We start from the raw sequence: 115,343 nt of genomic DNA, 5'->3' as shown, positions 1-115,343 counted from the left end.
CCCTGGATCACGCGGGCGGCGAGCAGGACCGGCACGTTGTGCGCGATACCGGCCAGGACCGAGCCGATCACGAAGACCAGGATCCCGAGCTGGACGAGCAGCTTCTTGTTGAACAGGTCGGCGAACTTGCCCCAGATGGGCGTCGACGCGGCGTTCGCCAGCAGCGCCGTCGTGATGACCCAGGCGTACTGGGTCTGCGTGCCGTTCAGATCCGCGATGATCGTCGGCAGGGCGGTCGAGACGATGGTGCTGCTCAGCAGCGCCGTGAAGAGGGCGGCGAGGAGGCCCGACAGCACGACGAGGATCTCGCGGTGCGTCATCTGCTCCTCGGCTGCCGGAGCATCCGGCTGCGCTCCCTGTCCGGAGACTGTGGTCATGAATTGGTCCTTCGAGTATCGATGACGAGCGGAGCCAGGGAGGAGGTGAGACGTTCGAGCGTCGTGATGGCGCCTGCGATCTCGTCCTCGTGCCAGTCCGAGAGTTCTGCGGAGAGCCGTTCGGTCCGGCGCTTCTTCACGATGTCGAGGATCTCGATACCCGCGACCGAACAACTCACCCGATGAGCACGACGATCGTCGGGATCGGGATGTCGATCCACGAGGCCTCGCTCGACGAGTTCGGCGATCTGTCTGCTCAACGACGACTGGCTGACGCACATTTCGACGGCGAGCTCGCTGGGCCGGCACTCCCCCATCCGTGCGAGCACGAACAGCACCGCGACGAGCGCGGAAGGAAGCACATCGGTGTCGTGGTGCACGAGTGCACCGCGCAGCGTGCGACCGAACATGAAGATGGCGTCGGCGAGTTCGTGGGCCTGAGCCTTTTCCGGCACAGCGAACCTCCGTCGGAGTGAACTAATTGATTACGTCATGCAACTATACAGATTAGTTGCGTACTACAAGCAATCTCTTTTCACGTCACACCAACTGTTGGATGCGGCCCTCGTCACACCTCGCCCCGAGCGGGTGCGACGGGAACCCGGTTCAACGGGTGAACAGTCCGATGCACTCCACGTGATGGGTGGAGGGGAACGCCGCGAAGGCCCGGACGTCCGCCAACTCGAATCCGTGGTCCCGGTACAGCCCCACGTCACGACCGAAGGACGCGGGATCGCAGCCCACGTGGACGATCCGGCGCGGTCCCGCTGCTGCCACGGCGGCCACCACGTCCTTGCCCGCCCCCGCCCGCGGCGGGTCGAGGACGACCACCTCGGGAGCCGGCAGATCGGGAATCACCCGCTCCACGCGCCCGTGACGGAAGGACACCCGGCCGAGGTCGGCGAGCGCCTCGATCCCGTTGTCCACGGCGGTCTTCGACGACTCGACCGACACCACCCGACCGGACGGACCGACCTGCTCTGCGAGCACGGCCGCGAAGACCCCCACTCCGCCGTACAGATCCCATGCCGTCGCACCCTCCGAGGTCTGCGCCCAGTCGGCCACCGCAGCCGAATAGGTCGACGCGGCACCGCGGTGGGCCTGCCAGAAACCGGTCGGCGCCAACCGCCACTCGCGTTCGCCGACCCGCTCGACCACACGTCCCGAGCCTTCGATCACCTTCTCCGGACGGCGCGCGTTCACCGCCGCCCGCCGCGACGCCGCGCCGCGCCGGCCCTGCCGTCGCGCACCACCCGAGAGGACCGGAGGTGCGATCTCCACCACGTGCCGCCGGCCGTCCGCGTCGAGTACGACCTGCAGCTCCGCTCCCGGCTGCCACACACGATCGGTGAGGCCGACGTAGGCGTGCGGATCGATCTGCGGGCACGCCAGTTCCGGGACGACCTCGTTGCTGCGGTACCGGCGGTATCCCGGGTTCCCCACCACGTCCACCGCGAGCCGGACCCGGGTGCGCCACAGGGTGCCGTTGGACGCACCGCCCGGCACCTCCTCGACGGTCACCTCGCGGTCCACCCCACCGAGCCGGCGCAGCTGCTCGGCCACCACCGCGCCCGTGAAACGGCGTTGCGCCTCGACGGTCATGTGCGCGAGGTCGCAGCACCCCGCCCCTCCCGGACCGGAGATCGGGCAGACCCGATCGACGCGGTCCTCGGACGCCTCGAGCACGTCCTCCACGTCGGCGAAGCAGAACGACCCGCCCCGATCCTCGGTGACCCGAGCGAAGACACGCTCCCCCGGCAGTCCGTGCCGCACGAACACGACGCGCCCCTCGAACCGCGCGACACACGCACCACCGTGGGCGGGATTGCCGAGGATCACCTCGATCCTCCGGCCGGACCAATCCGTACGCGGGTGTGCCTGACGATTCACCGCGGTTCCTCCTCGTTGTCCAACTGTCGATCCTGCCCGTTGGGGGCGGCCCGCCCCACCGCACCGGCGTCCGCGGACGAGCGCAGCTGCCAGGGCACACTCGTCACCATCACCCCCGGCTGGAAGAGGAGCCGGCTCTTGAGCCGCAGGGCGCTCTGGTTGTGGAGCAGTTGCTCCCACCAGTGCCCCACCACGTACTCGGGGATGAAGACGGTCACGACGTCGCGGGGAGAATCGCGCCGCACCCGGCGGACGTAGTCGAGGACGGGCCGCGTGATCTCCCGGTAGGGCGACTCGACGACCTTCAACGGCACGGTGAGATCGCTCTTCTCCCATTCGAGTACGAGACGCCGGGTGCTCTCGTCGTCGACGTTCACGGTGATCGCCTCGAGGGTGTCGGGGCGGGTCGCCCGCGCGTAGGCGAGGGCGCGCATCGTGGGCAGGTGCAAGGTCGAGACGAGCACGATCGAATGGGTGCGGCTGGGCAGCACCCCGTCCCAGTCCGCCCTCTCGAGTTCGGCGGCGACCGTGTCGTAGTGGTGCCGGATCGCCTTCATGAGCCCGAACGCGACGACCATGGTCACCACTGCGATCCACGCCCCGGCGGCGAACTTGCCCGTCAGCACGACCAGCAGCACCACCGACGTGGAGACGCACCCGACGCCGTTGATCAGCCGCGACCGCGCCATGCGGCCCAGCGCCGACGGATCCGTCTCGGTGCTCAGTTCCCGCGTCCAGTGCCGCACCATGCCGGCCTGCCCCAAGCTGAACGCGACGAACACACCCACGATGTACAGCTGGATGAGCCGGGTGACCTCGGCCTCGAAGACCCACACGAAGACGACGGCGATCCCGGCGAGGAAGAGGATGCCGTTGCTGAAGGCGAGCCGGTCGCCGCGGGTGTGGAACTGGCGCGGCAGGTAACGGTTCTGCGCGAGAACCGAACCGAGCACCGGGAATCCGTTGAAGGCCGTGTTGGCGGCGAGCACGAGGATCACGGCGGTGACGATCGTGATCAGGACGAACGCGGCCGGCACCCCCTCGAAGACGGTGTGCGCCAGCTGGGAGAGCAGCGTCTTCTGCTCGTAACCCTCGGGTGCACCGCGCAGCTGGGTGTCGGGATGCTCGGCCACCACCACACCGAGCCGCTCGGCGAGGAAGACCACCCCGAGGAACAGCGTGACGGCGATGCCACCGAGCACCAGCAGGGTCGTCGCGGCGTTGCGTGCCTTCGGCTTCTTGAAGGCCGGCACCCCCGTGCTGATCGCCTCGACACCCGTCAGCGCCGCGCAACCGGACGAGAAGGCGCGCGCGAGTAGGAGGACGAAGGCGAGCGCGGTCAGATCCGTCTGCTCGGCGACGAGTTCGAAGTCCGCCGACTCCGCACGCAGGTCGTCGCCGAGGACGAAGATCCGGAACATCCCGGCCCCGAGCATCACCAGCATGCAGCCCACGAAGGTGTAGGTGAGCACGGCGAACGCCCGGCCGGCGCGCCGGAGTCCGCGCAGGTTCACCGCGGTGAGCAGCACGATCGCGACGACGACGAAGAGCACCTTGTGCCGGGCGACGAACGGGACGGCCGATCCGACCGTCGCCGCCGCGGACGACAGCGACACCGCGACCGTCAGGACGTAGTCGACGAGCAGCGCACTGCCGACGGTCAGCCCTGCCGTGGGCCCGAGATTCTTCGTGGCGACCTCGTAGTCGCCGCCACCGGACGGGTAGGCGCGCACGGTCTGGCGGTAGCCGGCGACCACGATCACGAGCACGAAGGCGACAGCGAGTCCGATCCACGGCGAGAAGGCGTAGGCGGACAACCCCGCGACGGAGAGGACGAGGAAGATCTCCTCGGGTGCGTAGGCGACCGACGACAGCGCGTCGGAGGCGAAGACCGGCAGTGCGGTGCGCTTGGGCAGCAACTCGTGCCCGAGAGTGTCGCTGCGGAAGGGGCGACCCAGCACGAGCCGCTTCGCCGCGGTGGAAAGCTTGGACACGCGCAAAGCCTATGCGGTTCCGGCCCCGAAGTACCCCTCGGCCGGGTCACGACCTCTCGAAGATCGTCACGCGGTACCGTTCGAATCGGCGGTCCACAACGGTCCGTCTCGGAAAGATCGACCGGAACGGAGTCCACTGGGGTGTACGTGGTGGTGATGGGGTGCGGTCGGGTCGGTTCGGCGGTGGCCACCGCACTCGTCCGGCTCGGCCACGAGGTCGCGGTCATCGACCGCGATGAGAGCGCGTTCGGACGACTCGGCCCGGACTTCCCCGGGCGCACCGTGCTCGGCATGGGCTTCGACCGCGACGTCCTGATCTCTGCCGGCATCGAACACGCCGACGCCTTCGCGGCGGTCTCGTCCGGCGACAACTCGAACATCATCTCGACGCGCGTGGCCCGCGAGACCTTCGGCGTCGAACGCGTCGTCGCGAGAATCTACGACGCCAAGCGGGCCGCCGCGTACGAGCGGCTCGGCATCCCCACCGTGGCGACTGTGCCGTGGACCACCGACCGTTTCCTGCATGCGCTCACACACGACAGCGAGACCGCCCGCTGGCGCGATCCCACCGGATCCGTCGCCATCGCCGAGGTGAACGTGCACGAGGGGTGGGTCGGACGACGCGTCACCGACCTCGAGGATGCCACGGGTTCGCGCGTCGCGTTCCTGATCCGGTTCGGCACCGGGTTGCTGCCCGACCGCAGGACGGTGCTGCAGGCCGACGACTCCGTCTATATCGCGGCCGTGTCCGGTTCGGTCTCGGAGGCGATCACACACGCCGAGAACCCGCCGGTCGACGAGAACTGACCCGTCCACCCGAGAGGAAGCCCACATGAAGGTGGCGATCGCCGGCGCCGGAGCGGTGGGGCGCTCGATAGCGCGGGAACTGCTGCGCAACGCCCACGAGGTGATGCTCATCGAGCGCAAACTCGACCACGTAGAACCCGAGTCCGTGCCGGACGCGACGTGGGTACACGCCGATGCCTGCGAACTCAGCTCGCTCGAATCCACCGGACTCGAGCAGTACGACGTCGTGATCGCGGCGACGGGCGACGACAAGGCCAACCTGGTCCTCAGCCTGCTCGCGACCACCGAGTTCGGTATTCCACGGGTCGTAGCCCGCGTCAACGATCCGCGCAACGAGTGGCTGTTCGACGAATCGTGGGGTGTGGACGTCGCGGTGTCCACACCGCGCATGCTCGCGGCGCTGGTCGAGGAAGCCGTCACCGTGGGCGATCTGGTGCGGCTGATGACGCTGCGCAAGGGCGCGAACCTGGTGGAGGTCACCCTGCGCGACACCACCGCCCTCGCCGGGAAACCGGTCCGGAAACTGGAACTGCCGCGCGATACGGCACTCGTGGCGATCCTGCGCGGCGGGCGGGTGATCGTCCCTCAGCCGGACGATCCGCTCGAGGGCGGGGACGAACTGCTGTTCGTCACGGCGGAGGACGTCGAGGACGATCTCCGGCAGGCGGTGAACCGCTAGTCGCGGAGCCGGTGCCGACCGGGGAGCCGAGGCTGCCCGTCGTGCGTGCCGTGCTCGTCGCGGGGCTTGTTCGACAGCCCGTCGTCCGTCGCCGGATCGTCGGCCGGCGCGTCACCGACCGTCTCCGAGGGCGCGGGTTCGACGATGCGGTCGGCACGCCGGACCGCCCAGAGGGTCACGAGCAGGGCAAGAGCAGTAAGCGGCCAGCCCATGCCGATCCGGGCCACCGCGAGCCAGCCGGTGCGGTCCTCGTCGTAGAGGTGGTTCTGCACGAGATAGCGACCGAGGAAGACCAGGGTCCACGCGAGGGTCGCGACGTCGTAGGCGCGCACCGCGGTGGTATGCGAACGCCACCGCGATCCCTGGCCGTTGAGCATCCCCCAGATCACGCCCACGAGCGGTCTGCGGACGAGCACGGACAACAGGAATGCGCCCCCGTAGACCAGGCTCGCGTAGATCCCGAAGAGGAAGTATCCCTTCGCGTCGCCGGTGCGATGAGCGATGAAGGCACACAGGGCGACTCCGAAGAAGCCCGAGATCGCGGGCTGGATCGGGGTGCGCTGGATCAGGCGCCACACGAGCACCGCGAGGGCGACGCCCAGCGCGGACCAGATGGCGACGGTGAGGCCCCACAGGCTGTTGACGGGGACGAACACCAGCACCGGCAGCGTCGAATAGACCAACCCGCTGATCCCACCGAGTTGTTCGAGCATCGTCTGCTGGTTGGTGTCGCTCACTCCTACGAGCCTGCCACATCCGGCACAGGGGTACGACCCTGCGTGCACCAGGGGCACCACTCCGCGCGCACAGAGGTCAGGCGGGCTCGCGCAGCTCGTAGTAGGGGTTGTAGATCACCTTGCGTCCGTCGCGTTCGCCGACACGACCGCGGACCATCAACGTACGCCCGGGCTCGATCCCCGGAATGCGCCGACGACCGATCCACACGAGCTGGATCGAGTCGGTCCCGTCGAAGAACTCCGCCTCGACGACGGCGGCAGCGGCACGCGAACACGACTCGACACTGCGAAGACGTCCGTACATGGTCACTTCCTGACCGCGGGCGCATTCGACGACGGGTAGGGCGCCCGTGGAGTGCGAGGATTCGGCCATCTGCTCGGCATCGAGTTCTTCGATGTCCTCGGTGAGCCGCCGTGTGAGCCGACGCAGGTAGCCGGCCGGGGAAGCCATAACACGCTCCTGTACGGAAGGGGCACGGATCTCGCGCCACCGGACTCTTCTTCGCCCGCCACTGTAGACCCATTCTCGCCGGATACAAGTTGCACGGTGCACACGCGCGTGCAGCCGTCGGTCGTCCTGCTGTGCGGGCAGGTGAGCGCGGTCTCCGGGGTTCGATGGTGCAGGATCGTCCGCATGTCCCACAGCGAATCCCCGGTCCCCCCGACCGCCGGCACCGCGGTCGTGCTTCCCGGTACGGGTTCGGACGCATGCTTCGCCGAGAAGGCGTTCGGCGCCGAACTCCGACGGCGGAGCATCATCCCGATCGCCGTCGATCCGGATCCGCGCGGTGTGGTGGCGAGCTATCTCACCGCGCTCGACGAGGCGGCCGAGAACGGGCCGATCCTCGTCGGAGGGGTGTCGATCGGTGCAGCCGTCGCGTTGAGGTGGGCATACGACAATCCGGACCGGGTCGTCGGCGTCCTCGCTGCCCTACCTGCATGGACCGGCGATCCGCGGGAGGCGCCGGCCGCCGCGAGCGCGCGGTGGACGGCCTCCGAACTGCGCGCCCACGGGCTCGATACGGTCACCGCTGCGATGACGGCGTCGAGTCCGCCCTGGCTCGCCCGGGAATTGACGCGTTCGTGGAGCGCCCAGTGGCCCGATCTCCCGTCCGCGCTGGACGAGGCCGCACACTACCGGGCACTCGACGTCGACGAACTGCGTGCCGTGACCGTGCCGGTCGGTATCGCCGCCGCGGTGGACGACGCGGTTCATCCGCTCGCAGTGGGGCGGCAATGGTCGCGGGAGATCCCTCACGCGGAACTCGCGACGGTGACACTCGAACAGGTCGGGGACGACCCCTCCGTGCTCGGGAGGTTGTGCCTCGCCGCGCTCGACAGGATCGTCCCCGTCCCGAACCGATGATCGGTACCGGCCTCAGAAGCCGAGTTGCTGCATCGCCGAACCGGATTCGCCGCGGCGCGGCGGCGTCTGCCGGGCGGGCGGGACCTGCTGCGTCTGCTGGGCGGGCTGTTCCGGCGGGGCCGTCCGCGGAGCGGGCTGCGCCGGAGCTGCGCCCTGTTGCTGCTGCGCGGCGGCCTGCTGTTGCTGCTGCGCGGCGGCCTGCTGTTGCTGCTGCGCGGCGGCCTGCTGTTGCTGCTGCGCGGCGGCCTGCTGTTGCTGCTGCGCGGCGGCCTGCTGTTGCTGCTCCTGCGCCGCGACGAGCTGGCGGGTGAGTGCCTCGGGCAACACGATCGGCAGCGGTGTACGAACCGGATGGGGTTCGGATCCGCGGCGGACGACGGTGCCGGAGATCACCGACCGTGCGATCCCGACGAGTTCGGAGTCGGCTCCGGCGTTCCCCGAGGGCGCCGCGACGACGCAGCGGATCATCCAGCGGAAGCCGTCGACACCGATGAACCGGAGATCCGCGTTCGCGGTCCTGCCGTGCAGTTCGCGACCCCACGGCCCCGATTCGATGCTGACCTCGGCCTTGTCGTTGCGCAGCGTCTCCGCGAGCTCGGCGGCGACCTCACGCCACTGTCCCGGCGACTTCGGTGCGGCGTACGCGGAGACCGTGATGCGCCCGAACTGGGTCACGAGATGGACGTTCTGCGGCGTCCCGTTCGGAGCCATCTCGACCTGGATCTGACCACCGGCCGGCAGCGGTACGAGCACGGATCCGAGGTCGAGACGGGAGGCGGTCACCGTCTCCTCGTCGACCTCGTCGACCTCGTCGATGTCGTACGGGCCGGAATCGGCCGCACTTCCGGTGGCGTACTCGTCGTACTCCTCGTCGGCGGGCTCGTCGTACGCGCCGAGGTCGCCGGCGGAAGCGGCGTCGGTCGCCTCGATGTTCGACCCGCGGTCCTTGCGGCGTCGTCCGAACATGTCAGGACCCCTCCTTCACGAGGCCGGCGTGCCCGCCGCTCGATCCGTATCCGCCGCTGCCCCGCGCCGTGTCGTCGAGCTCGTCCACTTCGACGAATTCGACGAGTTCGACACGCTGGACGAGCAGCTGCGCGATGCGGTCGCCTCGGCGGAGTTCGACGGCGCGCTCGGTGTCGTGGTTGATCAGACACACCTTGATCTCTCCACGGTAGCCCGCGTCGACCGTCCCGGGAGTGTTCACGACGGACAGACCGAACTTGGCGGCGAGGCCCGAACGCGGGTGGATCAGGCCGACCGTGCCCACGGGCAGCGCGACGGCGATGCCGGTGCCGACGAGCGCCCGCTCCCCCGGGCCGAGGGTCACGTCGACCGACGTGCACAGGTCCACACCGGCGTCACCGGGGTGGGCACGAGTGGGCACGGGGAGCTCCGGATCGAGCCGGCGCAGCGGTATCGGGGGAAGATCGGTCACGTCGTCCGAGACTACTCGCGTGCCGGGTCGCTCCGCCGAGGCGACTATCCTTACGGTGTGTCCCGTTCCTCGCGCACCTCACCGACTACACCTCCGACGGCCGACGCTCCGACCTTCTCGGAGCGGATGTGGGTGCCGTGGTGGTGGTGGCCGATCGGGCTCGGTGTGGCCGCCCTGCTCGCGGCCGAGCTGCACATGGGTGCCCCGGGGATGTACGCGTGGCTTCCCTACGTCCTTCTGCTCCCGGTCCCGATCTGGGTCCTGACCTGGCTCTCACGCAGCCGGGTCGAGGTGGTCGACGGCGAACTCGTCGTCGGTCGCGCACATCTGCCCGTCGACGTGATCTCGCGGGGTGTGGTGGTTCCGGCGTCGGCCAAGAGCGCCGCGATGGGCCGCCAGCTCGATCCGGCGGCGTTCGTCCAGCACCGTCCCTGGGTGCGGACCATGGCGCTCGTCGTGCTCGACGACCCGGAGGATCCGACACCCTACTGGCTGGTGAGCACGCGGCGGCCTGCCGAACTGCTCGCGGCGCTGGGTTGCGACGAGTCGGGCCGCAAGGACGATCCGACCCGCAAGTAGGGCTGTTCGAACGGGCACCGGGTCCCCGGATACGACACGGCCCCGGATGCCGGGAACAGCAGAGGCTGCCGCGGCGCCGGGGCACGCAGGAGGGAGACGCGGGTGACCACGGCGCATCGTCGTCACCCGGCCTCGTTTCGCACCTATGTCCTCACGCTGCCCTATGTCCTCACGCTGCGCAGTCCCGGCAGATCATGACACCGTTCTCCTCACTCGCGAGTCTGCTCCGGTGATGCACCAGGAAACAGCTCGAGCAGGTGAATTCGTCGGCCTGCTTCGGGACGACACGCACCGACAGCTCTTCGCCGGACAGATCCGCCCCGGGCAGCTCGAAGGACTCGGCGGTGTCCGATTCGTCGACGTCCACCACAGCGGACTGGGCCTCGTTGCGCCGGGCCTTCAGTTCCTCGAGTGAATCCTCCGACACATCGTCGCTGTCGGTCCGCCGGGGTGCGTCGTAGTCAGTCGCCATTTCCTCTTACCTTCTAGTACTCGTACCGGTAGCCGGCCGGGACACGGACGGTGCTCCCGGCCAGGGCAACGCACGGCCGTCCGTTGGAGTTCCCGACGGGTGTGCCATTGCTGTGGCATACCCGAATTGACTCTGTTTTCGCGCCGCACCGCCCATTCTTGGACGGTTCGGCCGCCGAACAATAGCCGACCTCACGCACGAATATGCAATCGATGCGTGGAAACGCCGGGAATTGTCTGGCAATCGTCATCAACAACACAACGACTCGTGACATTTCCTCGGGTCGGCGGTTCCACCGACCACGTCCGCGACCTCTACAGTGAGTGCGACGAACACGGCATGACACGAGAGGCAGGGCCGCGTGGTTTCCCTGATCACCGAAGGAAGCGCAACCGATGACCGCGGCCGCCCGTTCCGTCGGCGCCGGGTGGTCCCGGCCGCCGTGGCGGGTGCCGTCCTCGCCGCAGGCACGATCGTCGTGTGGTCCTCCGTGTTCACCTCGTCCGAGCCCGTCACGACCACCGTGGCGTGCAACGCTCCCCCGACCGAGGCCACCGACCCCGAAGGCCCGCAACCGGCTCCGCTCGGCGAGGTCGTGGACCGGTCGACGCTGCTCGAGGTCGAACCCGCTCCCCTGACGGCCACCCGGGTGCGCGTCTACAACGCCAACGGCGAACGCGGCCAGGCCACGCACGTGGCCGCTCAGCTGAGCGATTACGGTTTCTCGAGCCCGCCCGACGTGCAGGCCGGCAACGATCCGGTCTACGTCGACCAGAACATGCAGTGCCAGGGGCAGATCCGCTTCGGCGAGGCCGGGCGCGCTGCTGCGTCCTCGGTGTGGTTGCTCGCCCCGTGCGCCGAGTTGGTGCAGGACACACGCGAGGACGACACCGTCGACCTCGCGCTGGGAACCTACTTCCGGGACATCTCCCCCGGGGCGGATGCCGAAGAGGTCCTGCGGGCACTACGCGAGGTCCCGGCAGGCGAGGAGACGGCTCCGCTCGACCTCGATCTACTCACGGCCGCACGCAATGCCCGGTGCTGAATCTCTTTTCACAGACCGTGCATCCTGTTTTTCGTCACTGTTGCGGTAAAAGGTGACGAACCACAATTCATGATGTGACGAAACGGTCAATTCGGAATTGCGTCGAGCGCTCCGATTTCGGCGAGCAGAGTTTCGAAATCGGCCGCGATCCCCGGCGCGGCCGCGACCGTGAGTTCCCCGTCGTCCCCGGTGCCGCTCGGGACACGCACCACCGCACCGGCTTCCGCAGCGACGAGCGCCCCCGCCGCCCAGTCCCAGGGACCGAGTCCGTGTTCGTAGTGGGCGTCGACCCTGCCGGCCGCGACCATGCACAGGTCCAGGGCGGCCGCTCCGACACGCCGGATGTCGCGCACCCTCGGTAGCAGCGCTGCCACCAGCTCACCCTGACGTGCGCGTCGTGCCGGCGAGTACGAGAAGCCGGTCGCCACGAGCGCCAGTCGCGGATCCGTCACGGGATTGCATCGCAACGGCACCCGCGTGCCGTCGACGTCCAGATGGGCACCGAGACCCTCTGCCGCCGAGAACGTCTCCTCCGAGGCGATGTCGACGACGGCACCGGCCACCGAGCGTCCGTCGACCCGCGCGGCCACCGAGACCGCCGAGGCGGGGAGTCCGTAGACGAAGTTGACGGTGCCGTCGATGGGATCGACCACCCAGACGACTCCGCTCGCGGCAGCCGCCGTCCCGCCGTCGGCCCCGGTCTCCTCGCCGAGGAAGGCGTCGCCCGGCCGCAGTTCCGTGAGCCGACGCCGGATGAGTTCCTCACTCTCGGTGTCGGCGGCGGTGACGGGATCGGTCACCGTCGATTTCGTCCCCACACTGGCGGCCTCCCCCGAGCCCGGAGGACCGAACAGCTCGACCCGGCGTACACGGACGTAGGACGCGGCCTCACGGGCGACGGTCACCGCCACATCCCTCAGCGCGGACAACTCGGATTCGGGGATTGTTCTCTGTGCGTGCACGAACCGATCCGAACACAGTGCCGACGGTTTCGCCACCGACCCCGCACCCGGTGACACCGGGCACTATCGTTTCCACGAGCGGAGCAGCCGGCCCCACCCAGCGAGAGGAAGTACGCAATGGCACAGGACGTCCCCACGGACCGAGCGACTCCCGTCAACCACGGATTCGGAGTCGACATCGGGGGAAGTGGCGTCAAGGGTGCCGTGGTGGATCTCGACACGGGCCGCTTGGTCGGCGACCGCATCAAGATCCTCACTCCGCAACCGTCCACTCCCGAGGCCGTGGCGAAGACGGTGGCGCAGATCGTCGAACAAGCCGGCTGGACGGGTCCCGTCGGCGTGACCCTGCCGAGCGTGGTCACCGGAGGTGTCGCCCGCACCGCCGCCAACATCGACAAGTCGTGGATCGGGACCGACGCCGGATCCCTCTTCTCGCGGGTGCTCGGCGGCCGGGACGTCTCGGTGCTCAACGACGCGGACGCCGCGGGAATCGCCGAAGACCGCTTCGGTGCCGCCAAGGACACCGCCGGCGTGGTGATCCTCCTGACCTTCGGCACCGGGATCGGTTCGGCCGTGCTGCACAACGGTGTACTGCTGCCCAACACCGAGTTCGGGCACATGGAGGTCGACGGCAAAGAGGCCGAGCACCGCGCCGCCTCGTCGGTCAAGGAGCGCAACGACCTGTCGTACAAGCAGTGGGCCAAGGAGGTCTCGCGCGTCCTCGCCCGCTTCGAGGATCTGCTCTGGCCCGACCTGTTCATCGCGGGCGGCGGCATCAGCCGCAAGCACGAGAAGTGGATCCCGCTCCTGACCAACCGCACCCCGGTGGTCCCCGCCGAACTGCGCAACGCGGCGGGAATCGTAGGGGCTGCTTATGCTGCGAAAACAGGTGTCACTCCCTGAGTCCGGCGCATCGGCCGCCCGAGGGATCGTTACAATGGTCCCCAGCAGGCCGGAACCGGCCCTCATCCCGACAGACCTCTCCGCCGGAATCACTCTGGCGCGACGCCGCACTACCTCGTCACGAAAGGGCGTACGTGGCAGCCACCGACATCCACACCGCTGATTCCGCCAACGAATCGGCACCCGTTGCGGACGCTTCGAGCGTCGCAGGCGCTGCGGACTCCGCGGAGGGCACCGCTCCCGGCGCCAAGCCGCCGGCGAAGAAGACCGCTGCGAAGAAGGCCCCCGCGAAGAAGGCGGCCGCCAGGAAGGCTCCTGCGAAGAAGGCAGCCGCCAAGAAGACCACCGCGAAGAAGGCAGCAAAGAAGGCCACGAAGGCTGCGGGTTCGGGCGACGAGGACTTCGACGCCACCGAGGAAGCGGACCTCGCAGACCTCGAGGTCTCGGAGGGTGATCTCGCCGGCGCCGAGGATGTGGTGGTCGAGGACGACGAGCCCAGCGAGAAGGACAAGGCCTCGGGCGACTTCGTCTGGGACGAGGAGGAGTCCGAGGCGCTGCGTCAGGCACGCAAGGACGCCGAGCTCACCGCCTCGGCCGACTCCGTGCGCGCCTACCTCAAGCAGATCGGCAAGGTCGCCCTCCTCAACGCCGAGGAGGAAGTCGAGCTCGCCAAGCGCATCGAGGCCGGTCTGTACGCGACCCACATGCTGCAGCAGCTGGCGGCGAAGGGCGAGAAGCTCCCCGTCGCGCAGCGCCGCGATCTGAACTGGATCTGCCGCGACGGCAACCGGGCCAAGAACCACCTGCTCGAGGCGAACCTCCGTCTCGTCGTCTCGCTCGCCAAGCGCTACACCGGCCGCGGCATGGCGTTCCTGGACCTGATCCAGGAAGGCAACCTCGGTCTGATCCGCGCGGTCGAGAAGTTCGACTACACCAAGGGTTACAAGTTCTCCACCTACGCGACCTGGTGGATCCGTCAGGCCATCACCCGTGCCATGGCCGACCAGGCCCGCACCATCCGTATCCCGGTGCACATGGTCGAGGTCATCAACAAGCTCGGTCGTATCCAGCGCGAGTTGCTCCAGGATCTGGGCCGCGAGCCCACGCCCGAGGAGCTCGCCAAGGAAATGGACATCACGCCGGAGAAGGTGCTGGAGATCCAGCAGTACGCGCGTGAGCCCATCTCCCTCGACCAGACGATCGGCGACGAGGGCGACAGCCAGCTCGGCGACTTCATCGAGGACTCCGAGGCCGTCGTGGCCGTCGACGCCGTCTCCTTCACCCTGCTGCAGGATCAGCTGCAGTCGGTGCTCGAGACCCTGTCCGAGCGTGAAGCGGGCGTCGTGCGTCTGCGCTTCGGCCTCACCGACGGCCAGCCGCGTACCCTCGACGAGATCGGTCAGGTCTACGGCGTGACACGCGAGCGCATCCGTCAGATCGAGTCGAAGACCATGTCGAAGCTGCGCCACCCGTCGCGGTCGCAGGTGCTGCGCGACTACCTCGACTGACATCCGTCACGAAGAACGAGGGCCATCCGATCGGGTGGCCCTCGTTCTTCGTTCCGGACCCCGGGGTCAGCAGAAGAAGGCCGCTGGAGAAGGGGCGGCTAGAGAAGCTCCGGTTCGTCTCCGGGAAGGCGCTGTCGCTCGTCACCTCCGGGGAGTCGTGTGGATGCGAACCGCATCACCGGTTCGACGACCCGCGCGGCCACCGGACCGAGCACGGCGGTGATCATCACGTATGCCGAAGCGATCGCCGCGAGGCGACTGTCGACGTGTCCGGAGGCGACGGCCAGCCCGGCGATCACGATGGAAAACTCTCCCCGGGCGATGAGTGCCGCGCCGGCGCGCGCCCGGCCCATCACGGCGATACCGTGACGGGCCGCCGCGATCCATCCGGTGACGAGCTTCGTCAGCGCGGTCAGCACGGCCAGCAGGATCGCCCAGCCGAGCACCGGCGGTATCGCCGTCGGATCGGTGTTCAGCCCGAAGAAGACGAAGAAGATGGCGGCGAACAGGTCGCGGAGCGGTTCGAGGACCCGGACCGCGTTGTGTGCCGTCGAACCGGAGATGGCGATGCCCAGCAGGAAGGCGCCCACGGCCGCGGACACCTGCAGGGCCGACGCGATCCCCGCCACCAGCAGCGCTGCGCCGAGCAGCTTGAGCAACAGCGTTTCCCGATCGGGGCTGTCGAGCACGACCGAGACGTAGCGCCCGTATCGCACCACCAGCACCAACACCACGGTGACGAGACCGAGTGAGATCGCGACGGCTTCGAGGCCGCCGAGCAGACTCACGCCCGCCAGGATCGCAGTGAGGATCGGGAGGTAGACGGCCATCGCGAGATCCTCGAAGACGAGGATCGACAGGACGACCGGTGTCTCGCGGTTGCCGAGGCGCCCCAGATCGGCGAGGACCTTCGCCACGATCCCGGACGACGAGATGTAGGTGACACCCGCAAGCACGAAGGCGCCGATGGGTCCGAGACCCAGGATCAGCGCGATGGCGGCTCCCGGCACCGCGTTCAGGGCGAGGTCGAGCAGGCCTGCCATCCGGGAGCGTCGCAGGCCGCTGATCAACTCGTTCGCGGTGTACTCGAGACCGAGCAGCAACAGCAGCAGGACCACGCCGATCTCGCTGGCGATGTGACTGAACGCCCCGATATCGCCGAGCTGGATGAAGCCACCATTGCCGAAGCACAGGCCGCCGATCAGATAGAACGGGATCGGCGACATGCCGATCCGCGCCGCGAGCCGTCCGAGGACGCCGAGTCCGAAGAACACCGCACCCAGTTCGATGAGTGCGAGTGTCGTCGTGTCCATTCTGCGGGATCAGCCGTTGCGCAGGATCCTGGCGGCCGCGTCGAGACCGTCGGCCGTTCCGACCGTCACCAGGATGTCCCCACCCGTGAGAACGAAGTCGGGTGTCGGGGACGGCATGACCTGACCGGCACGCATCACGGCCACGACGGACACACCGGTGCGGGTGCGCAACGCGGTGTCGCCCAGTACCGCTCCGTCGAACCGCGAATCCTCGTGGATGTGGAGCTGGCGGGGGAGGATTCCGGGCAGGTCGCGGTGGTCCTCACGCAACTGGGCGACGAGCTGTGGGGCACCGAGCAGATTGCTGAGCGTCGCCGCCTCCTCGACGGTGAGAGGCAGGGAGGCCGCACACGCGTCGGGGTCGCCCGCCTTCGAGATGATGAGGTCGCTGTGACCGTCCCGATGGGTGATCACCCCGATGCGGCGCCCGGAGGCCAGTTCGAAGTCCTTGCGTACACCGATCCCGGGAAGCGGCGTCACGTCGACGATCATGGTCGAAAGACTAGTCCTCCGGACCGACGGCATCCGCTCGCTCCCGGTCGAGGGGCGGGAACCGACCGTCCGGTCCCGGCAGGTAGGGCGTCACCTCCACAACGACGTCGACGGGCAGGGGCCCGTAGAGGTGCGGAAAGCGCATCGACTCCGGGTCCTCCGGTACGCCGGGTTCGAAACGGAGCGGGTCGACGAGGCGCGTCGGGTCGACGCGCAGCAGGAGGAGGTCCGTGCGGCCTGCGTACAACCGGTCGGCGGGCAGGTGCACCTGGTGCGGGGTCGACAGGTGGACGAAACCCTGGGTCCCGAGGGAGTCCGGCACGACCGCCCCGAGGGGTCGGAAGTGGTCCCAGTCGTCGCGGGAGATGATGTGCAGCAGGGTCTCGGTCATGGCGTCATTGTGCGTCGGACAGCCCGTCCGGGGCGTTTCCGGCCCCCTCGGGCTCTGCGCTGTGAGCGAACACACCGTGCGGAAAACGGCCATGTCGAAGCATTTTCGCTGTTCGATGCGTGAAACACGCCACCATTGGGCATCCAGGGGAACAACACGTGAATACGAATCGTCTGTCAGAGTAGATCCACCGCGCCGGCCGGTGCGGCGGACCAGACCCCGGCACCCGATATGAGCGGTGGCCAGTTTGGAGGAGTCATGCCCGGTACGTTGACCAGCCCGAAATTGACCGCTGCAGATCGCTGCGATCGGTGCAATGCCGCCGCTCGTGTCCGCGCCGTCCTTCCTACCGGCGGAGAACTGTTGTTCTGCGGGCACCACGCGAACGAGCACACCGACCGCCTCCGTGAACTCGGAGCGACGATCGTGAGCGAGTCCGACGCCACCGTGTGATCCGCCGTCCGGAACCACGGTTCCGAGACCCGACCGAACGGGCGACCCCCTCGAGGTGGTCGCCCGTTCTCGTCGTCACCAACTGCGCAGGATCGCGATCCGGTCGCGCAGTTGCTCGGCGGTCGCCATCGCCGTCGGCGGACCACCGCACTGGCGACGCAGTTCGCCGTGGATCACCCCGTGCGGCTTCCTGGTCCGGTGGTGCACGACCGCGACGAGCGAATTGAGTTCGCGACGGAGCTGGGCGAGGGTGTCGGCGGTCTCGACACGCTCGGTCACCTGGGGCGGCGGCGTGGGTGCCGGTTCGGCCTTCGGCTTGTTCAGCTGCTGTTCCTGACGCTGACGCAGCAGCGCCCGCATCTGTTCCGCGTCGAGCAGACCCGGGAGCCCCAGATAATCGGCCTCCTCGTCGGAACCCGCGAATGTCGCGGTGCCGAAAGAGGATCCGTCGTAGATGACCTGATCGAGTTCGGCGTCCGCCCCGAGCGAGTGGTAGGCCTTCTCGTCCTCGCCGGGCTCGTCCTTGCGCCGGTTCGCGTCGGCGAGCAGCTCGTCGTCGAAGCCCTCCTTGACCCGGTGCGGCTTGCCGAGGACGTGGTCGCGCTGGGCCTCGAGCTGGCTGGCGAGCTCGAGCAGCACCGGCACGGACGGCAGGAAGACACTGGCCGTCTCCCCCTTGCGGCGCGACCGCACGAAGCGGCCGATGGCCTGCGCGAAGAACAACGGGGTCGAGGCGCTGGTCGCGTACACACCCACCGCCAGTCGCGGGACGTCGACGCCCTCGGACACCATGCGCACGGCGACCATCCACCTCTGGTTGCCCTCGCTGAACTGCGAGATGCGGTCGGAGGCGGTGGGATCGTCCGAGAGCACCACGGTCGGCATCTCGCCGGTGATCGACTCGAGGATCTTCGCGTACGCACGCGCGGTGGTCTGGTCGGTGGCGATGACGAGCCCACCGGCGTCCGGCATGCCGCCGGCACGCAGCTGCTGCAGACGGGTGTTCGCCGCCCCCAGCACCGCAGGAATCCAGTCGCCTTGGGGATCGAGGGCCGTCCGCCACGCCCGGGCCGTCTGCTCGGCGCTGAGAGGCTCTCCCAGTCGCGCGGTGAACTCCTCCCCCGCACTCGTGCGCCAGCGCGCCTCGCCCGAGTACGCGAGGAATACGACGGGGCGCACGACGCCGTCGGCGAGTGCGTCGGCGTAGCCGTAGGCGTGGTCGGCCTTGGACTGCAGCAGACCGTCCTCGTTCGGTTCGTAGCTCACGAACGGGATCGCACTGTCGTCGCTGCGGAAGGGCGTACCGGTCAGTGCCAGACGGCGGGTCGCGTCCCCGAACGCCTCGAGAATGCCCTCACCCCAGCTCTTCGCGTCGCCACCGTGGTGGATCTCGTCGAGGATCACCAGGGTGCGACGCGCCTCCGTGCGCACACGGTGCTTGAACGGGTGCGAGGCGATCTGCGCGTAGGTGACCACGACGCCCTGGTAGTCGCTCGATGTCTGCCCGGTGGAATTCGTGAAGTTCGAGTCGAGCGCGATGCCGATGCGGGCCGCGGCACCCGCCCACTGGTGCTTGAGGTGCTCCGTGGGGGCGACCACCGTGATCTGGTCGACCGTCCGGTCGCGCAGCAGCTCCGACGCCACCCGGAGGGCGAAGGTCGTCTTACCGGCGCCGGGGGTCGCGACGGCGAGGAAGTCGCGCGGCTTCGTCGCGAGGTACTTGGTGAGGGCGCGGCGCTGCCAGGCACGTAGCTGGGCCACAGGGGCGGAGGTCGTAGCTTGTCCGACGGTTTCGGTGCTCACCGGTTTCTCGTGCTCCTTGTCCGCTTCGCTCGGGTCGGTGCCACCGCACTCGTCCGGGCGCCGACCGTCATGCAGCCTATCGTCTCGGAGCCCGCGACCCCGCCGAAGCCGCGGCGTCGGCGGGGTCTCCGAGGACTGCGTGGCAGAATTCGAGAGGCCCTCACCTGCCTGTGCGCGCACGCGAGCGTGTCTTCAGGAATTCTGGAAGTAGATGAACGACACACCACGATCCCCCGCACAGGCACCCTCCGGCCGCGTTCGCCGCGCGGTCGGAAAGGGCTGGAAGGTCGTGACGCACACCCTGTCGTCGGCCTGGGACCACTCGATCTTCAGCAAGGCGGCGACCGCGGCCTTCTGGCAGACCCTCTCACTGCCGCCCCTGTTGCTCGGTCTGCTCGGCAGTCTCGGTTACGTCGGTGGCTGGTTCGGTCCCGACACGGTGGAGATCATCACGTCGAAGACCGTCACCTTCCTCCGCTCGGTCTTCAGCGACAGCGTGGTCGACCAGATCATCGAACCCACGGTCGAGGACGTCCTCCGTCGGGGTCGCGCCGACGTGATGTCGTTGGGCTTCGTGTTGTCGCTGTGGGCAGGATCGTCGGCGATCTCGACGTTCGTGGATTCGATCGTCGAAGCGCACCACCAGCAGGACCATCGCCACCCGGTGTGGCAGCGGATCTTCGGGCTGCTCCTCTACGTGATCTTCCTGATCCTGGCGGTGTTCACGATGCCGCTCGTCGCGCTCGGACCCACTCTGATCGGCCGGTTGCTGCCCGACGCCTGGTTCGATGTCGGCTCACGGATCATCGACACCTTCTACTTCCCCGCGGTGGGTCTGCTCCTGCTGATCGGTCTGACGACCCTGTACAAGGTGGCGCTGCCGAAGTCACTGCCGTGGCACCGACTGCTCGGTGGCGCGGTTCTGGCCGGGGTGTTCTTCCTCGCGTCGAGCGTGATCCTGCGGTGGTACCTGACGTGGGTCGCGGCCACGGGCTACACCTACGGTGCGCTCGCCGCCCCGATCGCGTTCCTGTTGTTCACGTTCTTCCTGGGGTTCGCCGTGGTCCTCGGAGCGGAGTTCAACGCCACGGTGCAACAGTTCTGGCCGGCGCGCGCCACGCGTCTGGAGCAGTGGCGGATCTGGCTCGCGGAGCAGTCGGCCCGTGATCCGTCGCCCGACAGCGGACCGGTGACGAACCTCACCCGCCGGTTGACGAGCTCCACGACCATCCGGCTGTCGGACCTGATCCGGCCCGGGGATCGCCAACCCGAGTCGTGGCCGATCGACGGGAAACCCGTCGAGTCGGATGCGGCGCCGGACGATCGGCCTGCCCCCCACGACGACACTGCTCCCCACGACGACACTGCCTCGCACGACGACAAGGCCGGGGGATCCGGAGTTCCCCCGGCCCAGACCGAACTGTTGACGGTGGAGGCAGTATCACCGTCTTCGCCGGCAGCAAGACCGTCGCCGGAATCACCCGACGCCGCGGCGGACGACGAGGTATTCCACCAGGTGTCTCAGTCGCCCTTGCGCAAACCGTCGTAGACTTTCTTGCATTCGGGGCACACCGGCGAGCCGGGCTTCGGCGACCGGGTCACCGGAAAGACCTCACCGCACAGCGCGACCACATGGGTACCCATGACCGCACTCTCGGCGATCTTGTTCTTCTTCACGTAGTGGAAGAACTTCGGGGTGTCGTCGTCGGTCGTTTCGTCGGTGGTGGTATCCGGCCGTTCCTTGATATCCGTGCTCACGTGTCCATGATGCCGCACGGAAGGGCCGGATGTGTATGTGCGTGCGACGGCCCGGCGTGGGAAGGTGGAAGACATGGCGAGAACTCACGGTTTCGGCGGATCCCCCGAGAACGGATCGCCCGACAACCCGGTTCTGATCACCGCGGCGGAGGCGTCGCTCGAGGATCAGCACCGAGCACGGGTTCGCAAGTACCTCACCATCATGTCGGTCCGCATCCCCGCCCTGCTGCTGGCGGCGATCGCGTACGGCGTATGGGCCAATCCCTGGATCTCGATGGCGATCATCGGGGTGTCGATCCCGCTGCCGTGGATCGCCGTCCTCATCGCCAACGACCGGCCGCCGCGCCGCAAGGACGAACCGAGCCGCTGGGACGGCCGCTTCGACGATGCCCCGGCGATCGAGTCGTCCCGCCACCATGTGATCGACGGCTGACAGGGACCCCGCACGGGACGCTTGCGAGAATGTCGTGGTGGACCGCGACCTTCTCCTGTCTCTCTGCCCGGCTCTGCGCACCGCATTGATCCGGTGCCGCTACGACCTCGACACCGTCCGGGAACTGCTCGGCCCCGAGGCGCACGCCGCCCTCGGGCGTAGCGAACCCGTCCCTGCTCGGCGCATCGCGCGCGGTGCGGGCGATCTCGGCGTGCTCGTGCGGCTGTTCCTCCTCCAGGACACCTGCCCCGAGGACGAGGTCGCGCAGGCTCTCGCTCCGGTGACGACGGAGCAGGCCGTGCAGGCGGGACTCGTCGAACGCGACGGCGACGGCGTGCGGGCCGCTCTCGACCTGCGGCCCCTCGACGCCGGGACCGGCAGCCGCTGGGTGCTGTCCGATCTCGACGGCTCGATCCGGCCCGTCCCGACCCGCCCCGATCACGTCCTCGGCGTCGGTCAGGCCTCCCTGTCGCTGCTGCAGGCCACCCCGACCGATCGGGTCGGTTCGGTGCTCGATCTCGGCACCGGTTGCGGGGTGCAGGCGATCTGCGCCGCGGACCACGCGGACGAGGTCACCGCGACCGACATCAACCCCCGCTGCTTGACACTGGCCGCCGCGAGCGCCGCGTTGAACGAGATCGACATCGATCTTCTCGAGGGGTCGTGGTTCGAGCCGGTCGCCGGCCGGACCTTCGACCGCATCGTCGCGAATCCACCGTTCGTGGTGAGCGCCGGACGTGTCGAGCACAGCTACCGCGATTCCGGTCTCGATCTCGACGGCGCCAGCCGGCTCATGATCTCGCAGGTCGCCGAACACCTGAATCCCGGCGGCACCGCCGCGATGCTCGCGTCCTGGGTGCACGTCGAGGGCGAGGACTGGCGGACCCGCGTCGCATCGTGGCTGCCGTCACACGGCGTCGACGCCTGGATCGTGCAGCGCGATGTCGCCGATCCGGCCCTCTACGTCGGGACGTGGCTGCGAGACGGTGACGCCGATCAATGCGAGCCGGAGGTCGCGGTGCGCGCCGAGCAGTGGCTCGACCACTTCGAGGAGCAGGGCGTCGAGGGCGTCGGGTTCGGGTTCGTCTACCTGCGCCGCACCGACCTGCCGTCCGATGTGATGGCCGAGGACCTGCGGCACGCGTTCACCGACGCGCTGGGTGACGAGGCGATCGACTACTTCCGGCGCCTCGACTGGCTGCGTACGCACGAGGTGCTCGACGCCCGTTTCGCGGTGCGGCCCGACACGGCCCTCGAGCGGGTGCACCTGCCCGGCGAGGACGGGTGGGACCAGGTGGTCGTGCGGGTGCATCGCGGTGGCGGTCCGGCCTGGCAGCACGAGGTGGACGACCTCGCGGCCGCCTTGCTCGGCGGCATGCGCGCCGACGGTCTTCCGCTCGGGGATCTCGTGTCGCTGCTCGCGGCCGCGCACGGCGAGGACGAGGACGACCTCCTCACGCGATCGGTGGGCCTCGTGCACGGCTTGGTGCGGCACGGGCTGATCGAGCCCGTCTGACCCCCTCCGGGGCGTTCCTGAGGTTCCACGATTCGGTTCTCTCAGCAACTTCTCAGGAGCTCATCGGGTTAGTGCAGGTCAGCGCGGTGGTACTCCGAGACCGACGGGAACTCCACCGCTTCGCCGGTCGTTGAACCCTGTGAGACACCACCGATGAGGAGGCACGTCATGGCACGCCCCGAAACCACCGCTCGCTTCGATTCCGACCTGGACGGTCAGAGCCCCGCAGCCGATCTCGTTCGCGTCTACCTGAACGGCATCGGACGGACCGCTCTGCTCACCGCAGCCGACGAGGTGGAATTGGCCAAGAGGATCGAGGCCGGCCTGTATGCCAAGCACCTGCTCGAGACGAAGAAGCGTCTGTCGGCGGCGAAGAAGCGCGACCTCGCGATCATCGTCCGCGAAGGACAGGCCGCTCGCAGCCACCTGCTCGAGGCGAACCTGCGCCTCGTCGTCTCGCTGGCGAAGCGTTACACCGGACGCGGTATGCCCCTGCTGGACCTCATCCAGGAGGGCAACCTCGGCCTGATCCGCGCAATGGAGAAGTTCGACTACGCGAAGGGCTTCAAGTTCTCGACCTACGCGACGTGGTGGATCCGTCAGGCCATCACCCGCGGAATGGCCGACCAGAGCCGCACGATCCGGCTCCCCGTCCACCTCGTCGAACAGGTCAACAAGCTCGCCCGCATCAAGCGTGAGCTGCACCAGCAGCTCGGCCGCGAGGCGACCGACGAGGAACTCGCCAACGAGTCGGGTATCCCCGTCGAGAAGATCGCCGACCTGCTCGACCACAGCCGCGACCCGGTGAGCCTCGACATGCCCGTCGGCAACGACGAGGAGGCCCCGCTGGGCGACTTCATCGAGGACGCCGAGGCGACGTCCGCCGAGACCGCCGTCATCGCCGGACTCCTGCACAGCGACGTCCGCAGCGTCCTCGCGACGCTCGACGAGCGCGAACAGCAGGTCATCCGGCTGCGCTACGGCCTCGACGACGGCCAGCCCCGCACCCTCGATCAGATCGGCAAGCTCTTCGGGCTGTCCCGTGAACGTGTCCGGCAGATCGAACGCGAAGTGATGGTCAAGCTCCGCGAAGGAGACCGCGCCGAGCGCCTTCGCGCCTACGCCAGCTGACCGGGCGCGTCAGCGGTATCCGATCCCCGAGAACCGGGCTGGGTTCTCGGGGATCGTTGCCGTTCGGGTGCCTTCTCCGTCAGGTGTTCGGCCGCCGGACTGCCGTCAGCGCAGACGGCGCGGTCCGAGGTCGAGCGGGTGCGGTTCGGGCCCGATCCGCACGTGCGCGTCGGTGAGTTCGGCTCCCACCACCGAGGCCAGGACCGGTTCGCACACCAGTTCGCGCACCTCGGGCAGGTCGTCGGCGAGCGCCGAGATCCTCTGGACGAAGTCGACGAGTGCCGGCTTGTTCACCGGTGCGGCATTGCGATAGCCCGAGAGCAACGGCGCCGCCTTCGGCGCGTCGATCAACTCGACCGCCTCGTCCTCCGTGAGCGGAAGAACCCGGTAGGCGCGGTCGCCGAGCAGGTCGGAGATCACACCGGCGAGACCGAACGAGATGAGCGAACCGAACGACGGGTCGTCCTGCACACGGATCGCGCAACCGATGCCCTTGTGGGCCATCCGCTGCACGTGCATCAACGGCTCCCCCGACACCGCGGCCAGGTCGCAATAGGCGATCCGTACCGAATCGGCGTCGACGAGATCGAGCCGGACCCCGGTCAGATCGGGCCGGTGCCGCCACTGCGCACCGGTGGCCTTGACCGCCACGGGGAAGCCGATCTCGTCCGCCGCCGCGACCGCCTCCTCCTCGGTGGTGACGGCGCGGAAGTCCGCGACCTCGACTCCGTAGCAGGACAGCAGCAGGGCCGCCTCGGTATCCGACAGGTAGCGACCCTCGGGAGTCGTCTCGAGCCAGCCGTCCACGAGCGCACGGGCGCGCTCGGGATCGATGCCCGCCGGTCGCACGACCTGCGAGGGCGGACGACTGCGCCATTTCGCGTACCGCCACGCCCGCCCCAGTGCGAGCGCCGCTCGTTCCGGACCGGGATAGGACGGCACGGATCCGCGGGTCGGGTTTCCGTCCGGTCCGCGCACGGCCAGGACGTCGGGGATACCCTCGGTCGCCAGGAAGGTCGTGACCACCGGCTTCTCCGACCCGGCGACGGCGTCGCGCAGGGCCTGCGCGTAGGGCTGGACGTCGACGGCGACCGGCGGGACGAAGACCGCGATCACCGAGTCGACATCGGGTGAGTCGAGCGCCCGGGCGACGGCTTCGGCGAATTCCTCGGGCGACGCCTGCGCGCCGAGATCCACCGCGTCCGGTGCCTGCAGACCCTGGCCGCGGGCGGCGTCGACGGCGAGCAGACCCAGGGCGGTGGAGTTGCCGACCACGGCGACGCGGGGACCCGCGGGCAGCGGCTGGTAACCGAACAGCAGGGCCGAGTCGAAGAGCTGGCCGATGGACTCGACCTGGACGACACCGGCCTGCTCGAACAGGTATCGCACGATGGTGTCGTCCATCTCCCCCGTCCGGGCGGCGAGCGCCGGCGGCACCGCGTGGCGGCCGCTCTTGACGGCGACGATCGGTTTGCTGCGCGCCACCCGCCGCGCGATGCGCGAGAACTTGCGCGGGTTGCCGAAACTCTCCAGATACAGCAGCACCACTTCGGTGGCAGGATCGGTGTCCCAGTACTGCAGCAGGTCGTTGCCGGACAGGTCGGCGCGGTTGCCGGCCGAGACGAAGGACGACAGTCCGACACCCGTCTTGGCGGCCTCGTCGAGGATCGCGATACCGAGGGCGCCGGACTGGCAGAAGAAACCGACGTTGCCGGACGCCGGGAGCACGGGCGCGAGGGTCGCGTTGAGTCGGATGGCGGGATCGTTGTTGGCGACACCGAGAGCATTCGGCCCGATGAGTCGCATACCGTGCGACCGCGCGGCCAGCGTGAGCCGCCGCTCGGCGTCGCGACCCTCCGGTCCGGTCTCGCCGAAACCGGACGAGACGACGAGCAGGGCCTTGACACCCTTCGCGAGACAGTCGTCGAGCACCGAGTCGATCGATTCGGCGGGGACGGCGGCGACCGCGAGATCGATCTCATCGGGGATGTCGCGGACGGTCGGGTAGGCGCGGACACCTCGGACGGACCGGTGTTCGGCGTTGACCGGGTAGACCGGCCCGGTGAACCCGCTGCGCAGCATGTTCACCAGCACGGCGTTGCCCACCTTGCGGCTGTCGGTGGAGGCACCGATGACGGCGACACTGCCGGGACCGAGGATGTTGCGCACGCTGCGCGCCTCGGCGGCGCGTTCGCGGGCGTTGCGGACCGAGACGAGGGCTTCGGTGGGGTCGATCGCGAACTCGAGCCGGACGACTCCCCCTTCGAAGCTGCGGCTGACCTGGTAGCCGGCTTCCCGGAAGACCGTGATCATGTGCCGGTTCTCGGCGAGGACCTCGGCGACGAAGGTGTGCAGTCCGTTCTCGGCGGCCGCGCCGGCGAGATGTTCGAGCAGGATCGGACCGAGACCGCGTCCCTGGTGAGCGTCGGCGACGGTGAAGGCCACCTCGGCGGAGAGACCGTCGCCCTCGTGCGAGAGTCCCTCGTACCGCCCGACGGCGATGATCTCGTCGCCGAGCACCGCGACGAACGCCACCCGGGACTTGTGGTCGACGACCGTGAAGTTGAACAGGTCCTTCTTCGAGATCGTCGGGTACGGACCGAAGTACCGCAGATAGCGGGTGCGTTCGGACAGTTTGCTGTGAAAGGCGACGATCGCGTCAGCGTCCTCGGGGACGATCGGCCGCAGGTGTACGACACCGCCGTCCGAGGCCAGCACGTCGGCGACCCAGTGCCGCGGATAGTCGCGGGCGCGCGCCAGCGCCGCCTCGCGCGCGGGGTCGGTCTCCCCTGTCGTCCCGGCACCCTGCGCGGGGGCCGCGCCCGTCGCAGACGCGGAGTCCGGTGCCGCCGAGGGATTCTGCCGGTCAGTCACGGGGGTCCTCCGGGTCCAGGCCGAGCAGCGGGAAGGCCGCCCGCCTCGTGGCGATGATCGCCGAATCGATGCGGGTCAGTGCGCGGTCCAGGGACGCGATCCCCGTTTCCGGTGTGCCACCGGGACCGTCCCACGGCAGGTACGAGACGTCGGAGCCCTCCCCCATGACCGTGGGCAGTTCGACGCTCGGGGCGAGAGCGCCGACGCGCTCGCTCCAGTCCGCCGGAACCGGGGTGCTCAGGTCGATCTCGCGGTCCAGCGCCGCGGCGATCAGGTGGGTCCACGCGCGCGGCACCACCCGCACGAGGCCGTAACCGCCGCCGCCCACGGCGAGCCAGCGACCCTCGCAGTAGCGGTCGGCGAGATCGCGCATCGCGAGATACGACGCGCGCTGGCCGTCGACGGTCAGGGAGAGATCGGCCAGAGGGTCCTCGCGGTGGCTGTCGGCACCGCACTGACTGATGAGTATCTGGGGGCGGAACGCCGCGACCGCGCCCGGCACGACGGCATGGAAGGCGCGCAACCACAACGCGTCCACGGTGCCCGGCAGTACCGGCAGATTGATCGCGGTGCCCTCGGCCGGACCCGAACCGACCTCGCTGGACCACCCGGTGTTGGGCCACAGCGTCGCGGGATGCTGGTGCAGGGAGATGGTCAGGACGCGGGGATCGCCGAGGAATGCGTGCTGCACACCGTCGCCGTGGTGGGCGTCGACGTCGATGTAGGCGATGCGGTCGTAGCCGTGGTCGAGCAGCCACGAGATCGCGATGGCGGCGTCGTTGTAGACGCAGAACCCGGCGGCCCAGTCGGCCATCGCGTGGTGCATGCCGCCCCCGATGCTCACCGCACGGCGGGCCCGGCCGCTCGCGATCTCGCGTGCGGCCGCGAGGGTTCCCCCGGCGAGCGTCGCGCTGGCCTCGTGCATACGGGGGAAGATCGGGTTGTCCTCGGTGCCGAGACCGTGGGGTGCGTCGGCCGGGGGTGCCGCTCCCTCCGGAGCGGAACCCGCGCGCTTGACCGCGTCGACGTAGGACGAGGTGTGGATGCGCAGCAGATCGGTGTCGTCCGCAGGGGACGGGCGGACCGTCTCGACGCCTTCGAGGAGACCGAGACTGCGGGACAGCGCCATCGTGAGATCGAGACGCGTGGGGTTCATCGGATGTGTCGGACCCCACCGGTAGTCGAGGTAGTCGGGGCTCCACACCACTATCCGATCGCCGCTCAGCTGTGTCGTACCGCCCGCCGCGGTGGAGCTCGTGGTCATGGACACAGACGCTACTGGTCCACCCACGGACATGCGAGCCTCGGAGGGCGCCCCCACCGTCCTGTTCGCACGGTTAGAATCGGCCCAGACGAAGGGGTGTGAGAGTGAAGGACCTGGTCGATACAACGGAGATGTATCTCCGGACCATCTACGACTTGGAAGAGGAAGGCGTGGTGCCGCTGCGCGCGCGTATCGCCGAGCGCCTCGAACAGAGCGGACCGACGGTCAGCCAGACCGTGGCCCGCATGGAACGCGACGGCCTGCTCCGGGTCGCCGGCGACCGCCACCTGCAGCTCACCGAGAAGGGCCGCGATCTCGCGGTCTCGGTCATGCGCAAGCACCGGCTCGCGGAACGGCTTCTCGTGGACGTGATCGGTCTCGACTGGGAGAACGTGCACGCCGAGGCCTGCCGCTGGGAACACGTGATGAGCGAGGAGATCGAGCGCCGTCTCGTGGAGGTGCTCAACAACCCGACCACCTCCCCCTACGGCAACCCCATTCCAGGACTGGCCCAGCTCGGCCTCGACCGCACGGCGGTCCTCGACGAGAAGCTGGTGCGGTTGACGGACATCCCGCACGGCAAGCCGACCGCGGTCGTGGTACGCCGGCTCGCGGAGTACGTCCAGTCCGACCCCGAGGTCATCGCGCGACTGCGTGAGGCCGGTGTGGTCCCGGACGCGCGGGTTACAGTCGAGACGCGACCGGGCTCGGTGTCCATCACCGTGGCCGGTCACGACAGCTTCGAGCTTTCCGACGAGATGGCCCACGCCGTGCAGGTGAAGCAGGTCTGACCCAGGCCCCTTTTCGCATGTCCGGTACGGGCGTGCGAAAAGGGGATGTCCAGCGTGAGACTTCTGGTGACCGGCGGCGCCGGCTATGTGGGCAGCGTGTGCACGACCGTGTTGCTCGAGCAGGGCCACGACGTCGTGGTCGTCGACGACCTGTCCACCGGGAACGCCGAAGCGGTGCCCACCGGTGCCGAGTTCGTCGAGGGCGACATCGCGGCCGTCGCCGACGAACTGCTCTCCGGATCCCGTTTCGACGGCGTCCTCCACTTCGGTGCACAGTCCCTCGTCGGCGAGTCGGTGGAGTTCCCCGAGAAGTACTGGCAAGGCAACGTGGTGACCACCCTGGCCCTGCTCGAGGCCGTCCGCCGCTCGGGTACCCCACGGTTGGTGTTCTCCTCCACCGCCGCGACCTACGGCGAACCCGACAGCGTGCCGATCACCGAGGACGCGCCCACCCGGCCGACCAACCCGTACGGTGCGTCGAAGCTCGCCATCGATCATGCGATCTCCTCGTACGCGCACGCTCACGGTCTCGCGGCGACGAGTCTGCGGTACTTCAACGTCGCGGGCGCCTACGGCGGCGCCGGGGAGAACCGGGTCGTCGAGACGCATCTGATCCCACTCGTGCTGCAGGTCGCTCTCGGTGTGCGCGATCACATCTCGGTCTTCGGCACCGACTGGCCGACCAAGGACGGCACCGCGGTGCGCGACTACATCCACGTCAAGGATCTCGCCGACGCCCACGTACTGGCACTGACGAAGTCCGAACCCGGCCGCCACGGCATCTACAACCTCGGCAGCGGAGAGGGCTTCACCGTCCGCGAGGTCATCTCGGCGTGCGAGCGAGTCACGGGCCTGCCGATCGCAGCGGTCGACGCGCCGCGCCGTGCCGGTGATCCGGCCGTGCTCATCGCCTCGAGCAGCCGCGCGATCTCCGAGCTCGGGTGGAACCCCCAGCACACCGATCTCGACGAGATCGTCTCCGATGCGTGGGAGTTCACCCGGTCTCTCGGCGACCGGCTGCACGCTGCTCGACGCTGATCGAGGACACGGCTCCGGTTCAGGACGGTTCGTCGCCGCGCGGCAGTTCGAGTCCCAGCCGCGCCGCGATCTCGTGTCCGGTCTCCGCGAGGCCACGGATCGACTCGGGACGCAGTCCCGCCTGCAGGGCCTGGTCGAGCAGATCCGAAAGCCGGTGGCGGGGATCGGATTCGAGGGCCGCTGCGAGCGCGACCCCGGCGAGCGGACCGTCGCCGCGCACGTAAGCGCCGAAGCCGACAAGCGCGGCGGCATCGGCGCGCTCGGGATCGGGCAGGGCCCGGGCGAGCTCGGTCCACAGACGCTCCGCCGGCCGTGCGAGCGGTCCGGTCGCAAGTCCCATGGCGGCGTCGCGCACCGTGCGGTTGGCGAGCAGGACGGCCAGCTCGGCGATGTCGGACGCGCTGGGATCCGTTCCGCCGGCGTACGTCTCGATGTGTGCGAGCACGGTTTCGAGTTCGAGACGGTCGGCGCGTTCGCCGCCGCCCTCGCGGGCACAGCGTTCGTACTCGCGGTCGCGGGTCTCGACGACCTCGTCGATACACCGCGCGACTTCCTGTCTCACCGCCGGCGGATACGGCGCGAGCAGTGCGGCGAGCTCGGTGCGGGAGCCTCGGATCGGGCTGCCCTCGAACACCCGGGCCACCGCGACCACCGAGGACCCGGGATCGGCCACGCTGCCGGTGATGTTCTGGCCGGGCACGAACCAGGTCGCTCCACCGGTGATCTCCGGTAGCGCGTACACCCCCGCCAGGTCGATGCCGACGGCGTCGAGATGGTCGGCGAAGTCGTCGACGAGCCTGCACACGTCGGCGATCACCGGATCGTGCCGGTCGATGAGGTCGTCGTCCACGAGAACGGCCACCACAGATTCCGCGCCCTCGCGGGCACAGACGGCGCAGAAGCGCCGGAACGCCGCGCGCATGGGTTCCGGGACCGACTCTCCGGGCCGGGGCAGGACGAGGTCGTGTCGCATCACGGCGCCGATACTCGCCACCTTCCCGTTCGGGCGGGTCGGAGCGTCACCCGTCGGGGTCAGGCACATCACGACGATCGAACGCATCGGCGGGAAGCCCATGAGGGCGGGCAGGGCGGCGATCACGTCACCGACATCGGTGAGACGGAGGGGATGCGACGACGAAGGCGTGGAAGTTGTCATGCTCGAACCGTGGCCCATCGGCCCGAGCGGAAAGCGACTCCCGGGGTCGTTCCGCGGCCTTCTGGGGATGAACCGGCCGGCTGTGGACAACTCCGCGACCGGCATCGTCGACCCGTGCCGAACGGACGATCCCGTCGGTGAACGCTGTTAGGGTGCGCGCCCGGCCCCGTCAGGGGCGGGCGGCGAAGTCGACGGCCTCCCGGAACACGAGGTCGAGATTGTCGGCGTCGGGCGGCGCCGCGTCGAAGGACAGGTACGTGACCGTCACACGCACGTCCCCGATCTGCGCGATCCGCGCGGCCATCGACTGCGTCATGCCACCCGATCCCCTGCCGGAGTCGACCGTGCGGGTCAGGGCCAGCGTCTCGGCCCCGTCGACGGCTATGGCGGGATCGTCGCCGAGGACGGTCGAGACGGTCGAGGTGATCCCCCGCACGGTGGCGTCCACCTGCGAGCACTCGGTGAGATAGGTGCGGTACTCGCCGACGTCCGGAGCGGAACGGGTGACCTCGACACTGATCGTCGCGCGACTGGCGTTGTCGGTACCGACCACCATGGCGGTGCTCTCGGGGCCGTAATTCTGCGGGGGCGGCAGACATCCGCCCGGATCGACCTTCGAGCCGGGCTGGATCCCGGTCAGGTCGGGCGCTGCCTGCGCCACGGCCTCCGGTGGGAGGACCACCGCGACGTACGGTTCGGGAAAACGTTCGGGAGGAAGCACCAGCTCGCCCGGTGCCCGGACAATCGCGGGTGCAGGTGCAGGCGCGGTTCCCGTCAGGGCTGCCGGTTCGGGCCGGGGGTCGCCGGAGACGGTCTGGGAGCAGGCGGATGCGAGCATCAGGCACGCTGTCGCCACCGCGCTTCGGGCGGCCGATGCGCGGCGCCTCGGACGAGTGTCGCGTCGGGTCACCCGAACCTCCCTCGGTCGTCGACGTCGGGCAGGATGTGCGCCCCGGAATCGGTCGTCGTAGCGTCGATTAGACTCGAACACCACCATGCCACGTCGGGTGACCCCGGCGGAGATGCCGAGACGAAGTGTGATCGGAGTGGTTCGCAGATGGACGAACAGTCCCGCATGTACGAGCTGGAATTCCCGGCTCCGCAGCTCACCTCCCCGGAAGGTGAGGGGCCGGTCCTCGTGCACGGTCTCGAAGGTTTCGCCGACGCGGGACACGCGGTGCGCCTGGCGACCACGCACCTGCGCGAGAGTCTGGAGACCGAGCTCGTCGCGTCGTTCGCCGTCGACGAACTGATCGACTACCGGTCGCGTCGGCCGCTCATGACGTTCAAGGCCGACCACTTCTCGGACTACGCCGAGCCCGAACTGAACCTGTACGCGCTCATCGATGAGGCCGGCACCCCGTTCCTGCTGCTCGCGGGTGCCGAGCCGGATCTGAAGTGGGAGCGTTTCATCACCGCGGTGCGGTTGCTCGCCGAGCAGTTCGGGGTGCGGCGGACCATCGGACTCAACGCGATCCCCATGGCGATCCCGCACACCCGGCCGTTGGCGGTCACCGCGCACTCGACGAACAAGGACCTCATCGCGGGGCACCACCGTTGGTCGGGCGAGCTCCAGGTGCCCGCGGGAGTGTCGTCGCTGCTCGAATACCGCATGGGCCAGCACGGGCACGAGTCCGTAGGCTTCTCCGTCCACGTGCCGCACTATCTCGCCCAGACCGACTATCCGGCGGCCGCCGAAACGCTGCTGACGAACGTCGCAGAGGTCGGCGGTCTCGAGCTGTCTCTGCAGGCGCTCGGTGAGGCCGCGGCGCGGGTGCGGGAGCAGATCGACGAGCACATCGAGGACAATGCCGAGGTCCTCGGCGTGGTACACGCGCTCGAGCGGCAATACGACAGCTACGTCGCCGCCCAGGAACAGCAGACCTCTCCCCTGCCGACCGACGAGAGTCTGCCGACGGGTGAGGAGATCGGGGCGGAGTTCGAGCGGTTCCTCGCCGAATACGACCGGCGCGGCGCCGGTCCCGGCGGCGATCTCCCCGGTCCGGACGACGGAAGAACCGGCGACGGCGAATTCGGCGAGTTCGACCCGGACGACGGGGACGATTCCGCTCCGCGTTGACACCACGGCGGGTTCGCCGGATGTTTCATGATCATCACAATCGTCGTTGTCGACGTCACATACAGACATGTACGCTTCGGCGACATGCCACAGTGGTAGTTGTGTCCGGCTCTCGGCCACGGGTCGGGCAGCCTGACTACCACCACGCGATCACCGACGTCGCAGGAGACGCTCATGGTTCCACCGCGCGCCCGGACGCTCCGCCCGGTTCCGGACAACGAACCCCGCATCGTGTTCCGCACGATCCACGGTTACCGACGCGCGTTCCGCCTGGCCGGAAGCGGTCCCGCACTGCTGCTCGTACACGGAATCGGTGACGACTCGTCGACCTGGCAGGACGTGATCCCGCACCTGGCGGAGAAGTACACCGTGATCGCCCCCGACCTGCTCGGGCACGGTCGATCCGACAAGCCGCGGGCCGACTACTCGGTGGCCGCCTACGCGAACGGTATGCGCGACCTGCTGTCGGTCCTCGGGATCGAATCGGTCACGGTGATCGGCCATTCGCTCGGCGGCGGGGTGGCGATGCAGTTCGCCTACCAGTTCCCGCACATGGTCGAGCGTCTGGTGCTCGTCGCGTCCGGCGGTGTCACCAAGGACGTCCATCTTGCCCTGCGGCTGATCTCGGTGCCGATCGTCAGCGAAGCGCTGCGGGTCCTGCGACTGCCCGGGGCGATGCCCGTCCTGCGCGCTGCCGGCGCGATGCTGAACCGGGTCAACGGATCGCCACTGAGGCCCGGTGCCCTGCTGCACGACACCTCGGATCTGGTGCGCGTACTGGGGAACCTCCCCGACCCCACGGCCTACGAAGCGTATTTGCGCACGCTGCGCGCGGTGGTCGACTGGCGCGGTCAGGTGGTGACCATGCTCGACCGCTGTTATCTGACGGAGAACCTTCCCGTCCAGCTCATCTGGGGCGATCACGACAGCGTCATCCCCATCGCCCACGCCTATCTCGCGCATTCGGCCATGCCCGGTTCACGTCTCGAGATCTTCCGGGGCTCCGGCCACTTCCCGTTCCGCGACGACCCGCTGCGCTTCCTGCGGGTGGTCGAGAACTTCCTGGAGACCACCGCTCCCCTGGAGTTCGACCTCGACCGCTGGCGCCGGCTCCTCGTGTCGGGTGTGAGCGAGTCGCAGATCAGCGGTGGCCCGGAGACCCGCATGGCGGTGCTCGGCGCGATGGGTTCGGACGAGCGCAGCGCCACCTGACCTGCACTACACGCCGGGCCACGCGACCCGCGGCGGTGGGTCGGGTCCTTCCGACTAGCCTGGAGAAGTGCTGCTTCCCGATCTGATACCCGACCCCGTCGACGACGACGCGCTGTTCGACGCGTTCACCACCTGGACGACGGATCGTGGCATCTCGCTGTATCCGGCGCAGGAGGAAGCGCTCATGGAGCTCGTCGCCGGCTCCAACGTCATCCTCGCCACGCCCACCGGCTCGGGAAAGTCGATGGTAGCGCTCGGCGCGCACTTCTTCGCGCTCGCTGCCGGGAAGCGCACCTTCTACACCGCCCCGATCAAGGCGCTCGTGAGCGAGAAGTTCTTCGCCCTGTGTGACATCTTCGGTGCCGACAAGGTCGGCATGATGACCGGCGACGCATCGGTCAACGCCGGAGCGCCGATCATCTGCGCGACCGCCGAGATCGTCGCGAATCTCGCGTTGCGCGAGGGACCGGACTCCGACATCGGCCAGGTCGTGATGGACGAGTTCCACTTCTACTCCGAACCCGACCGCGGGTGGGCGTGGCAGGTTCCGCTCATCGAGTTGCCGCACGCGCAGTTCCTGCTCATGTCCGCGACGCTCGGCGACGTGACCTTCCTACAGAAGGATCTGACCCGCCGCACCGGACGGCCGACGGTGGAGGTCTCGGGCTCCGAACGACCCGTCCCGTTGACCTTCTCGTACTCGCAGGCACCCATCGGTGAAGCGATCGAAGAACTTGTCACCACCCATCAGGCACCCGTCTACGTCGTGCACTTCACCCAGGCCGCGGCCCTCGAGCGCGCCCAGGCCCTGACCAGCGTGAACATGTGCACGAAGGCCGAGAAGGAGGCGATCGCCACCGCGCTGGGCGACTTCCGGTTCTCCACCGGCTTCGGCAAGACCCTCTCGCGTCTCGTCCGGCACGGTATCGGTGTGCACCATGCGGGCATGCTGCCGAAGTACCGGCGCCTGATCGAGAAGCTCGCGCAGGACGGGCTCCTGAAGGTCATCTGCGGAACCGACACGCTCGGCGTCGGCATCAACGTGCCGATCCGCACCGTGTTGCTCACGGGCCTGACGAAGTTCGACGGCACCCGCACCCGGCAGCTCAAGGCGCGCGAGTTCCACCAGATCGCCGGTCGCGCAGGCCGCGCGGGATACGACACGATGGGCACCGTCGTCGTACAGGCCCCCGAGCACGAGATCGAGAACGTCCGGGCCCTCGCCAAGGCCGGGGACGACCCGAAGAAGCGCCGGAAGGTGCAGCGCAAGAAGGCACCCGAAGGGTTCGTCTCGTGGGGCGAGGGCACCTTCGACAAGCTGATCGCGGCGTCGCCCGAACCGCTGCAGTCGCGGTTCTCGGTGAGCAACTCGATGCTGCTCAACGTCATTGCGCGACCGGGCAACTGCTTCGACGCGATGCGGCATCTGCTCGAGGACAACCACGAACCCCGTCCGTCGCAGCGCAAGCACATCCTCAAGGCGATCTCGCTGTACCGGGGCCTGCTCCAAGCGGGTGTGGTGCAGCAACTCGACGAGCCCGACGAGTTCGGGCGCCGGGCCCGCCTCACCGTCGACCTGCAGCGCGACTTCGCGCTCAACCAGCCGCTGTCGCCGTTCGCCCTCGCAGCGATCGAACTGCTCGACGTCGACTCCCCCACCTACGCGCTCGATGTGGTGTCGGTCATCGAATCGACCCTCGACGATCCCCGTCAGGTGCTCATGGCGCAGCAGCATGCCGCACGCGGTGAGGCCGTCGCACAGATGAAGGCCGACGGCATCGAGTACGACGAGCGGATGGAACTGCTCGAGGAGATCACCTGGCCCAAGCCGCTCGTGGAGCTGCTCGAGCCGGCCTTCGAGACGTACCGGGGTGGGCATCCCTGGGTGTCGGAGTTCCCCCTCTCGCCGAAGTCGGTGGTGCGCGACATGATCGAGCGCAGCATGACCTTCTCCGAGATGGTCTCGCACTACGGCCTGGCCCGCTCCGAGGGGCTGGTCCTGCGCTATCTCGCCGACGCCTACCGCGCGCTGCGGCAGACGGTGCCGGACGCCGCGCGCACGGAGGAACTCGAGGACATCATCGAGTGGCTCGGCGAGCTGATCCGGCAGGTCGACTCATCGTTGCTCGACGAGTGGGAGTCCCTCACCCATCCCGGGGTGGAATCCGACGACCAGCAGATCGCGTTCGGCGTCGACTCCCCTCGCCCGTTGTCCGCGAACGTCCGCGCGTTCAAGGTCATGGTCCGCAACGCGATGTTCAAGCGGGTCGAGCTGGCCTCGCGTCGACGCTGGGACGAACTCGCGGCCCTCGGCGACGGTCTCGACGCCGAGGACTGGGAAGACCTGCTCGAGCTGTACTTCGACGAGTACGACGAGATCGGTACCGGCCCCGACGCGCGTGGACCGCTGCTGTTCACCGTCGAGATGGGTCCCGAGTTGTGGCGGGTGCGTCAGACCCTGCACGATCCGCAGGGCGATCACGGCTGGGCGTTGATCGGCGAGGTGAACCTCCGCGAGTCCGATGCGGCCGGTGAAGTGGTGTTCGACGAGTTCGAGATCGTCGAGGGCTGATCGTCGCAGGCGGCGGACCTCGGGAGCGGTAGCCTGACTCGGTGAGCGAACCGACCGTGCAACCCTTCCGCTTGGCCTACGTCCCGGGTGTCACCCCCGCGAAGTGGGTGCGGGTGTGGAACGAGCGGATGCCGGACGTCCCGATCGAACTGGTCCCCGTCGAACCCACGGCCGGTGCGGATCCGCTACGCGAGGACGTCGCCGACATCGCGCTGCTGCGCCTGCCGCTGCAGCGGGACGGCCTGTCGGTCATCCCGCTCTACACCGAGGTCTCCGTCGTAGTGGTGCCCAAGGAGCACGTGTTCGCGGCGGTCGACGAGGTGTCGGTGTCCGACCTCGCCGACGAGACGGTGCTGCATCCGCTCGACGACGTGCTCGACTGGGTCGCCCTACCCGGTGAGGAGGCGTTCGAGCGGCCCGCGACCACCGAGGACGCGATCTCGCACGTCGCCTCGGAGGTGGGTGTGCTCGTCACGCCGCAGTCGCTCGCCCGCCTGTACCACCGCCGCGACCTGACCTACCGTCCCGTCGTCGACGCGCCCGCGTCCCAGGTGGGTCTCGTGTGGGTCACCGACCGGACGACCGATCACGTCGACGAGTTCGTGGGCATCGTCCGGGGACGGACGGCCAACAGTTCCCGTGGCCGCAGCGATTCCGAGCCGGACGCCGAGTCGGGCGGCACCTCGCGTCGTGGCGAACGCAAGGGCTCGACCCCGAAGCGCCGCGCGCCCGAGCCCAAGACGTCCCGCCGGGCGGGGACGTCCGCGCGGAAGCGCCCCGGGAAGCCTCGGCGTGGTCGGCGCTGAGGGGGTCTTCGTCAGGAGACGGGGCGGCAGGTCGGCGGGACGCAGCCACGGATGGTGTCGGCGAGGATGCGGTAGTCGACTCCGCGTGGGGACGACGAGCGGAACACCAGCCCGATCCGGCGGCCGGGTGCCGGGTCCGCGAAGTGCGCGACCTCGAGGTCTCCCCGGGCAGTTTCGACGGCGACCGCGGAGGCCGGGACGAGGGTGATGCCCAATCGTCCTGCGACGCAGCGCACCACGGTGGACAGGGAGGTCGCGCGGGTGTCGCCGAGTGCCGGTCGCGCGTCGATGGACCGGCACAGGTCGAGTGTCTGGTCGCGCAGGCAGTGGCCTTCGTCGAGCAGCAGCAGTTGTGCGTCGTCGAGCGCGGAGACCGAGAGGTCGGTGCGCCCGGCGAGTTCGTGTCCGGTCGGCAGGACGAGGACGAAATCCTCGTCGTACAGCGGCACTTCGATGACACCCGAGACGTCTGCGGGCAGGGCGAGGACGGCGACGTCGAGGGTTCCGGCGCGCAGGGCGTCGAGGAGACGCGCGGTCTGGTCCTCGACGACCTGCAGCGACAGCGCCGGCATCGCCCGGTCGAGTGCGGGCAGGATCTCGGGCAGGACGTAGGGCGCGACGGTGGGGATCAGGCCCACCCGCAGCGGGCCCGAGAGTCCGTCGGACACTCCTGCAGCCGCGGCGACGAAGCCGTCGGCGGCGTCGAGTACCACCTCCGCGTAGGGAAGCAGGCGCGCTCCCACCGGTGTCACGAGCACGCGGCGGGTGCTCCGCTCGATGAGCTGGACGCCGAGGCCGTTCTCGAGAGCCGCCAGCCCCTGGGACAGGGTGGGCTGGCTGACCTCGAGTCGCGCTGCTGCCGTGCCGAAGTGGCGGTAGGTGGCCACCGCGACGAAGGCACGCAGCTGCGAGAGGGTGGGCTGGTAGCTCTGATCGGTCACGCCTATCAGTGTAGTGCGACCTATCGTCTCTACCTTTCGCAGCTATCGGACGGTCGTGCGTCGACCACGAGACGGGCGCTCGCTGCGCCGACTGCCAGGTCCTACGACGCCGAGCCCGCCGCTCTTCCGGCAGCGAGGTCGTCCTCGTCCAGCACGACCTCGATCTCGCCACCGAACTCCACACCGGGAGCGAGCGGCAGCCGGTCGCCGCTCCAGAACCGGCCGGGGTCGTACCAGTTGCTCCCCCGGTGCCGTTGCCGCAGCAACCCCATCTCCTCCAGCGTCAGCCCCACCACTTCGGCGCAGTACGCGCTCTCGAGCCCACCGGACGGTACGGCCGCCCGGCGACGGCGCGGTAGCCGGCCCGCGAACCATCGCCCCGTGAGTTTCGTCGTCGACGGGAACGGTGTGCCGTCGAGCCGCGCGATCGTGCGCAGCAGCTGGTCCTCCTGGTCCGGGGTGACCGCCACCGAGACCTGACGCAGCCAGCCGCGCTGGCCGTAACGCGCGGCCCACACCTGCACCGCACTGCGCAGGTCGTGCAACTGCACGCCGCGCTGGTGCCGCCCGGTCCACATGTCCGGGAGACTGCGTCCGAGCTCGGCGTGCCACATCAGCGGCGGCAGGTCCTCGAGCGCGACCGTCATCCCCACGTGGTTCACCGGTGCGTTGGTCAGCGTCTGGATTGCTCGGTCGGCCGGGGTGGCGCCGCGGAAGATCCACAGGTCCCCCGTGCGGGTCGTCGCCACGGCCTCGTCGAGGGTGAGACGCGAACGCGCACCGGCGGACCGATCTGCCGACGAAGTGTCCATGCCGTCAGCCTGCCATGCCCGACGGCCGCTGGGGTCGTCCCCATGACCCCGACGGACCGCTAGGGTCGCCCCATGGCACTGCGCGGTGGCAAGTGGTGGAAGCTCGTCGGACTCGCTGGGATCGTGGGAGTCGCGGCGACCGGTGCTGTCGCCGCCCGCAACGAGCGACAGCGACGGAACTACAGCCCCGACGAGGTGCGTTCGGTGTTGCACGAGCGCTATGCCCGTTCGCTCGCCGCACGCGACGGCAGCGCCGAACTCCCCCTCGCCGAGGTACCGATCGGGCCGAAGGAAAAGATCAGCCGAGTGCTGCGGCGATTCCGTCGGCGAGATCGGTGATCTGCTCGTCGGTCATCACGAACGACGGGGAGATCTGCATCGCGCCCTGACCGGCCGCGCGTCCCGAGATCCCGTGCTGCCGCAGGGTCTTGACGAAACCGAGCGCCTCGGACGGATCGGTGAGCTGCACGGCCGCCACCGCACCGAGGCCGCTGCGCACCTCCGCCACCCGCGGGTGGTCCGCCAGCGGAGCGAGCTTCTCGTGCAGCGTCCGCTCGATCCGCGCCGCCTCGGCGAGCAGATTCTCACGCTCGATGATGTCGAGGTTGGCGAGGGCGGCCGCTGCGGCTGCAGCATGCCCGCCGTAGGTGTATCCGTGGCGCCACCACACGTCTCCGGCGAAGAACGGTTCGGCGACGCGCGGAGCGACGAACAGGGCGCCCATCGGCAGGTAGCCGGAGGGGAGTCCCTTGGCGGTGGTGGCCATGTCGGGCTCCAGGTCGAATCGCGACGACGCGAACCACGAACCACCGATACGACCGAAGCCGGTGACCACCTCGTCGACGACGAACAGGATGTCGTGGTCGCGGCAGATGTCGCGGATCTCGGCGAGATAGCCGTCCGGCGGCAGGTACACCCCGCCCGCACCGATGACGGGTTCGCAGAAGAAGGCCGCGATGGAGTCGGCACCGACCGAATCGATGAGTTCGAGCAGCGCCTTGGCGTCGTCCCAGGCAACCCGCGCGGTGTCCTCCCACAGGCGGCCGTAGCCCTCACCGTTGACGGGGATACCGGCGAGCGAGGTGCCGCCGACGTGCATGCCGTGGTACGCCTTCTCGCGCGAGACCAGCAGCCGCTTGCCGGGCTTCCCGACCTCCTGCCAGTACCGCCGCGCGAGCTTGGCCGCCGAGTCGACGGAGTCGGATCCACCGGAGGTGAAGAAGATCTTGCTGCCCGGAACCGGGGCGATCCCCGCGAGACGCTCGGCGAGTTCGACGGCGGGTTCGGAGGTCAGATCGCCGAAGTTCGAGTAGTGGGCGAGCTTGGCGACCTGCGCTGCGATCGCGTCGCCGATCTCGGTGCGGCCGTGACCGACATTGGTGAACCACAGTCCGGCGGTGGCATCGAGGTAACGGTTGCCGGCGTCGTCCCAGATGTACGCGCCTTCCCCGCGCGACACGACGAATGCGCCGTCCCGTTCGATCGCGCCCATATCGGCGAATCCGTGCCACAACGCACCCACGACCAACTCCCGTCCACGACGATCACGACACCCGCCATCGTATGCGGAGGAAACGACTCTGGCGCCGGAGGCCCGTACCCGCCACCCTGGTGCCATGACCGAGTTCCGCTTCTCCGTCAACATCTTCGAGGTCGGGTCTCCCGATGCGTTCGTTCGCTGGTGCCGCGCCGTCGAGGACGCGGGTTTCGACGCGGTGTACGCGGCCGACCATCTCGGTGTCCCCGCGCCGTTCCCCGTCCTGGTCGCCGCCGCCGGTGCCACCGAGCGTCTGCGGGTCGGCACGATGGTGCTCAATGCCGGTTTCTGGAATCCGGCACTGCTCGCCCGCGAGATCGCGACCACCGATCTGCTCACCGGCGGCCGGCTCGAGGTCGGCCTCGGCGCAGGCCACATGAGATGGGAGTTCGAGGCGGCCGGGATCGAGTGGGAGCGCTTCGACGAGCGCGCCGAGAGACTCGAATCCACCGTGCAGGAACTGCAGCGATCGTTCACCGGGTCCGGCTTCGACGAGCAGGCAGCGCTGCGCGAAGCGTTCGACCTGCCCGTACTCCGGCCGATGCAACGGCGCGGATTCGGCGGCTACGGTCCGCCCCTGATCGTCGGAGGCACCGCGACCGGATCTTTTCCGTCGTCGCCGCCCACGCCGACATCGTGAGTGTCGCGGGTGCCGTCCTGCTGCCGGGGAGGCCACCGGGGACGTTCCGCATCGCCACCGCGGCCGAGGCCGACGACCTGCTCGACTCGCCGTTCGTGCTGATCGGGACGGTCGACGAGATGGCCGGGCAGATCCTGCACAGCCGGGAGCGCTACGGGTTCACCCACTTCACGGTCCACGCCCCGTACCGGGAGACCTTCGGTGAAGTGATCGGCCGGGTGCGTGCTCTGGCGGGCCGACCACCTGGCCTGCCTGCCCTCCCCGACCGGCCCCGACCGGGTCGTTTCGCTAGGCTGTGTGATCAGCATGTCCATCTCCCCCGCCCCGAATCGTCGCGAACTGCGCGCTGCCCTGTCCGAGGTCTCCCTCCGCGACGAGAACCGCCTCCGTCGCAGGCTCGACCGGGCGCGGGGCGGCGAGGCGCTGACCGAGGTCGCCGCCGAGATCGAGACCGCCCGCGCCCGGCTCACGTCCCGTGCGTCGTCGGTCCCGGAGATCCGTTATCCCGAGGACCTACCGGTCTCGCAGCGCAAGGACGACATCGCCGCCGCGATCCGCGACCACCAGGTCGTAGTGGTCGCCGGAGAGACCGGTTCGGGCAAGACGACGCAGATCCCGAAGATCTGCCTCGAACTCGGGCGCGGGGTTCGCGGCCTGATCGGCCACACCCAGCCGCGCCGTATCGCCGCGCGCGCCGTCGCCGAGCGACTCGCGGAGGAACTGGACACCGAGCTCGGCGACGCCGTCGGATACACGGTGCGCTTCAACGATCAGGTCACCGAGTCGACACTCGTCAAGCTGATGACCGACGGCATCCTCCTCGCCGAGATCCAGCGCGACCGCCTGCTGCGCCAGTACGACACGCTCATCATCGACGAGGCGCACGAGCGCAGCCTCAACATCGACTTCCTGCTCGGCTACCTCGCGCAGCTGCTTCCGCGTCGCCCCGACCTGAAGGTGATCATCACCTCGGCGACGATCGACCCCGAACGTTTCGCGCGCCACTTCGCCGGCGCGAACGGCACGCCTGCCCCCATCGTGGAGGTCTCCGGCCGCACCTATCCCGTCGAGGTGCGTTACCGGCCGCTGACCGTCGAGGTGGGCGACACGCTGGTCGACCGCGACCCCGTCGACGCGGTGTGCGAGGCCGTCGAGGAACTCCAGCGCGAGGGCGACGGCGACATCCTGGTCTTCCTCTCCGGCGAGCGCGAGATCCGCGACACCGCCGACGCACTGCGCGACCGCAAGCTCCGCAACACCGAGATCCTCCCGCTCTACGGACGCCTGTCGGCGGCCGAACAGCACCGGGTCTTCGCACCGCACACGGGCCGGCGGGTCGTGTTGTCCACCAACGTCGCCGAGACGTCCCTGACGGTTCCCGGTATCCGCTACGTCGTCGACCCCGGCACCGCACGTATCTCGCGGTACTCGGTGCGGACGAAGGTGCAGCGACTGCCGATCGAGCCGATCTCGCAGGCCTCGGCGCGGCAGCGCGCCGGACGGTGCGGTCGTGTCGCCGACGGCATCTGCATCCGTCTGTACTCGGAGGACGACTTCGACGGCCGGCCGGAGTTCACCGAGCCCGAGATCCTGCGCACCAACCTCGCGTCGGTAGTGTTGCAGATGACGGCGCTCGGTCTCGGCGACATCGAGGCGTTCCCGTTCGTGGAGGCCCCGGATCCCCGCGCGATCCGCGACGGCATCGCTCTGCTCGAGGAGCTCGGCGCGCTCGAACCCGCCAAGAAGGGCGAGACGCCGCGCCTGACCGCGACGGGCCGCGAGATCGCCCGCCTGCCCGTCGATCCGCGCATGGCCCGCATGATCGTCGAGGGCCACCGGAACGGATGTCTGCGCGAGGTGCTCATCATCGTCGCGGCCCTGTCGATCCAGGACGTGCGCGAACGCCCGACCGAGTTCCAGCAGGCCGCCGACGAGAAGCACGCCCGGTTCGCGGTCGAGGGCTCGGACTTCCTGGCCTTCCTGCGATTGTGGGACTACCTGAAGGAGCAACGGCGGGAACTGTCGTCGAGCAGGTTCCGCAGGTTGTGCCGCGACGAGTTCCTGCACTGGTTGCGGATCCGTGAGTGGCAGGACCTGCAGGGGCAGCTCCGTCAGATCACTGTCGACATGGGCTGGCAGACGCACCACCGCGACGTGAATCCCGACGACGTCCACAAGTCCCTGCTTGCAGGTCTGCTGTCGCACATCGGTCTTCGCGAGGGCGACAAGCGCGACTTCCTCGGTGCCCGCGGCGCACGGTTCGCCGTCTTCCCGGGATCGTCGTTGTTCAAGAAGCCTCCGCGCTGGGTCATGGCCGCCGAACTCGTGGAGACCTCACGGCTGTGGGCGCGGACGGCCGCGCGCATCGAACCCGAATGGGTCGAGAAGCTCGCTCCGCACCTGGTCAAGCGCACCTACTCGGAGCCGCACTGGTCGACGCGCCGCGAGTCGGCGATGGCCTACGAACGCGTCACGCTCTACGGCATCCCCCTGGTCGCCCAGCGTCCCGTGCCGTACGGACGGATCGATCCGGAGGTCTCGCGCGAACTGTTCATCCGCCACGCCCTCGTGCAAGGCGAATGGCGCACGCAGCACAAGTTCTTCCACGACAACCGGGCGCTGCTCGAGGACGTCGAGGAACTCGAACACCGTGCGCGCCGGCGCGACATCGTCGTCGACGACGAGACCCTGTTCGACTTCTACGACCAGCGGGTCGGCCCGGAGGCGATCTCGGCCCGGCACTTCGACACGTGGTGGAAGAAGACCCGCAGGCAGCAACCCGACCTGCTGACGTTCACGCCGGACACCGTGGTGAACCAGGACGCCGCCTCGGTGCTCGAGGGCGACTATCCGGACGCGTGGCGCCAGGGCGAGATCCAGTTCCCCCTCACCTACCAGTTCGAGCCGGGCACGGAGGAGGACGGTGTCACCGCCCGCGTCCCCGTCGCGCTGCTCGCGAACCTCAAGTCCGTCGGTTTCGACTGGCTGGTACCCGGGATGCGGACCGAGCTGGTCACGGCCCTCATCAAGACCCTGCCGAAACACCTCCGGAGGCAGGTCGTACCGGCTCCCGATTTCGCAGCGGCCGCCCTCGCCTCGGTGACGCCGCGCTCCGAACCGCTCGTCAATGCGATGGCCCGCGAGCTGTCCCGGCTCGGCCGGTGCACGATCGAGTCCTCGGACTTCGATACCGGTGCGTTGCCCGACCATCTGCGGATGACCTTCGCCGCGGTCGACGAGCGCGGCACCGTGCTCGGCCGCAGCAAGAGCCTGGCGGCCCTGCGGAAGAAGTTGGCTCCGCGGGTCGAAGCGGAGGTCTCGCGCGCCGCTGCGGGCACCGAACGTCCCGCGGCGGTGGTGTGGACGGCCGAGACCCTCGGAAACCTGCCGGAGACCGTCACCCGCGAGGTCGGTGGCCGGAAGGTCACCGGTTACCCTGCCCTGGTCGCGGAGAAGGACGGCGTCGCGGTGCGCGTGCTCAGCACACCGCAGGCCCAGCAGAACGCGACGCGTCAGGGGTTGCGTGCCCTGCTTCTGTCGTCGGCACCGACGAAGGCGAAGGCCGTGACCTCGGGGCTGACCAACATGGAGCGGCTCGCGCTCGGGCGGAACCCCGACGGATCGTTCGAAGCGCTGATCGAGGACTGCCGTGCCTGCGCGGTGGACGAACTTATCGCCGCACACGGCGCACCCGTGCGCACGCCCGACGAGTTCGAGGCGCTCGCGTCCACGGTGCGGTCACACCTGCCGGGGCGCGTGGCCCGTCTGTTGAAAGCGGTTGTGCCCGTGCTGTCCCGCGCCCACGAGGTGGGTGTGCTCCTCGATCGGTCGGACGGCGAAGCTGCCGACGACGTACGCGAACAGCTGCAGTCGTTGCTGTTTCCCGGCTTCGTCACCGATCTGGGGTCGCGGCGGATCGCCGACCTGCCGCGCTATCTCACCGCGGCCGCGCAACGCCTGGAGGCGTTGCCGGCGAGTGCGCATCGCGATGCCGCGGGAATGGATGTGCTCGATCGCGTCTACGGCGCCTACGACAAGCTACTCGCACGACTGCCGGAGGAACGGCGCGCCGCCCCCGAGGTGGTCGAGATCTACTGGATGATCGAGGAACTGCGCGTGAGCCTGTTCGCGCAGGGTCTCGGAACGCGGATCCCGGTGTCGGAGAAGCGCGTCCTGAAGGCGATCGACGGGATCCGGTAGCGACCGGACCGGCCGGCGTGCGGTCGGCTTCGACCGGGCCGCTCAGTCGGTCTCGACCGAGCAGGACTTCTTGTGCTCGCGCAGTTCCTGAATCTCGCGTTCGAAATCCTCTGCAGAACTGAAGGAACGGTAGACCGAGGCGAATCGAAGATAGGCAACCTCGTCGAGATCGCGTAGGGGTCCGAGGATCGCCAGTCCGACCTCGTGGCTCGGGACCTCGGGTGAGCCCTTCGCCCGCACCGCGTCCTCGACCTGCTGCGCGAGCTTGTTGAGTGCGTCGTTGTCGACATCGCGCCCCTGGCAGGCGCGGGCCACGCCGCGCACGACCTTCTCGCGGCTGAACGGCTCGGTCACGCCGCTGCGCTTGACGACGGACAGCACGGCCGTCTCGACTGTGGTGAAGCGGCGCCCGCATTCGGGACACGCCCGCCGACGACGGATCGCGGCACCCTCGTCTGCCTCGCGCGAATCGACCACCCGGGAATCGGGATGGCGGCAATACGGGCAGTACATGTCGGTTCCTTCGTCGTGCCCGTGCGGGTCGCGACGTCGGCGCCGAAGCGATGTCTCCCGACCGGAACCGTCTCCACCCGCGAGTGGGCCGACACCGCCGCAACCACACGGAGTGGTGTGACTGACAGTGTTAGACAATCCCCGCCTGTCCGGCTCGGGAGCGGATCGCGGGTCCGGCGGGGCCACGACGCCCTCATTCCCGGCTGGAATCCGGCAAGAGGAGGCGGCTTCCGGCCTGCACGGCCGTACCGTCGAGCGAGTTGAGGTCGGCGATCCTCGCGACCGTGACGTCGACCGGGACGTCGGGCCACACGCGAGCGGCCAAGGCCTCCAGGCTCTCCCCCTCTCGCACGACCGTGGTGCCGGCGCTCTGCGAGATCACCTCATCGGTGCGCACGTGGGCGAGCACGAGGAGCATCGTGGTCGCGAGCGCGGTGAGGAGCACCGTCGTGGCCATCTGCCGCCAACTCGTCCCCTCCGCAGGCCGGCGACTGCGCGGTGCGATCTCCGAACGGCGGTGCAGGGGTTCCCGCGAGGGCGCGGCGACGCGCGGTCTCGTCCGCGCCGGGACACGGGTGCGATTGTGCAGCGTCGACGTCGCGATCGGCCGGATGCGATATGCCGCCGCCCCGGGCGCACCTGCTCCCGGCGGGCCCACGACGGTCCGCCCTGCCGTGCTCGTCCGGACTGAGGCACCGGTTCGGACCACCGCGCCCTGTCGCGCCGTACCCACCGGAACCGCCGTGTCGATCCGAACCGCTCTGCTCATCGGAAATCCTCCGTGTCGCTGTGCGTGGTCTTCCGACCCCGTCCGTGTCGCTGTGCGTGGTCTTCCGACCCCGTCCGTGTCGCTGTGCGTGGCCTTCCGACCCCGTCCGACCACTCGATCATGTGTTCGAACGAAAGTCTGTTCGAATGTTCTATCACGAGTCACAGCCTGACGGCAGCTCCTCGGAGGGTGAATCTCGAACATCTGTTTGATATACGCGCGGGATCTCGATAGATTCGAAAGGCAACTTGCAACCCATCCGACACTCGCCGCACGGAGGTCACGATGAAGGCGGACGGAACATCCACAGCCCGCCGGGGCGGACCCGCGACCGACGATCCCACCGCGAGCCTCACCGAGCGTCAGCGTCGTGTGCTCGAGGTCATCCGCGATTCCGTCAGCGAACGGGGGTACCCGCCGAGCATCCGTGAGATCGGCGACGCCGTCGGCCTCAACTCCACATCCTCCGTCGCACACCAGCTGCGCACGCTCGAACGGAAGGGCTTCCTGCGCCGGGATCCGAACCGTCCGCGTGCCGTGGACGTCCGCGGTCTCGAACCCACCCCCGCACCCGAGTCCTCGCCCGAGGTGGTCGCCGGCTCGTCGACCGACGACATCCCTTCGGCGGCAATGGTTCCCGTCGTCGGCCGGATCGCTGCCGGTGGTCCGATCCTGGCCGAGGAATCGGTCGAGGATGTCTTCCCGCTGCCGCGCGAACTCGTCGGTCAGGGCTCGCTGTTCCTGCTCAAGGTCGTCGGCCAGTCGATGATCGACGCAGCCATCTGCGACGGCGACTGGGTGGTCGTCCGGCAGCAGAACGTCGCCGACAACGGCGATATCGTCGCCGCCATGCTCGACGGCGAGGCCACCGTCAAGACGTTCAAGCGGGTCGACGGCGACGTCTGGCTCATGCCGCACAACCCGATGTTCGAACCCATCCCGGGCAACGACGCAGTCGTCCTCGGCAAGGTCGTCACGGTCGTCCGCAAGATCTGATCCCCGGGCCACCGGAGACGAACGAGACCGGGGTGGCTCCGCACAGCGAAGCCACCCCGACCTTCTCGTACGTGCCTCAGACGTTGAGGCCGCGCCCGATGACTTCCTTCATGATCTCGTTCGTGCCGCCGTAGATCTTCTGCACGCGGGCATCGAGGTACGCCTTGGCGACCGGGTACTCGCGCATGTAGCCGTAGCCACCGTGCAGCTGCAGGCAGCGGTCGATCAGCTCGACCTGCTTGTCGGTGGTCCAGTACTTGGCCATCGCGGCCTCCTCGACGGTGAGCTTCTTCTCGTTCAGCAGCTCGATGCACCGGTCCACGAACACCCGGGCCAGCTGGGTCTCGGTGGCGAGCTCGGCGAGCTCGAAGCGGGTGTTCTGGAACTTGCCGATCGGCTTGCCGAACGCCTTGCGGTCGCGGCAGTACTGGATCGTGTCGTCGAGCACGCGCTCCATCGCAGCAGCGGCGACGACGGCGATCGCGAGACGTTCCTGCGGCAGGTTCTGCATCAGGTAGATGAAGCCCATGCCCTCCTGGCCGAGGAGGTTGGCCGCCGGGACGCGAACGTCGTTGAAGCTGAGCTCCGCCGTGTCCTGCGCGTCGAGGCCGATCTTGTCGAGGTTGCGTCCCCGCTCGAAGCCCGGCATGCCGCGCTCGACGACGAGCAGCGAGAAGCCCTGGGCGCCCTTCTCCGGGTCGGTGCATGCGACGACGATCACCAGATCGGAGTGGATGCCGTTGGTGATGAACGTCTTGGCGCCGTTGAGGACCCAGTCGTCACCGTCGCGCACCGCGCGGGTCTTGATGCCCTGCAGGTCGCTGCCGGTGCCCGGCTCGGTCATCGCGATGGCCGTGATCAGCTCACCCGAACAGAAGCCCGGGAGCCAACGCTTCTTCTGCTCCTCGTTGGCGAGCTCGAGCAGGTAGGGAGCGACGACATCGTTGTGCAGCATGAAGCCCAGACCACTGAAGCCCAGCTTGGTGGTCTCCTCGGCCATGATGGCGTTGTAGCGGAAGTCGTCCATGCCACCGCCGCCGTACTCCTCCGGCACCGCCATGCCGAGGAAGCCCTGCGCGCCGGCCTTCTTCCACACCTCACGGTCGACGATCTTGTCCTTCTCCCACTGCTCGTGGAAGGGGGCCACCTCCTGTTCGAGGAACTTCCGGTACGACTCCCGGAAGAGGTCGTGCTCGGGCTCGAAAAGGGTGCGTTGCATCTGCGCTCCTGTGTGAGACGTCGTTCGACATACTCACGGTATGCAGACGAGGGCGCAGTGACGCTGACACAACCGAGCGCATTTTGTGACCCGGACGACCCCGGCGGGTACGCGTCGGTATCGAACGACCCGCGGGCACGGGTCGGTGTCGGCCGATGCGCCGGGTTCCGGTCAGCGGCGCAGATCCGCGAGTCTGCGCAGCAGCGGGTACGCGACGAGGATGCCGATCGAACCCCAGGCGATACCGCCGAGTTCGACCGAGCCGATCGACAAGGTCAGGTCGCCGATGCCGGCGACGAGCGCCGCGGCCGCGACCGTGAGGTTGACCGGATCCGTGAAGTCGACCTTCGCCTCCGTCCAGATGCGGACACCGAGGATGCCGATCAGGCCGTAGAGCACGAGGGTCGCGCCGCCGAGGACGCCCTCGGGCACGGTGAACACCAGCGCACCGAACTTCGGCGAGAAGGCCAGCACGACGGCGGTGACCGCCGCAACGGCGTATGCAGCGGTCGAGTACACGCGCGTGGCCGCCATGACGCCGATGTTCTCGGCATAGGTGGTCGTGCCCGAGCCGCCGCCCGCACCCGCGAGGGTGGTCGCAAGGCCGTCGGCGATGAGCGCATTGCCGGCCATGTCGTCGAGGTTTCGACCGGTCATCGCGGCGACCGCCTTGACGTGGCCTACGTTCTCCGCGACCAGCACGACGACGACGGGCAGCGCCAACAGCACGACCGACAGTTCGAAGGTGGGGCCGTGCAGATCGGGCAGGCCGAACCACGCCGCGTCGCGCATGGCGTCGATGCGCTCGGACGCGATCGCCCCGGTGAACGCCGCGAAGATCCATCCGACGATCACACCGACGAGGATGCCGAGGCGGCCGAGCATGCCCGGGCCGACCACCGTCACGAGCAGTGTGACCACGAGCGTGATCGTGGCGACGAGCGGTTGGGCTTCGAACGATCCGGTGGCCGTCGGCGCGAGGTTGAGGCCGATGAGGGCGACGATCGCCCCGGTGACCACCGGCGGCATGACCGCGTCGATGATGCGCGAACCCGCCGCCTTGACCACGAGGCCGACAAGCACCAGCACGATGCCGACGGCGACGATCCCGCCGAGCTGCGCTGCCGGACCGGAACCGGCCGAGGCGCTGAGCGGCGCGATGAACGCGAAAGACGAACCGAGATAGCTGGGCACCCGGCCGCGCGTGATGATCAGGAACAGCGCGGTGCCGATACCGGAGAACAGCAGCGTGGTCGTGACGGGGAAGCCCGTGATCGTCGGCACGAGCAGGGTGGCGCCGAACATCGCGATGACGTGCTGCATCCCGATGCCGATGGTGCGCGGCCACGACAGTCGCTCGTGCGGTGCGACCACCGCACCGGGGTTGATGCGACGTCCGTCGCCGTGCAGGGTCCAGCCGCGGCGTGTGGTCGTGCGTCCGGTCGTGTTCGCTCGTTCGGTCACGACAGGTCATCGTAGAACCGGCAGCCTCATCGGCGTAGAACAGACCGCCCCGGCCGCGTAGAACAGGCCGTCCCGGCCGCGTAGAACAGGCCGTCCCGGCCGCGTAGAACAGGCCGTCCCGGCCGCTCCGCTCAGTCCAGCAGTTTCGCTGCCGCGGCACGTGCCGCGACGGGGTCGTCACTCGCGAGGACCGCCTCGGCCGCCTCACGGCAACGGTCCATCGGGACCGAGGAGAGCCGGGCGCCGACACCCGTCACCGCCGACGCGGCGCACGACAGGGACGTCACGCCCATTCCGGTCAGGACGCAGGCGAGGAGCGGGTCGGCCGCCGCCTCGCCGCACACCCCCACCGGCTTGCTCGCGGCCGCCCCGGCCTGCGCCGCGCGGGCCACGAGTGCGAGCACCGCGGGCTGCCACGGGTCGGTGAGTGCGGCCAGCTGCGGCGACATCCGATCGGCCGCCATCGTGTACTGGGCGAGGTCGTTGGTGCCGATCGACAGGAAGTCCAGGTGTTCGAGCAACCGATCGGCGAGCAGCGCCGCGGACGGAACCTCGATCATGACGCCGGGTGACAGCCCGCGCACGCGCACCCGCGCGGCGAAATCGGCCGCCTCCGAGACGGTCGCCACCATCGGTGCCATGACCCACGGCGTGGCGCCGGTGCGCGAGGCCGCGGCGGCCACCGCGTCGAGCTGACGATCGAGGACTCCCGGCGCCGTGGTCGTGATGCGGATACCGCGGACGCCGAGGGCGGGATTGTGTTCGTCGGGGTGGTTGGCGAACCGGAGGGGCTTGTCGGAGCCGGCGTCGAGGGTCCGCAGGACGACCTTCCGTCCCTCGAACGCCTCGAAGACCTCCGCATAGATGTCGGCCTGCTCGTCCACCGTCGGTTCGGTGTCGCGGTCGAGGAAACACAACTCGGTGCGGAACAGTCCGACGCCCTGCGCCGGCGTCCGGCGCGCCGCGCGGGCACCCGATCCGTCCTGCACGTTGGCGAGGATCTCGACCGGGTGACCGTCGGCGGTGGCGCCGGGACCGGACCAGCCCGCCACCCGCTCGCGCTCGACGCGGTCGCGTTCGACCTCGGCTGCGGCCTCGGCGCTGTCCGGGGAGATCACGATCCGGCCCGTCGCGCCGTCGACCAGCACCTCGGTGCCGGCAGGGACGTCGTCGAGACCTGCCACCGCGACGACACACGGGATGCCGAGCTGGCGCGCGATGATCGCGGTGTGGCTCGTGGGTCCTCCGAGGGAGGTGGCCAGCGCGACGACGACGGACGGGTCGAGTCCGGCGGTGTCGGCGGGGGCGAGATCGGCCGCGAGGAGCACGGACGGCGAATCGGGCATCTCGAGACCGGGTTCGGGGGCGCCCTGCAGTTCGGCGATCACGCGGTCGCGGATGTCGAGCAGGTCGGTGACCCGCTCGGACTGCAGCCCGCCCATCTTCTCGAACAGGGCCGCGAACTGGTCGGTGGCGGCGACGGTGGCACCGACCGCGTCGGATCCGGACCGGATCTTCGTCGCGGTCGCCCCGCGCCAGGCGCGGTCCTCGACCAGCACAGCGGTGGCTTGGAGCACTTCTGCCGCGGCACCCGATGCACGCGAGGCGCGGGCGCGCAGCCGCTCGGCCACGACCTTCGCGGCGTCCTCGAACCGGCCCACCTCGGCCTCGCGCGCCGTGTCGGGGATCGAGGCGCCCTGCGCCGGGACCACAGGACGCGCGACGGGACGGATGACCGGCCCGTATCCGATACCGGGGACGACGGGGGTGCCGTACAGGACGGACGCCGACTGCTCCATGGAGATCTCCTCACCGCAGTAGTTCGTTGTGACTCAGATTACTCGGAAGCCTTGACATGTCAACACAGACGGGCGTAAAACAACATAAACCAACATTGTTTTCCCCACAGATCGGGTACCCCCAGGAGTGTCGGTGTACGCAGAGGAACGGCAGCAGGCGATCGCAGCACTGGTGGCGGCACGTGGCCGCGTGTCGGTCGCAGTGCTCGCCGACCGGTACGGCGTCACCACCGAGACCGTGCGCCGCGACCTCGCACACCTCGAACGCCTGGGCCTCGTGCGGCGGGGTCACGGCGGCGCGATCCCGGCCGCCTCGCTCTCGGTGGCCGAGCCTGCCCTCTCCGAGCGCGAACACACCCGCGCCGAACACAAGGACCGCATCGCCGCCGCCGCGACGTCCTTCCTCCCGCCGTCCGGCGGAAGCGTGCTCTTCGACGCCGGCACCACGACCGGCAGGATCGTCGGAGCGCTGCCGCCCGAGGTCGACCTCACCGTCGTCACCAACTCGGTGCCGATCGCCGCGCGCCTCGCCGCAATGAGCACCGTGCAGCTGCACCTGCTCGGCGGTCGCGTCCGCGGTGTCACGCAGGCCGCGGTGGGTGCCGAGGCCCTCGCCACCTTGTCGACGGTGCACGTCGACGTGGCCTTCATCGGCACCAACGCGCTGAGCATCGACCACGGCCTGTCCACCCCCGACGCCGACGAGGCCGCGGTCAAGCGCGCGATGGTGCGCACCGCCGACCGGGTCGTCGTGGTCGCCGATTCGTCGAAGGTCGGTCGGCGCAATCTGCTGAGCTTCGCGTCGCTCGAACCGATCGACGTTCTGGTCACCGACACCGATCTCGACGACACCGACCGTCGGCAACTCATCGAACACGGAATCGAGGTGGTGACGACATGATCGTCACGCTCACGGCCAACCCCAGTCTCGATCGCACGGTCGGGCTGACGGGCCCGCTCGAGCGCGGGAGGGTGCATCGCACCGAGCGATCCACCGTCGATCCGGGCGGCAAGGGGATCAACGTCGCGCGTGTGCTGCACGCCGCGACGACCGAGGTCGTCGCCGTTCTCCCGGCCAACGCCGGCGATCCTCTGCTCGCCGCGCTGGACGAGCAGGGCATCGCCCATCGGGCCGTGCCCACCTCCGGGCCGACGCGCAACAACATCACCGTCGCCGAACCCGACGGCACCACGACCAAACTCAACGAACCCGGAACCCCCTGCACCGGAAGCACACTCGGCGAGTTGCACGCAGTCCTGCTGGAATGCGCGCAGGGAGCCGCGTGGACCGTCCTGTCCGGTTCTCTTCCTCCCGGTGTACCCGAGTCGTGGTATGCCGATCTCGTGGGTGCCCTGCGCGGTCTCGGATGCCGCATCGCGGTCGACACCTCCGAGCGGCCACTGCTAGCCCTCGCCGAGCGGTTCCCCGCGGCGGCCCCGGACGTGATCAAGCCGAACGCCGACGAACTGGCCCAGCTCACCGGCGCGGACGCCCACGAACTCGAATCCGGCGCCGCCGCAGGAGACGTCGGCGCCGTGGTCGACGCGGGACGGGTGCTGGTGGAACGCGGGGTCGGCGCGGTACTCGCGACCCTCGGCGGTGCGGGCGCGGTGCTGGTCACCGCCACCGGCGCGTGGCGGGCCACCGCCGACGACGTCACGGTCCGCAGCACGGTCGGCGCGGGCGACTCGTCGCTCGCCGGATATCTGCTCGCCGAGCAGGCCGGTCACACCCCCGACGAGTGCCTGCGCCTCGCCGTGGCGTACGGAACCGCAGCCGTCACGCTCCCCGGAACAGCCCTGCCCACACCCGATTCCGTCGATCCATCCCGAGTGCACGTCACCGACGTCCACCGCCGACCCCGACCGCTCCCCTCCCACTCCTAAGGAACGTCATGTCCGACACCAACTCCGGCTCCGCAGGCGGTTCCTCGATCATCGGCACGGAACTCGTCTCGCTCGATGTAGACCTGGGATCCGACAAGAACTCCGTCATCGCCGCGCTCGCCGAGCGTCTCGCAGCGAACGGTCGCGCATCCGACGCCGACGCACTCACCGCGGCCGTTCTCGAACGGGAGGCCAAGTCCGCCACCGGCCTTCCCGGCGGGATCGCGATCCCGCACGCACGCAGCGAAGCGGTGACCACGCCGTCGCTCGGTTTCGCCCGGCTGTCCCCGAAGGCCGACTTCGGTGCGCCCGACGGACCCGCCGACCTCGTCTTCCTCATTGCCGCGCCCGAAGGTGCGGGCGGCGACCACATGAAGCTGCTCACCGCTCTCGCTCGTGCACTCGTGCGCCCGGACTTCGTCGCGTCGCTGCGCGCGGCCGCGTCCGCGGACGAGGTCATCGCGCTGGTCGAGGACGTCCTCCCGCCCCGACCGGAGTCGTCGGGCAGCGCTCCTGCCGGCTCGACCGCAGCGCCGGAACAGCCGTCACCGACAGCCGCTGCGACGCCGGCGGTCGCGCCTCCGCAGAGCGCGGAACAGCCCGGAGGCCGCACGATCGTCGCGGTCACCGCGTGCCCGACCGGTATCGCGCACACCTACATGGCCGCCGATGCGCTGGCCGCCGCCGGTGAACGCGCAGGCGTGACGGTCCGGGTGGAGACGCAGGGATCGAGCGGCAGCACTCCCCTGCCCCCCGACGTGATCGCCGGCGCCGACGCCGTCATCTTCGCCACCGACGTGGGGGTCAAGGGCCGCGAACGGTTCGCCGGGAAGCCCGTGATCGCATCGGGCGTCAAGCGCGCGATCAACGAACCGGACACCATGGTCGACGAGGCCCTGCGGGCCGCCACCGATCCGTCCGCACGCACCGTCGAGGGCACCGCGGGCGCCCCGGCGGGTGAGTCGGAGAGCGGCAGCGACCTCGGTTGGGGTACCCGGCTGCGGCAGATCCTGCTCACCGGTGTGAGTTACATGATCCCGTTCGTCGCGGCCGGTGGTCTGCTCATCGCTCTGGGCTTCCTGCTCGCCGGTCCCGACATCACCGACTCGGCCGCCGACATCGTCCTCGACAACACGCTCACCAACCTTCCCGAGGGTGGGCTCGGCACTTATCTCGGTGCGGTGCTGTACCAGATCGGCTCGTTGGCGTTCTCGTTCCTCGTCCCGGCACTGGCCGGGGACATCGCCTTCGCGATCGCGGACCGTCCGGGTCTGGCTCCGGGCTTCACCGCCGGTGCGGTGGCCGTCTTCGTCGGCGCCGGTTTCATCGGCGGTCTGGTCGGTGGCATCATCGCCGGCTTCGCGGCCCTGTGGGTCGGCCGTATCCCGCTGCCCACTTGGGCTCGTGGCCTGATGCCTGTGGTGATCATCCCGCTGCTCGCGAGCCTGATCGTCGGTGGGCTCATGTTCCTGCTGCTCGGTCGTCCGCTCGCCGCGATCACGACCGGTCTCACCGACTGGCTCAACGGTCTGTCCGGTGGTTCCGCGGTGCTGCTCGGTGCGATCCTCGGCCTGATGATGTGCTTCGACCTCGGCGGACCGGTCAACAAGGCCGCCTACGCCTTCGCGGTCGCGGGTCTCGACGTCGCCAACACCGGTTCGCTCGAGATCATGGCGGCGGTCATGGCCGCCGGTATGGTTCCGCCGCTCGCCATGGCACTGTCGTCGCTGGTGCGTCCGCGTCTCTACAGCACGGCCGAACGCGAGAACGGCAAGGCCGCCTGGCTGCTCGGTGCATCGTTCATCTCGGAGGGCGCCATCCCGTTCGCGGCGGCCGACCCGTTCCGGGTCATCCCGTCGATGATGCTCGGCGGCGCCGTGACCGGCGGCATCGTCATGGCGACGGGTGTCACGCTCACCGCTCCCCACGGCGGATTGTTCGTGCTGTTCGCGATGGACCGCGTCGTGTGGTTCCTGATCGCACTGGCAGCCGGTACGGTGGTCGCCGCACTCGCGGTCAGTATCGCCAAGTCGATCACGCGTCCCGCCCGGGTTGCCGCCGACGAGGCGAACCCCCAGCCCGTAGCGGCACGCTCCTGATCACAGCGGCACGCTCCTGATCACAGCGGCACGCTCCTGATCACAGCGGCACGCGCCTGATCTACCCGACTTCCTGCACTTCCCCACCACGAAGGAGATTCCCATGCCCAGCACCACCGTTGCCGTCGGTTCGTCCATCGGCTTGCACGCCCGTCCTGCAGGGATCATCGCCGAGGCCGTGGTCGCGGCCGGTGTCCCCGTGACCCTCGCGGTCGACGGCGGCGAGCCCGTCGACGCCGGTTCGGCCCTGATGATCATGACGCTCGGCGCAGAAAAGGGCACGCAGGTCACGATCTCGTGCGATGACGACGCGGTCCTCGCGCAGGTCGCGGAGCTGGTCGCCGCGGACCTCGACGCCTGATCTCGGCCGCGGTCGCGGCGTCTGATCTCGGCCGCGGTCGCGGCGTCTGATCTCAGCGGCGGGCGCGGCGCCGGACGACGAGTCCGAGCACCCCGAGGGCGATGACTCCGGCGGCCACGCTCGCACCGACGACCGGCAGTGCCGCGGGCGACATCTCGTCCGCGGCATCGTCGTCCGCGGGTGCGAAGAGATCGGTCGCACCGCGACGGATATGGATCGGTGGATTCTCCGTGCCTGCCGCGCCGCGCTCGGACGCGGTGACCAGGTCACCGTCGGCGGTGAATGCGACGGCTTCGCCCTGCGGTTCGTCCGGGACCGGGACGCGGAAGCGCGGACCGGCGACCAGAGCGGACGCGAGATCGCCGTCGGGGACGTGGAACAGGTAGACGTCGGTGTAGGTGCGGACCGCCGCGACCGTCCCGTCGGCGTTGACCGCACCGCCGGTGATCATCGAGGAGGACGCACCGGGAATGGGACCGCCGGGGGTGTCCGACGGTCCGAGTGCCAGCGACCCGACCCTCTCGAGGGGGGCAGGTCCCGGGACGGGGAGGCCGTCGATCGTGAGTCCGCGTGCGGGCCGGTAGACATTGCTCGAGCCGAACAGCGCCTTCGTCACGATCACAGGTTCGCCTGTCGCGGAGACGAGCACGGTCTCGGCGTCGCGGGGACCGTCTGGATAGGTCAGCCGGTGCAGATCTCCCTGCCCGGTGTCGGGGTCGAGGGAGATGAGCGCGATCGTCTCGCGGACGCGGGTGTTGTCGCCGAGATCCCCGAGCCACAACCGGCCGTCGGGCCCCGCGGCGAGATCCTCGACGTCGTAGGGATCGACGGGCGACGGAACGCGTTGCAGCACCGAGCAATCGTCGTCGAGTTCAACGATGCGTTCGTCCTCCCCGGCATCGGGCGTCGCGAACAGCCGGTCGCCGATCGTCGCGAGGCCGGACAGTTCGGTGAGCACGGGATCGTCGGGGGTACACAGCATCTCGGTCGGCAGATCCGCGACCGGAGTCTCAGCGTCCTGCGCGCCTGCGTGCGAGACCGGCACGAACGCCGCGACGGCAGCGAGCAGCGCCGCCCGGCGTACGACCCGCATCAGGCCGCGAAGTCGACCAATGCCGACGCCAGCGCTGCCGGCACCTTCGCGTGCACCCGCGTGCCGTCCACCTCGTGCTCGGACGACAGGATCTGACCGTCCGAATGGATGCGCGCGAGCAGATCACCGCGGGTGTACGGCAGGAGCAGCTTCACCTCGACGTCGGGATCCTCGAGCAGACCCGCGAGCTGGGTCTGCAACTCCTCGACGCCCACGCCGGTGTGCGCGGAGACGAACACCGCGCCGGGGATCGCGCTGCGCAACTGCGTCAGGGTGACCGGGTCGGCGGCATCGATCTTGTTGACGACGATCAGTTCCGGCGGCGGCGGTGCGTCCGATTCGCGGAGCACCTCGGTGACGACTTCGCGCACCGCCTTGATCTGCTCGGTGGGCATGGGGTCGGAGCCGTCGACGACGTGGAGCAGCACATCCGCGTCGGCGACCTCCTCGAGAGTCGACCGGAACGCCTCGACCAGCTGGGTCGGGAGGTGCCGGACGAAACCGACGGTGTCGGTGAGCACGTACTCGCGGCCGTCGGGCAGCGCCGACCGGCGGGTCGTCGGGTCGAGGGTCGCGAACAGTGCGTTCTGCACCAGGACACCGGAGCCGGTGAGCTTGTTGAGCAGGCTCGACTTACCGGCGTTGGTGTATCCCACGATCGCGACGGACGGGATCTTGTTGCGCAGACGCCGGGTGCGCTTGGTGTCGCGCGCGGCCTTCATCGCCTTGATCTCGCGACGGAGCTTGGCCATCCGCTCACGGATCCGGCGACGGTCGGTCTCGATCTTCGTCTCACCGGGACCGCGCAGGCCCACACCGCCGTTGCTGCCGGCACGGCCACCGGCCTGCCGCGACATCGATTCGCCCCAGCCACGCAGACGCGGGAGCATGTACTCCATCTGTGCGAGGGAGACCTGTGCCTTGCCCTCTCGCGAGGTGGCGTGCTGGGCGAAGATGTCGAGGATCAGCGCGGTCCGGTCGATGACCTTGACCTTGACGACCTTCTCCAGCGCGGTGAGCTGGGCGGGGGTGAGTTCGCCGTCGCAGATCACGGTGTCTGCGCCGGTGGACAGGACGATCTCCCGGAGTTCGTCGGCTTTGCCGGAGCCGATGTAGGTGGAGGCATCGGGCCGGTCACGACGTTGGACCAGGCCTTCGAGGACCTCGGAGCCCGCAGTCTCGGCGAGCGCGGCCAGCTCGGCCAGGCTCGCTTCCGCCTGGGCGGCCGTTCCGCCCGTCCAGACACCGACGAGCACGACACGCTCGAGTCGGAGCTGGCGGTATTCGACCTCGGTGATGTCCTCGAGTTCGGTGGACAGACCGGCCACACGCCGCAACGCGCTACGGTCTTCGAGTTGCATCTCGCCGACGGACGGATCCTCGGCGGTCCAGCCTCCGGATGCGTCGTACGCGGTCGGAGTGCTGTCATCTGTGGTTGCGCGATGCATGCGCTGTGTGTTCGTCATACACCTCCATGGTGTCACGAAGCCCGAATCGGTGCATTCGAGTTTTTCTGCCGCATCCGCGCGGGGGGTACCCAAGTGCGCGCCGGCCGGGCCGAGCGGCGCCGATCAGATCGGCGCCGACCACCAGGTGTCGTCGAGTTCACCCGTCGCGACCAGCACAGACGGCCCGCGCAACCAGGCGCGACCGTTCTCGATGCGCACCTCGACCGAGCCACCGGGGATCCGCACCTGCACCGCGCCGTCGGATGCGCCGTCGAAGCGCAGGGCTGCAGCAGCCGCGGCCACCGTGCCGGTTCCACACGAGCGGGTCTCCCCCACGCCGCGTTCGTGGACGCGCATGTGGACCGTCCCGGCCGCGATCGGGGTCAGGAACTCGATGTTGACCCCGTGCGGGAAGAAGCCCGGGTCGAAGCCGGGCGAGGTGAGGTCGAGACCGGCAAGGCTCGTGTCGTTCAGGTGCGGGTCCACGCACGCGAGGTGCGGGTTGCCGACGTCGATGCCGATGCCCGGATAGACCCGCCCGTCGATGGTCGCCGCCGACTCGCCGAGGGTGCGCACCGTCCCCATGTCCACGGTCACCTCGCCGAGGACCGGTCCTGTCTCATGCACGGTGACGGGCTTGCCTCCCGCCCGGCTGCCGACGACGAACTCGCGGCGGTCCTCGAACCCGTGCGCGGTCAGATAGTGCGCGAACACCCGCACACCGTTGCCGCACATCTCGGCGATGGATCCGTCGCCGTTGCGGTAGTCCATGAACCAGTCGTCGGCGTCGGTGCCCTCGGGCAGTTCTCCGAGCGCGCCGGCCGACACCAGTGCCCCGGCCCGGGCCACGCGGAGCACACCGTCGGCGCCGAGCCCGCGACGCCGGTCGCACAGGGCCGCGATCCGGCCTGCGTCGAGGTCCAGGCGGGCGTCGGGATCCGGAAGGATCACGAAGTCGTTCTCGGTTCCGTGCCCTTTGCTGAACTCCATGCGCGCTACCTTATCGGGCTGGTGAGGCCGGTGATGTGCGTGCGTCCCGGGCGGCCCGCAACGCGACGTCGAGCAGGTGGGGGTCGGCGCCGTCGAGCCAGTGGATGCGCGGGTCGCGGCGGAACCACGAGCGTTGCCGTCGCACGTAGCGCCGGGTCCCGATGAACGTCCGCTCGCGTGCGTGGTCGAGGTCGTACTCCCCGTCGATGTACGCGAGCACCTGTGCGTAGCCGATCGCGCGACGTGCGGTGACGCCCTCGTGCAGCCCGACTTCGAGGAGTCCGTGCACCTCGTCGACGAGGCCGCGTTCGAACATCAGGTCGGTGCGCCGCGCGATGCGGTCGTCGAGTTCGGCGGTGTCGCGGTCGACGCCCAGGATCACGGTGCCCCAGCGGGGCTCACCGATCGTCGGCTGCGACGCCGCGAACGGTTGCCCGGTCAGCTCGACGACCTCGAGCGCGCGGACCATGCGGCGGCCGTCGGTGGGCAGGATCGTCGCCGCGGCGGCGGGATCGGCGCTCTGCAGCGCCCGGTGGACCGCGGCGGGCCCCTCGGTCTCGAGCACCGCCTCCCACTTGGCACGGACCTGCGGATCCGTCGCCGGGAACTGCCATTCGTCGAGCAGTGCCTGCACGTACATCATCGATCCGCCGACGATGATCGGGAGGCGGCCGCGGCCGAGGATCGCCTCGACGTCGGCGATCGCGGCCTGCTGGTAGCGGGCGACCGTCGCGGTCTCGGTGACGTCGAGGACGTCGAGTTGATGGTGCGGGATCCCGCGACGCTCGTCCGGTGCCAGCTTGGCCGTCCCGATGTCCATCCCGCGGTACTGCTGCATCGCGTCGATGTTGACGATCTCGCCGCCGAGCGCTTCGGCGAGGTCCAGTCCGAGATCGGACTTGCCCGTGGCGGTGGGGCCCACCACCGCGATCGGTACGAGCGTGTCGGCGGGACCGGTGCTTTCTGCGCTCACGGTGTCCAGATCCCCACGTGGTAGCCCACGCCGTAGGGCGCGGCGGAGTAGGTGACGGACGCCGAGCGCGGGCGCGCTCCGAGGGTGGCCGCCAGGACGTGCCAGGCAGCGCGGCCGGTCAGCTTGATGTCCGAACACAGGTCGGGGTCGAGCGCCGCGAGCACCTCCGTGTCGCCGGCGCCGAGCGCTACGGCCAGGGCCGCCTCGACCTCCTCCGAGCGCGGATCGTAGGCGCCGGGCGCCTTGGCGGTGAGGGTCGTCGCTCCGTCCGCGACGACGAGCAGTGCTCGCGGCAGATCGTCGCGGTCGAGCTCCGCACGCAGGTCGCGGCCGAGATCGGCGCAGTGGGCGGCGTCGGCGTCGGCGGCCACCACGTGGGTCGTCACGTGGGTGCCGGGTGCCGTGCGGTCGCGGATCCAGCCGGCCACCAGCGCGGTCAACGCGAGCGCGGGATCGGGTTCACCGGCGGCCTCAGGACCGAGCTGCACCGTGACGTCGACACCGAACCCGAGGAAGGTTCCGCGCGCGGTGGAAGGAACGGTCTGTTCGGCCGTCTCGGCTCCCACGACCACCCATTCCGCGGCACCGGACAGGCTGCGACCGACCTCGAGAACCGCCTCGCGCAGATCGTCGGTCTCGGAGACGGCGAGACCGGTGAGCTCGGGGACGAGCAGCGGTGGGGACGGCACGAACGCCGCGGCGGTCAACACATCGGCAACCGTAGTCCACCGGACCCGGCGCCCTGCATGGACACGACCTGTTTCAATAGTGAGCGGACACGATCGCGGAGCCCCGGGATCGACCGGCGGTAGACCCATGCGACCAGGCAGCCGTGCCGCGCGGCAGAGATGAGGTATCGATGAGCGACCCGAACGCACAGGACCGAACCGGCGAGTCGACGCAGGAGCGGACCCCGCGTCCCGGTCCCGCCACACCCCGAGCCCATGCTGCGACGCCCGGCCCCGCGGGCCGAGAGAACGGCAGTTCCACCGCAGCACCCCCGAAGCCGCATCCCGTCGCGGCCCAGACGCACCCCCACGTCCCGGCGGTGCCCGCGAGCGATCCGAGTCGGTTCGGACGCGTCGACGAGGACGGCACCGCATGGGTCCGCACGAGCGAGGGCGAGCGGTGCATCGGATCGTGGCAGGCAGGCGACGCCGCCGAGGGCCTCGCGCACTTCGGACGCCGTTACGACGATCTCGTCACCGAGGTGGCGATCCTCGAGACCCGGTTGACCTCCGGCACCGCCGACGTGAAGAAGACCCGCGCGGCCGCCGAGGCACTGGCCGAGTCGCTGCCGACCGCCGCCGTCATCGGTGATCTCGATGCGCTCGCCGCCCGGCTCACCGCGATCATCGAGCACTCCGAGGAGGCTGCGGCTCTCGCCAAGCAGGAAAAGGAGCGTCGGCGCGCCGAGAGCACGGCCCGCAAGGAGGCCCTCGCGGCCGAGTCCGAGACGATCGCCGCCGAATCCGCCCAATGGAAGGCCGCGGGCGACCGGCTGCGCGAGATCCTCGAGGAGTGGAAGACCATCCGCGGGGGCGACCGGAAGGTCGACGACGTGTTGTGGCGTCGCTATTCGAAGGCACGCGAGGCGTTCAACCGGCGTCGCGGAGCCCACTTCGCCGAACTCGACCGCGAGCGCGCCGCGGCGAAGAGCCGCAAGGAAGAACTCGTCGCCCGGGCGGAGGAGCTGCAGAACTCCACCGACTGGGGTGCCACCGCCGCGGCCTTCCGCGACCTGCTCGCCGAGTGGAAGGCGGCCGGACGGGCACCGAAGGACGCCGACGACCAGCTGTGGAAGCGGTTCAAGGGCGCCCAGGACGTCTTCTTCGCCGCACGCAACGCCGCGAACGCCGAGCGCGACGCCGAGTTCGAGGAGAATGCCCGCGCGAAGGAGGCCCTGCTCGAGGTGGCCTCCTCGATCGACCCGTCGGCCGATCTCGAAGGTGCCCGGGCGCGCCTGCGCGAGCTGCAGGACCAGTGGGAGGCGATCGGCAAGGTGCCGCGCGAGCGCATGCACGATCTCGAAGGCCGTCTGCGGGCCATCGAGAAGAAGGTGCGCGAGGCCGCGGATTCCGAGTGGCGCCGCACCGATCCCGAGGCCCTCGCGCGTGCGGCCCAGTTCCGTGAGCGGGTGCGTCAGTTCGAGGAGCAGGCCGCCAAGGCGACCGCCGCCGGCCGGGCGAAGGAGGCCGAGAAGGCTCTCGCCCAGGCCGCCCAGTGGCGCGAGTGGGCCGACGCGGCCGAAGGTGCCGTCGGCGAGCGCTGACCCCGCGACATCCGAGACGGACGATCCCCCTCTCCCGGTCCGGGAGAGGGGGATCGTCGTGTTCGTGCCGGAGGCGTCAGGCCTCGGGGTCGTCGCGCATCAGGCGGGGCCGCTCGTGCTGTGCTGCGACCTTCCGCAACTCGGCCTCGGCCTCGAGCTGGGCCGAGGTCCGCGCCCACACCACGCGGGCCCAGTGGAAGACGATCACCATGACGGCGAACCAACCGATCACGAGACCGAATCCCGGTCCCGCGGCGGACGACTCGACGGGCAGGGTCTGGCGCGACCAGATCGCGAGCATGCCGAAGACGATGGTCACCGCCGAGCCGGCCAGAGACACCCACGCCAACGCCCACTTGCGGGTGACGAGCGCGAGAATCGAGCCCAGCCCGGCGAAGACCACTGCGAAGCCGACGAACAGCCGCGACGGCAGACCGATCTCCTCGGTGGTCGCGTCCGGGGCGAAGGACAGCACCTCCCACCCGTTGGCGGATCCGGCGTGGGGCAGGCTGAAGGTCGCCAGCAGGATCAGGACGGCGATCGCGACGAACATCGCCCGGGCGCCCGGGTCGATGTCGCTCGCCACCTTCCGTTCGGCGGCTTCGAGTTCGGCGCGTACGTCACCCGTCGCGTGGTGATCGTGCGGCTTGTCGGTGGTCATGCGTTGCATCCCATCTGAGGCGGCAGCGGGTCGGGGACGCCGATGCTCGGCAGTCCGAGTCCGACACCGATCGGCGGTGTCTTGGGCAACCGGCCCTGTTCGAAGTGGTCGCCCGCACGTGTACGGCGGTGCGTGAGGATCGGGGTGTCCGCGACGAGGTGGTGCGGCGCGGCGTCGCTGACGACGATCGTGATGACGTCGCCGGGACGCACCGCGGTGTCGATCGCGCCCTCGGGACGGAAGTGGACGAGGCGGCCGTCGCGGGCACGCCCGCTCATCCGGGCGGTCTCGGCGTTCTTGCGCCCCTCCCCCGCCGCGACGAGCAATTCGACCTCCGTGCCGACGAGCTTGCGGTTCTCCTCGAGGGTGATGCGTTCCTGCAGCGCGATCAGACGGTTGTAGCGCTCCTGCACTACGGCCTTGGGGACCTGACCCTCCATGTCTGCTGCGGGCGTGCCGGGACGCTTCGAGTACTGGAAGGTGAACGCGCTGGTGAAACGCGCCTTCTCGACGACCTCGAGGGTCTGCTGGAAGTCCTCCTCGGTCTCACCGGGGAAACCGACGATGATGTCGGTGGTGATCGCGGCGTGCGGCATCGCGGCCCGAACCCGCTCGATGATGCCAAGGAAGCGTTCCTTACGGTACGAGCGGCGCATGGCGCGCAGGATCCGGTCGCTGCCGGACTGCAGCGGCATGTGCAGTTGCGGGCACACGTTGGGGGTCTGCGCCATCGCGTCGATGACGTCGTCGGTGAATTCCGCCGGATGCGGGGACGTGAAGCGCACCCGCTCGAGGCCCTCGATGTCGCCGCACGCGCGCAGCAGCGACGCGAAGGCGCCCCGGTCGCGGGGCTGCTCCGGATCGGCGAAGGACCGGCCGTAGGAGTTGACGTTCTGGCCGAGCAGTGTCACCTCGAGCACGCCCTCGTCGACGAGCGCCTGCACCTCGGCGAGGATGTCACCCGGGCGCCGGTCGACCTCCTTGCCGCGCAGCGACGGCACGATGCAGAAGGTGCACGTGTTGTTGCAGCCGACGGAGATCGACACCCATCCGGCGTACGACGACTCGCGCTTGGCGGGCAGCGTCGAGGGGAACGCCTCGAGGGCGTCGAGGATCTCGACCTCGGCACGGCGATTGTGCCGCGCGCGTTCGAGCAGTGCGGGGAGATTGCCGATGTTGTGCGTGCCGAAGACCACGTCGACCCAGGGCGCCTTCTTCACGACCGTGTCGCGGTCCTTCTGGGCGAGGCAGCCTCCGACGGCGATCTGCATGTCGGGGTTGTCGTCCTTGACCGGACGCAGATGACTCAGATTGCCGTACAGCTTGTTGTCGGCGTTCTCCCGCACCGCGCAGGTGTTGAAGACCACCAGATCCGGTGACGCGCCGGGCACGGCCTTGGTGAAGCCGGCGTCCTCCAACAACCCCGACAGACGCTCGGAGTCGTGTACGTTCATCTGACAGCCGTAGGTGCGGACCTCGTAGGTCCGGGCACCGGTACGGGGGGCTTCTTCGTCGATCAGTGACACGTCTCAGGGTATCTCACCTCGGCGGGTCCCCTTTCCTCGCGCCGACCGCGCGTGCCCCGTCGAGGTATCCGTTACTGCTCGTGCAGTAAAAATCCCGTGACGCGCGTGTCGAAGGTGTCCCGAAATGCGAAGTCTCGGGCGTCGGACGGCATAGGGTCTGCAGATATGACATCAGCGGCCGCCGGAACGGATCGTCCGTCCGAGAAGTCGGACACCAGCTCGTCCATGATCTCCATGAACGGGGTGAACAAGCATTTCGGATCCCTGCACGTACTGCAGGACATCAACCTCGAGATTCCGCGAGGACAGGTCGTCATCGTCGTCGGCCCGTCGGGTTCGGGCAAATCGACCCTCTGCCGCACCATCAACCGGCTCGAACCGATCGATTCGGGAGAGATCCACGTCGACGGCACCCTGCTGCCGGAGGAGGGCAAGGCACTCGCCCGCCTTCGTTCGGACGTCGGCATGGTGTTCCAATCGTTCAACCTCTTCGCCCACAAGACGATCCTCGAGAACGTCATGCTCGGCCCCCTCAAGGTGCGCAGGATCAAGAAGGACAAGGTCCGCGAGTCGGCGATGCAGCTGCTCGACCGGGTCGGGATCGCCAATCAGGCCGACAAATACCCGGCGCAGCTGTCGGGCGGCCAGCAGCAGCGCGTGGCGATCGCACGCGCGCTCGCGATGAATCCCAAGGTCATGCTGTTCGACGAGCCCACCTCCGCCCTCGACCCCGAGATGGTCCAGGAGGTCCTCGACGTGATGACCTCCCTCGCGAAAGAGGGCATGACGATGGTCGTGGTCACCCACGAGATGGGATTCGCCCGCAAGGCCGGCGACCGCGTTCTGTTCATGGCCGACGGTCGCATCGTCGAGGACACCGATCCCGAGACCTTCTTCACCACACCGAAATCCGATCGCGCCAAGGACTTCCTCGGCAAGATCCTCAGTCACTGACCTGATTCCCGCACCGACGGGCCACCCGGTCCGTCGGACGTAGTTCCGAACCGCACCGGAGGTATTCGATGAAATTGTCCCGCTCCATCCGCCTGGGCATCGGCGCCGTCGCCGTGGCAGTGGTCGCCACGGCGTGCGGTGGCGACGAGACGCGCAGTGTCTCGCAGTCCGCGGAGAACGGCACCCTGACGGTCGGTATCAAGTTCGACCAGCCGGGCCTGGGCCTGCGCAACCCGGACGGTTCGTTCAGCGGGTTCGACGTCGAGGTCGCCAAGTATGTCGCCGGTCAGCTCGGTGTGTCCGAGGAGAACATCGAATTCAAGGAAGCTCCGTCCGCCCAGCGCGAGACCCTCATCCAGAACGGTGAGGTCGACTACATCGTCGCGACCTACTCGATCACCGATTCCCGCAAGGAGAAGGTGGACTTCGCCGGCCCGTACTTCATTGCGGGCCAGTCGCTCCTCGTGCGCGCGGACGACACCGAGATCACCGGACCCGACTCGCTCAACGGCGGCAAGCGCCTGTGCTCGGTGGCGGGTTCGACCCCGGCCCAGAACGTGAAGGACAACTACGCGCAGGACGTCCAGCTCCAGGAGTTCGACACCTACTCGCTGTGTGTCGAGGCGCTGCGCAACGGCGCGGTCGACGCGGTGACCACCGACGACATCATCCTCGCCGGCTACGCCGCGCAGAGCCCGGGCGACTTCAAGGTCGTCGGTGAGCCGTTCACCACCGAGCGCTACGGCATCGGTCTCGCCAAGGGCGACGACGAGTCGCGCAATGCTATCAACGACGCGATCGAGGAGATGATCGCCAGCGGTGCGTGGGAGGCCGCATTCCAGGAGACGGTCGGCGCCTCGGGCTACGAGCTCCCGGAGCAGCCGAGCGTCGATCGCTACTGAGTGTCGATCGTCACCGAGTACGGGTACCACCCGTCACGTCCGGCGGTGCGGCCGGTCCGTAATCCCACGGACCGGCCGGACCGTTCCGGACTCCCACCCGTCCCCTCGATCCCGGAGTGACCTGTGGATCTGTTGAGCAAGTACAGCAGCCAGCTACTCGACGCGTTCTGGACCACGATCCAGTTGACCGTCATCTCGGCGATCGGTGCACTGATCCTCGGAACGATCCTCGCCGCGATGCGCGTGTCCCCCATCCCGGTGGCGCGTGCCGTCGGCGCCGCCTACGTGACGATCTTCCGGAACACCCCGCTGACCCTCATCATCATCTTTTGCCTGTTCGGTCTGTCCCAGACGCTCGGCATCAAGCTGGCCTCCGAGTCGTCGCCGACCTTCCTGGTGGACAACAACTTCCGGCTCGCTGTGCTCGGCCTGAGCGTCTACACGGCGGCCTTCGTGTGCGAGTCGCTCCGCTCGGGCATCAACACGGTCTCGCTCGGACAGTCGGAGGCCGGCCGCTCGCTGGGTCTGACCTTCAGCCAGAATCTGCGCCTGATCGTCCTCCCCCAGGCTTTCCGCGCGGTCATCGCCCCGCTCGGTTCGGTGCTCATCGCGTTGACCAAGAACTCGACGATCGCCTCCGTCATCGGCGTGTCCGAGGCCTCGCTGCTGATGAAGACGATGATCGAGAACGAAGCGGCCATCTTCGTCGTCGGTGGCATCTTCGCGCTCGGATTCGTCATCCTCACCCTTCCCACCGGCCTGCTCTTCGGCCGGCTCAGCAAGCGATACGAGGTCGCCCGATGAGTGCACACGGAACCGTTCTCTACGACGCACCCGGGCCCCGCGCCAAGGCGCTCTACCGGATCCTGTCGGTGGTCGTGGTCGCGCTCCTCGTCCTGGTCGGCTGGATCGTCTACCGCGCGCTCGACGCCAACGGACAGCTGACGGCCGCCAAGTGGGAGCCGTTCGTCGAATCGTCCAGCTGGACCACCTATCTGCTGCCCGGCATCCGCGGCACGATCATCGCGGCCGTCGCGTCGATCGTGCTGGCACTCGTGCTCGGCACGGTCCTGGGTATCGCGCGTCTGTCCGACCACCGGTGGGTCCGCTGGCTCGCCGGCACGATCGTCGAGTTGTTCCGCGCCGTCCCGGTGCTGATCCTGATGATCTTCGCCTACCAGGTGTTCGCCGAGTACCGCGTCTTCAAGTCCGGATATCTCGCGCTCGCGGCGGTCATCACCGGCCTGACCCTGTACAACGGCTCGGTCATCGCCGAGATCGTGCGCGCGGGCATCCGATCGCTTCCGCGTGGTCAGAGCGAGGCCGCCTACGCGATCGGCATGCGGAAGAACCAGCTCATGCGACTGATCCTGCTGCCGCAGGCCGTGACGGTCATGCTCCCGGCGATCGTGTCGCAGATGGTGATCGCGCTCAAGGACTCCGCGCTCGGCTACCTCATCGGCTATGTCGAAGTGGTGCGTTCCGGCCAGCAGCTCGGCGCGTTCTTCCAGAACTACCTGCCGTCGCTGCTGGTGGTCGCGGCGATCATGATCATCCTCAACAGTGCGCTGACACAGTTCGCGATCTGGCTCGAGAAGCGTCTGCGATCCGGGAAGCGGAAGAAGGGTGCCGTGGCGGCCGAAGAGCCGCAGACGATGCCCACGATGTCGGTGCCAGGCCTGGACCTGAGCGGCGAGGGCCGCAAGTAACAGCAGCACTGCGGTTGCGAAGTTCGCAGTCGAGCCCAGGCGTTTCGCAGTCGGGCTCAGTCGTGCGGGAGGTCGCTCGCGTCGGCACCGAACGTCGCGAGTTCTTCCCGCACGACATCGAACGCCATCCCCTGCGCGTAGCCGCGCCGGGCCAGCATCCCGACCAGCCGCCGCACCAACTTGTCGCGTTCGGCCGCGATCTCGCGCCGATCCCCTTCGGTGGGCAGCGGCGGCTGGGTGCGGAGCTTCTTGCGGACCAGTTCGACCGCCCGTTCCCGTTCGTCGGCGGTGTCGATCTGTTCGAGGGCAGCCGCCGCGTCGTCGGCGTCGATTCCCTTGCGGCGCAGTTCGAGTGCGATCGCGCGCTTACCCTTCCCCGCGTGCAGATGCCGTGAACGTGCCCACTGGTTGGCGAAATCCGCGTCGTCGATCAACCCGACCTCGGTGAGACGGTCGAGGGCACGTTCGGCGACGTCGGACGCGAACCCCTTCTGCTCGAGCTTCGTTGCGAGCTCGGATCGGCTGCGTGCCCGATCGGTCAGCAGACGGAGACAGACGTCCTTGGCCTGCGCTTCGGTGCCGCCGCCGGGCAGTTCCTGCTCGGTGCGAGCCGAGCGCCGCCGTCCGCGTCGTTCGCGCCGAGCGTCGGGGCGTCGTTCCTCGGAGTCGTCCATGACGCGCACAGTAGCCGGACGCACCGACAGCGCGGCCGGGTGCGGATACGCCACGGGGGCACGGACGACGTGCGTCCGTGCCCCCGTGGGGCCGTGGGCGGTGACTAGAAGTCGACCGGCTCCTCGACATCACTCGGATCGGTGAGAACGGCACCGATGCCGAGCTTCTCCTTGATCTTCTTCTCGATCTCGTCGCGCACATCGGTGTTCTCGAGCAGGAACTTGCGGGCGTTCTCCTTGCCCTGCCCCAGCTGGTCGCCCTCGTAGGTGTACCAGGAGCCGGACTTGCGGATGAAGCCCTGCTCGACACCCATGTCGATGAGCGAGCCCTCCTTCGAGATGCCCTGGCCGTACAGGATGTCGAACTCGGCCTGCTTGAACGGAGGCGAGACCTTGTTCTTGACGACCTTCACGCGGGTGCGGTTGCCCACCGCGTCGCCCCCGTCCTTGAGCGTCTCGATCCGGCGCACGTCCAGACGCACGGAGGCGTAGAACTTCAGCGCCTTACCGCCCGTGGTGGTCTCGGGCGAGCCGAACATCACGCCGATCTTCTCGCGCAGCTGGTTGATGAAGATCGCGGTGGTGCCGGAGTTGTTGAGCGCACCGGTCATCTTGCGCAGTGCCTGGCTCATCAGGCGGGCCTGGAGACCGACGTGGCTGTCGCCCATCTCGCCCTCGATCTCGGCGCGGGGCACGAGCGCCGCGACCGAGTCGATGACGATGATGTCGAGCGCACCCGAGCGGATGAGCATGTCGGCGATCTCGAGGGCCTGCTCACCGGTGTCGGGTTGGGACACGAGCAGGGCGTCGGTGTCGACACCGAGCTTGCGCGCGTAGTCCGGATCGAGGGCGTGCTCGGCGTCGATGAACGCCGCGATGCCGCCGGCGGCCTGCGCGTTGGCGACCGCGTGGAGGGCCACCGTCGTCTTACCCGAGGATTCCGGGCCGTAGATCTCGATGACGCGCCCGCGTGGCAGGCCGCCGATACCGAGAGCCACGTCGAGTGCGATCGACCCGGTGGGAATGACTGCGATGGGCGGACGGACGTCCTCGCCCAGGCGCATCACCGAGCCCTTACCGAAGCTCTTGTCGATCTGCGCGAGGGCGAGCTCGAGCGCCTTCTCGCGGTCGTGAGCCTGTGCTGCCATCTTGGTCCCCTTAATAGAATCTCGTCCTTGTTGTCGACGACGTTAGAACCCGGCACCGACAAGTTCGCTGTCGCGACCGCGGAAACGCCGTATCTGTGGATGGAATCACCACCTGTGGACAACCCACCCGGCGTTCCCAGCATAGCCGAACACGTGTTCGAAATCCGGTCGCTTCGTGTACGCCAGGAATGGTCTCATCCCGGTCGGACAGAAAATCGATTCCGGCATCTACTCCTGCACCGATTCCGGTCGGGAACAGCCCCGACCGGCTCCGCGGCTACCGCCGCACGGGTGGGACGTCGAACTCGTCGCAGAGAGCGCGCCATACCTCCCGGGGCTCCTGTCCCGCCTCGATCGCCTCGGCCGCCGTCCGTCCACCGAGCGAAAGCAGCACGTGATCGCGCAGCAGGGCATCGCCGTGCATCTGTCCGAACTCGTCCCGGACCACCTCGTAGAACTCCGTCAACCGCACCCCGACCACGGTAGTCGCGCGCGGTGTGGCGCGACAGTCAGTCCGCTGCGGCCTCGCACACCGCGACCGGATCCTCCACGTCGCCGGCACCGTCCGCGGCCGCACGAGCCGCGGCGGCGAAGTCCGGCGACGACAGCACGGTGTCGATCGCGGAGCGGACCGCATCCGCGTCGAGCGGACGCACCACCACCGCACTCCCCTGCCGTGCGGCGCGGTTCGCCAGCTCCCACTGGTCGCCGTCCCCGGGAACGATCACCGCCGGAACCCCCGCACTCAGCGTCTTGGCGAGCATCCCGTGCCCACCCCCGCACACGACGACATCGGCCTGCCGGAGCAGGACGTCCTGCCTGCCGCGACCCGAGACGGCCCAGCTGGGGAGCGACTGCGGCGGAGGGTCGAGCATCGTCGCGGCGACCCGCATCCCGGCCCCGTCGAGTGCGTCGCAGACCGTCTCGACCATCCCGGTCACGCCGGTGACCGCGGTCGACGGCGCGACCATCACGAGAGGTCCGTCCCCTGGCGGCGGATCGAGGATCTCCACGGTGGGTTCCCACAGCAGCGGACCGACGACGTGCGCGTGCCCGGGCCAGTCGGGACGTGGCACCTCGAGTGCCGGCAGGGTGGCGATCAGCCGGGCCCGGGGCCCGGGATCGCGCGCCGGCAGACCGATCCCGACGCGTGCGGCAGAACGCTCGCGCTCCCCCTGCCGCAGCGATCTCGCGGTCATCGCTCGCAACGCGGCATCCCTCAACCGGCCCCGCACGCCCCTGCCCACATCGAGACCGCTGCCGATCGGCGGGAGCCCGCGCGACGGCAGGTACAACGGGTGCGGCGAGAGCTCGACCCACGGGATCCCCAGGCGCTCGGCGGCCATCCCTCCGCCGGCGGTGAGCACGTCCGCCACGACGAGGTCGGGTAGCAGGGCTCCGAGATCCGGGAGCATCTCGCTCGCGATATGGGCGGCGCGGGCGTGGATCTTCGCCCCCGCGTCGCCGTCGTCGTCCCCGAGCCGGGGCGCCAGCCCCTTCAACTCAGCGAACGTCACACCGGGCAGCTCGAGGCCGAGCCATCGTTCGCCCGTGAGGACGACCGCGTCGTGCCCGGCATCCGCGAGCCGCAGCGACAACGCGATCGCCGGAATCGCATGACCCGCATCGGGCCCGGCCACCACCGCCACTCGCACGCGCACAGCCTGCCACAGGCCACCGACGGCGGGACGCTTCCTATCCCGCGAAGGTGTACAACTCGAACCCGGAGGCGCGCTCGGCAGCGAATCCCGGCAGCGGCGCCGATGCGCGCTCCACCTGTTCGCGCGCTTGTGCCTCCACCGGCCTGTCGTCGAGAGCCTGCAGGTACAGACGGTGCGCCGCGAGGGACTCGACTGCCAGTTCGACCGTATCGGTCACGTCCACCGCGTGGGTCGGAGGCGAACCCGGACACACGGCAGCCCATCGCACGCCGTGCCACGGTTCCAGACCGCGTTCGGTGAGTTCCGGGAAGATCCATTCGTTCGCGGCATCGGAGACGGCGTCGAGGACGCTGATCCCGAGCGCCCGATGGTCGGCACTGTTGACCCAGCCGGGCCGGGGCGACAGCCCGAACGCGAGCGTGACCACCATCTCAGGACGATGACGTCGGATGGCGGAAGCGATGTCGCGACGGAGATCGAGACTCGGGACGAGTCGACCATCCGGGTGCCCGAGGAACTCGACGGTATCCACTCCGACGATCCGCGCGGACTCGCGCTGCTCCGATTCCCGCACCGGCCCGCTCTTCTCGGGCGACAGACCGGCGATGCCCGCCTCGCCACTGGTGGCCAGAACGTAGGAAATCTCCTTGCCCTGTCGGGTCCACCGCGCGATCGCCGCCGCCGCGCCGTATTCGATGTCGTCCGGGTGGGCGACGACGACGAGTCCGCGTTGCCAGTTCTCCGGTACCGCCTCCACAGCTACCCCCTTCGTCTACAGACGTGTCAGGTCGTGCTTGTCACCTCCCGATACTGCCTTGTACAGCAGGTATCCGCCGAAGATCACGGCGCCGAGTACGAGAAAGCCGAACAGGTTGTCGAACAGGGCGCCGAGGACGGCGAGACCGACCCACACCACCGCGACGATTCCTACGATCTTCCAGAACATTGGGTACTCCCACCCTCGATGCCGACCTCTTCCGAGTCGGACTCCGTTTGCTCGGTACGCCTCGATCCTGGCAGCTGGAGCAATGAAAAACAGCAGGCCAGCGCAGATATCAGGGAAAGATCAGGGGACACCCGGAGGCGCACCCCGGTGTGGCCCACGGGCACCCGGAGACGGGTCGGTGACCCGCGGCACGCCGGTACGGCTTAGGCTCTACGGGTTCGCCGTCCATACCAGAAGGCTGAGTAACCGTGTCCTCGTCCCCCCGTATCCCCGCGCGCGACCTCGCGCAGATCGCCGTCTTCGCCGCCCTGATCATCGCCCTGGGACTGCCCGGTCAGATCAGTATCGGATCGTCCGGCGTGCCCATCACGCTGCAGACCTTGGGCGTGATGCTCGCGGGTGCACTGCTCGGCGCACGCAAAGGTGTCCTGTCGGTGCTCACCGTGATCGTGCTGGGGCTGGCGCTGCCCGTACTCGCCGGCGGGCGCACGACCCTCACCTCGCTGGCAGGTCCCACGGTGGGCTTCCTCATCGGCTGGATCCCTGCCGTCGCCGTGATCGGCTGGCTGAGCATGAAGATGCTGCCGCGATACCGCACGTTGCCCGGTGTGGCCGTCAACGTCCTCGGTGGCATCGTCGTCCTCTACGCCTTCGGTATCGCAGGCATGGTCCTGCGCACGGATCTCACGGTGTGGGCCGCCGCCGCGGCCAACGTCACCTTCCTGCCGGGCGATCTGGCCAAGGCGGTCGTCGCCGCAGCGGTCGCCGCCCAGGTGCATCGCGCCTATCCCGCACTGGCGGCATCGCGCATCGCGCACCGCCCCGCTGCGGATCCCGCGCACTGACGCAGTCCGACCGTCGATGAGCGAGATCCGATTCCGGGAGGTGCGGCACGCCTACGGCGACCGCACCGTTCTCGACGGGGTCGACGTGGTCCTCACCGAACGACGCGTCGGCATCGTCGGAGCGAACGGCAGCGGCAAGTCGACGATGGCGCGCATGATCAACGGCCTGCTCGTCCCGTCGTCCGGCTCGGTGACCGTCGACGGCCTCGACACGGCGCGCAAGGGCCGGGAGGTCCGCAAGAAGGTCGGATTCGTCTTCACCGACCCGGACCATCAGATCGTCATGCCGACGGTCGCCGAGGACGTCGCCTTCTCGCTGAGACGCAGCGGACTCGGCAAAGAGGAGCGCGAAGCCCGGGTAGGGCAGGTCCTCGCCGACTTCGGGCTCGCGGGGCATCACGACCACCCCAGCCACCTGCTCTCGGGCGGCCAGAAGCAGTTGCTCGCGCTCGCCGCGATCATGGTGACCGACCCGGCGGTGCTCGTCGCGGACGAACCGACGACCCTGCTCGACCTGCGCAATACGAAGCTCATCGCGCGCACCTTCGCGAGCCTTCCGCAGCAGGTGATCGCGGTGACCCACAATCTCGAACTCCTCGTGGGCTTCGATCGTGTGCTGGTGGTCGACTCGGGGCGGGTCGTCGCCGACGACGAACCGGCGTCCGCGCTCGCGTTCTACCGGAATCTGATCGGGTGAACACGTTCGGCCTCTACCATCCCGGACGCTCCGTCCTGCACCGGCTTCCGGCGGGAGCGAAGCTGCTCGCGGTCGCAGCACTGATCCTTGCGCTGACCCTGTGGATCCGGCAACCCTGGCAGGTGCTTCCCGCCCTGGCCTTGGCCGTGCTCGCGTATGCGGCCGCGCGCATACCTCCGCGTCTGGCGGTTGTGCAGCTGCGGCCGCTGGTGTGGATGCTGGCGATCATTGCAGCGTTCCAGGTGCTCGTGGCGGGGTGGGAACGGGCGGTGGTGATCTGCGGGTCGCTGCTCGTGGCGGTCGCCCTGGCCGCCCTGGTGACCCTCACGACGCGGACCACCGACATGCTCGACGCGATCGTGCGGGCGGCCCGTCCCCTCGCGCGCGTCGGGGTCGATCCCGACCGGGTGGGACTCGTGCTGGTGATGACCGTCCGCGCGATCCCGCTGATCGGCACCGTGGTCACCCGCGTGACCGAGGCACGCAAGGCGCGCGGTCTCGGATTCTCGTTGCGGGCGCTGGTGGTTCCGGTGGTGGTGGGAGCCCTCCGCACCGCGGAGGCGATGGGCGAGGCCCTCGCCGCTCGCGGTGTCGACGACTGAGAGGTGTCGACGACCGACGTGTTCGGCTCGCGGTGTCGATGATGGGGGTGTTCCACCCCTCAGGGGTGGTAACGCTGCTCGATCTGCCCCAACTCGCGCCAGGACTGCGCCCAGCTCTCGAGTTTGTCGGACGTGGCGATCAGTTCGGCGCGTCGCTGGTCGAGCATCGCCAGCGACCGGTTACCCTCGGCGGTCGCGGCGAGGCGTGCTGCGGCGGCGACGAGTTCCTCGAACTGGTCGACACCCGTCCCGAGACGCTCGCCCGCGTCGACGATGGCCGCGGACAGATGGGTCTTGGCGGCCGCACTGCCCTGCGCGGCGGATTCGAGGGCAACGACGTCCTCGACGACGGCATCGAGTGCGGATGCGGCTGCGCGGGCCGCGTCGTCGATCTCGGTGAGGTCGTCGGGGGCCACGGAGTTCGACCGCACGAGCACACCGAGCAGGCGCCGCAGGCTCTCCTCGTTCGCCGCGAGGCGTTCCATCGGGGCGCGGGCGACCGAACCGGCCGGTGGCAGCGACCGGCGGCGCGGCGGCGGTGGGGGCAGCGGCACCGCATCGAGGCGACGGAAGGTACGGACGGCGAGGACGGCAGGCACTGCGAGAGCCGCCGTCGCTCCCCCGGCCGCGACGAGCGTCCATTCGGGAGCCGACGCGACGGCCAGGGTCGCGGTGCCGATCGCCGTGGTGCCCGAGCCGGCACCGAAGAAACTGGCACGCCGACGCGCGCGACGCTTCTTACGCCGCAAGCGGGCGGCGGGATCGCGCCAGCGGCGCGCGGCCTCCATCGCGTTGCCGGTGGCATCGCGGAACGCAGAGACGACCGAACCGGGGATGTTCCCGGTCCGGTCGTCTCCGGAGACGTTCACGGCGGATCAGTTCCGAGGCGTGCGGATCAGCGGCCGGTGGTACCGGCAGCGTTCGGGGGCTCTTTGCGCGTGTCGACGGCAGGGTTGGCGGGGGTGCCCGGAAGCGCCTCGCCCTTCATCGACGCCCGGATCTGCTCGAGTCGGCTGTGACCGGCCATCTGGACGGTGGCCTGCTGAACCTCGAGCATGCGGCCCTGCACCGAGTTCTGGGCGAGCTCGGCCGAACCGAGAGCGTTGGCGTAGCGACGCTCGATCTTCTCGCGGACGGCATCGAGGCTCGGAGTGGTGCCCGGAGCTGCGAGGGTCGAATCCATCGAACGCAGCGACTCGCTCACGCGCTCCTGCATCTTGGCCTGCTCGAGCTGGCTGAGCAGCTTCGTGCGCTCTGCGACCTTCTGCTGCAGCGCCATGGCGTTCTGCTCGACGGCCTTCTTGGCCTGCGCGGCGGCCTGGAGCGACTGGTCGTGCAGCACCTTGAGGTCCTCGACGGACTGCTCGGCGGTGACGAGCTGTGCCGCGAAGGCCTCGGCCGCGTTCGTGTACTGGATCGCCTTCTCGGTGTCGCCCGCCGCCGTGGCCTGGTCGGCCATCATGACGGCCTGGCGGGCACTCGCGTTGAGCTTCTCCACCTCGTCCAGCTGACGGTTGAGCTTCATCTCGAGCTGACGCTGGTTACCGATAACGGAGGCCGCCTGCTGCGAGAGTGCCTGATGCTGACGCTGCGCGTCCTCGATCGCCTGCTGAATCTGGACCTTCGGATCGGCCTTCTCATCGATCTTCGAGTTGAAAAGCGCCATCAGGTACTTCCAGCCCTTGACGAAAGGATTAGCCATGGGTGTGATCCTGCCTCCATCTGGTACGCCGCGCCGAACGCGACCCGGTACGCGGCCCTCGCGCCCCGGTTCGAAGATCGCCGGTCCGCTGCTACCCCCGACGACCCACCTGCCCCGGCCGGGTCCGTGCACGCACCACGCCCCGGCTCGATGTCGCTTACGACCGTATCCGGCGAGACCGGCACGGTTCGTGATCCATGTTAGGCGGCTGCCAGCGCCTGTGCGGCGGGTGCAGGGATCACCATGCGCGGCTCCTGCGCGAGCAACCCGGGCTCGGCGGTGGCGCCGTCGTCGGACCGCTCGGCCGGTGCCGTGTCGGCTGCGGTGGTCTCCATGTCCGTGCGACGGTCGAGGCCGTCCGCCAGCAGACCGCTCACATCGAACAGCACGTCGGACAGCGGGACCTCCAGTGCATCGCAGATGGCCGCGAGCAGTTCGCTCGAGGCCTCCTTCCTGCCGCGCTCGATCTCCGAGAGATAGCCGAGGCTGACCCGGGCGCTGCTGGAGACTTCGCGCAGGGTGCGGCTCTGCGAAACACGGGTGCGCCGAAGGCTGTCACCGAGTGCCTCACGCAACAACAGCGCCATCCCATCCTCCTTCGTCCGTCGTGCCGACACCTCGTCAACGCACGACGACGCTGCGAGGTTCCCGCAGATCGATCGGACCTCGATACCGCGGTGTCCAGACATTACAACGCCGACGGCGGTTGCAGACGCCCGAGTAGTCCCGACACCGCGTAGTCCCGACACAGCGTAGTCCCGACACAGCGGTGTCGACCGCACCGAGCCGGATCCCGCACGTCCCGCCCCGTGGTTACCGGGCGTCCTCGCCCACCGTGCGGCCGTCGCCCGGCATGTCCTGGGCAGCGGCGCCCTCCCCCGCGGCGCCCTCCCCCGCGGCGCCCTCCCCCGCGACGTCCACCCCCAGGACGTCCTCCGCACGGGCGGTCTCGCTCTCGCTCCGGCGCACCCCGGTACGCAGCCGGATCGCCTGGACCACGTAGTCGAGTCCCGTCACCACCGTCAGGGCGACCGCCAGGATCATCAGGCCGATCGCCACCGGCGCCACCGATTCGGGCAGCGGCAGCAGGTAGACACCAATGGCGAGCGTCTGCACCAGCGTCTTGAGCTTGCCACCGCGACTCGCCGGGATCACGGCGTGCCGGAGCACGGCGAACCGCAGGGCGGTGATCCCCAGCTCCCGAGCAGCGATGATCCCGGTGACCCACCACGACAGGTCACCGAGCATCGACAGCCCGACCAGCGCGGCACCGATGAGGGCCTTGTCGGCGATAGGATCGGCGAGTTTGCCGAAATCGGTGACGAGACCGTGCTTTCGCGCGAGTTGACCGTCGATCCGGTCGGTGATGGCGGCGATCGCGAAGACTCCGGTCGCCGCGAGCCTCCACCCGATGTCGTGCCCGTCGCCGACGAAGAGCAGCACCAGGAAGACCGGTACCAACGCGATCCGACCCACCGTCAAGATGTTGGCGATGTTCCACAACGGCACCGGATCGTGCGGGCTCCCGGCGTGCGGTCCCGGTGCGGCGCCGCTCCCGCCCGACGCGGTGACATGCTGGCGGGGCGTGCTCATGTGCCCCACAATATCGGTAGCCGCACGCGCTACTGTTCACCGCATGACGACACCGCCGACGAACCACGACTCGAACGATCGAATGGTCGTACGGCGCGCCCGAACCTCCGACGTGCCCGAGATCAAGCGGCTCATCGACATCTATGCGGGCAGGATTTTGCTCGAGAAGAATCTGGTGACCCTGTACGAGGCCGTCCAGGAGTTCTGGGTGGCCGAACTCGGGGGTCGGGTCGTCGGGTGCGGGGCCCTGCACGTGCTGTGGTCGGATCTCGGCGAGGTGCGCACCGTGGCCGTCGACCCGTCCGTCAAGGGCCACGGCGCAGGTCACCTGATCGTCGAGCGCCTCATCGAGGTCGCCCGCGAGCTCGAGCTGGAACGACTGTTCGTGCTCACCTTCGAGGTGGAGTTCTTTGCGCGGCACGGTTTCACGGAGATCCAGGGGACTCCGGTGACGGCCGAGGTCTATGCGGAGATGTGCCGGTCGTACGATACGGGCGTCGCGGAGTTCCTGGACCTGAGCTACGTGAAACCGAACACGCTCGGGAACACCCGGATGCTCCTCACCCTCTGATCGAGACCCACGAAAGCGAGGCCCGCATGGCCCTGTTCGCCGTCGAGTACACCTATTCGGATGCGACCGCCTCGGCGCGCGACGAGCACCGCCCGAAGCACCGAGCATGGCTCGGCGATCTCGTCGAACAGGGCATCGTGCGGGCGACCGGCCCGTGGACCGACGGTTCGGGTGCGCTCATCCTCGTCGACGTGGCCGACGAGGCCGCGGCGCGCGAACTGATGGCCCAGGACCCGTTCGCGCAGCGCGACCTCGTCGATGCCGTGCGCATCACCGGGTGGAACCCGGTGATGGGCGTGTTCAACTCCTGACGGATTCCTTCTCACCGCGCGTCTTGAGCAGGCTGGCCACCGTCGTCACGGCCAGCACTCCGACGATCACGATCAGGGACACGCCGGTGGAGATCTCCGGGACGGCGACGTGCTCGCCGCCGTTGATCCAGCCGAGCGTGTTCTCATGCAGGGCGTGGAGCACCAGCTTCACGCCGATGAACGCGAGGATGATCGACAGTCCGTAGGACAGGTAGACCAACCGCTCGAGCAGACCGCCGATGAGGAAGAACAGCTGGCGCAGGCCCATCAGCGCGAAGGCGTTCGCAGTGAACACCAGGTACGGCTCGTTGGTCAGACCGTAGATCGCGGGGATCGAGTCGAGCGCGAAGAGGATGTCGGTGAAGCCGATCGCGACGAGCGCGAGCAGCATCGGCGTGACGAACTTCTTGCCGTCGATGCGGGTGACGAGGCGGTCGCCGTCGTACTCGTCGTGCACCGGCAGGAACTTCCGGGCCAGCTTGACCATCCGGTTCTCCGAGATGGCCTGCGGGTCCTCACCGTGGTCGCGGATGAGCTTGACCGCCGTGTAGATGAGGAAGAAGCCGAACAGGTAGAACACCCAACTGTAGGCGTTGATCGCCGCGGCACCGACCGCGATGAAGGCTCCGCGCATGACCAGCGCCAGCACGATGCCGATGGTGAGGACCTTCTGCTGGTACTCACGGGGCACCGCGAAGGTGGCCATGATGATGACGAACACGAAGAGGTTGTCGACCGACAGCGCCTTCTCGGTGATGTAGCCGGCGAAGTACTCACCGCCGTAGGTCGGTCCCCAGACCGCGAAGACGATCACGCCGAAGAGGATCGCGATGGCGACGAAGACGGCCGACCAGAAACCGGATTCGCGCAGTGTGGGCGCGTGCGGCTTGCGGACGTGGGCGAAGAAGTCGAAGATGAACAACCCGATGATGACGGCGATCGTGATCAACCAGGTAGTCAGGTTTACGTGCATGGGCACATAGGCCTTCCGGTAGGTATGCGTACCTGCCGGAGGTCTCTCCCGCCCGGACTATCGCCGGACCGACGGCCCCGGGACGGCATCGGTGCCGAACGTGTTGACGAGACCGCCGCGGATCTGGGGATACTCCCCTCCACAGCTCCCACGATTGTGCCACACATCGTCACTTACCGCCGGAAGGCAACAGGGACGGCCGGTCGAACGGGCATGTCTCACTGCTCTGCGGCAGGCACTTCCACCGGATCCCCGCCGCCACGGATCGAGTACAGCAGGCCGTCGAGTTCCTCGGGTTTGACCAGCACCTCGCGGGCCTTGCTGCCCTCGCTCGGCCCGACCACGCCTCGGGTCTCCATCAGGTCCATCAGGCGACCGGCCTTGGCGAAGCCGACGCGGAGCTTGCGCTGCAGCATCGACGTCGAACCGAACTGGCTCGTGACGACGAGTTCGACGGCCTGCAGGAAGACGTCGAGGTCGTCGCCGATGTCGGGGTCGACGTCCTTCTTGTCGCCGGCCTTCGGGGCGGTGACGCCCTCGTTGTACTCGGGTTCGGCCTGGTTCTTGGCGAAGTCGACGACCCCTGCAATCTCCTCGTCGGTGATGAACGCACCCTGCAGGCGGATCGGCTTGCCCGCACCCATCGGCAGGAACAGTCCGTCGCCCATACCGATGAGCTTCTCGGCACCGGGCTGGTCGAGGATGACACGCGAGTCGGTGAGCGAACTCGTCGCGAACGCAAGTCGCGAGGGCACGTTCGTCTTGATGAGACCCGTGACGACGTCCACCGAGGGTCGCTGGGTGGCGAGCACGAGGTGGATGCCGGCGGCGCGGGCCTTCTGGGTGATGCGGACGATCGCGTCCTCGACGTCGCGTGGGGCCGTCATCATCAGGTCGGCGAGCTCGTCGACGATGGCGAGGATGTACGGATACGGCCGGTACACGCGCTCGCTGCCGAGCGGTGCGGTGATCTCCCCCGACTTCACCTTCGTGTTGAAGTCGTCGATGTGGCGCACGCGGTTGGCCTGCATGTCCTGGTAGCGCTGCTCCATCTCCTCGACGAGCCAGGCCAGTGCCGCCGCGGCCTTCTTCGGCTGCGTGATGATCGGCGTGATCAGGTGCGGGATGCCCTCGTAGGGCGTCAGCTCGACCATCTTGGGGTCGATGAGGATCATCCGCACCTCGTCGGGCGTCGCGCGGATGAGCAGCGACACGAGCATCGAGTTGACGAAGCTCGACTTACCGGAACCGGTCGAACCGGCGACCAGCAGGTGCGGCATCTTCGCGAGGTTGGCGGAGACGAAGTCGCCCTCGATGTCCTTGCCGAGACCGATGACGAGGGGGTGATGGTCGCGGCGGGGCGACGGTGCTGCGAGCACGTCCGACAGCCGCACGAGTTCGCGGTCGGTGTTGGGGACTTCGATGCCGACGGCGGACTTGCCCGGGATCGGTGCGAGCAACCGGACGTTGTCGGTCGCAACCGCATACGCGATGTTGCGGGCGAGCGCGGTGATCTTCTCGACTTTGACGCCGGGGCCGAGTTCGACCTCGTAGCGGGTGACGGTCGGGCCACGGGTGAAGCCGGTGACCGCGGCGTCGATCTTGAACTGTTCGAGAACCTCGGTGATCGCCTCGATCATCTGGTCGTTCGCGGCCGACCGCGTCTTGGGCGGGTCGCCCTTGGTGAGCAGCTCCAGTGAGGGCAGCGTGTAGTCGCCGTCGACCTCGCGGTCGCGCACGAACGTCTCGGCCGGTTCCGGCTCGGAGGTCTGGTCGACGACCTCGGGTACCGGGGCGGCCTTCGGCTTCTTGCGGGCGGGAGCCGGGGCCGGCGCTGCGGCCGGGGTCTCGGCGACCGAGGGCACCTCCAGTGTGGCCGGCGGTGAGGCGGGCGCCTCGGGGTCGGATGCGCGGTCGTCCCACAGCGGGAGCACCTCGGTCTTCGCGTCGCCGTCGAACTCGTCAGGCGGGTAGTTCTCCACCGGGGTACGCCGGCGGCGGGACCGCTTGGGGGCGGGCGGCTCGTCGATCGGGTAGCCGTCGGCGTCGAACATCGGCGGCTCGTCGTAGCCGTAATCGTCGTCGTAGTCGCCGTACTCGTCGTCGGCGCGGTAGCCGAGGCCGAAGTAGTCGCGGAACAGTTCGGGCAGCTCCCGCACCGTGGTGCCGGTGAGCAGCAGGATCCCGAAGCCCGCCGCGAGGAGCATCAGCGGCACGGACAGCCAGACGGTGAGCCCGGAAGTGAGCGGGCCGCCCACGGCGGCACCGACGAAACCGGCCCCTTCCGAGCGGCCCTCCGCGTCGGTGGGTGAACCGGAGGCGACGTGCCACAGGCCCAGTGCGGGGAGACCGACGAGCAGTCCGCCGACGACGAGCCGGGGACGGATCTCGGGATGCGGTTCGGTGCGCATGAGCGTCACCGCGATGCCGACCGCGACGAGCGGAAGGACCGCGCTCGCACCACCGGCTATGGCGCGGACGGCCGTCTCGACCCACTCCCCCACCGGGCCGCCGACGCCGAACCACACCGTGCCGGCGATGATCACACCGATGGAGATCAATCCGAGCGCGATGCCGTCGCGACGGTGTCCGGACTCGATCTCGGTGGCGCGACCCATCGTGCGGGTCGTGGCTCCGACAGCGCGGGCCGTCATCATCCAACCGGCGCCGACGGTGCGGCCCACGGCGGTGAGGATCCCCCCGGAACTGCGCCGGGGACGGGCGGGCGCGGGGCGTCGACTCGCGGCCGGAGCGCGACGTGCGGTGCCGCCGCTGCGACGGTTCGCGGTCGAGGCCGCGGCGCGCGGCTTGCGCGCAGGGGTGGACCGGGTCGATCCGGACGCCTTCGTCTTCGCGGTCGATCTGGTCTTCGAGGTGGAGGCACCCGCGCTGCGAGCACGGGAGGTGCTGCCGCCCGAGCCCCGCGCCCCCGTCCGCGACCGAGAGGTCGTAGACGACGTTCCGCGGCTGCCCGACGACTTTCCTGCCATATCCGCCAGGGTAGCCGCACGGACCTCTCATGAACCATCAGCAACACGGGTACCGGTCGGCGGCACTGGTCACACGCCGTCCGGGCGAGCGCTCACAGGCCGCGTTTCGATCCCGCCAGTTCGGAGACCGCCGACTCGTCGCCCTCGATCTCGAGCCGCACCTGGTCGCGGCCGAAGGCGTGCAGCACGAGTTCGGACGGTTCACCGCGCAGCACGACGGTGCGCGGACCGCGCTTGCGCAGGGCGACCCGCTCGCCGGAACCGGACCTCTCGAAGATCACCGTGACGTCGCATCCGCCGTAGCTGTTGCGTCCGATCATCCGCGCGATGCGCCAAAGCTGGTCCTGATCGTCCGCCGACAGCGTCCGCGGCTCCCATCCGGGCTGCGCGCGGCGCACGTCCTCATGGTGCACGAACATCTCCGCCGCGTTGGCGACGGCGTCGAACAGGAACATCGGCGACCACTTCGGCGGGCCGGAATCGACGTCGGCGAGCACGTGTGCCCACTGTCGGTCGGTGGCGGAGCGTCGCACCTTCTCCGTGTGATCGGCCAGGGCCGGGACGACGATGCCGGGCATCGCGTCCACGCGGCGCTCGCGGACGAGCAGGTGCGCGGCGAGATCCCGGACCGTCCAGTCGCCGCAGAGCGTCGGCGCGTCGGGTCCGACCTCGGACATGGTGCGGACGAGGGCATGTCGTTCGCTTCGGGCGAGGCTCATTCCGCCACTCTAGCGATCACTCCTGCCCTCGCCCATCGCGCGAGCCCGCGTGTTCGGCGGGCCCGCGCGGACCGAAATCAGGAGACCGGGATCACCGTGGGCACGATCATCGGGCGACGACGATAGGTCTCGGCGACCCAGCGGCCGACGACCCGGCGGATGCCCTGGGCGATGCGATGGGTCTCCGTGACCCCTTCGGCAGCGAGTTCGTTGAGCGCCTTGTCGACGAGCTGCGCCGCCTCGTCGAGTGCGTCCGGGTCGTCGGAGAAACCGCGACCGGAGACCTCCGGGGTGCTCACCGCACGGCCGGTCGCGGCGTCGACCGCGACTGAGATGGAGATGAAACCACCCTCGCCGAGGACGAGACGATCGGACAGCGTGGACTCGCCCACGTCGCCTACCGACAGGCCGTCGACGTAGACGTGACCGACCGGGACGCGCCCGACGATTTCCGCGAGTCCGTCGACCATGTCGACGACCACACCGTCCTCCGCGAGCACGATCCGCTCGCGGGGAACACCCGTGGCCTCGGCCAGTGCGGCGTTCGCCCGCAGGTGGCGCCACTCGCCATGGACGGGCATCGCGTTGGTGGGTCGCACCGCGTTGTAGAGATACAGCAGCTCGCCGGCCGACGCGTGACCGGAGACGTGCACCTTCGCGTTCTGCTGGGTGACGACCTTCGCGCCGCGCTTGGCCAGGCCGTTGACGACCGCGAACACGGAGTTCTCGTTGCCAGGGATCAGCGACGACGCGAGGACGACGAGGTCGTCGGCCCGGATGTTGATCTGCCGGTGCTCGCCGCGCGCCATCCGGGACAGCGCCGAGAGCGGTTCGCCCTGCGAACCGGTGGAGACCAGCACGACCCGGTCGTCGGGCAGGCTCGCGGCGGTGTCGATGTCGACCTCGAGGCCGTCGGGCACGTTCAGGTAGCCCAGATCCTGCGCGATCTGCATGTTGCGGACCATCGACCGGCCGACGAACGCCACACGCCGGTTGTAGCGCTCGGCGACGTCGACGATCTGCTGGATGCGGTGCACGTGGCTCGCGAAGGACGCGACGATCACCCGGTTGGCGGCCTTGCCGATGACGGTGTCGAGCACTCCGCCGATCTCGCGCTCCGGTGTGACGAAGCCGGGGACCTCGGCGTTCGTCGAGTCGACGAGGAACAGGTCGACACCCTCGTCGCCGAGGCGGGAGAAGCCCGCGAGGTCGGTGAGACGGTTGTCGAGCGGCAGCTGGTCGAGCTTGATGTCGCCGGTGTGCAGCACGATGCCCGCAGCGGTGCGGATCGCGACGGCGATCGCGTCCGGGATGGAGTGGTTGACCGCGAAGTACTCGCACTCGAACGGACCGTGCGAGGTGGTCTGCCCCTCGACGACCTCGACGAGGTTGGGACGCTGGCGGTGTTCGCGGCACTTCGCCGCGACGAGCGCCAGGGTGAACTTGGACCCGACGACCGGGATGTCGGGGCGCAGGCGCAGGAGGAACGGCACGGCACCGATGTGGTCCTCGTGGCCGTGGGTGAGGACGATCGCCTCGACGTCGTCCATCCGGTCCTCGATGTACCGGAAGTCGGGCAGGATCAGGTCGACGCCCGGCTGCTGGTCCTCGGGAAAGAGCACCCCGCAGTCGACGACGAGCAGCCGGCCCTGGTGCTCGAAGACCGTCATGTTGCGGCCGATCTCGCCGATACCGCCGAGCGCGACGACCCGCAGACCGTCGCGAGGAGCCTTCGGCGGCAGACCCAATCGCTCGGTGGGATCGACGATGCGGGCGTCCGGACGCTGGGGGTTCGCCGAGTTCTGCGCGACACGCCGCGGAACGCGGGCGGGCGGACCGGCGTTGCGGGTGGCGCGGCCCCGGCCGCGTGCGGGGCGGCTCATCACAGCACCCCCGCAGCCTGGAGATCCGCCGCGAGAGCGTCGATCTGCGCGGTCACCGGGGCGACCTGCGGCAGACGAGGCTCTCCGACGTCGATGCCGAGCAGCCGCAGGCCGGCCTTCGAGGCGCTCACGCCGCCCAGCCGAGCGACGGCGCGATAGATGGGTACCATCGACAGATTGATGCGGCGGGCGAGGTCGAGATCGCCGGCTTCGAAAGCGGTGTGCAGCTCGCGCAGGCGACCGGGCACGAGATGGCCGATGACGCTGACGAATCCGACGGCGCCGACGGACAGCCACGGCAGGTTCAGGGGGTCGTCGCCCGAGTAGAACTTCAGGTCGGTGGTACCGATCAGCTCGGCGCCCGCGTTCAGATCGCCCTTGGCGTCCTTCACCGCGACGATCCGGGGGTGCTCGGCGAGCAGACGCAGTGTGTCGGTCTCGATCGGCACGACGGATCGAGGTGGGATGTCGTAGAGCATGACCGGCAGATCGGTCGCGTCGGCCACCGCGACGAAGTGGGCGTAGAGGCCGGCCTGCGGGGGCCGCGAGTAGTACGGGGTCACCACGAGCAGGCCGTGTGCACCGGCTCGCGCGGCGTCGCGGGCGAGCTCGACGCTGTGGGCGGTGTCGTTGCTGCCGGCCCCGGCGATGATCTTGGCGCGGTCGCCGACGGATGCGAGCACGGCCCGCATCAGCTCCATCTTCTCGTTCTCGGTCGTCGTGGGCGATTCGCCGGTCGTACCGGCGAGAATCAGTGCGTCACAGCCACCGTCGACGAGGTAGTTCGCCAGACTCACGCCCGCATCCACGTCGAGCTTGCCATCGGCAGTGAACGGGGTCACCATCGCTGTGGCGACGGTGCCGAACGGAAGCTCGACAGCAGTTGCGGAATCACCGTTGGTCATGGTCAGAAGGCTACCGCGTGGCAGGGCCGGCTCGACACATGCCTGCCCCCCCAAGACGGATCACAGATCGGTGTAGCGGTCGATCAGAGGTCGGTCGCAAGCGTGGGAGCTGCGATCTCGCTGCCGTCGGCCAGCTTCGTGATCGCGAAGTCCGAGAACGCGTTCGGTGCGGCATCCGCGAGCTGACGCACACATTCGACGGCGAGACGCCGGATCTCGACGTCGGCATGTTCGGTCGCGCGCATGGCGACGAAGTGACGCCACGATCGGTAGTTTCCGGTGACGACGATGCGGGTCTCCGTGGCGTTGGGGAGCACCGCCCGGGCGGCCTCCCGGACCTGCTTGGCGCGCAACGGACCGGCGGGAAGATGCGAGAGCTTCTCGTCGAGCGCCGCCAACAGCGCCACATACGCCTCGCGGCTGCGCTCCGCGGCCGCGAAGAACAACTCCTCGAGTTCGGCATCGCCCGCAATCGCGGGCGGAACCACCACGGGCACCTCACCGTCGGCGACGAAACGCTGCGACAGCTGCGAGAACGAGAAGTGCCGGTGCCGGATCAGCTCGTGCGTGCACGAACGGGAGATGCCGGTGATGTAGAAGGTCGCCGTCGCGTGTTCGAGAACGGACAGGTGCCCCACGGTGAGCAGGTGACGGAGATATCCGCCGTTCGTCGCGGTGCGGGGGGTGGGCTTGGACCAGCTCTGGTAGCAGGCGCGACCGGCGAACTCGACGAGCGCTTCGCCGCCCTCGGCGTCGGTGTCCCAGTCGACGTCGTCGGGGACGTGGAACTCCGTCGTGGCGATGAGCCGGACCTTCGGAACGGCGGGTTCGGGCGCCATCGTCTCCTCCTCGCCTCGGTCGTCGCGCATCCTCCGGACGCGCCGTCTCTTCCGTCCGCACACTAACGCGCCTCGACCTGCGACGATCGATGACATCACGATGACACCTTGCGTGACATCATCGGTGACGTCACACTGGCGTCATGGACATCGACAAATACACGTCCGCCATCACGGACTCCGTGATCTCCGCAGCCGAACTCGGCGACGAGCAGACCCGACGCACCGCCGCAGCCCTCGCGACCGCCATCGCCGCACCCGTCCGCCTCGCGGTCCTGGCAGCACTGTCCGACATGGCCAACGAGATCAGCGACGAACTCGGCGACCGCACCGTCACGGTGCGCCTCGACGGCACCGATGCCGTCCTCGCCGTCCACAGCGAACCCGCTCCCCCGCACGAGGATCCGACGCCGTCCTTCGAGGAGATGACGGGCGACATCAGCCGGGTCACCCTGCGCCTCGTCGAACAGATCAAGACCAAGGCCGAGGAAGCGGCGCAGCAGAGCGGAGTGTCACTCAACTCCTGGATGGCGCAGGCGGTACAGGGCGCCCTACGGGAGCAGATGCGCTATCAGCGCCGCGCCGACGAATGGCGCCGTCAGGGCGGCTGGGCGAAGCCCACCCCGCCCGCACCCACCGAGCCGCAGCCGTCCGACCCGAGCGACACCGCGGGCCCGGACGACGCCGCCGGCCGCAACGACACTGCGGGCCCCGACGACACGAACCCGCGCAGCGACGCGTAAGGCACCTCACCGCACGATAGAGTGCCGACGCACACAATCGGGCGACGCGGAGGGCGCATGGCAGTCAGCAGCACCAGGAGTTTCGACATCGACGCAACCCCGGAGCAGGTGATGGCCGCGCTCGCCGCGGTCGAACGCCTGCCCGAGTGGTCGTCGACCCACAAGTCCGTCACCGTCGAGTCCACCCACCCCGACGGACGACCCCACCGCGTACGGATGACCGTCTCGATCGTCGGCATCACCGACGAGCAGGTCGTCGAGTACTCCTGGAACGGCGACGGGTCGATGTCGTGGACCCTGGTGGAGAGCAGCCAGCAGCGCCAGCAGGACGGCGCCTACACCCTCACCGCCAAGGGATCCGGCACGACGGCCGAGTTCTCACTGACCATCGATCCGAAGGTCCCCATCCCCGGATTCCTCGTGCGGCGCGCCGAGAAGATGGCCCTCGAAACCGCCGGAAAGGGCCTCAAGTCGTTCACGGAGAAGAACTTCCGCTGACGTCAGATGTCACCGGCCGCGGTCGCCGCGACGATGGCGCCGAGCTCGTAGCACTGCTCGCGTACCTTCGCGTCGACCGGTCCGGTGATCTCGAGATCGGCAGCAGCCTGCACGAGACCCAACCCGGTGGTCAAGCGCCGAACCGACGCCACAGCGCCGGCGGTGTCGTTGTTCCCGTGCACCCACAGACCGTAGGGACGGCCGGCCACGGCATCGAGACACGGGTAGTAGACCGTGTCGAAGAAGTGCTTGAGCGCACCCGACATGTAACCGAAATTGGCTGTCGTGCCGAACAGGAAGCCGTCGGCGGCCAGCACATCGGGCGCCGTGGCGCCCAGCGCGGGGACCACCCGGACGGTGACACCCGTGATCTCCGGGTCCCGCGCTCCCTCCAGGACGGCTTCGAGGATCTCGCGAGTCGGCGGCGAGGGGGTGTGATGCACCACCAGCACTGTGCGGGATCCGTCCTCGCGCCCTGCCTCGCCCGCCCCTGCCCGGTCTTCCACAGCCTCGTCCGTCACATCAGCAGGCTGCTGCACCATCTCGAGGTTGTCAAAGCCGCTCGCCGGTTCAGGAACCGGCTTGGCCGTCCCGTTCGAGCTTCTCGAGCGCAACGGCTCGGCGCATCGTCTCCCGCGCACGACTGCGGTCGCCCGCATAGTCGTAGGCGCGTGCGAGCCGGTAGGAGTTGCGCCAGTTGTCGGGGTCGGCTTCCCATTCCTGCTTCACGGTCGCGAACAGTTCGTCGGCGGCGTCCCGCTCGATCCGCCCCGACGGCATGCGGGGCAGGTCGTCGACGTCGAGTTCGAGGCCTTCGTCGTGGATCCGCCGCGCGAGGTGCTGATGCTGCAGCCCTGCGCGGAGGGTCGCGTAGACGATCCAGGCTCCCACGATCGGGAGAATGAGGATGCCGATCCCGAGACCGATCGCCGCGACCTCACCGGACCGGACCAGTTCCAGGCCGGTGGAGCCGAGCAGAACGAAGTAGAACCCCAGCGCCACCACGATGAACGCAATGGGGACGAGGACCTTGAGCGAGCCGGTTCTCACAGGTCGAGGAGGGGATCGATTCCGACGGTCAGACCCGGTCGCTTACCGATCTCCCGCACACCGAGCAGCACGCCGGGAGCGAAGGAGGAACGGTCGATCGAGTCGTGCCGAATGGTGAGGGTCTCGCCCTGGGTGCCGAGCAGCACCTCCTGGTGAGCGACGAGGCCGGCGAGACGCACGGAGTGCACGCGGACACCGTCGACGTCACCGCCGCGCGCACCGTCGAGTTCGGTGGTGGTGGCGTCCGGGCTCGGAGCCACACCGGCCTCGGCGCGGGCCTGCGCGATCAGACGGGCGGTGCGGTAGGCGGTGCCGGACGGGGCGTCGGCCTTGTTCGGATGGTGCAGCTCGATCACCTCGACGGAATCGAAGAACCGGGCGGCGGCCTGAGCGAAGCGCATCGACAGCACGGCACCGATCGCGAAGTTCGGCGCGATGAGCACGCCCACCTCGGGGCGGTCGGCGAGCCAGCTCCGCACCCGGTCGAGGCGCTCGTCGTCGAAGCCGGTGGTTCCGACCACGGCGTGGATGCCGTTCTCGACGAGGAAGTGCAGGTTGTCCATGACGACGTCGGGGTGGGTGAAGTCGACGACCACCTGGGTCTGCGAGTTCACGAAGGCGTCGAGGCTGTCGCCCTTGTCGACGGTGGCGACGAGCTCGAGATCGGACGCGGCGTCGACGGCGGCGCAGATCGCCTGGCCGACCTTGCCGGCAGCACCGAGTACACCCACCCGAACCTTTGTTGCATCCACTTGCGTCGTCACGCCCTTTCGTTGCCGTCTCCCCCGGAAATCCTACGCAACCACCCGTAGACGTCCCGAGCGGGTCGAACGCCACCTACTGCTGCGCGCAGAGCGCGTCGAGCCACAGAGCGACCGCCGAACGGATCTCGTCGACGCACGCCGTGTCCGAATCCGAGGATGTATGGGCACGAGCGCCGTGGGTGCGGTCGAACAGAACTCCTTCGAGCACGGTCACCAGATCGCGCCCCGCGGTCTCGGGGTCCGGCGCACCGAGCTCCCGCACGAGATCGGTGGCCGCGGAGATCGAGAACATGCAGGCCGCGAGCGCCTCGGCAGCCTCCGGTTCGAGGCGCGCGTCGGGCGCGAGCGCGTAGCGAGCCAGCACATCGGTGCGACGCACAGTGAGCAGGCGTTCGAGATAGCGCGCGATCAGGTCGGCAGGAGGGCTCGGGTCGCCGGTCGTGTCGTCGAACAGCGCGGCGAAATCCGCGCGCGACCGTTCGGCGAGGCGGGGGATCGCAGCCGAGACGAGCGCGTGGCGGGTGCGGAAGTAGTAGGAGGTCGATCCCTTCGGCAGGCCGAGGTGCACGTCGACGCCCGTGTGCGTCACCGCGTGGTTGCCACCGCGCGCGGCGAGTTCGAGGGCGGCATCGCTGATGGCCGTGCGCCGGGAGGGACGTTCGGGTGAAGTCGTCACTCTACGATGATAGAGTAACGGCCGTGAGGTTGCGCCGACGCAGAAACCGCATGTCGCCGAACACCGCCTCGTCGAACCCCGTCCCCCGCACGGTCTTCGAGGACGCCTCGCGCAGCCGGGGGTTCGTGCTCGATCCCGCGCAACACGACGCTGTCGAACAGCTGTGTCATCCCGAGCGCCCGAACGTCTACCTGTGGGGCCCACCCGGACGCGGCAAGAGCTGGCTCGCCGACGTGTACTTCTCGGCCTATCCCGGACGGAACAAGCTGCGCGTCCACTTCCACGAGTTCTTCCGCGACCTGCACGTCGAGCTGCGACGGCACCGCTTCGATCTCGACGCCGCACTCGATCACCTGATCGGCCGCGCCGAACTCGTGTGCTTCGACGAATTCCACGTCCACGATCCGGCGGACGGCACGTTCGTCGCCCGGCTGTTCCCCGCACTGCTCGCTCGCCGCACGCGTCTCGTCCTGACCTCGAACTATCCTCCACGCGATCTGCTCCCCAACCCGCTCTTCCACGACGGCTTCGTCCCGACGATCGAGCTCGTCGAGCGGAGCGCGACCATCGTCGCTCTGGACGGTCCGCGCGACCACCGGCTCGGCTCCGACCATGCGAAGGGATTCGCATCGGGGATCTGGGCCGTCTCCCCGTCCGATCCGCAGCTACGACGGCTCGGTCTCGAGCGGCCGGCACCGGTCGAACATCGGGTTCTGCGCCCGGCGGGGCGTCCGCTCCGCGCCCTACGGGCCGAGAAGGACTGTCTCTGGTTCGATTTCCGCGATCTCTGCGGGCATCCCACGGCTCCGGCCGACTATCTGGCGCTCGCGGCGGACCACTTGTTCTGGGTCGTCGACAAGATCCCGGATCTGACGACCGTGGGTCGCGAACCCGCGCAGCGGTTCGCCAATCTCGTGGATGTGCTCCACGACCGCGACGTGCGGGTCGTGTTCGTCTCGGAGGTCGCGGCGTCGGAACTCGCTGCCGCGGTGGGACCCGTCGCGCACGACATCGGACGCCTCCGGAGCCGACTGGCTCAGCTGAGGACGATTCAGGACACGAGCGCGCGCACCGACGCCGGAAGATCACGCGTGCGCCGGTAGGGGCCGGCGACGGCGACCGCGAACGGCCGGTGCAGCAGGTCGGCTGCCACGCTGCGCACCTCCTCGGTGGACACCGACGAGATGCGTTCGAGGGTCTCAGTGATGCCCCAGTGCTGCCCGTAGCTCAGTTCGCTGCGGCCGATCCGGTGCATGCGCGCCCCGGTGTCCTCGAGTCCGAGCACGAGACCGCCGCGCAGCGACCCCTTTGCGCGAGCGCATTCCGCGTCGGTGATGCCGTGTTCGGCCACGTCGGTGAGCACCTCACGGACCACCGCGGCGACCTCACCGAGATTGTCGGGCTGGCAGCCCGCGTACACGGAGAAGGCGCCGGTGTCGGCGAAGGTGTCGGTGCCGGAGTACACCGAGTAGGCCAGACCCCGCTTCTCGCGCACCTCCTGGAACAGGCGCGAACTCAGCCCACCGCCGACGGCTGCGTTGAGCACCGACAGCGCCCAGCGACGCCCGTCGTGCCGACCGAAGGACCGCACGCCGAGCGTCAGGTGCGCCTGCTCGTTGTCGCGCTCGACGATGCTCATCGTCGGCGCAGTGCGCAGTTCGAGCCGTCCGTCGCGGCAGGGCGCGGGGGTGGCCGCGTCGTCCAGGTGACCGGCGAAGGCGCGGCGGACCAGTTCGACTGTGTGCGCGTGGTCGACGTTGCCGGCGACCGCGACGACCATCCGCGGCGGGGTGTAGCGGCGCACATGGAACGAGTGCAACTGGGTCCGGGTCATGGACTCGATCGACTCGACGGATCCGATGATCGGCCGGCCGATGGGGTGATCGCCGTACAGCGCGGTGAGCAGCGAGTCGCCGAGCAGATCCTCCGGATCGTCGTCGCGCATCGCGATCTCCTCGAGCACCACCTGACGCTCGACGTCGACGTCCGCGCTCAGGCACCGGCCGCGCAGGACGACGTCGGCGACGACGTCGACGGCGATCGGCAGGTCGTCGTCGAGGACGTGCGCGTAGAAGCAGGTGTGTTCCTTGCTGGTGAACGCGTTGAGCTCTCCCCCGATCCCGTCCATCGTCTCGGCGATGTCGAGAGCGGTACGCGTCGGGGTCGCCTTGAACAGCAGGTGCTCGAGGAAGTGGGCGGCGCCTGCGACCGACGGTTGTTCGTCGCGGGATCCGACACCGACCCACACGCCGACGGCCGCCGAGCGCACTCCCGGGACGTGCTCGGTGACGACCCGCACTCCCCCGGGAAGGACCGAGCGGCGGACGCCGGTGGCCGCGACGGGTGCGGGGGTCGAAGCGTCGTTCTTCACGTGGGAACTGGAAGCCATGGGGATCTTCGGTGGTCCTGACAAGGTCGGAGGGCGCGGAACATTTCACAGTACACCGGGACTGTCCCCCACCATCGGTCGCGCTCACCACCCCCGTCGTTGCGGTTGCGAACCCACGAGCCGGCCGGGACGTGCCTCCTCGCGGCTGCGGTAGACGATGTACGGCCGGAACAGGTATCCGACGGGGGCACTGAAGGCGTGGACTAGGCGGGTGAACGGCCATATCGCGAAGAGCACGAGGCCGATCAGCGCGTGCAGCTGGAAGCTGAACGGCGCCTCCACCATCAGGTCGCCGCGGGGTTGCAGGACCCAGATCGACCGGAACCACGGCGAGACGGTCTCCCGGTAGTTGTGTTCCTCGCCCACGACACCCGACCCCATCAGCGTGGTGGCGAGACCCGCCACGATCGCGGCGACGAGCACGACATACATGACCTTGTCGTTGAGAGTGGTGGCGCTGAAGACGGGACCGCGGGTGCGACGGCGATACACGAGCAGGGAGATGCCGACGAGCGTCGAGACACCCGCGATCGTGCCGAGCGTGATGGCCTGCACGTGATAGGCGTGCTGACTCAATCCCACGGCGTCGGTCCACGACTGCGGGATCACCAGGCCGATGACGTGGCCGACGATCACGACCAGGATCCCGAAGTGGAACATGGGGCTCGCGATGCGCAGCAACCGCGCCTCGTACAGCTGGGACGAACGGGTGGTCCATCCGAACTTGTCGTATCGGTACCGCCACCAGGTCCCCACCGCGACGATCGCGAGCGTCACGTACGGCACCACGTCCCAGAAGATCTCTCCTGCACTCATGATTCCGGAACTCCTCGCCGGGGCGGCACCGTCAGGGTGAAGGGCTGCAGACCGATCGACTCTCGGGGCGGTCCCGCCTGCGCGAGGCGCCGGGCCCGTTCCTCGTCCCGGTCGGTGACCGGCGGGAGCGTCGCGCACACGGCTGCGACGACCTGCGCGTACGGCGAGCCGGCCTCGTGCAGGGAGGTGTGCAGCACGTCGAGGGCCACCCGATACCGGGTGAGGAGTTCCTCGCCCGCGGCGGGATCCACGGTGGCCGCGAATTCGAGGACGACCGGCAGATGGTCGGGTGATTCGTGGGCGGGCGGCTCGACGCCCGCGGCGCGGTAGGCACTCGCGAAGGCGTGCATCTCGGCGCCGCGATTCCGGGTGTCGCCCGCGGTCCAGTAGGTCAGGTACATCGTCGAGCGTCGCCGCAGGTCGAAGGTCTCGACGTACCGCTGGGCCAGGACGAGCAGATCCGGTTCGTCCAGTGCGCGGATCGCCGTCCCCAGCATGTCCTGCTCGGGACCGGTGATGTGGTCGACGAGCTGCCCGGCGACGTCCAGCCGTCCGGCGTGTCCGGCGTCGGGATAGGCGAGCAGCAGCGACGCGGCCTGACGGACGAGGCGACGGTGCAGGGCGCGATCGACGCCGGCGCGCCGTGGACGCAGCAGTCTCATTGCTTCTCCCCCCTCGTGTCGTGACCGCCCGGGAACATGCCCGTCGGTACGCCCTTGCCGTCCCAGTTCAGGAGGTTCACCCGCGACGGGTTCGACGCGTTCGCCGCCATCCCATCACTGGTCTGCCGCTGTGCGAGGGCGTGGAAGGTCTCGACCGCCACCGGGACCGGGACGCCGCTGGCCTCCCCGAACGGACCCGACTCGTACATGCCGGGGCCACCTTCGTAGGACAGCGCGCAGTCCGTCGCCGACTCCTCGAGCCGATGTCCTTCGGCCGCGTAGGCGGTCGGGATGACGTACCGCTCGTCGTACTTGGCGAGCGCGAGGAGCCGGTACATCTCGTAGATCCGTTCCTCGGTCATGCCGACGGCCTCGGGGATCTCGGGGCGGGTCTCGCGGCCGAGATTGATGTCGCGCATGTAGGAGCGCATCGCGGCGAGTCGTCGCAACACCGCCTCGACCGTCGCGGTGTCCCCGGCGGTGAAGAGTTCCGCGAGGTACGCGATGGGGATGCGCAGGGCGTCGAGGGCGCCGAACAGGTTGCCGATGTCCTCGCCGTCGTGTCCCTCCCGGCTGACGGCGTCGACGACCGGTGACAGCGGTGGCACGTACCAGACCATCGGCATCGTCCGGTATTCCGGATGCAGCGGCAACGCGACCCGGTACGTGCTGATCAGGTCGTAGACCGGGGACCGTTGCGCGGCCTCGATCCACTCGTCGGAGATGCCCTCGGCGCGGGCGCCGGCGATCACCTCGGGGTCACGGGGGTCGAGCAGCAGGCCGCGTTGCGCCTCGTACAGGTCGGTGTCGTTCTCCACCGATGCCGCCTCCAGGACCCGATCGACGTCGTAGAGGACCAGACCGATGTACCGGAGCCTGCCCACGCATGTCTCCGAACACACGGTCGGCAGCCCCACCTCGACCCGCGGGTAGCAGAAGGTGCACTTCTCGGCCTTCCCGGTCTTGTGGTTGAAGTACACCTTCTTGTACGGGCATCCGGACACGCACATCCGCCAGCCGCGGCACCGGTCCTGGTCGACGAGGACGATGCCGTCCTCCGACCGCTTGTACATCGCGCCGGACGGACACGACGCCACACACGACGGGTTGAGGCAGTGCTCGCAGATCCGCGGCAGGTAGAACATGAAGGTCTGCTCGAACTCGAGCTTGACCCGGTCGCCGACCTTCTTCAGGATCGGGTCGTCGGGCACGATCGCCGGTGAGCCACCGAGGTTGTCGTCCCAGTTCGCCGACCATTCCACCTTCATCGGTTCACCGGAGATGAGGCTGCGCGGCGAGGCCACCGGGACGTGGTCGCCGAGCGGGGCGTTCGTCAGGTTGTCGTAGTCGTAGGTCCACGGTTCGTAGTAGTCGTGGATCGACGGCATCTTCGGGTTCGAGAAGATGCGGGCGAGTTTCGCGAGGCGTCCACCGTCGCGGAGACGCAGCCGTCCCTTGGTATCCCGGACCCAGCCACCGCGCCAGCGTTCCTGGTCCTCGTAGGTGCGCGGATAGCCCTGGCCCGGGCGGGTTTCGACGTTGTTGAACCACACGTACTCGGTGCCCGACCGGTTGGTCCACGCCTGTTTGCAGGTCACCGAGCAGGTGTGGCATCCAATGCACTTGTCGAGGTTCATCACCATCGCGAGTTGTGCCATGACCTTCACGATCGCCTCGCTTCCTGCTCACGCATCAGTAGACGACCTCCTGGGATCGGCGACGCACGATCGTCACCTCGTCGCGCTGGTTGCCCGTCGGGCCGAGATAGTTGAACGCGTAGGCCGTCTGCGCGTATCCACCGGCCAGGTGGCTCGGCTTGATGAGGATGCGGGTCAGCGAATTGTGGATGCCGCCGCGGCGTCCGGTGGTCTCGCTGCGCGGGACATCGATGACGCGGTCCTGGGCGTGGTAGACGAACACCACCCCTTCGGGCATCCGGTGCGAGACGATCGCCCGGCACACCACGACACCGTTGCGGTTGACGGCCTCGACCCAGTCGTTGTCGCTCACCGAGATCTTTGCGGCGTCGGCCGGCGACATCCACATCGTCGGCCCACCCCGGGACAGCGACAGCATGAACAGGTTGTCCTGATATTCCGAGTGGATCGACCACTTCGAGTGCGGGGTCAGGTATCTCACCGTCAGACCGACACCGTCGCCGGAGCCGACCGCCTGTTCGCCGAACAACCGCGACATGTCGAGTGGGGGCCGGTAGACCGGGAGCTGCTCCCCGAGCTCTTCGAGCCAGTCGTGGTCGACGTAGAAGTGCATCCGGCCCGTCAACGTGTGGAACGGTTTCAGCTCCTCGATGTTCATCGTGAACGGCGCGTACCGGCGACCTCCCGTTTCGCTCCCCGACCATTCCGGGCTCGTGATGACCGGTACGGGACGGGCCTGGGTGTCGGCGTAGGTGATCCGCCGTTCCTCGCTGCCCTCCGCGAGGTGCACGAGTCGCCGTCCGGTGCGTTTCTCCAGTTCACGGAAACCCTCGACGGCGAGCCTGCCGTTGGACGTGCCCGACAGCGCGAGGATCGTGTCGGCCATGCGTTCGGCGGTGGTGATCGCCGGACGTCCCTGTCCGGCACCGGAATCCATCACGCCGAATCTCTGTGCCAGTTCGGCGACCTCACGGTCCGGCCGGGTCACGACGCCCTTGGTGTTCAACCCGAGGGACTCGACGAGCGGACCGAGCGTCGCCCACTTCTCCGCGATCGCACCGTAGTCCCGTTCGACGACGGTGAGCGGACCCATCGTCCTCCCCGGAACCGGCACCTCGCCGGTCGAGCGCCAGTCCCGCTCGGTGCCGGACGGATACGCCATCGCTGCGGGCGTGTCGTGCTGCAGTGTCCCCATCACGATGTCGGTGCGGGTTCCCAGGTGGGTCCGGGCGAGGGTGCTGAAGGTCTGTGCGATGGCGCCGAAAGCGTCGTAGTCCGAACGGGTTTCCCAGGGCGGATCGACCGCTGCGGTGAAGGCGTGGATGTAGGGGTGCATGTCGGTGCTCGACAGGTCGCCCTTCTCGTACCAGGTCGCGGCGGGCAGGACGATGTCGGAGAACAACGTTGTCGAGGTCATGCGGAAGTCGATCGACATGAGCAGGTCGAGTTTTCCTTCGGGCAGGTCGTCGGGCCACGCCACCTCACCGGGCCGCAGGCCGGGGGCCGTCGGCTCGGCCTGCACGTTGGAATCGGTGCCGAGCAGGTGCCGCAGGAAATACTCGTTGCCCTTGCTGGACGAGCCGAGCAGGTTCGACCGCCACACGCTGAGCACGCGCGGCCAGTTCCGCGGGTCGTCGGGGTCGGTCACCGACAGTTTCAGTTCACCCGAGGCGAGTTGCTGCGCGACGTGCTGCGGGATCTCCCGTCCCGCCGCCCGTGCCTGTTCGGCAATCTCGTGGGTGTTGCGGTCGAACTGGGGATAGAAGGGTGTCCAGCCCATGGCGACCGCGGACGCCATGACGTCCATCGTGTGCTTGTCGCGGAAACGACCTCGTCCCAGCGGACTGGCCAGCGCGTCGGCACGGTAACCGTCGTAGCGCCACTGGTCGGTGTGCACGTACCAGTAGGAGGTGCCGGCCATCTGGCGAGGTGGGCGAGACCAGTCCGTCCCCATCGCCATGGCCGCCCATCCCGTGACGGGACGGCACTTCTCCTGGCCGACGTAGTGCGCCCACCCGCCTCCGTTGCGTCCCATGCAGCCGGTGAGCATGAGCAGCGCAAGTACGGCGCGATAGGTCGCGTCGCCGTGGAACCACTGGCAGATGCCGGCCCCCATGATGATCATCGAACGCCCGCCCGACTCCTCGGCGTTGCGGGCGAACTCCGTCGCGATCCGGATCGCCTGGGCCGCGGGCACCCCGGTGAGGGCCTCCTGCCAGGCCGGGGTGTACGGCGAGCCCGGGTCGTCGTACCCGCTCGGCCACTGCCCGGGCAGGTCGAGCTCCGGACGGTTCACCCCGTACTGCGCGAGCATCAGGTCGAAGACGGTGCACACGAGGTGGTCCCCGATCCGACGGACCGGCACGCCCCGTTCGATGCTTTCACCGTGCCCGTCGACGGTGTCGAAGCTCGGCAGGTACACCGCCGCGGTCTCGCCCGCTCCCCCGCCGCCGGGCGCGACCGTCAAGGTCGGGACGAGGTCGCCGAGTTCGAGATTCCACTTTCCGATGCCGTCGTCGCCGTAGCGGAAGCCGAGGGAGCCCGGGGGTACGACGACGGTGTCGGTCGCACCGTCGACGAAGACCGGTTTGAAGGCCGCGTTCTCGACGCTGTGCCCGAGATCGGCGGCGGTGAGGTTCTTGCCCGGCACGAGCCTTCCGTCGCGTTCCTCGACCCGCACGAGGAAGGGCAGGTCGGTGTACCGGCGCACGTAGTCGACGAAGAACGGCACGCGCTGCCGCACATAGAACTCGGTGAGGAGCACGTGGCCCATCGCCATCGCCAGGGCACCGTCGGTACCGGCCGCGCACGCCATCCACTCGTCGGCGAACTTGGTGTTGTCGGCGTAGTCCGGACTCACCGAGACGACCTTGGTGCCGCGGTAGCGGACCTCCGTCATCCAGTGCGCGTCCGGGGTGCGGGTGACGGGCACGTTCGAACCCCACATCATCAGGTAGGAGGCGTCCCACCAGTCCCCGGACTCGGGTACGTCGGTCTGATCGCCGAAGACCTGCGGCGACGCCACCGGTAGGTCGGCGTACCAGTCGTAGAACGACGTCATCACGCCGCCGAGCAGTTCGACGAACCGGGATCCGGCGGCGAAGGAGACCATCGACATGGCGGGGATCGGCGAGAAGCCGGCCACCCGGTCGGGTCCGTACTCCTTGATGGTGTGGACGTGCGCGGCGGCGATCATCTCGGTGGCCTCGGCCCACGTGACGCGCACCAGTCCGCCCTTGCCGCGGGCACGCTGGTAGCGGCGGCGCCGTTCGGGATCGTTCTGGACGTCGGCCCAGGCGAGCACCGGATCGCCGAGTCGCTGCCGCGCCTCCCGGTACATCTCGACGAGCAGCCCGCGCGCGTACGGATAGCGCACGCGCGTCGGCGAGTAGGTGTACCAGGAGAAGGCCGCGCCGCGCGGGCATCCACGCGGTTCGTACTCAGGACGGTCGGGACCGACTGTCGGATAGTCGGTTTCCTGGGTCTCCCAGGTGATGATGCCGTCCTTGACGTAGATCTTCCACGAGCACGAGCCGGTGCAGTTCACCCCGTGGGTCGAGCGGACGACCTTGTCGTGGCTCCAGCGGTCCCGGTAGAAGATGTCGCCCTCGCGGCCACCGCGCCGCGTGACCGTGCGTGTGTCGTCGGACTGCTCGCCGGAGGTGAAGAACCGTCCGCTGCGCACGAGCAGTTCCTCGATCCGGTTCCCGACTCCGGCGGTGTCCGTCACGGCTTCTCCTCACGTACGTCGCGGGTTCCGGATCGTGCGACAGGGGGCGGTTCATGGGCGTGCAGCCGAAATGCGGTGTAGAACACGCACACCAGTGCCGTCGCCGCGAGCAGGAGCAGACCGACGGTGTAGTCGTTGCCTTCGGCGTCGTAGGTCGCGCCCATCACCAGTGGCGGGAAGTAGCCGCCGAGCCCACCGGCAGCGGCGACGATGCCGGTGACACTGCCCACTGTGTGCGCCGGGGCGCGGCGCGCCACCCACGCGAAGACACCGCCGGTGCCGATGCCGAGGAAGATCGCCATTGTGATGAACGTCAGCGCCGACCACAGGTCGGGCGGGGGCTGGAAGGTCGCGATCACCGCCATCACGGCGGTGCCGGTGAACGAGGCCAGGACCACGTATTTCGGCGGCACCCGGTCCGACAGCGCTCCGCCCACGGGCCGGGCGAGGACCGCGGCGAGCGCGAAACCCGCCGTACGCGTACCGGCGTCGACGGCGGAGAAGCCGTAGATCATCTTGATGTAGGTGGGCAGATAGTTGCTGAACGCCACGAATCCGCCGAACACGACCGCGTACAGGAACGACATCTCCCAGGTCACACCGAGTTTCGCCGCGGCTGTCAGTTTGGGCAGCACCGGGTCGGTGTTGGGACGGAAATCGGGAGCATTGCGCATCACCAGGATGCACACCACGGCGGTCACGGCGAGGGCGGCCGCCACGACGATGTGGGTGGGCACCAGCCCGAACCAGTTCACGAAACGCGGGGTGAAGAAGGCCGACAGGGCCGTGCCCACCATGCCCGCCCCGAACACGCCGGTCGCGAAGCCGCGGCGGGCGGGGTCGTACCAGTTGTTGGCGAACGGGATCCCGACCGCGAAGATCGTGCCGGCGATGCCGAGGAAGAACCCGCAGACCAGGAGCAGCGGATAGGAGCCGGCCTCGGCGGCGAATCCGACCGCGACGACGGGAACGATCGACGACAGCGAGACGGCGATGAACATCGCCCGTCCGCCGTACCGGTCCGTCATCGCCCCGACCGCGATGCGGCCGAGGGAGCCCACGAGGATCGGCGTGGCCACCAGCATCGACGCTTCCGTGCTGCTGAGCGACATGTCGGTGGCGTAGGTCGTCGACAGCGGCCCGATCATGTTCCAGGCCCAGAAGTTGATGGCGGACACCCAGGTTGCCAGAGCCAGATTCGCTCCGCGCAACCTCCCGAGATCCGCCTGCATGCCCGTTCTCACATACTCAGGGAACCATTCCCGGGCGCGGTCCGGACCCGGTTCGGCGGAACCTCACCCGGATGACATCCGGCCGTTGCACCCCGGTAACCATGGTCTGCCGGAAACGCCGCACCCGTGGTGCCCGACCGGATGTCGGGCGCCACGGGTGCGGGGTTCACGCGCCCACCGGGAACCGGCAGGCGGGTGGGGTGATCAGGACTCGGCGTTCTCGCCGGTCGCAGCAGCCTCGGCCGACTCGTCCTCGACGGGGACGAGGCTGATCTTGCCGCGGTTGTCGATGTCGGCGATCTCGACGCGGATCTTCGAACCGACGTTCACGACGTCCTCGACCTTGGCGATGCGCTTGCCGTTGCCGAGCTTGCTGATGTGCACCAGGCCGTCGCGGCCGGGGAGCAGGGAGACGAACGCTCCGAACGCCGTGGTCTTGACCACGGTGCCGAGGAAGCGCTCGCCGACCTTCGGCAGCTGCGGGTTGGCGATGGCGTTGATCTTGTCGATCGCGGCCTGCGCGGACGGGCCGTCCGCTGCACCGACGTAGACGGTGCCGTCATCTTCGATGGAGATGTTGGCGCCGGTCTCCTCGGTGATCGAGTTGATCATCTTGCCCTTGGGGCCGATGACCTCACCGATCTTGTCCACCGGGACCTTGATGGTGGTGATTCGCGGAGCGAATTCGCTCATCTCGTCGGGCGTGTCGATGGCCTCGGCCATGACCTCGAGGATCGTGGCGCGGGCATCGTGGGCCTGCGAGAGCGCACCGGCGAGGACCTGCGACGGGATACCGTCGAGCTTGGTGTCGAGCTGCAGGGCGGTCACGAAGTCCTTCGTGCCGGCGACCTTGAAGTCCATGTCGCCGAACGCGTCCTCCGCACCGAGGATGTCGGTGAGGGCGACGTAGCGGGTCTCGCGGGTGCCGTCCTCGAGCTCGACCTCGTCGGAGACCAGGCCCATGGCGATACCGGCGACCGGGGCCTTGAGCGGCACACCGGCGTTGAGCATCGACAGCGTCGAGGCGCAGACCGAACCCATGGACGTCGAGCCGTTCGAGCCGAGGGCCTCGGAGACCTGACGGATGGCGTAGGGGAACTCCTCCTGGCTCGGCAGAACCGGGATGAGCGCGCGCTCTGCGAGGGCACCGTGGCCGATCTCGCGACGCTTCGGCGAGCCGACACGACCGGTCTCACCGGTGGAGTACGGCGGGGAGTTGTAGTGGTGCATGTAGCGCTTGCTGGTCTCGGGACCGAGCGAGTCGACCTGCTGCGCCATCTTCACCATGTCGAGCGTGGTGACACCCATGATCTGGGTCTCGCCGCGCTCGAACAGCGCCGAACCGTGGGCGCGGGGGACGACCGCGACCTCGGCGGAGAGGGCACGGATGTCGGTGACACCGCGGCCGTCGATGCGGAACTGGTCGCGCAGAATGCGCTGGCGCACGAGCTTCTTGGTCAATGAGCGGAAGGCAGCGCCGATCTCCTTCTCGCGACCCTCGAAGTTCGGAGCGACCTGCTCGAGCACCTCGACCTTGATCTCGTCGGTGCGGTCGTCGCGCTCCTGCTTGCCGGCGATGGTGAGCGCCTCGGCGAGCTTCTCCGACGCGGCGGACTCGACCGCGGTGTAGACGTCGTCCTGGTAGGGCGGGAACAGCGGGAACTCACCGGTGGGCTTCGCGGAGGCGGCGGCGAGCTGCTGCTGCGCGATGCACAGGCGGGCGATGAACGGCTTCGCCGCCTCGAGGCCCTCGGCCACGACGGACTCGGTGGGCGCCTGGGCGCCACCGTCGACGAGCGCGATGACGTTCTCGGTCGCCTCGGCCTCGACCATCATGATCGCGACATCCGCGGTGTCGGGGTTGTCTCCCCCACCGACAATGCGACCGGCGACGACCATGTCGAAGACGGCGTTCTCGAGCTGCTCGACGGTCGGGAACGCGACCCACTGGCCCGACTTGTTGTCGTCAGAGACGATGAGCGCGACACGCACGCCACCGACCGGGCCGGAGAACGGCAGGCCGGCGAGCTGGGTGGAGGCCGACGCGGCGTTGATCGCGACGACGTCGTAGAGGTCGTTCGGGTTCAGGCTCAGAACCGTGACGACGACCTGGATCTCGTTGCGCAGACCGTCGACGAAGGACGGGCGCAGCGGCCGGTCGATCAGACGGCAGGTCAGGATCGCGTCGGTAGAGGGGCGTCCCTCCCGACGGAAGAACGAGCCGGGGATGCGACCCGCGGCGTACATGCGCTCCTCGACGTCCACCGTCAACGGGAAGAAGTCGAACTGGTCCTTGGGCTGCTTCGAGGCGCTGGTGGCCGAGAGCAGCATGGTCTCGTCGTCGAGATAGGCGACGACCGAACCGGCGGCCTGGCGTGCGAGGCGGCCGGTCTCGAAACGGATGGTGCGGGTGCCGTAGGCACCGTTGTCGAGCGTTGCGGTGGTCTCGTAGACCCCTTCGTCGATCTCGACTGCGGTAGTGCTTGTCATCTGTATGTCTTCTCTTCCCTCTTCGTCTTCGCCGTACCCGCGCGGGCGCCGCGACCCCCGTGGCCACGGCTGCGCACCGACTCACGGAGGCGGTCGTCGATCGAAACCCTCCGGCGGATTCGGGATACGGCACCCGACGGGACCGGAAGGTCACTACCGAGGACCGACACCGTCGGTGCATACGGATCATCACCATTGGAGGCGATGGAAGTCGCCGGCCGAACCGGCACAAACACCGACAGCCAACGAGGCCCAGTGTAGTGGGTACCCCGTCGGCTGCCGGAAAAGATCAGCGAATGCAGATCAGGTCGTGTCCTGTCCGCGTCAGCGACGCAGACCCAGACGCTGGATGAGCGAGCGGTAACGCTCGACGTCGACCTTCTCGACGTACTTCAGCAGGCGGCGACGACGACCGACCAGCAGCAGCAGGCCGCGGCGGGAGTGGTGGTCGTGCTTGTGCTGCTTGAGGTGCTCGGTGAGGTCCACGATGCGCTTGGTGAGCAGTGCCACCTGCGCCTCGGGGGAGCCGGTGTCGGTCTCGTGGAGGCCGTACTCGCCGAGGATCTGCTTCTTCTGTTCGGTGGTCAGAGCCACTGGGTCACTCCTGTACAACTGACGTCCGCGTGACGGTAGACGGACCGGAGTCCGCCCGGTACGGCCACCGCGAACCGCAGCGCGCACCGACGGTCCAGCCTATCAGAGCCGACTTCTGCCGCCGAACCACGATCGGGTTCAGCGCCGGCCGGCACCCGCGCGGCCCACCGCGGCCGACACCTCGGCGAAAACCTGGTCGAGCAACTCGACGTACCGGTCGATGTCGCGGTCGGGACGGAGGTCGTCCCGTGCCGGGGCCAGGACGGTGACCGCCGAGCGCCACGGGTACCGCCGCGTACTCCGAGGGCAGATCCTCCCCGCGCTCGCGGTAGTAGCGCTCGATCGCGAGCGACACCGTCGTCGACGGCGAGGTCGGCCTTCACCCAGTAGGGATAGTCCAGTGAGCCCGGCGCGTCGGCGATCCGACGTGCCAGAGCACTGACCAGGTGCATGCGGGAGGCGAAGAACGACAGAATCGACTCGCGGTCCGGGGTGCGCCCCCGGTCCTCGGAGAAGACGGCGGACAAGACCTTTTTCGTACCGAACTCGCAGTTGCGTTCGTTCGGACGACACCGGACGGTCGACGGACACCCACGTCACTCGAGAGTCGGTGTCACTCGGAAGTCGGTGTCACTCGAAGTCGGTGTCACTGGGGAGTCTTCGTGAGAACCTCTCGCGCCCGTTCGGCGTCGCGGTGCATCGCGGAGATCAACGCTTCCACGGAATCGAACTTCTCCATGCCCCGCAGCCGCTCGACGAAGTCGACCGCCACGTGCTGGCCGTAGAGATCGGCCTTCTCGTCGAGGACGAACGCCTCCACCGTGCGCTTGCGTCCGGAGAAGGTCGGATTGGTGCCCACCGACACGGCTGCGAGGTAGCGCTGACCAGCTGTGAGTCCCTCGACGGGAGAACCGGAGTCGAGCACCGTGAACCAGGCCGCGTACACGCCGTCGGCGGGGATCGCCGCGTAGATCGGCGGTGCGACGTTGGCGGTCGGGAATCCGAGTCCGCGACCGCGACCGTCGCCGTGCACGACCACGCCTTCGACCCGGTGCGGGCGACCGAGTGCGTCCGCGGCCGCAACGACGTCCCCGGCGTCGACGCACGAACGAATGTAGGTCGACGAGAACGTCACGGCGTGCTCGGCGACCAGCGTGAGCCCCTGCACCGCGAACCCGAAACGCTCACCGATCGAGCGCAGCATGTCGACGGTGCCGGCCGCCTTCTTTCCGAAGGTGAAGTTCTCCCCCACGACCACCTCGGCCACGTGCAGTCGCTCGACGAGGATCTCGTGGGCGTACCGCTCCGGCGAGAGCTTCATGAATTCCGGGGTGAACGGCATGACGCAGAAAACGTCGATACCGAGTTCCTCGGCGAGCTCGGCGCGTCGCGCGAGGGTGGTCAGCTGCGCCGGGTGGCTGCCCGGGCGGACCACTTCCATGGGGTGGGGATCGAAGGTCATGAGCACGGCGGCCACACCGCGTGCCCGCGCGGCCTCGACGGCACGCGCTATGAGCTGCTGATGGCCGCGGTGTACGCCGTCGAACACGCCGATCGTGAGTACACACCGACCCCAGTCCGCAGGAATTTCGTCCAGACCTCGCCATCTCTGCACATCGGCAGCCTACGGCCCGTGAGCGGGTCGGGCACGCCCGGATGGCTCCCGGAGCGCCCCACATGACGGTGACGGCTCGGCGAATGCATAATTTCGGTGTGCCGAACTTTTCGTCGAGAGCCCACAGAACACGGTCCGTATCCTCCCGTGCCGGTCGCATGATCGCCACCTTCGCGGCCACGGCCTGCGCCGCCGCCCTCGCGGCATGTTCGACCACCGGTTCCGCCGACGATCGGCCCCTGGTCCTGACCACCTTCACCGTCCTCGCCGACATGGCGCGCAACGTCGGCGGCGACCACGTGCGGGTCGAGTCCATCACCAAGCCCGGCGCCGAGGTCCACGGCTACGAGCCCACGCCGGGCGACCTGCGGTTCGCGACCGAGGCCGACCTCGTCCTCGACAACGGACTCGGTCTCGAGCGGTGGTTCGAACAGTTCGTCGCCGATGTCGACGCCGAGCACGTGGTCGTGAGCGAGGGTGTGGACCCACTGCCGATCGGTGAGGGCGCGACGACGGGTCCCTACAACCCCCACGCCTGGATGTCCCCGCTCGCCGCCCGCGTCTACGTCGACAACATCGCCGCGGCACTGGCCGACCTCGCTCCCGAGCACGCGGACGACTTCGCGGCCCGCGCCGAGGCGTACAAGGCCGAACTCGACGGTCTCCACACCGAACTCGTCACCGCCCTCGACAGCGTGCCCGCCGACCGGCGCGCACTCGTCACCTGTGAGGGCGCGTTCAGCTATCTCGCGCGCGACGCCGGGCTGCAGGAGGCCTATCTGTGGCCGGTGAACTCCGACCAGCAGGGCACCCCGCAGCAGATCGCCCGGACCGTCGATTTCGTGCGCACCAACGAGGTTCCGGCGGTGTTCTGCGAATCGACCGTCTCGGACAAGGCGCAACGGCAGGTCGCGGCCGATACCGGAACGGAATTCGGCGGAATCCTCTACGTCGATTCGCTCTCCGAGGCGGACGGTCCCGTCCCCACCTACCTCGATCTGCTCCGACACGACATCGACGTCATCACGACGGGACTGAGGCCATGACTTCGACACTCGACACACCGGCACTGTTCGTCGACGACGTGACGGTGCGCTACGACACCGTCCTGGCCCTGCAGAACGTCACCCTGAAACTCGCACCCGGCCGCGTCTGCGGACTCGTGGGAACCAACGGCTCGGGTAAGTCGACGCTGTTCAAGACGATCATGGGTCTCGTGCGACCCACCTCGGGTCGCGTCACCATCGGCGGGACGACCACCGCCGTGGCGCGTCGCCGCACGCAGGTCGCCTACGTGCCGCAGTCCGAGGCCGTCGACTGGAACTTCCCGATCGGCGTGCGCGACGTCGTCATGACGGGCCGCTACGGCCACCAGGGCTTCCTGCGCCGCCCGCGCCCCGCCGACCACGAGGCCGTCGACGCCGCGCTCGAACGCGTGGGCATGACCGCGTTGTCCGGCCGGCAGATCGGGCAGCTCTCGGGCGGCCAGCGCAAGCGTGTCTTCGTGGCACGGGCGATCGCGCAGGGCTCGCCGCTGCTACTGCTCGACGAGCCGTTCGCGGGGGTCGACACCACCACCGAGCACGCGCTGACCGGCGTCATCCGCGAACTGGCGGCGAGCGGCCACGCGATCCTCGTCGCCACCCACGATCTTGCAGGTCTGGCGCAACTGTGCGACGAGGCGGTACTGCTGCAGCGGCGCGTGCTCGTGCACGGCTCCCCCGAGGAGGTCCTCCTCCCGGAAACCCTCGCCCGCGCCTTCGGCGCTCCCCCACCTGCGAACGGTGGACGAGCCGAGGACGTCGCACGGGAGACATACGCACAGGAGGCCGGACGATGATCGACGTGCTGATCGAACCCCTGCAGTACGGCTTCATGCAGCGCGCGCTGCTCGTCGCGGTCGCCGCGACGATCGTGTGCGCGCTGCTCAGCTGCTGGCTCGTGCTCATCGGCTGGGCGCTGATGGGCGACGCGGTCTCGCACGCCGTGCTGCCCGGTGTCGTCCTCGCCTATCTGGTGGGGGTGCCGTTCGCGCTCGGAGCCCTCGTCTTCGCCGGCATCGCCGTCGCGTTGATCTGGCTCGTCCGCGGCACGAGCCGCGTCAAGGAGGACGCCACCATCGGCATCGTCTTCACGACACTGTTCGCCCTGGGCGTGGTGCTGATCTCGAAGAACCCGAGCCAGATCGACCTGCACCACGTGCTGTTCGGAAACCTGCTCGGGCTCGCGACGGGCGACGTCTGGCAGGTGTCGATCCTGGCGGCCGTCGTGCTGGCCGTCCTCGTCGCGAAGCGCCGCGATCTGACGCTGTTCGCCTTCGACCGCGTCCAGGCGCACACCCTCGGCCTGTCCCCCGCCGCGCTGTCGGCGTTGCTGTTGTCGCTGCTCGCGGTGACGATCGTCAGCGCGCTGCAGGCGGTCGGCGTGATCCTCGTCGTCGCGATGCTCATCATCCCCGGCGCGACCGCCTATCTGCTCACCGACCGGATGGCCCGGATGCTGGTGATCGCACCGGTACTCGCAGTGATCGCCTCGGTGGTCGGTGTGTACACGAGCTACTACACCGACGCCGCGACCGGCGGCGTGGTGGTGCTCGCCCAGGCCGTGGTCTTCACCCTCGCGTACCTGTTCGCTCCGCGTCAGGGTGTCGTCACCCGGCTCGTGATGCGTCGCCGCGCGCCGGAGAGCGAAAGGACCAGCGAGCCGACGGAGAGCGTGATTCCCGGGTGACGGTTACCTAAGCTGGACGCGTGCCTGAGAGTAACGAGACCACCGCGACCGAGCTGCTGTCCTCGGTCGCACAGGACTATCTCAAGATCATGTGGACGGTCCAGGAGTGGTCCGGGGAGAAGATCTCCACCAAGCTGCTCGCCGAGAAGCTGGGCGTGTCGGCGTCCACGGTGTCCGAAGCGGTACGCCGCCTCGCGGACCAGGGACTCGTCGACCACGAGCGCTACGGCGCGATCTCCCTCACCGACGAGGGCCGGCAGGCCGCCGTGGCGATGGTCCGGCGCCACCGCCTCATCGAGACCTTCCTGGTCCGCGAGCTCGGCTACGGGTGGGACGAAGTGCACGACGAGGCCGAGATCCTCGAGCACGCCGTCTCCGAACGGATGGTCGCAGCGATCGACACCAAACTCGGTCATCCCGAACGCGACCCGCACGGCGACCCGATCCCGGCGCCCGACGGCACGATCCCGTCACCACCCGCCCGCGCCCTGAGCGAGTTCAACGACGGCGACCACGGCCGCGTGGCCCGCATCTCCGACTCCGACCCCGCGATGCTGCGCTACTTCGACGAGGTCGGGATCGCCCTCGACACCGACATCACCGTGCTCGAACGTCGCGACTTCGCCGGAACCATCTCGGTCCGGTTGGGCCGGACCGAGGGCCGCACGATCGATCTCGGTCACCCGGCGGCGGAAGCGATCTGGCTCGTCTGAGCCGGCTGCGATCCGGCCCGTCCGAGCCCGCTCACATGTTGGAGGGGCGCACCACGAACACCGCCGCAGCCCGCTTGCCCTTCTCCTGCAGCAGCGCTGCAGCCCGACCCTGCGCATCCACGGCGCCGTAGACGCCGTGGATCCCGACGGGCTCGAGCCAGCGGCCGTTCGCGAGCAGCCCCACCTCCTCGTCGCTGATGGTGCGGCACTCGAAGGCCGTGCGCACGGCCGCGTCGATGTCGAGGCTCGGCGTCGGGTCGTCGGCGAGCTGTTCGAGCGTGCGGGCATGTTCGAGGCCGAACGGGCCGACCTTCGTGCGACGCAGCGCCGTGAGATGACCGCCCACTCCGAGGGCCGCGCCGAGATCGCGTGCGAGCGCCCGAATGTAGGTGCCGGACGAGCAGTCCACGTCGACGTCGACGTCCACGAAGCCGCTCCCGGGCACATCGCGGCGGGCGAGGACGTCGAACCGCGAGACCGTGACCGGCCGGGCCTTCAACTCGACCGCCTCCCCCTCGCGCATGCGGGCGTAGGCGCGCTTGCCGTCGATCTTGATGGCGCTGACGCTGGCGGGCACCTGCTGGATGTCGCCTGTCAGCGCGGCCACGCCCTCGCCGATCTGCTCGTCGGTCACGTGCGTCGCATCGGTGGTCGCGACGGTCTCGCCTTCCGCGTCGTCCGTGACGGTGCTCTGCCCGAGACGGATCGTCGCGGTGTACGACTTGGTCGTCAGTGCGAGCAGCCCGAGCAGCTTGGTGGCGCGCTCGACGCCGAGGACGAGCACGCCCGTCGCCATGGGGTCGAGAGTGCCCGCGTGCCCGACCTTGCGGGTGCCGAGCAGTCGGCGGCAGCGCGCCACCACGTCGTGGCTCGTCATGCCGGCCGGCTTGTCGACGACGAGCAGGCCTGCGCGGGCGAGTGCCGGATGTTCCTGCGGGGGTGCGGCGTCGTTCATCAGCGCACCGTGATCGCGGTGAGGACGAGACCGTCGGCGATGAGCCACCGTCCGTCGAAGCCCGTCAGCGGCTGCCCGTCGAGGGGGTCGCCGGGGACGAGCAGTCGCGAGTGGAAGGTGCCGGTGACCACGTCCGAGGTGGTGTCGCGCTCGAAGGTGATGTGGGCGTCCTCGAAGCCCAGCCACCTCTTCGTCAGCGGGAACCACGCCTTGTAGGTGGCCTCCTTGGCGCAGAACAGCAGACGGTCCCAGTGCAGGTCGTCGCCGGCCGAGGCGAGCCACTCGCGTTCGGGTTCGAGGCTCACCGCGGGCAGCACCCCGTCGGGGAGCACGTCGTGCGGTTCGGCGTCGATGCCGAGCGATCGGATCTGCAGCGAATAGCCCAGCACGGCACCGCGATAGCCGTCGCAGTGGGTGAGGCTGCCGACGACGCCGCGAGGCCAGACGGGATCGCCCATCTCTCCGCGCAGTACCGGCGCGGGGTCGACGCCGAGGGTGCGCATGGCCTGGCGGGCGCAATGACGGGCACCGGCGAACTCGCGGCGCCGCTTCTCCACGGCCCGCGCCACGAGCGGCTCCTCCTGGGGATGCGGCCGCAGTCCCGGTGGGTCCTCGAACAACTCGGCTGCAGCGACGCCGTCCGGCACGATGCGCCCGATCAGCGCGCCGCGCGTGTCCGTCTTCTGCCCGGTGTCCGGTTCGGTCACCGCAACTCCTTCTCTCGTTGAGCCCGCATCTTCTCGGCCTCGGCTTCCATCTCGGGGGTCACGGTGAAATGACCGCCCCACTTGTTCAGGCTGCCCGGCGGATACTCCGGGACGGGGAGGATCTGCCGCAGGGGCTGCTCCGGCATGCCGCGTCGCTGCCATTCGCGCGGGTAGCCGACCGAGACCTCCTCGAAGCGCACCCCGTCGTAGTAGGTGGTCCGCGGGATATGCAGGTGGCCGTACACGCTGCACAGCGCCCGGTAGCGCAGGTGCCAGTCGGCCGTCTCGGTGGTACCGCACCACAGGGCGAACTCGGGGTAGAACAGCATCCGCGTGGGTTCGCGCACCAGCGGGAAGTGGTTGATCAGCACGGTGGGCAGGGCGGGGTCGAGCGCGTCGAGACGGGCGCGGGTCTGATCCACGCGTACCCGGCACCAGGTGTCGCGCGTGATGTACGGATCCGGCTTCAGCAGGAACTCGTCGGTCGCGACGACGTTGCGTTCGCGCGCCAGCGCGAGCCCGTCCGCCTTCGTCGTGGTGCCCTCCGGCAGGAACGAGTAGTCGTAGAGCAGGAACATCGGCACGAGCACCACCGGCCCGTCCTCGCCCTCCCAGATCGGATACGGATCCTCAGGGGTGAGCACGTCGAGTTCGCGGCACATCGTGACGAGATAGTCGTAGCGCGCGACCCCGAACATCTGCACCGGGTCCTTGGCGGTCGTCCACAGTTCGTGGTTGCCGGGCACCCAGATCACCTTCGCGAACCGGCTGCGGAGCAGCGACAGCGCCCACCGGATGTCGTCGGTCTTCTCCGACACGTCGCCCGCGACGATCAACCAGTCGTCGGGCGACTCCGGATACAGGTCCTCGGTGACCGGCCGGTTGCCCCGATGACCCACATGGATGTCGCTGATCGCCCACAGCTTCGCTGCCACGCACTAACCTCCCGACTCGTCCTGGATGCACCCCTGCCGGTCCGCGCCCGTCACCGCCCATCGTCCCGAGAGCGTGCGCCACACGACGGCGATCATCCGGAACACGATGAACACCGTAAGCCCCGTCCAGATCCCCGCCAGACCCCAGTCGTACGCGAGCGACAACCAGATCAACGGCAGGAAGCCGAACAGCGCCGAGGCCAGCGTCGCGGTGCGCAGGAAGGCGGCGTCCCCCGCACCGAGGAGAACACCGTCGAGTGCGAAGACGATTCCCGCGAGCGGCATGATCGCGACGAAGAACCACCACGCGACGCCGATCTGGTCGAGCACCTCGGTATCGGTGGTGAACAGATCAGGAATCACATCCTCCCCCGCCACGAAGACCACCGCGAGGACGACGGCGAAGACCACCGACCACGCCGACAACCGCCACGCCAGGCGAGTCGCGCCCCGGCGGTCGGCCGCACCGAGCGCGGCGCCGACGAGGGCCTGCGCAGCGATCGCCAGCGAGTCCAGGGTGAGGGTCACGAAGGTCCACAGTTGCAGCACGACCTGATGACCGGCCACCGCGGCCGCACCGAAGCGCGACGCCACCGCCGCCGCGGACAGGAAGCAGGCCTGGAATGCGAGGCTGCGCGCGATCAGGTCACGTCCGAGCCGCAACTGTGCCCCGATCACGGCGGGTCGCGGTCGCAGCGGAACCCCGGACCGCAGCAGCGCCACGACGAACAGGACGGCCGTCACGGACTGCCCGATCACGTTGGCGATGGCCGAACCGACGAGTTCCCACCGGGGAGCGCCCAGCAGTCCGTGGACCAGTGCCGGGCACAGCACCGCCGACAGGGCGAGGCCGGCGATGACGAATCGCAGCGGCCGCATCGTGTCCTGGACGCCGCGCATCCAACCGTTCCCGGCCAGGCCGACGAGGATCGGGGGAGCCCCGAACAGCGCGACGCGCAGCCACGAGACGGCGGCGTCGGCGATCTCGGCATCGCCGGCGAGCAGCCGCGCGACGGGGCCGGCCAGCGCCTGGCCGACGAGCAGGATCGCAAGTCCGACGATCATCGCGAGCCAGGTCGCCTGCACGCCCTCGCCGACAGCGTCGTCGTGCCGGTCCGCACCGTGGAAACGCGCCGCGCGCGCGGTGGTGCCGTACGACAGGAAGGTGAGCTGGGTGCTCACCTGCGCGAGGATCAACCCGCCGATCGCGAGACCGGCCAGGGGCAGCGCCCCCAGCCGGCCGACGACGGCGATGTCGAACAGCAGGTAGAGCGGTTCGGCCGCGAGCACCCCGAGGGCGGGAAGGACGAGCCCGAGGATCCGCCGTCCGGTGACGTCGGAAGCGTGTGAGCCGCCGGGCGTCTCAGAGGCGCGTGAGCCGCCGGGCGTCTCAGAGGCGCGTGAGCCGCCGGGCGTCTCGGAGGCGCGTGAGCCGCCGGGCGTCTCGGAGGCGGGCGACCCGCCGGACGCAGTCAACCGAGCACGCCGCGCAGGGCGGCGACGATCCGATCGGTGTCGCCGTGGGCGGTGTACCCCGCCGCCAGGCGGTGTCCTCCGCCGCCGAGTGCGGTGGCGACGGCGGACACGTCCACCGAGGTCTTCGCGCGCAGCGAGACGGTCCATTCCTCGGGAGCGACCTCCTTGAACACCGCGGCAACCTCGGCCTCGGCGGTGGTGCGCACGATGTCGATGACGCTCTCAACCTCCTCCGGACCGAGATGC

110 protein-coding genes and 1 pseudogene (2 of these 111 only partly in view) are annotated in these 115,343 nt (G+C 68.9%); 43 read left to right on the top strand and 68 right to left on the bottom strand.

Going from position 1 to position 115,343, the window contains the following annotated elements; genetic code table 11:
* From IM25_RS15900 to IM25_RS15885, 4 genes are all read right to left on the bottom strand, one after another.
* Positions 1-377 carry the 5' end (the start) of an MDR family MFS transporter gene (locus IM25_RS15900; RefSeq protein WP_006551358.1) on the bottom strand. The gene continues 1,219 nt to the left of window position 1, outside the view, so the window shows 377 of its 1,596 coding nt (coding positions 1-377); its start codon is at positions 375-377; the stop codon falls past the left edge of the window.
* The gene (locus tag IM25_RS15895) at positions 374-832 is read right to left on the bottom strand and encodes a MarR family winged helix-turn-helix transcriptional regulator (protein ID WP_006551357.1); all 459 of its coding nucleotides are present in this window, start codon (positions 830-832) and stop codon (positions 374-376) included. Before IM25_RS15895 ends, IM25_RS15900 begins: the two co-directional genes overlap by 4 nt.
* A gap of 151 nt (positions 833-983) precedes the next feature.
* A complete protein-coding gene (locus IM25_RS15890; protein ID WP_033096559.1) occupies positions 984-2,267 on the bottom strand; it encodes a class I SAM-dependent RNA methyltransferase in 1,284 nt (427 codons plus the stop codon).
* Complete coding sequence (locus IM25_RS15885) at positions 2,264-4,261, bottom strand: APC family permease (RefSeq protein WP_006551355.1); 1,998 nt, start codon at positions 4,259-4,261, stop codon at positions 2,264-2,266. Before IM25_RS15885 ends, IM25_RS15890 begins: the two co-directional genes overlap by 4 nt.
* A 141-nt stretch (positions 4,262-4,402) precedes the next feature.
* Here IM25_RS15885 and IM25_RS15880 point away from each other — a divergent pair, with 141 nt between their 5' ends.
* Both IM25_RS15880 and IM25_RS15875 read left to right on the top strand, forming a co-directional pair.
* Complete coding sequence (locus tag IM25_RS15880; RefSeq protein WP_006551354.1) at positions 4,403-5,068, top strand: potassium channel family protein; 666 nt, start codon at positions 4,403-4,405, stop codon at positions 5,066-5,068.
* Between the two features lie 25 nt (positions 5,069-5,093).
* On the top strand, positions 5,094-5,747 hold the full coding sequence (locus IM25_RS15875; RefSeq protein ID WP_033096558.1) for a potassium channel family protein: 654 nt from the start codon (positions 5,094-5,096) through the stop codon (positions 5,745-5,747).
* Here IM25_RS15875 and IM25_RS15870 read toward each other — a convergent pair.
* Together IM25_RS15870 and IM25_RS15865 are read right to left on the bottom strand one after the other, a co-directional pair.
* Positions 5,744-6,484, bottom strand: a complete 741-nt coding sequence (locus IM25_RS15870; protein WP_006551352.1) for a DUF3159 domain-containing protein — start codon at positions 6,482-6,484, stop codon at positions 5,744-5,746. The two genes, IM25_RS15875 and IM25_RS15870, sit on opposite strands and share 4 nt — an antisense overlap.
* Before the next feature lie 76 nt (positions 6,485-6,560).
* Positions 6,561-6,935, bottom strand: coding sequence for an OB-fold nucleic acid binding domain-containing protein (locus tag IM25_RS15865; protein WP_006551351.1), 375 nt, complete (start codon positions 6,933-6,935; stop codon positions 6,561-6,563).
* Between the two features lie 183 nt (positions 6,936-7,118).
* Between IM25_RS15865 and IM25_RS15860 the strand changes: the two genes are divergently transcribed.
* Positions 7,119-7,850 (top strand): alpha/beta fold hydrolase, encoded by a 732-nt coding sequence (locus IM25_RS15860; RefSeq protein ID WP_063714178.1) that lies wholly within the window; start codon positions 7,119-7,121, stop codon positions 7,848-7,850.
* A gap of 12 nt (positions 7,851-7,862) precedes the next feature.
* Here IM25_RS15860 and IM25_RS15855 read toward each other — a convergent pair whose 3' ends face one another.
* Together IM25_RS15855 and dut are read right to left on the bottom strand one after the other, a co-directional pair.
* A complete protein-coding gene (locus IM25_RS15855; protein WP_065996166.1) occupies positions 7,863-8,816 on the bottom strand; it encodes a DUF3710 domain-containing protein in 954 nt (317 codons plus the stop codon).
* A gap of 1 nt (position 8,817) precedes the next feature.
* The gene (gene dut, locus IM25_RS15850) at positions 8,818-9,288 is read right to left on the bottom strand and encodes a dUTP diphosphatase (protein ID WP_006551348.1); all 471 of its coding nucleotides are present in this window, start codon (positions 9,286-9,288) and stop codon (positions 8,818-8,820) included.
* Positions 9,289-9,414: 126 nt separating this feature from the next.
* On the opposite strand from dut, the gene IM25_RS15845 reads away from it, so the two are divergent.
* Positions 9,415-9,867, top strand: a complete 453-nt coding sequence (locus IM25_RS15845) for a DUF3093 domain-containing protein (protein WP_006551347.1) — start codon at positions 9,415-9,417, stop codon at positions 9,865-9,867.
* 169 nt (positions 9,868-10,036) lie between these two features.
* Here IM25_RS15845 and IM25_RS15840 read toward each other — a convergent pair whose 3' ends face one another.
* Positions 10,037-10,339 carry a DUF4193 domain-containing protein gene (locus IM25_RS15840; protein WP_006551346.1) on the bottom strand — a complete coding sequence of 101 codons (303 nt, stop codon included), beginning with the start codon at positions 10,337-10,339 and terminating at the stop codon, positions 10,037-10,039.
* A 361-nt stretch (positions 10,340-10,700) separates the two neighbouring features.
* On the opposite strand from IM25_RS15840, the gene cei reads away from it, so the two are divergent.
* Positions 10,701-11,384: an envelope integrity protein Cei gene (gene cei / locus IM25_RS15835; protein ID WP_006551345.1), complete on the top strand. Its 684-nt coding sequence runs from the start codon at positions 10,701-10,703 to the stop codon at positions 11,382-11,384.
* Between the two features lie 86 nt (positions 11,385-11,470).
* Here the strand turns inward: cei and IM25_RS15830 are convergent, their stop codons facing one another.
* Positions 11,471-12,364, bottom strand: coding sequence for an inositol monophosphatase family protein (locus tag IM25_RS15830; RefSeq protein WP_052039984.1), 894 nt, complete (start codon positions 12,362-12,364; stop codon positions 11,471-11,473).
* A gap of 99 nt (positions 12,365-12,463) precedes the next feature.
* Between IM25_RS15830 and ppgK the strand changes: the two genes are divergently transcribed.
* Together ppgK and IM25_RS15820 are read left to right on the top strand one after the other, a co-directional pair.
* Positions 12,464-13,249 (top strand): polyphosphate--glucose phosphotransferase, encoded by a 786-nt coding sequence (gene ppgK, locus IM25_RS15825; protein ID WP_033096556.1) that lies wholly within the window; start codon positions 12,464-12,466, stop codon positions 13,247-13,249.
* Positions 13,250-13,383: 134 nt separating this feature from the next.
* Positions 13,384-14,757, top strand: coding sequence for an RNA polymerase sigma factor (locus IM25_RS15820; protein ID WP_019289209.1), 1,374 nt, complete (start codon positions 13,384-13,386; stop codon positions 14,755-14,757).
* Positions 14,758-14,855: 98 nt separating this feature from the next.
* Here the strand turns inward: IM25_RS15820 and IM25_RS15815 are convergent, their stop codons facing one another.
* Genes IM25_RS15815 through IM25_RS15805 form a run of 3 tightly spaced genes read right to left on the bottom strand, consistent with a single transcriptional unit; the run spans position 14,856 to position 16,953 of the window.
* Positions 14,856-16,070, bottom strand: coding sequence for a cation:proton antiporter (locus IM25_RS15815; RefSeq protein WP_019289208.1), 1,215 nt, complete (start codon positions 16,068-16,070; stop codon positions 14,856-14,858).
* Positions 16,071-16,079: 9 nt separating this feature from the next.
* Complete coding sequence (locus IM25_RS15810) at positions 16,080-16,562, bottom strand: cation:proton antiporter regulatory subunit (RefSeq protein WP_065996165.1); 483 nt, start codon at positions 16,560-16,562, stop codon at positions 16,080-16,082.
* A gap of 10 nt (positions 16,563-16,572) precedes the next feature.
* Entirely contained in the window at positions 16,573-16,953 is a 381-nt protein-coding gene (locus IM25_RS15805) for a DUF952 domain-containing protein (RefSeq protein WP_006551339.1), read from the bottom strand.
* A gap of 258 nt (positions 16,954-17,211) precedes the next feature.
* Here IM25_RS15805 and IM25_RS15800 point away from each other — a divergent pair, with 258 nt between their 5' ends.
* A complete protein-coding gene (locus tag IM25_RS15800; protein ID WP_006551338.1) occupies positions 17,212-17,406 on the top strand; it encodes a DUF7455 domain-containing protein in 195 nt (64 codons plus the stop codon).
* 75 nt (positions 17,407-17,481) lie between these two features.
* Here the strand turns inward: IM25_RS15800 and IM25_RS15795 are convergent, their stop codons facing one another.
* Complete coding sequence (locus IM25_RS15795) at positions 17,482-19,209, bottom strand: DEAD/DEAH box helicase (protein ID WP_024100707.1); 1,728 nt, start codon at positions 19,207-19,209, stop codon at positions 17,482-17,484.
* 211 nt (positions 19,210-19,420) lie between these two features.
* On the opposite strand from IM25_RS15795, the gene IM25_RS15790 reads away from it, so the two are divergent.
* On the top strand, positions 19,421-20,758 hold the full coding sequence (locus IM25_RS15790) for a YihY/virulence factor BrkB family protein (protein ID WP_033096555.1): 1,338 nt from the start codon (positions 19,421-19,423) through the stop codon (positions 20,756-20,758).
* On the opposite strand, the gene IM25_RS15785 is transcribed toward IM25_RS15790, so the two are convergent.
* Positions 20,731-20,967 (bottom strand): DUF3039 domain-containing protein, encoded by a 237-nt coding sequence (locus tag IM25_RS15785; protein ID WP_006551335.1) that lies wholly within the window; start codon positions 20,965-20,967, stop codon positions 20,731-20,733. The genes IM25_RS15790 and IM25_RS15785 overlap by 28 nt on opposite strands.
* Before the next feature lie 73 nt (positions 20,968-21,040).
* Between IM25_RS15785 and IM25_RS15780 the strand changes: the two genes are divergently transcribed.
* The 3 genes from IM25_RS15780 (at position 21,041) to IM25_RS15770 (ending at position 24,047) form a co-directional block, all read left to right on the top strand.
* A complete protein-coding gene (locus IM25_RS15780; RefSeq protein ID WP_006551334.1) occupies positions 21,041-21,400 on the top strand; it encodes a DUF3099 domain-containing protein in 360 nt (119 codons plus the stop codon).
* A gap of 37 nt (positions 21,401-21,437) precedes the next feature.
* Positions 21,438-22,916: a DUF7782 domain-containing protein gene (locus tag IM25_RS15775; RefSeq protein WP_033096554.1), complete on the top strand. Its 1,479-nt coding sequence runs from the start codon at positions 21,438-21,440 to the stop codon at positions 22,914-22,916.
* A 168-nt stretch (positions 22,917-23,084) separates the two neighbouring features.
* Positions 23,085-24,047 carry a sigma-70 family RNA polymerase sigma factor gene (locus IM25_RS15770; RefSeq protein ID WP_006551332.1) on the top strand — a complete coding sequence of 321 codons (963 nt, stop codon included), beginning with the start codon at positions 23,085-23,087 and terminating at the stop codon, positions 24,045-24,047.
* Between the two features lie 105 nt (positions 24,048-24,152).
* On the opposite strand, the gene IM25_RS15765 is transcribed toward IM25_RS15770, so the two are convergent.
* Complete coding sequence (locus tag IM25_RS15765; protein ID WP_051424908.1) at positions 24,153-26,807, bottom strand: bifunctional acetate--CoA ligase family protein/GNAT family N-acetyltransferase; 2,655 nt, start codon at positions 26,805-26,807, stop codon at positions 24,153-24,155.
* Positions 26,808-26,913: 106 nt separating this feature from the next.
* Positions 26,914-28,185, bottom strand: coding sequence for an acetoin utilization protein AcuC (locus tag IM25_RS15760; protein ID WP_006551331.1), 1,272 nt, complete (start codon positions 28,183-28,185; stop codon positions 26,914-26,916).
* 104 nt (positions 28,186-28,289) lie between these two features.
* Here IM25_RS15760 and IM25_RS15755 point away from each other — a divergent pair, with 104 nt between their 5' ends.
* Positions 28,290-28,976, top strand: coding sequence for a metal-dependent transcriptional regulator (locus tag IM25_RS15755; RefSeq protein ID WP_033096553.1), 687 nt, complete (start codon positions 28,290-28,292; stop codon positions 28,974-28,976).
* A 45-nt stretch (positions 28,977-29,021) separates the two neighbouring features.
* Positions 29,022-30,014: a UDP-glucose 4-epimerase GalE gene (gene galE / locus IM25_RS15750; RefSeq protein WP_175427942.1), complete on the top strand. Its 993-nt coding sequence runs from the start codon at positions 29,022-29,024 to the stop codon at positions 30,012-30,014.
* Between the two features lie 19 nt (positions 30,015-30,033).
* Here galE and IM25_RS15745 read toward each other — a convergent pair whose 3' ends face one another.
* Positions 30,034-31,170, bottom strand: coding sequence for a DUF4192 domain-containing protein (locus tag IM25_RS15745; RefSeq protein ID WP_024100702.1), 1,137 nt, complete (start codon positions 31,168-31,170; stop codon positions 30,034-30,036).
* 169 nt (positions 31,171-31,339) lie between these two features.
* Positions 31,340-32,080: a sensor domain-containing protein gene (locus IM25_RS15740; RefSeq protein ID WP_230826296.1), complete on the bottom strand. Its 741-nt coding sequence runs from the start codon at positions 32,078-32,080 to the stop codon at positions 31,340-31,342.
* A gap of 147 nt (positions 32,081-32,227) precedes the next feature.
* Between IM25_RS15740 and IM25_RS15735 the strand changes: the two genes are divergently transcribed.
* The 4 genes from IM25_RS15735 to IM25_RS15720 all read left to right on the top strand — a co-directional run bounded on the left by IM25_RS15735 (position 32,228) and on the right by IM25_RS15720 (position 37,840).
* Positions 32,228-33,250: a proteasome assembly chaperone family protein gene (locus IM25_RS15735; protein ID WP_033096552.1), complete on the top strand. Its 1,023-nt coding sequence runs from the start codon at positions 32,228-32,230 to the stop codon at positions 33,248-33,250.
* A 174-nt stretch (positions 33,251-33,424) separates the two neighbouring features.
* Complete coding sequence (locus IM25_RS15730; RefSeq protein WP_006551325.1) at positions 33,425-34,462, top strand: alpha/beta fold hydrolase; 1,038 nt, start codon at positions 33,425-33,427, stop codon at positions 34,460-34,462.
* Between the two features lie 67 nt (positions 34,463-34,529).
* Positions 34,530-37,034 carry a DEAD/DEAH box helicase gene (locus IM25_RS15725; RefSeq protein ID WP_033096551.1) on the top strand — a complete coding sequence of 835 codons (2,505 nt, stop codon included), beginning with the start codon at positions 34,530-34,532 and terminating at the stop codon, positions 37,032-37,034.
* Between the two features lie 41 nt (positions 37,035-37,075).
* Complete coding sequence (locus IM25_RS15720; RefSeq protein WP_033096550.1) at positions 37,076-37,840, top strand: LysR family substrate-binding domain-containing protein; 765 nt, start codon at positions 37,076-37,078, stop codon at positions 37,838-37,840.
* A gap of 11 nt (positions 37,841-37,851) precedes the next feature.
* On the opposite strand, the gene IM25_RS15715 is transcribed toward IM25_RS15720, so the two are convergent.
* Complete coding sequence (locus IM25_RS15715) at positions 37,852-38,781, bottom strand: hydrogen peroxide-inducible genes activator (RefSeq protein ID WP_033096549.1); 930 nt, start codon at positions 38,779-38,781, stop codon at positions 37,852-37,854.
* A gap of 101 nt (positions 38,782-38,882) precedes the next feature.
* Positions 38,883-39,593, bottom strand: coding sequence for a hypothetical protein (locus tag IM25_RS15710; RefSeq protein WP_006551321.1), 711 nt, complete (start codon positions 39,591-39,593; stop codon positions 38,883-38,885).
* Positions 39,594-39,665: 72 nt separating this feature from the next.
* Here IM25_RS15710 and IM25_RS15705 point away from each other — a divergent pair, with 72 nt between their 5' ends.
* Positions 39,666-39,932 (top strand): hypothetical protein, encoded by a 267-nt coding sequence (locus tag IM25_RS15705; protein ID WP_033096548.1) that lies wholly within the window; start codon positions 39,666-39,668, stop codon positions 39,930-39,932.
* Here IM25_RS15705 and IM25_RS15700 read toward each other — a convergent pair.
* The gene (locus IM25_RS15700; RefSeq protein ID WP_065996540.1) at positions 39,892-41,085 is read right to left on the bottom strand and encodes an aminotransferase family protein; all 1,194 of its coding nucleotides are present in this window, start codon (positions 41,083-41,085) and stop codon (positions 39,892-39,894) included. The genes IM25_RS15705 and IM25_RS15700 overlap by 41 nt on opposite strands.
* A 124-nt stretch (positions 41,086-41,209) precedes the next feature.
* Here IM25_RS15700 and IM25_RS15695 point away from each other — a divergent pair.
* Both IM25_RS15695 and hrpA read left to right on the top strand, forming a co-directional pair.
* A pseudogene (locus tag IM25_RS15695) lies at positions 41,210-42,003 on the top strand (TIGR03621 family F420-dependent LLM class oxidoreductase); the annotation flags it as partial.
* Between the two features lie 73 nt (positions 42,004-42,076).
* Complete coding sequence (gene hrpA / locus IM25_RS15690; protein ID WP_033096713.1) at positions 42,077-45,970, top strand: ATP-dependent RNA helicase HrpA; 3,894 nt, start codon at positions 42,077-42,079, stop codon at positions 45,968-45,970.
* A 42-nt stretch (positions 45,971-46,012) separates the two neighbouring features.
* Here hrpA and nrdR read toward each other — a convergent pair whose 3' ends face one another.
* Both nrdR and IM25_RS26935 read right to left on the bottom strand, forming a co-directional pair.
* Positions 46,013-46,483, bottom strand: coding sequence for a transcriptional regulator NrdR (gene nrdR / locus IM25_RS15685; protein ID WP_006551317.1), 471 nt, complete (start codon positions 46,481-46,483; stop codon positions 46,013-46,015).
* 193 nt (positions 46,484-46,676) lie between these two features.
* Positions 46,677-47,252: a LysM peptidoglycan-binding domain-containing protein gene (locus IM25_RS26935; RefSeq protein WP_232333336.1), complete on the bottom strand. Its 576-nt coding sequence runs from the start codon at positions 47,250-47,252 to the stop codon at positions 46,677-46,679.
* Positions 47,253-47,537: 285 nt separating this feature from the next.
* Here IM25_RS26935 and lexA point away from each other — a divergent pair, with 285 nt between their 5' ends.
* Complete coding sequence (gene lexA, locus IM25_RS15675; protein WP_006551315.1) at positions 47,538-48,248, top strand: transcriptional repressor LexA; 711 nt, start codon at positions 47,538-47,540, stop codon at positions 48,246-48,248.
* Positions 48,249-48,324: 76 nt separating this feature from the next.
* On the opposite strand, the gene IM25_RS15670 is transcribed toward lexA, so the two are convergent.
* The 3 genes from IM25_RS15670 to ptsP form a co-directional block, all read right to left on the bottom strand.
* The gene (locus IM25_RS15670; protein ID WP_033096546.1) at positions 48,325-49,467 is read right to left on the bottom strand and encodes an acyl-CoA dehydrogenase family protein; all 1,143 of its coding nucleotides are present in this window, start codon (positions 49,465-49,467) and stop codon (positions 48,325-48,327) included.
* A gap of 171 nt (positions 49,468-49,638) precedes the next feature.
* Positions 49,639-50,931: a solute carrier family 23 protein gene (locus IM25_RS15665; protein WP_052039972.1), complete on the bottom strand. Its 1,293-nt coding sequence runs from the start codon at positions 50,929-50,931 to the stop codon at positions 49,639-49,641.
* A gap of 131 nt (positions 50,932-51,062) precedes the next feature.
* The gene (ptsP, locus tag IM25_RS15660) at positions 51,063-52,730 is read right to left on the bottom strand and encodes a phosphoenolpyruvate--protein phosphotransferase (protein ID WP_033096545.1); all 1,668 of its coding nucleotides are present in this window, start codon (positions 52,728-52,730) and stop codon (positions 51,063-51,065) included.
* A gap of 133 nt (positions 52,731-52,863) precedes the next feature.
* Between ptsP and IM25_RS15655 the strand changes: the two genes are divergently transcribed.
* From IM25_RS15655 to IM25_RS15640, 4 genes are all read left to right on the top strand, one after another.
* Positions 52,864-53,631, top strand: a complete 768-nt coding sequence (locus IM25_RS15655; protein ID WP_065996539.1) for a DeoR/GlpR family DNA-binding transcription regulator — start codon at positions 52,864-52,866, stop codon at positions 53,629-53,631.
* On the top strand, positions 53,628-54,617 hold the full coding sequence (gene pfkB, locus IM25_RS15650; protein WP_006551310.1) for a 1-phosphofructokinase: 990 nt from the start codon (positions 53,628-53,630) through the stop codon (positions 54,615-54,617). The genes IM25_RS15655 and pfkB overlap by 4 nt, the downstream gene beginning before the upstream one ends.
* Before the next feature lie 8 nt (positions 54,618-54,625).
* Positions 54,626-56,716, top strand: coding sequence for a PTS fructose transporter subunit IIABC (locus IM25_RS15645; protein ID WP_065996164.1), 2,091 nt, complete (start codon positions 54,626-54,628; stop codon positions 56,714-56,716).
* A gap of 103 nt (positions 56,717-56,819) precedes the next feature.
* Positions 56,820-57,077: an HPr family phosphocarrier protein gene (locus tag IM25_RS15640; RefSeq protein WP_006551308.1), complete on the top strand. Its 258-nt coding sequence runs from the start codon at positions 56,820-56,822 to the stop codon at positions 57,075-57,077.
* 52 nt (positions 57,078-57,129) lie between these two features.
* On the opposite strand, the gene IM25_RS15635 is transcribed toward IM25_RS15640, so the two are convergent.
* From IM25_RS15635 to IM25_RS15615, 5 genes are all read right to left on the bottom strand, one after another.
* Entirely contained in the window at positions 57,130-58,170 is a 1,041-nt protein-coding gene (locus IM25_RS15635) for a hypothetical protein (protein WP_033096543.1), read from the bottom strand.
* Positions 58,170-59,636 carry a GTPase HflX gene (hflX, locus tag IM25_RS15630; RefSeq protein WP_006551306.1) on the bottom strand — a complete coding sequence of 489 codons (1,467 nt, stop codon included), beginning with the start codon at positions 59,634-59,636 and terminating at the stop codon, positions 58,170-58,172. The genes IM25_RS15635 and hflX overlap by 1 nt, the downstream gene beginning before the upstream one ends.
* A gap of 105 nt (positions 59,637-59,741) precedes the next feature.
* Positions 59,742-60,608 carry a diaminopimelate epimerase gene (gene dapF, locus IM25_RS15625; protein WP_006551305.1) on the bottom strand — a complete coding sequence of 289 codons (867 nt, stop codon included), beginning with the start codon at positions 60,606-60,608 and terminating at the stop codon, positions 59,742-59,744.
* Positions 60,609-60,618: 10 nt separating this feature from the next.
* Positions 60,619-61,581, bottom strand: coding sequence for a tRNA (adenosine(37)-N6)-dimethylallyltransferase MiaA (gene miaA / locus IM25_RS15620; protein WP_052039971.1), 963 nt, complete (start codon positions 61,579-61,581; stop codon positions 60,619-60,621).
* A complete protein-coding gene (locus IM25_RS15615; RefSeq protein WP_033096542.1) occupies positions 61,578-62,291 on the bottom strand; it encodes a hypothetical protein in 714 nt (237 codons plus the stop codon). Before IM25_RS15615 ends, miaA begins: the two co-directional genes overlap by 4 nt.
* Before the next feature lie 149 nt (positions 62,292-62,440).
* On the opposite strand from IM25_RS15615, the gene IM25_RS15610 reads away from it, so the two are divergent.
* The gene (locus IM25_RS15610) at positions 62,441-63,853 is read left to right on the top strand and encodes a DUF349 domain-containing protein (RefSeq protein ID WP_065996163.1); all 1,413 of its coding nucleotides are present in this window, start codon (positions 62,441-62,443) and stop codon (positions 63,851-63,853) included.
* A 76-nt stretch (positions 63,854-63,929) separates the two neighbouring features.
* Here IM25_RS15610 and IM25_RS15605 read toward each other — a convergent pair whose 3' ends face one another.
* Entirely contained in the window at positions 63,930-64,523 is a 594-nt protein-coding gene (locus tag IM25_RS15605; RefSeq protein ID WP_016692697.1) for an Rv2732c family membrane protein, read from the bottom strand.
* Positions 64,511-66,040, bottom strand: coding sequence for a tRNA (N6-isopentenyl adenosine(37)-C2)-methylthiotransferase MiaB (gene miaB, locus IM25_RS15600; RefSeq protein ID WP_033096540.1), 1,530 nt, complete (start codon positions 66,038-66,040; stop codon positions 64,511-64,513). The genes IM25_RS15605 and miaB overlap by 13 nt, the downstream gene beginning before the upstream one ends.
* 225 nt (positions 66,041-66,265) lie before the next feature.
* Between miaB and IM25_RS15595 the strand changes: the two genes are divergently transcribed.
* From IM25_RS15595 to IM25_RS15580, 4 genes are all read left to right on the top strand, one after another.
* Complete coding sequence (locus IM25_RS15595; protein WP_174556276.1) at positions 66,266-66,994, top strand: amino acid ABC transporter ATP-binding protein; 729 nt, start codon at positions 66,266-66,268, stop codon at positions 66,992-66,994.
* 68 nt (positions 66,995-67,062) lie between these two features.
* Positions 67,063-67,896, top strand: a complete 834-nt coding sequence (locus IM25_RS15590; protein ID WP_006551297.1) for a glutamate ABC transporter substrate-binding protein — start codon at positions 67,063-67,065, stop codon at positions 67,894-67,896.
* 123 nt (positions 67,897-68,019) lie between these two features.
* Complete coding sequence (locus tag IM25_RS15585) at positions 68,020-68,700, top strand: amino acid ABC transporter permease (protein ID WP_006551296.1); 681 nt, start codon at positions 68,020-68,022, stop codon at positions 68,698-68,700.
* Positions 68,697-69,605 carry an amino acid ABC transporter permease gene (locus IM25_RS15580; protein ID WP_033096538.1) on the top strand — a complete coding sequence of 303 codons (909 nt, stop codon included), beginning with the start codon at positions 68,697-68,699 and terminating at the stop codon, positions 69,603-69,605. The genes IM25_RS15585 and IM25_RS15580 overlap by 4 nt, the downstream gene beginning before the upstream one ends.
* A gap of 56 nt (positions 69,606-69,661) precedes the next feature.
* On the opposite strand, the gene recX is transcribed toward IM25_RS15580, so the two are convergent.
* The 6 genes from recX to IM25_RS26465 all read right to left on the bottom strand — a co-directional run bounded on the left by recX (position 69,662) and on the right by IM25_RS26465 (position 74,034).
* Entirely contained in the window at positions 69,662-70,279 is a 618-nt protein-coding gene (gene recX, locus IM25_RS15575) for a recombination regulator RecX (RefSeq protein ID WP_033096537.1), read from the bottom strand.
* A 104-nt stretch (positions 70,280-70,383) separates the two neighbouring features.
* A complete protein-coding gene (recA, locus tag IM25_RS15570; RefSeq protein WP_006551292.1) occupies positions 70,384-71,427 on the bottom strand; it encodes a recombinase RecA in 1,044 nt (347 codons plus the stop codon).
* Between the two features lie 277 nt (positions 71,428-71,704).
* Positions 71,705-71,899 carry a DUF3046 domain-containing protein gene (locus IM25_RS15565; protein WP_006551291.1) on the bottom strand — a complete coding sequence of 65 codons (195 nt, stop codon included), beginning with the start codon at positions 71,897-71,899 and terminating at the stop codon, positions 71,705-71,707.
* 37 nt (positions 71,900-71,936) lie between these two features.
* Positions 71,937-73,082 carry a glycosyltransferase gene (locus IM25_RS15560; RefSeq protein WP_183079138.1) on the bottom strand — a complete coding sequence of 382 codons (1,146 nt, stop codon included), beginning with the start codon at positions 73,080-73,082 and terminating at the stop codon, positions 71,937-71,939.
* A 40-nt stretch (positions 73,083-73,122) separates the two neighbouring features.
* On the bottom strand, positions 73,123-73,845 hold the full coding sequence (locus IM25_RS15555; protein ID WP_033096535.1) for a PIG-L deacetylase family protein: 723 nt from the start codon (positions 73,843-73,845) through the stop codon (positions 73,123-73,125).
* 15 nt (positions 73,846-73,860) lie between these two features.
* Positions 73,861-74,034, bottom strand: coding sequence for a hypothetical protein (locus tag IM25_RS26465; RefSeq protein WP_033096534.1), 174 nt, complete (start codon positions 74,032-74,034; stop codon positions 73,861-73,863).
* Between the two features lie 248 nt (positions 74,035-74,282).
* Here IM25_RS26465 and IM25_RS15550 point away from each other — a divergent pair, with 248 nt between their 5' ends.
* From IM25_RS15550 to IM25_RS15540, 3 genes are read left to right on the top strand one after another with little or no spacing between them, the layout of a single operon-like run.
* Complete coding sequence (locus tag IM25_RS15550) at positions 74,283-74,879, top strand: biotin transporter BioY (protein ID WP_033096533.1); 597 nt, start codon at positions 74,283-74,285, stop codon at positions 74,877-74,879.
* Between the two features lie 16 nt (positions 74,880-74,895).
* Positions 74,896-75,576: an energy-coupling factor ABC transporter ATP-binding protein gene (locus tag IM25_RS15545; RefSeq protein WP_033096532.1), complete on the top strand. Its 681-nt coding sequence runs from the start codon at positions 74,896-74,898 to the stop codon at positions 75,574-75,576.
* Positions 75,573-76,178, top strand: a complete 606-nt coding sequence (locus tag IM25_RS15540; RefSeq protein ID WP_019289168.1) for a CbiQ family ECF transporter T component — start codon at positions 75,573-75,575, stop codon at positions 76,176-76,178. Before IM25_RS15545 ends, IM25_RS15540 begins: the two co-directional genes overlap by 4 nt.
* A gap of 59 nt (positions 76,179-76,237) precedes the next feature.
* Here the strand turns inward: IM25_RS15540 and pspM are convergent, their stop codons facing one another.
* The 4 genes from pspM to pgsA form a co-directional block, all read right to left on the bottom strand.
* Positions 76,238-77,047 (bottom strand): phage shock envelope stress response protein PspM, encoded by an 810-nt coding sequence (pspM, locus tag IM25_RS15535; RefSeq protein ID WP_006551284.1) that lies wholly within the window; start codon positions 77,045-77,047, stop codon positions 76,238-76,240.
* 26 nt (positions 77,048-77,073) lie between these two features.
* Positions 77,074-77,880: a phage shock protein PspA gene (gene pspA / locus IM25_RS15530; RefSeq protein WP_006551283.1), complete on the bottom strand. Its 807-nt coding sequence runs from the start codon at positions 77,878-77,880 to the stop codon at positions 77,074-77,076.
* A gap of 200 nt (positions 77,881-78,080) precedes the next feature.
* Positions 78,081-78,467, bottom strand: a complete 387-nt coding sequence (locus tag IM25_RS15525) for a helix-turn-helix domain-containing protein (RefSeq protein WP_006551282.1) — start codon at positions 78,465-78,467, stop codon at positions 78,081-78,083.
* Between the two features lie 226 nt (positions 78,468-78,693).
* Positions 78,694-79,473 carry a CDP-diacylglycerol--glycerol-3-phosphate 3-phosphatidyltransferase gene (gene pgsA / locus IM25_RS15520; RefSeq protein ID WP_033096531.1) on the bottom strand — a complete coding sequence of 260 codons (780 nt, stop codon included), beginning with the start codon at positions 79,471-79,473 and terminating at the stop codon, positions 78,694-78,696.
* Between the two features lie 43 nt (positions 79,474-79,516).
* Between pgsA and IM25_RS15515 the strand changes: the two genes are divergently transcribed.
* Entirely contained in the window at positions 79,517-80,044 is a 528-nt protein-coding gene (locus IM25_RS15515) for an amino-acid N-acetyltransferase (RefSeq protein ID WP_228045020.1), read from the top strand.
* 26 nt (positions 80,045-80,070) lie between these two features.
* Positions 80,071-80,355 carry a YciI family protein gene (locus IM25_RS15510; protein WP_033096530.1) on the top strand — a complete coding sequence of 95 codons (285 nt, stop codon included), beginning with the start codon at positions 80,071-80,073 and terminating at the stop codon, positions 80,353-80,355.
* Here the strand turns inward: IM25_RS15510 and IM25_RS15505 are convergent.
* From IM25_RS15505 to thyX, 6 genes are all read right to left on the bottom strand, one after another.
* A complete protein-coding gene (locus tag IM25_RS15505; protein ID WP_006551278.1) occupies positions 80,345-81,328 on the bottom strand; it encodes a TerC family protein in 984 nt (327 codons plus the stop codon). The two genes, IM25_RS15510 and IM25_RS15505, sit on opposite strands and share 11 nt — an antisense overlap.
* A gap of 218 nt (positions 81,329-81,546) precedes the next feature.
* Positions 81,547-84,318 carry a DNA translocase FtsK gene (locus IM25_RS15500; RefSeq protein WP_198162497.1) on the bottom strand — a complete coding sequence of 924 codons (2,772 nt, stop codon included), beginning with the start codon at positions 84,316-84,318 and terminating at the stop codon, positions 81,547-81,549.
* 92 nt (positions 84,319-84,410) lie between these two features.
* A complete protein-coding gene (locus IM25_RS15495; RefSeq protein WP_033096529.1) occupies positions 84,411-85,037 on the bottom strand; it encodes a TIGR03085 family metal-binding protein in 627 nt (208 codons plus the stop codon).
* Between the two features lie 77 nt (positions 85,038-85,114).
* The gene (locus tag IM25_RS15490) at positions 85,115-86,920 is read right to left on the bottom strand and encodes a ribonuclease J (protein WP_019289160.1); all 1,806 of its coding nucleotides are present in this window, start codon (positions 86,918-86,920) and stop codon (positions 85,115-85,117) included.
* Positions 86,920-87,825 (bottom strand): 4-hydroxy-tetrahydrodipicolinate synthase, encoded by a 906-nt coding sequence (gene dapA, locus IM25_RS15485; RefSeq protein ID WP_065996162.1) that lies wholly within the window; start codon positions 87,823-87,825, stop codon positions 86,920-86,922. Before dapA ends, IM25_RS15490 begins: the two co-directional genes overlap by 1 nt.
* 83 nt (positions 87,826-87,908) lie before the next feature.
* Complete coding sequence (thyX, locus tag IM25_RS15480) at positions 87,909-88,664, bottom strand: FAD-dependent thymidylate synthase (protein WP_065996537.1); 756 nt, start codon at positions 88,662-88,664, stop codon at positions 87,909-87,911.
* 143 nt (positions 88,665-88,807) lie between these two features.
* On the opposite strand from thyX, the gene IM25_RS15475 reads away from it, so the two are divergent.
* Positions 88,808-89,407 (top strand): hypothetical protein, encoded by a 600-nt coding sequence (locus tag IM25_RS15475; protein WP_006551249.1) that lies wholly within the window; start codon positions 88,808-88,810, stop codon positions 89,405-89,407.
* 57 nt (positions 89,408-89,464) lie between these two features.
* Positions 89,465-89,905 carry an SRPBCC family protein gene (locus IM25_RS15470; protein ID WP_006551250.1) on the top strand — a complete coding sequence of 147 codons (441 nt, stop codon included), beginning with the start codon at positions 89,465-89,467 and terminating at the stop codon, positions 89,903-89,905.
* 2 nt (positions 89,906-89,907) lie between these two features.
* On the opposite strand, the gene IM25_RS15465 is transcribed toward IM25_RS15470, so the two are convergent.
* The 4 genes from IM25_RS15465 to IM25_RS15450 all read right to left on the bottom strand — a co-directional run bounded on the left by IM25_RS15465 (position 89,908) and on the right by IM25_RS15450 (position 92,395).
* Positions 89,908-90,411, bottom strand: a complete 504-nt coding sequence (locus IM25_RS15465) for a flavodoxin family protein (RefSeq protein WP_052039982.1) — start codon at positions 90,409-90,411, stop codon at positions 89,908-89,910.
* A gap of 64 nt (positions 90,412-90,475) precedes the next feature.
* On the bottom strand, positions 90,476-90,955 hold the full coding sequence (locus IM25_RS15460) for a hypothetical protein (RefSeq protein ID WP_033096526.1): 480 nt from the start codon (positions 90,953-90,955) through the stop codon (positions 90,476-90,478).
* Entirely contained in the window at positions 90,952-91,707 is a 756-nt protein-coding gene (gene dapB, locus IM25_RS15455; protein WP_170318494.1) for a 4-hydroxy-tetrahydrodipicolinate reductase, read from the bottom strand. The genes IM25_RS15460 and dapB overlap by 4 nt, the downstream gene beginning before the upstream one ends.
* 85 nt (positions 91,708-91,792) lie before the next feature.
* A complete protein-coding gene (locus IM25_RS15450) occupies positions 91,793-92,395 on the bottom strand; it encodes a TetR/AcrR family transcriptional regulator (RefSeq protein ID WP_065996161.1) in 603 nt (200 codons plus the stop codon).
* Positions 92,396-92,445: 50 nt separating this feature from the next.
* Here IM25_RS15450 and zapE point away from each other — a divergent pair, with 50 nt between their 5' ends.
* Positions 92,446-93,498 (top strand): cell division protein ZapE, encoded by a 1,053-nt coding sequence (gene zapE / locus IM25_RS15445; RefSeq protein WP_006551255.1) that lies wholly within the window; start codon positions 92,446-92,448, stop codon positions 93,496-93,498.
* On the opposite strand, the gene IM25_RS15440 is transcribed toward zapE, so the two are convergent.
* The 9 genes from IM25_RS15440 to IM25_RS15400 all read right to left on the bottom strand — a co-directional run bounded on the left by IM25_RS15440 (position 93,447) and on the right by IM25_RS15400 (position 107,581).
* Positions 93,447-94,784, bottom strand: a complete 1,338-nt coding sequence (locus tag IM25_RS15440; protein WP_006551256.1) for a M16 family metallopeptidase — start codon at positions 94,782-94,784, stop codon at positions 93,447-93,449. The genes zapE and IM25_RS15440 overlap by 52 nt on opposite strands.
* 84 nt (positions 94,785-94,868) lie before the next feature.
* A complete protein-coding gene (gene narI / locus IM25_RS15435) occupies positions 94,869-95,600 on the bottom strand; it encodes a respiratory nitrate reductase subunit gamma (protein ID WP_006551257.1) in 732 nt (243 codons plus the stop codon).
* Positions 95,597-96,262 (bottom strand): nitrate reductase molybdenum cofactor assembly chaperone, encoded by a 666-nt coding sequence (gene narJ / locus IM25_RS15430; RefSeq protein ID WP_006551258.1) that lies wholly within the window; start codon positions 96,260-96,262, stop codon positions 95,597-95,599. The genes narI and narJ overlap by 4 nt, the downstream gene beginning before the upstream one ends.
* Positions 96,259-97,929 carry a nitrate reductase subunit beta gene (gene narH / locus IM25_RS15425; RefSeq protein WP_033096525.1) on the bottom strand — a complete coding sequence of 557 codons (1,671 nt, stop codon included), beginning with the start codon at positions 97,927-97,929 and terminating at the stop codon, positions 96,259-96,261. Before narH ends, narJ begins: the two co-directional genes overlap by 4 nt.
* Positions 97,930-97,954: 25 nt before the next feature.
* A complete protein-coding gene (locus tag IM25_RS15420; protein WP_006551260.1) occupies positions 97,955-101,650 on the bottom strand; it encodes a nitrate reductase subunit alpha in 3,696 nt (1,231 codons plus the stop codon).
* On the bottom strand, positions 101,647-102,882 hold the full coding sequence (locus IM25_RS15415; protein ID WP_065996160.1) for a nitrate/nitrite transporter: 1,236 nt from the start codon (positions 102,880-102,882) through the stop codon (positions 101,647-101,649). Before IM25_RS15415 ends, IM25_RS15420 begins: the two co-directional genes overlap by 4 nt.
* A gap of 204 nt (positions 102,883-103,086) precedes the next feature.
* The gene (locus tag IM25_RS15410; RefSeq protein ID WP_065996159.1) at positions 103,087-105,372 is read right to left on the bottom strand and encodes a polyribonucleotide nucleotidyltransferase; all 2,286 of its coding nucleotides are present in this window, start codon (positions 105,370-105,372) and stop codon (positions 103,087-103,089) included.
* A 324-nt stretch (positions 105,373-105,696) separates the two neighbouring features.
* A complete protein-coding gene (rpsO, locus tag IM25_RS15405) occupies positions 105,697-105,966 on the bottom strand; it encodes a 30S ribosomal protein S15 (RefSeq protein WP_006551263.1) in 270 nt (89 codons plus the stop codon).
* A gap of 646 nt (positions 105,967-106,612) precedes the next feature.
* On the bottom strand, positions 106,613-107,581 hold the full coding sequence (locus tag IM25_RS15400; protein WP_006551264.1) for a bifunctional riboflavin kinase/FAD synthetase: 969 nt from the start codon (positions 107,579-107,581) through the stop codon (positions 106,613-106,615).
* A gap of 158 nt (positions 107,582-107,739) precedes the next feature.
* Between IM25_RS15400 and IM25_RS15395 the strand changes: the two genes are divergently transcribed.
* The 4 genes from IM25_RS15395 to IM25_RS15380 are packed head-to-tail and all read left to right on the top strand — an operon-like array spanning position 107,740 to position 111,024.
* Entirely contained in the window at positions 107,740-108,627 is an 888-nt protein-coding gene (locus tag IM25_RS15395) for a metal ABC transporter substrate-binding protein (RefSeq protein WP_006551265.1), read from the top strand.
* Positions 108,624-109,421, top strand: a complete 798-nt coding sequence (locus IM25_RS15390) for a metal ABC transporter ATP-binding protein (protein WP_065996158.1) — start codon at positions 108,624-108,626, stop codon at positions 109,419-109,421. Before IM25_RS15395 ends, IM25_RS15390 begins: the two co-directional genes overlap by 4 nt.
* A complete protein-coding gene (locus IM25_RS15385) occupies positions 109,418-110,311 on the top strand; it encodes a metal ABC transporter permease (protein WP_065996157.1) in 894 nt (297 codons plus the stop codon). The genes IM25_RS15390 and IM25_RS15385 overlap by 4 nt, the downstream gene beginning before the upstream one ends.
* A 20-nt stretch (positions 110,312-110,331) precedes the next feature.
* The gene (locus IM25_RS15380) at positions 110,332-111,024 is read left to right on the top strand and encodes a metal-dependent transcriptional regulator (RefSeq protein ID WP_006551268.1); all 693 of its coding nucleotides are present in this window, start codon (positions 110,332-110,334) and stop codon (positions 111,022-111,024) included.
* 31 nt (positions 111,025-111,055) lie between these two features.
* Here the strand turns inward: IM25_RS15380 and truB are convergent, their stop codons facing one another.
* The 5 genes from truB to IM25_RS15355 all read right to left on the bottom strand — a co-directional run.
* Positions 111,056-111,979 carry a tRNA pseudouridine(55) synthase TruB gene (gene truB, locus IM25_RS15375; RefSeq protein WP_019289147.1) on the bottom strand — a complete coding sequence of 308 codons (924 nt, stop codon included), beginning with the start codon at positions 111,977-111,979 and terminating at the stop codon, positions 111,056-111,058.
* Positions 111,979-112,641 carry a 4'-phosphopantetheinyl transferase Npt gene (npt, locus tag IM25_RS15370; protein ID WP_065996535.1) on the bottom strand — a complete coding sequence of 221 codons (663 nt, stop codon included), beginning with the start codon at positions 112,639-112,641 and terminating at the stop codon, positions 111,979-111,981. The genes truB and npt overlap by 1 nt, the downstream gene beginning before the upstream one ends.
* A gap of 41 nt (positions 112,642-112,682) precedes the next feature.
* Positions 112,683-113,621 (bottom strand): metallophosphoesterase family protein, encoded by a 939-nt coding sequence (locus IM25_RS15365; protein ID WP_006551271.1) that lies wholly within the window; start codon positions 113,619-113,621, stop codon positions 112,683-112,685.
* Between the two features lie 3 nt (positions 113,622-113,624).
* Positions 113,625-114,941 carry an MATE family efflux transporter gene (locus IM25_RS15360; RefSeq protein WP_065996536.1) on the bottom strand — a complete coding sequence of 439 codons (1,317 nt, stop codon included), beginning with the start codon at positions 114,939-114,941 and terminating at the stop codon, positions 113,625-113,627.
* A gap of 152 nt (positions 114,942-115,093) precedes the next feature.
* On the bottom strand, positions 115,094-115,343 hold the end of the coding sequence (locus tag IM25_RS15355) for a DHH family phosphoesterase (protein ID WP_052039970.1). 758 nt of this gene lie beyond the right edge of the window; the window shows 250 of its 1,008 coding nt (coding positions 759-1,008); the start codon falls outside the window, past its right edge — the gene reads right to left on this strand; it ends in the stop codon at positions 115,094-115,096.

It is taken from the genome of Rhodococcus sp. p52, assembly GCF_000763325.2.
GTDB classification, from domain to species: domain Bacteria; phylum Actinomycetota; class Actinomycetes; order Mycobacteriales; family Mycobacteriaceae; genus Rhodococcus; species Rhodococcus pyridinivorans.
This window is presented reverse-complemented; position numbering and strand designations above follow the sequence as displayed.

Coding starts and splice junctions, on each gene's coding strand:
- pfkB (WP_006551310.1), top strand. CDS start 53,628: ATGATCGTCACGCTCACGGCCAACCCCAGTCTCGATCGCACGGTCGGG.
- IM25_RS15745 (WP_024100702.1), bottom strand. CDS start 31,170: ATGACAACTTCCACGCCTTCGTCGTCGCATCCCCTCCGTCTCACCGAT.
- IM25_RS15730 (WP_006551325.1), top strand. CDS start 33,425: ATGGTTCCACCGCGCGCCCGGACGCTCCGCCCGGTTCCGGACAACGAA.
- IM25_RS15645 (WP_065996164.1), top strand. CDS start 54,626: ATGTCCGACACCAACTCCGGCTCCGCAGGCGGTTCCTCGATCATCGGC.
- galE (WP_175427942.1), top strand. CDS start 29,022: ATGTCCAGCGTGAGACTTCTGGTGACCGGCGGCGCCGGCTATGTGGGC.
- IM25_RS15840 (WP_006551346.1), bottom strand. CDS start 10,339: ATGGCGACTGACTACGACGCACCCCGGCGGACCGACAGCGACGATGTG.
- IM25_RS15700 (WP_065996540.1), bottom strand. CDS start 41,085: ATGGGCGCGATCGAACGGGACGGCGCATTCGTCGTGTCGCGCGGGGAA.
- IM25_RS15415 (WP_065996160.1), bottom strand. CDS start 102,882: ATGCAGGCGGATCTCGGGAGGTTGCGCGGAGCGAATCTGGCTCTGGCA.
- IM25_RS15670 (WP_033096546.1), bottom strand. CDS start 49,467: ATGCAACGCACCCTTTTCGAGCCCGAGCACGACCTCTTCCGGGAGTCG.
- IM25_RS15390 (WP_065996158.1), top strand. CDS start 108,624: ATGACTTCGACACTCGACACACCGGCACTGTTCGTCGACGACGTGACG.
- zapE (WP_006551255.1), top strand. CDS start 92,446: ATGTCGCCGAACACCGCCTCGTCGAACCCCGTCCCCCGCACGGTCTTC.
- ptsP (WP_033096545.1), bottom strand. CDS start 52,730: ATGGAGCAGTCGGCGTCCGTCCTGTACGGCACCCCCGTCGTCCCCGGT.
- IM25_RS15410 (WP_065996159.1), bottom strand. CDS start 105,372: ATGACAAGCACTACCGCAGTCGAGATCGACGAAGGGGTCTACGAGACC.
- IM25_RS15845 (WP_006551347.1), top strand. CDS start 9,415: ATGTGGGTGCCGTGGTGGTGGTGGCCGATCGGGCTCGGTGTGGCCGCC.
- IM25_RS15860 (WP_063714178.1), top strand. CDS start 7,119: ATGTCCCACAGCGAATCCCCGGTCCCCCCGACCGCCGGCACCGCGGTC.
- pgsA (WP_033096531.1), bottom strand. CDS start 79,473: ATGAGCACGCCCCGCCAGCATGTCACCGCGTCGGGCGGGAGCGGCGCC.
- IM25_RS15610 (WP_065996163.1), top strand. CDS start 62,441: ATGAGCGACCCGAACGCACAGGACCGAACCGGCGAGTCGACGCAGGAG.
- IM25_RS15505 (WP_006551278.1), bottom strand. CDS start 81,328: ATGCACGTAAACCTGACTACCTGGTTGATCACGATCGCCGTCATCATC.
- IM25_RS15780 (WP_006551334.1), top strand. CDS start 21,041: ATGGCGAGAACTCACGGTTTCGGCGGATCCCCCGAGAACGGATCGCCC.
- IM25_RS15385 (WP_065996157.1), top strand. CDS start 109,418: ATGATCGACGTGCTGATCGAACCCCTGCAGTACGGCTTCATGCAGCGC.
- recA (WP_006551292.1), bottom strand. CDS start 71,427: ATGGCAGCACAGGCTCACGACCGCGAGAAGGCGCTCGAGCTCGCCCTC.
- narJ (WP_006551258.1), bottom strand. CDS start 96,262: ATGAGACTGCTGCGTCCACGGCGCGCCGGCGTCGATCGCGCCCTGCAC.
- IM25_RS15865 (WP_006551351.1), bottom strand. CDS start 6,935: ATGGCTTCCCCGGCCGGCTACCTGCGTCGGCTCACACGGCGGCTCACC.
- IM25_RS15875 (WP_033096558.1), top strand. CDS start 5,094: ATGAAGGTGGCGATCGCCGGCGCCGGAGCGGTGGGGCGCTCGATAGCG.
- truB (WP_019289147.1), bottom strand. CDS start 111,979: ATGAACGACGCCGCACCCCCGCAGGAACATCCGGCACTCGCCCGCGCA.
- IM25_RS15635 (WP_033096543.1), bottom strand. CDS start 58,170: ATGCGGGTCGTACGCCGGGCGGCGCTGCTCGCTGCCGTCGCGGCGTTC.
- dapF (WP_006551305.1), bottom strand. CDS start 60,608: ATGGAGTTCAGCAAAGGGCACGGAACCGAGAACGACTTCGTGATCCTT.
- pspA (WP_006551283.1), bottom strand. CDS start 77,880: ATGGCTAATCCTTTCGTCAAGGGCTGGAAGTACCTGATGGCGCTTTTC.
- IM25_RS15525 (WP_006551282.1), bottom strand. CDS start 78,467: ATGGCGCTGTTGTTGCGTGAGGCACTCGGTGACAGCCTTCGGCGCACC.
- IM25_RS15490 (WP_019289160.1), bottom strand. CDS start 86,920: ATGAGCCGCCCCGCACGCGGCCGGGGCCGCGCCACCCGCAACGCCGGT.
- recX (WP_033096537.1), bottom strand. CDS start 70,279: ATGGACGACTCCGAGGAACGACGCCCCGACGCTCGGCGCGAACGACGC.
- IM25_RS15515 (WP_228045020.1), top strand. CDS start 79,517: ATGACGACACCGCCGACGAACCACGACTCGAACGATCGAATGGTCGTA.
- IM25_RS15800 (WP_006551338.1), top strand. CDS start 17,212: ATGCCCGGTACGTTGACCAGCCCGAAATTGACCGCTGCAGATCGCTGC.
- thyX (WP_065996537.1), bottom strand. CDS start 88,664: ATGGCGCCCGAACCCGCCGTTCCGAAGGTCCGGCTCATCGCCACGACG.
- IM25_RS15500 (WP_198162497.1), bottom strand. CDS start 84,318: ATGGCAGGAAAGTCGTCGGGCAGCCGCGGAACGTCGTCTACGACCTCT.
- IM25_RS15790 (WP_033096555.1), top strand. CDS start 19,421: ATGAACGACACACCACGATCCCCCGCACAGGCACCCTCCGGCCGCGTT.
- IM25_RS15495 (WP_033096529.1), bottom strand. CDS start 85,037: ATGAGCCTCGCCCGAAGCGAACGACATGCCCTCGTCCGCACCATGTCC.
- IM25_RS15395 (WP_006551265.1), top strand. CDS start 107,740: ATGATCGCCACCTTCGCGGCCACGGCCTGCGCCGCCGCCCTCGCGGCA.
- IM25_RS15805 (WP_006551339.1), bottom strand. CDS start 16,953: ATGACCGAGACCCTGCTGCACATCATCTCCCGCGACGACTGGGACCAC.
- IM25_RS15770 (WP_006551332.1), top strand. CDS start 23,085: ATGGCACGCCCCGAAACCACCGCTCGCTTCGATTCCGACCTGGACGGT.
- IM25_RS15440 (WP_006551256.1), bottom strand. CDS start 94,784: ATGGCTTCCAGTTCCCACGTGAAGAACGACGCTTCGACCCCCGCACCC.
- IM25_RS15705 (WP_033096548.1), top strand. CDS start 39,666: ATGGCACTGCGCGGTGGCAAGTGGTGGAAGCTCGTCGGACTCGCTGGG.
- IM25_RS15470 (WP_006551250.1), top strand. CDS start 89,465: ATGGCAGTCAGCAGCACCAGGAGTTTCGACATCGACGCAACCCCGGAG.
- IM25_RS15640 (WP_006551308.1), top strand. CDS start 56,820: ATGCCCAGCACCACCGTTGCCGTCGGTTCGTCCATCGGCTTGCACGCC.
- nrdR (WP_006551317.1), bottom strand. CDS start 46,483: ATGTACTGCCCGTATTGCCGCCATCCCGATTCCCGGGTGGTCGATTCG.
- IM25_RS15810 (WP_065996165.1), bottom strand. CDS start 16,562: ATGATCGTCGACGTGACGCCGCTTCCCGGGATCGGTGTACGCAAGGAC.
- IM25_RS15545 (WP_033096532.1), top strand. CDS start 74,896: ATGAGCGAGATCCGATTCCGGGAGGTGCGGCACGCCTACGGCGACCGC.
- IM25_RS15735 (WP_033096552.1), top strand. CDS start 32,228: ATGGACGAACAGTCCCGCATGTACGAGCTGGAATTCCCGGCTCCGCAG.
- IM25_RS15595 (WP_174556276.1), top strand. CDS start 66,266: ATGATCTCCATGAACGGGGTGAACAAGCATTTCGGATCCCTGCACGTA.
- ppgK (WP_033096556.1), top strand. CDS start 12,464: ATGGCACAGGACGTCCCCACGGACCGAGCGACTCCCGTCAACCACGGA.
- IM25_RS26935 (WP_232333336.1), bottom strand. CDS start 47,252: ATGAGCAGAGCGGTTCGGATCGACACGGCGGTTCCGGTGGGTACGGCG.
- dapA (WP_065996162.1), bottom strand. CDS start 87,825: ATGACCAACGGTGATTCCGCAACTGCTGTCGAGCTTCCGTTCGGCACC.
- narI (WP_006551257.1), bottom strand. CDS start 95,600: ATGAGTGCAGGAGAGATCTTCTGGGACGTGGTGCCGTACGTGACGCTC.
- IM25_RS26465 (WP_033096534.1), bottom strand. CDS start 74,034: ATGTTCTGGAAGATCGTAGGAATCGTCGCGGTGGTGTGGGTCGGTCTC.
- IM25_RS15590 (WP_006551297.1), top strand. CDS start 67,063: ATGAAATTGTCCCGCTCCATCCGCCTGGGCATCGGCGCCGTCGCCGTG.
- IM25_RS15815 (WP_019289208.1), bottom strand. CDS start 16,070: ATGGACACGACGACACTCGCACTCATCGAACTGGGTGCGGTGTTCTTC.
- IM25_RS15710 (WP_006551321.1), bottom strand. CDS start 39,593: ATGGACACTTCGTCGGCAGATCGGTCCGCCGGTGCGCGTTCGCGTCTC.
- IM25_RS15760 (WP_006551331.1), bottom strand. CDS start 28,185: ATGACCACGAGCTCCACCGCGGCGGGCGGTACGACACAGCTGAGCGGC.
- IM25_RS15855 (WP_065996166.1), bottom strand. CDS start 8,816: ATGTTCGGACGACGCCGCAAGGACCGCGGGTCGAACATCGAGGCGACC.
- hflX (WP_006551306.1), bottom strand. CDS start 59,636: ATGACGAACACACAGCGCATGCATCGCGCAACCACAGATGACAGCACT.
- hrpA (WP_033096713.1), top strand. CDS start 42,077: ATGTCCATCTCCCCCGCCCCGAATCGTCGCGAACTGCGCGCTGCCCTG.
- lexA (WP_006551315.1), top strand. CDS start 47,538: ATGAAGGCGGACGGAACATCCACAGCCCGCCGGGGCGGACCCGCGACC.
- IM25_RS15510 (WP_033096530.1), top strand. CDS start 80,071: ATGGCCCTGTTCGCCGTCGAGTACACCTATTCGGATGCGACCGCCTCG.
- IM25_RS15475 (WP_006551249.1), top strand. CDS start 88,808: ATGGACATCGACAAATACACGTCCGCCATCACGGACTCCGTGATCTCC.
- IM25_RS15580 (WP_033096538.1), top strand. CDS start 68,697: ATGAGTGCACACGGAACCGTTCTCTACGACGCACCCGGGCCCCGCGCC.
- IM25_RS15605 (WP_016692697.1), bottom strand. CDS start 64,523: ATGCAACGCATGACCACCGACAAGCCGCACGATCACCACGCGACGGGT.